This window comes from Ancylobacter defluvii (assembly GCF_018390605.1).
GTDB lineage: Bacteria > Pseudomonadota > Alphaproteobacteria > Rhizobiales > Xanthobacteraceae > Ancylobacter > Ancylobacter defluvii.
In genome coordinates, this window is the sequence record NZ_JAHBGD010000019.1 from 135,031 (window position 1) to 250,373 (window position 115,343).

The window sequence follows — 115,343 nt, forward strand, 5'->3', positions numbered from 1 at the left end:
CGTGCGCGCAGGGAGCCGGCGGAGCGAGCGTAGGACAAGGAAGCGCAGCCCGTGCAGAATCTCCGCGTGGCCGTCGATGTGGGCGGCACCTTCACCGACATCTGCATCATGGACGAGGCCAGCGGCCTCATCCGGATCGAGAAGACCTCCTCCACCCGCGATCCCATCGACGGGATCCTCAGCGGCGTCGAGAAAGCCGGCATCGACCTCTCGAAGGTGGCGCTGTTCTCCCACGGCACCACGGTGGCGACCAATGCGCTGATCACCCGCCGGCTGCCGCGCACCGCGGTGGTATCGACCAAGGGCTTCCGCGACGTCATCGAGATCCGCCGCGCCAACAAGGAGGACCTGTGGGACGTCTACAAGGACGTGGTGCCGCCCTATGTGCCGCGCCGCGACCGGCTCACCGTGCCCGAGCGCATCGATTCCGCCGGGCACATCGTCGAGGCGCTCGATGAGGACGCCGCCCGCGAGGTCGCCCGCATCCTCAAGAAGCGCGGCGTCGCCGCCATCGCCGTCTGCTTCATGAACGCCTATCTCAACGGCGCCAATGAGCGGCGCATGCGCGAGATCCTCAAGGAGGCGATGCCGGACATCCCGGTGTCGATCTCCTCGCAGGTGCTGCCGGAGATCTTCGAGCACGAGCGCTTCTCCACCACCGTCGCCAACGCCGTGGTGAGCCCGGTGGTGGTCGACTACACCACGCGGCTCGGCGACCGGCTCGCCGAGGGCGGCTACACCCGCGACCTGCTGCTCTTGCACACCGGCGGCGGGGTGATGACCCCGGCCAGCGTCAAGGATTTCGCCGCCCGCCTCGCCGGCTCCGGCATTGCGGCGGGCGCCATCGCCAGCCGCACCATCGCCGGGCTGTGCGGCTTCCCCAATTCGATCGGCCTCGACATGGGCGGCACCTCCACCGACGTGTCGCTGGCCTATGAGGGCCAGTCGCGCGTTACCAAGGACTGGTACATCGAGTTCGGCTACCCGATCCGCTTCGCCTCCATCGAGGTGCTGACCATCGGCGCCGGCGGCGGCTCGCTCGCCTGGACCGATCCGGCCGGCGGCCTGCGCAACGGCCCGCAATCGGCTGGCGCCTTTCCCGGCCCGGCCTGCTACGGCAACGGCAATACCCAGCCCACCAACACCGACGCCAACGTCACCCTCGGCCGGCTCGGCACCTCGCTCGCCGGCGGCAAGGTGATGCTCGACCCCGCCCTCGCCCGCAACGCGGTGGAGGAAGGCGTGGCCCAGCCGTTCGGCCTCGGCCTGCACGAGGCCGCCGACGCCATCGTCAAGGTCGCCAATGCCAACATGTCGGACGCGGTGCGGCTGATCTCGATCTCGCGCGGCTATGATCCGCGCGACTTCGCCCTCGTCGCCTTTGGCGGCGCCGGGGCGCTACACGGGGTGGACGTCGCCCGCGAGCTGGCGATTCCCGTGGTGATCGTGCCGCCCAATCCCGGCGTCACCTCGGCGCTGGGCTGCCTGCTGGTCGACATGCAGCACGACTTCTCGCAGAGCTGCATGGTCGGCGCCGACGTGGCCGATCCGGCCGAGATCGAGGCGCTGTTCGCCGAACTGGAAAAGGAAGCTCTGGCGCGGCTCACCCATGAGGGCGTCGCCGAGGCCGACATCCTGCTCCAGCGCTCCATCGACATGATGTATCGCGGCCAGTGGCGCTCGCTGGCGGTCAATGCGCCGCGTCCGCTCGGCAAGATCGCCGATCTGGTGGAGAGCTTCCACAGCGAGCACAAGCGCGAATACAATTTCCGCCGCGACGACGCGCCGGTGAGCTTCTTCCGCCTGAACCTCAAGGCGATCGGCGTGGTGCCCAAGGCCGAGTTCGCCGTGCACGCGCCGACCGGCGTCATCCCGGAGCCGGCCTCGCATCGCCGGGTGTGGTTCGACGGCGAGGGGCTCGATACCCCGGTCTACGCCCGCGACACCCTGCCCTGCGGCTTCGCCTTCGAGGGCCCGGCCATCGTCGAGCAGCTGGATTCCACCACCGTCGTACCGCCCGGCGCCCGCGCCGAGGTCGACAAGTTCCTCAACATCGTCATCCGCGTGAAGGGCTGAGACCGATGGCCGAGCTCGACCCCGTGACCTTCGAGGTCCTCAAGAACTCCTTCATCACCAGCGTCGACCAGATGGGCGAGCAGATCCTGCGGACCTGCTACTCCTTCGTGATCTACAATCATGACTTCTCCAGCGCGCTGCACGACGCCAATGGCGAATGCGCCGCCCAGGGCAATGCCGATATCGCCGTGCATGTCGGCACGCTGCACTTCACCTGCAAGGAAGTGATGCGCCACTTCGAGGGCGACATGCATGAGGGCGACGTCTACGCCATCAACGACCCCTATGCCGGCGGCACGCATTTCTCCGATGTGCGGCTGATCCGGCCGGTATTCGCCGACGGCAAGATCATCGCCTTCGCCCAGTCCAACGGTCACTGGTCGGATGTCGGCGGCTCGGTGCCCGGCTCCTTCGACGTCTCGGCCAAGGAAATGTTCAAGGAAGGCCTGCGCATCACCCCGGTGCGGTTGTTCGACAAGGGCCGGTTCTGCAAGGACGTCGCCCACCTCATCGCCTCCAACACCCGCGATCCGGCCTCGATCATCGGCGACATCCAGGCGCAGGCGCAGGCGACAGCGGTGTGCGAGCGCGAGATGCACCGTCTCGTCGGCAAATATGGCCGCGAGACGGTGGAGACCGGCCTTTCCGCCGTGCAGGACTATGTCGAGCGCTCGGCGCGCCAGCGCATCGCCGCGCTGCCGGACGGCGAATGGGAGACGGTGGACTTCATCGACCGCGACCCGGCCGGCGGCGAGGGCATGATCCCGATCCGCATCAAGCTCACCATCAAGGGCGACAAGGCGATCTATGATTTCACCGGCTCGCATCCGGTGATCGGCTCGATCTACAATTCCGCCTTCGGCACCACCTTCTCGGCGGTGGCGGCGGGGATGAAGACCTTCTTCCCCGACCTGCCGCTGAATTCCGGCTTCTACCGCTGCTTCGAGATCATCGTTCCCGAGGGCTCGATCGTCGATGCCCAATGGCCGATCGCCGTCACCGGCTTCCTGATGCCGTTCGAGAAGATCATGAACGCCATCTACGAGATGTGGTCGAAGCTGATGCCGGAGCGGGCGCTCGCCTGCGCCTTCAATCTCGAATACCTGCTCACCGGCGGCCGCGACGCCCGCACCCCGGACAAGCCGATCTTCATGTTCTACGACTGGCTGCCCGGCGGCTGGGGCGGGCGCAACGGCAAGGACGGCGCCAACGTCACCACCGCCTGCTTCGGCACCGGCATGATGGCGCAGCCGGTCGAGGGCCAGGAGCGCGCCAACCCGATCCTCACCACCGAATGCGAGATCCTGCGCGATAGCCCCGGCCCCGGCAAATGGCGCGGCGGCGCCGGGGTGGTGAAGACCTCGGTGATGCTGCAAGCCGAGAAGACCGTCATCTCCTACATCTGCGACCGCGAGCGTGCGGTGGTGTGGGGCATAGAGGGCGGCCTGCCCTCCATGCCGCACGGCCTCACCCTCAAGCGCGCCGGCGCCGACGAGGAGGAACGGCTCGGCTCGATCTTCTCCGACGTGCCCATAGGCGAAGGCGACGTGTTCTCCCGCCCCACCGCCGGCGGCGGCGGCTTCGGCGACCCGCTGGAGCGCGACCCCGCCCGGGTGCTGGAGGATGTGAAGGACGACTATGTCTCGGTCGAACGCGCCGCCAAGGATTACGGCGTCGTCGTCGAGACCATCGATGCCGAGCTCTGCGACTATGTGGTCGATGCCCCCGCCACGGCGGCCCTGCGCCAGGCCATCCGCGCCCGCCGCGTCACGGAGGCCCGCCTCGATCCGGCACTGGTCGCCGCGCGCTACCAGGCCGGCGAGATCGATGCCTTCGACGCCATCCGCCAGCATGCGGTGATCCTCGACTGGGGCACCGGCGAATTGCTGCCGGAATCCACCCGCCAGTTCCGCGAGGTGTTCGAGCGGCGCTCGGTCGCCAACTGGGCCGGCTGAGCCCCCGCCCCGCCGCCTCGCGCGGCGGCCGACTTCTTCGCCGCCTCCGCGGCGCTACGCAGTGCGTTCGGAAGAGGAGGCGGGCCGGCGCCCGTCCCCTCCCGCCAAAACCAACCAGAGGAAGAAAGCCATGTCGACATCCGCGCGCCCGGCCCGCAGCCGTGCCGTCTCCCGCATCAGGCACCGCGCCCTTGCCGGCGCCGCCCTCATCGGCTTCGCCGCCGCCTCGCTCTCCCCCGCGGCGGCGGAGACGAAGTGGTTCCCGATGAAGATCTACGACAGCTCCTCGGGCACGCCGACGCCGGCGGAATACACCCCGCTCGCCAAGGCCGAGAAGCCCTACAACATCTGCGTGCTGTTCCCGCACATGAAGGACAGCTTCTGGGTCGCCGTCGCCTATGGCATCGCCACCCAGGCCGCGACCTCCAACGTCAACATGAATCTCTACGAGGCCGGCGGCTACGAGAACTTGCCCAAGCAGCTCTCGCAGTTCGACGACTGCATGGCGGCCAAGGCCGATGCCATCATCGTCGGCGCCATCTCCGGCGCCGGCCTGATGAAGAAGTTCGAGGAGGCCAAGGCCAAGGGCATCCCGGTGGTCGGCGTCACCAATCCGCTGCCGCCCAACGCGCTGCCGGCCGCCAACTATGTCGACTTCGTCGCCATGGGCGAGGTGACCGGCGAGGGCCTGCTGGCGCAGTCGAAGCCGGATGAGGAGCTCAACATCGTCACCTTCCCCGGCCCGGCGGGCTCGGGCTGGGCGGAATCCTTCAACGAGGGCTTCAAGAAGGCGGTGGCCAAGAACCCCAAGGCCAAGATCCTCGGCGAGAAGTTCGGCGATTCCGGCGTCGCGGTGCAGCTGCAGCTGATCCAGGACGCGTTGCAGGCCTATCCGTCGATGAACGTGATCTGGGGCAGCGCGCCCACCGCCGAGGCCGCCATCGGCGCCGTCGCCGAGGCCGGCCGCACCGACATCAAGGTGATCTCCTCCTATGAGAACCAGGCGATGCTCGACGCGCTGAACCGCGGCGACATCCTCGCCTTCGCCACCCAGTACCCGGTCGGCGAGGGCGCCATCGCCATCGACCAGGCGATCCGGCTGATCGAGAAGAAACCGGTGACCGCGCTGGTGCAGCCGGTGGCGGCGGTGATCGACAAGACCACGGTGCCGAAGCTGCAGATGGACCTCGTGCTCGCCCCGGCGAGCTGGAGCCCGGTCTACTCCGTCAAGGCGAAGTAGGACCCCCACGGGCGACAGCGCCGCGTCGAGGCTCCGTGCGTGCCCCCGCGCACGGAGCCTCGCGTGGCCCGGGAACGGCATTGGCTCCGCGATGCGGGTGAGGGCTCGCGCTCCTCTTACTCTCCCTCTCCCCGCCCGAACTCGGCTATTGCCGAGTTCGGTTCCGGCAAGGACGAAGCCGGAAACATCCGGCTTCGGCGGAGAGGTGGCCCGCGCAACGGGTCGGTGAGGGGAGACGACACTGGGAAGCCAGGAAGGCCCCTCTCCCCACCCCTCTCCCCGACGGGGGGAGGGAGAAGATGCCGCGCAGAGGGCAAGGCCATGCTCGGCACGGCCCGGCACGCCGGACGATGGAAGTGGCATGCCCCCTGCTACGGAGCAGGCCGAAGGAGAACGGATGAACACCAGCGCAGAGATCCAGCAGGCAGCGCCCGGCGCCGCGCCGCTGCTGGAGCTGAAGGGCATATCGAAACGCTTCACCGGCGTGCGCGCCCTCGATCACGTCGATCTCGACGTCCGGGCGGGCGAGCTGCATGTGCTGTTCGGCGAGAACGGCGCCGGCAAGTCGACGCTGATCAACGTCATCTCCGGCACCTTCCCGCCGGACGAGGGCAGCTTCCGCTTCGATGGCGAGGAGATCCGCCACCTCTCGCCGCAGCGGGCGCGCGCCATCGGCATCAGCCCGGTGTTCCAGGAATTCTCGCTGGTGCCGAGCCTGACGGTGGAGGAGAACCTGTTCCTCGGCCGTGAAATCTCCGCCGGCGGCGTGCTGCGCGCCGGGGCGATGCGCAAAAAGGCCCGCGCACTCATCGACGAGCTTGGCTTCGACCTTGATCCGGGCCGGCGCGTCGACGACCTCTCGCGCGCCCACCAGCAGATGGCGGAGATCGCCAAGGCTCTGCTCGGCAAGGTGCGCCTGCTCATCCTCGACGAGCCGACCGCCTCGCTCACCGAGCGCGAGACCGGCCGGCTGTTCGAATTGATCGCCAAGCTGAAGGCGCAGGGCGTCGGCCTCATCTATGTCTCGCACCGCATGCGCGAGATCCGCGCGCTGGCCGACCGGGTGACGGTGCTGCGCGACGGCCGCCATATCCGCACCCTCGACGCCGCCCGCGTCACCGATGGCGAGCTGGTCGAGCTGATGACCGGAAGGCGCATCGACGTGCTGTTCCCCGCCATCCCGCACGCCCCCGCCGAGGTGGCGGTCGATGTCGAAGGCCTCACCCTTGCCGATGGCTCGGTGAAGGACGTGAATTTCCACGCCCGCGCCGGCGAGATCACCGGCATTGCCGGTCTGGTCGGCTGCGGCAAGTCGGAGCTGGTGCGGGCGATCTACGGGCTGGAGCCGGTCGTCGCCGGCACGGTGCGCATAAACGGCACGCCCTATGACGCGCCGGCCCCGCGCGCCAGCCTCAAGCGCGGCGTCGCCTATTTCCCCGCCAACCGCGTGGCGGAGGGGCTCGCTTTGTCGCGTCCCATCCGCGAGAATGCCTCGATGACGGCGCTGGACCTGCCCGCCGTCGCCCGCTTCGGCCTGTTGCGGCAGGGCAGCGAGCGCAGCCTGGTCGGCGCGGCGATGGAGCGGCTGAAGCTGCGCCCGCCCAATATCGAGCGGCCGGCCGGCGCGCTCTCCGGCGGCAACCGCCAGAAGGTGATGCTCGGCCGGGCGCTGACCCGCGACCTGTCGGTCTTCCTGTTCGACGAACCGAGCGTCGGCATCGATGTCGGCGCCAAGCTCGAGGTCTATGAATTCATGAAGCAGTTGGTGGAGGCGGGGGCGGCGGTGATCGTGGTGTCCTCGGAACTGCCGGAGGTGCTGGCGCTCTCCAACCGCCTCTATGTCATGCATCACGGCCGCATCGCCGCCGAGCTGGCCGGGCCGGAAAAGACCGAGCAGAACGTGCTGGCCTCCTTCTTCAAGGAACATCTGGCGACGGAGGCGGCATGAACGCGCACGCTTCCTCCACCAATGCCGCCTCTCTCGCCGCCCGCCCCGGCATCACCGCCTCCGGCCGCAGCCTTCTCGGCCGCATCGGCTTCCTGCCGGCGCTGCTGATCCTGGTGGTGGTCGGCATGTCGGCGGTCGATCCGCAATTCTACGGGCCGATCAATATCCTCAACATCCTGCGCAACGCCTCCTTCCTCACCATCGTCGCCTGCGGGCAGGCCCTGGTGATCATCGCCGGCGGCTTCGACCTGTCGGTCGGCGCGGTGGTAGCGCTGGCCAGCGTGGTGACGGCCAAGACCATGGGCATGCTCGCCGCCGCCTTCCCCGGCAATGACGCCCTCGTCATTGCCGGCGGTGTCGCCGCCGGGCTCGGCAGCGGCGCGGCGGTGGGGCTGGTCAACGGGCTGTGCGTCGCCCGGCTGAAGGTCTCCGGCTTCGTCGTCACCCTCGGCACCATGTCGGCGACCGCCGGGGTGGCGCTGATGATCACCTCCGGCATCCCGGTCTACGGCATGCCGCAGAGCTTCGTGCGCGAATTCGGCCGGGCCCAGTTCTTCGGCCTGCCCACCGCGATCTATGTGGCGCTCATCGTGCTGCTGGTGATGGTGTTCGTGCAGCGGCGCACCTTGTTCGGCCGCTATGTCTACGCCATCGGCGGCAATGCCGATGCCGCCATCGTCTCCGGCGTCGGCATCCGCCGGCATCTGGTCGGCACCTATGTGCTGTCCGGCGTGCTCGCCGCGCTCGCCGGCATCCTGCTTACCGCCCAGGTCGGCTCCGGCCAGGCCAGTTTCGGTGGCGATCGCATGATGCTGCAATCCATCGCCGCCGCCGTCATCGGCGGGGTCAGCCTGCGCGGCGGCGTCGGGCGGGTGGAGATCGTCGCGGTCAGCGCGCTGTTCCTCACCATTCTCGGCAACGCCCTCAACCTGCTCCACATCGATTCGCGTCTGCAGCCGGTGTTCCTTGGCGTCATCATGGTGGCGGCGGTGGCGCTGGACGAACTCGGCCGGCGGAGGAAAGCCCGTGTCTGACGTCTCCCCCTCTCTGCCCTCGCCCGCCGATCGCCGCTCCGCCCTGTCGGCCCTGCTGTGGCAGGCGGCGCTGCCCATCGCCCTCATCATGTTGCTGCTCGGCTTCGCGGCGGTGGATTCCGCCGTGCTCACGCCGGGCAACCTGGTCAACATCGCCCAGCAGGCGAGCTATCTCGCCTTGTTCGCCATGGCGCAGACGGTGGTGATCCTCACCCGCGGCTTCGACCTCGCCTTGGGGCCGACGGTGTCGATGGTCAGCGTCGGCGCGGCGCTGGCCATGGCGGCCGGGGTCGCCGGCGGGCAGGAGCCCGGCACCGTTCTGCTGATGGGGCTGGCGGCCGGCTTCGCCCTCGGCGCCGCCTGCGGCGTGTTCAATGGCGTCGTCGTCGCCTATCTCGGGGTCAGCCCCTTCGTGGCGACGCTGGGCAGCTACAACATCGCCATCGGCGTCGCCACCACCATCTCCGCCGGCCGGCCGGTGCAGGGGGTGCCGGACCTGTTCTCGCAGTTGCTCTATGGCGGCAGCCTGTTCGGCGTGCCGGCGGCGATCGTCATCGCGGTGCTGGTCGGCATCGGGCTGCATCTGCTGCTCACCCGCACCGTCTATGGCCGTTCGCTCTACGTCATCGGCACCAATCCCCGCGCCGCCGCGGTAGCGGGACTGCCGGTGAAGCGGCTGCTGGTCGCCACCTATATGCTGTGCTCCAGCCTCGCCGCGCTCGGGGCGCTGATGATGACGGCGCGCACTGGCTCCGGCGAGCCCAATCTCGGCGGCTCGCTGTCGCTGCAGGCCATCGCCGCGGCGGTGGTCGGCGGGACCAGCCTCGCCGGCGGGCGCGGCGGGGTCGGCACCGCGGTGGTCGGCGCGCTGTTCGTCACCATCCTGTCGAACGGCATGAACCTCGCCCGCATTGACGGCTATGTGCAGATGGTGGTGCTCGGCGCCATCGTCATCGCCGGCGTCGTGCTCGACCGGCTGCGGCTGGAGCGGCGCTGATGCGGGATATCGGCCGCATCGGACGGATCGTTCCCACCATACACCTCACCGTACTGACCGGACACGCCCGGCGACGACCCTGGGAGGTACCTCGATGACGCCATCGCCGCACCCCTCGCTCTATGTCGCCCCCTCCCTCGATACCGCTCTCGACGCCCTCGCCGAGCGCGGTGCCGAGGGGGCGCCCTTCGCCGGCGGCACCTGGATCATGCGGGCGCCGATCCGCCACGAACGCCTGCGGCCCGCTTATGTCGGGCTCGGGCGCATCCCGGAACTGACCCGGATCGAGGTCGGGGACAGCCATGTCTCCATCGGCGCCGGCGTCACCCATGCCCGCCTCGCCGAGGCCCTCGCCGACGCGCCGGACCTGCAGGTGCTCGCCGAGGCGGCCGGCCGCTCCGCCAATCCCGCCGTGCGCCGCGCCGCCACCCTCGGCGGCAATCTGTGCACCTCGGGCTTCGCCGCGGCCGACCTTGTCCCGGCGCTGCTCTGCCTCGACGCCGAGGTCGAGATCCGCTCGCGCGAGGGGACGGAGCGCCTGGCGCTGAAAGAATTTCTATCGATCCGCCAATCGCTTCACCCAAGCCTTCTATTGACGCGCATCCTCGTCCCGCGCTCGCCCGCCCGCAGCGCCCATGCCCGGCTCCCACTGCGCAAGGCGGGCGATTACCCGACCGCCATCGTCAGCCTGGCGGTGACATCCGACGACGACGGACGGGTCGCGCAGGCCCGCATCGCCGTCGGCTCGGTGGAGGCGGTGGCGCGTCGCTGGACCCGCCTCGAGGCGGCGCTCGCCGGCGCACCGCTCGACGCCGGGACCGCGCATCGCCTCGCCACCGAGCTTGCCGGCGAGTTCACCGGCCGCGACGGGGTGGAGGCACCGGGCTGGTACCGGGTCTCTGTGCTGCCGGCGCTGGTCCGCCGCGCCGTCGCCGCGCTTCACTGATCCGGACAGGAGATCCCCATGCCGATCGACATGACGGTCAACGGCGAATCCAGGCGCTCCATCGCCGACCCGATGACGCCGCTGGTCGACGTGCTGCGCGAGGAGTTTCACCTCACCGGCGCCAAGCCAGTATGCCGTGAGGGTTTTTGCGGCGCCTGCACCGTGCAGCTGGACGGTGAGCCGGTGGTTTCCTGCCTCACCCCAGCGGGACTGGCAGCGGGATGCGAGATCCGCACCATTGAGGGGTTGTCGGCCGGCGGGCGGCTCAATCCGGTTCAGGCGAAGCTCGCGGAGCATGATGCCGTGCAGTGCGGCATGTGCTTTCCCGGCATGGTGGTCACCTTGACGCATTTCCTCGCCCACACGCCGCGCCCGAGCCGTGACGAGGTACGCGCCGCCCTCACCGGCAATGCCTGCCGCTGCACCGGCTATGAACGCATCGTCGCCGCCGCGCTCGACGCCGCCGGCGCATGAAGGAGGCCGCGATGACCGTCGATGCCGTCATGGAATTCCGCCGCCGCGACGCCGGCGACAAGCTCACCGGCCGCACGCGCTACACCATCGACCGCGCCCATGCCGGCATGCTGCATGCCGCTGTGCTGCGTGCGCAGGTGCCGTCGGGACGCATCGTGCGCCTCGACGTGACGAAAGCCGCCGCCCTTCCCGGCGTGCGTGCCGTGGCGACGGCCACCGATGCTCCCGGACGCGTCGGCATCGGCATCGCCGATCATTCGCTCTTCGCCGAGGACGTGGTGCGCTACATCGGCGAACCGCTCGCCGCCATTGCCGCCGACACGCTCGAACAGGCGACGGCGGCGCTCGAGGCGATCGAGGTCGAGATCGCGCCGCTGCCGGCCGCTTTCACCATGGAGGAGGCGCTGGCGCCCGACGCTCCGCTGCTGCACGCGGAATGGCAAGATTACGAGGTCTTGCTTGAGGGCGGTGCACGCGCCGGCAACGTCGCCTGGGAGGCGACGGTGGTCCGGGGCGATGTCGATGCCGCCTTCGCCCGGCCGGATGTCACCGTGGTCGAGAGCTCGTTCCGTGTCGGGCGGCAGAACCACATGGCGTTCGAGCCGCGGGCTGCGGTAGCGAACTACGACGAAGGTCGCTTCCATATCGAAACCTCGACCCAGGTGCCCTGGACAGTGCGCAATGCCACGGCACGCTTTCTCGGCATTCCTGCCTCGCAGGTGCGGGTGACGGTGCCTCCCGTCGGCGGCGCCTTCGGGCTCAAATTCGACATCGCCATCGAGCCCTTCGCCGCACTGCTGGCGAAGATGAGCGGGCGGTCGGTGCGGCTGGTCAATTCCCGCGAGGAGGAGATGCTCACCTGCCTGTTCCGCGAGAATGCCGAGATCCGCATCCGCTCGGCGGTGACGCCGGCGGGCGAGATCGCCGGGCGCGAGGCGGTGGTACTGATGGATTGCGGTGCCTATGGCGGCGAGCAGATCTTCCTCACCACCATGACGGCCCACACGCTTGGCGGCAATTACAAGCTCGGCGCGACCCGCCTCGCTTCCCGTGCCATCTACACCAACACCGCTCCGAACGGTGCCTTCCGTGCCTGCAACGGCGTCTACAATACCTTCGCGCTGGAACGGCACACCGACGAGATCGCCGCCGCCATCGGCATGGACCCACTGGAGTTCCGCCGGCGCAACGTGCTCGGAGACGGCGATTACGGTGCGACCGGCCAGGTGTTCGACGGCGACGTCCTGCGCCCGATGCTGGATCGCATGGAAGCGCTCCGCGCCGCCGCACCCTCGCGCGATCCGCAGGACGGACGCCTTTACGGGCGCGCGACGACGGTCGGCACCTGGTTCGTCTTCGTCGGCCCCTCGGCGGCGACAGTGAACATGAATGCCGACGGCAGCGCCACGCTGGTCACTTCGGGCGTGGAGATCGGCTCCGGCTCGATGATGCAGAGCCTGCCGCAGATCGTCGCCGCGACGCTCGGCATCCGGCCGGAGGATGTGATCGTGCGCCAGGCCGATACCGACGCGGCCGGTTACGATGTCGGCGTCGGCGGTGGCCGGCAGACCGTCTCGCTCGGCGCCGCCAGCCTCCAGGCGGCGCAGGAGGTGCGCGGCAAGCTGCTGGCGGCCGCCGCACAGATGCTCGACGCCGCCCCCGACGATCTCGTCATGCAGGGTGGGCGGATCGAGATTGCCGGCCCCAACGGAGCCGGTTTCACCATCGCCGAGGTGGCCGCGCGCGCGCAGGCGCTGACCGGCCCGGTCGCTGGCACCGGTGCCTTTACCCGCAAGGGCGTGCCGGCCATGCCCGGCTGCACCGCCGGGCATTTCATCGATGCCATCGACATTCCGATCTTCGCCGTCCACGACTGCGAGGTCGCCGTCGACCCCGACACCGGCCATGTCGAGGTGCTGAGCTATCGCGTGGTCCAGGATGTGGGGCGGGCGCTGAACCGAAGCGCCATCGGCGGCCAGATCCAGGGCGGCGTGGTGCAGGGGCTCGGCTATGCGCTGCACGAGGAAGTATCGATCGACGCGCAGGGCCGGATTTGCCAGAGCGGTTTCGAGACCTATCGCGTGCCGCTCGCCTCGGACGTCGTCCCGGTCGAGGTCGAGCTGTTCGAAGGCGCCCCGTCACTCGGGCCGCTCGGCACCAAGGGAGCCGGTGAGGTCCCCATTCTCAATGTAGGGGCGAGCGTCGCCTGCGCCGTGGCGAATGCGACCGGCGCCCGCGTTCAGGAGCTGCCGCTGACCCCGCCGCGCGTGCTCGCCATGCTGCTGGGCCGACAGCGTGAGCTCGCCTTTCCTCATATTAGGCCGGCATGGGACGACAATCTGGTGCGCCCGCACGGCGCGGAAGCGAACTGAACCCAACCCCTCCGCGTCCCTCACGGCCGCCGGCCCGCCGATCGTCGATGCCAGATCGTTGACAACGTTAAGAAAGCTTGCGGAACCGAAGCATGGGTTGATAGGCTCCGGCCGTCCCCGGAGGCCGTGCACCGTCGGCCTGCCTCCTTCATGCTCCTGGAGATCGCTCCCCGTGGCTGCCAACCGCGGGGCGGCGCTTTTCTGCAAGGTCATCCATGATTGAAGTCCTGCTGCTGCTGATCGGTGCCCGGGTCATTCGTACCAAATGGTGGATCATCGGCCTTATCGGACTGGCATGGCTGACGATGGGCGGCCTCATCCTCATCAACGCGCTCAGCGACGATAAGCGCATTCCGCCGGTCTGGTTCACCGTGCCGCTGCTGCTCGATGCCGGCGCCTCGCTGATCGCCGGCTTTACCGGCACCGGCACCCGACGCGCCCTGCGCTTCAGCAAGGCCGGCATCCTGGTCGCCATCTCCCTGCTCATCATTCTCCGCCCCTGGGGAAGCGACATGCTGGTCGGCTTCCTCGTCGGCACTTTCCTGGTCGCCGATGCGAGCTTCCGGGCGGCGAGCGCCTGGGTGGTACGGTTCCCGCGCTGGCGGGGCTCGCTCGTCGCCGCCGGCATCGAGTTCTTGCTGGGTCTCTGGTCTTTCCTTCCCTGGCCGACGGGCTGGCAGGGCGAGGTGGGCGAGGATGTCGGCACGCTGATGATCGTCACGGCCTACGGCCTGCTCGTCACGGCGCGACGACTCCGCCGGTTGCCGGAAAACATGCCGATCGCCCGTATCCTCAGCGACGGCTGGCCGCGCGGCGGCACCGCGGCTCGCGCTCCGGGACAACTGCCTGGCGATCCTGCCTATGGCACCGTCACCGTGCATGTCTGGACGCCGACCGGCAATCTTGTCGGGCTTGGCCATGGCATCGCCCGCTATGTGGCGGCGCTGGACGAGCATGGCGTCGTCTCCACCGGCCACGCGGCGCTGGAGGCAGGACCGGACATCTATATCAGCCATTATCCGGCGGTAGAGATCGACCGCGACGGCTCGCAGTTTACCCGCATCCTGCGCGCCACCCGGGAAAACGACGTGCCCGGCAAGTTCCAGCCCAGCTATACTTATGAAAGCGCCGAATGGTGTCCTTCGAGCTGGCGGGTCGAACTCGCCGGCCTCGACGTCGAGGCGCTGCGTGCCTTTTGGGCGAATTATCGCCAGGAAACCACTTACAACCTGACCAACCGCAACTGCTCCAGTTCGGTGGCCAAGGCGCTCGACGCCGCCGTCGAAGGCCTTTTCGCCGAAGAGGTGCGCTCGCCCTGGTTCCTCACGCGGCTTTTGATGCTACCGGAGTTCTGGGCGGCCGGCGTTATCAGGCGCCGTGCCGAGCTGATGGCCTGGACGCCGGGCCTGGTGCTGGATTATGCGCGAGCCTTGTCTGCCATCATCGAGCTGCCGGAGCGCATGGGTCGGGGAATTCGGCGCGCCGAGGCTCAGCAAGCTGCTTAGGGGACCCGGACCATCGCCGCACGCGGCCACGGTTCGGAGGGGGAGATTTTCGACATGCAGCCGGACGCCGGAAGCACCATCCTGGCACGTATCGCCATCATCGCCACGGCAACGATTTTCGGACTCACCTACAGCCTGAGCGCTGCGCTGATCGCGCTCGATCTCGCCGAAAGAGGCCTAAGCGAAACACTCATCGGCGCCAATGCCGCCATGCATGCGATCGGCGTGCTGATCATGGCCTTTCTACTGCCGCGCCTGACGGCATTTTTCGGCCTGCGGCGCTCGGTCATCGGCTCGCTGCTGCTGGCCGCACTGCTGCTATGCCTGTTCCCCGCCATGCCGTTGGTCTGGCTGTGGTTCCCGCTGCGCATCCTGCTCGGCGCCGCCTCCGAGGTGCTGTTCGTGCTGTCGGAGACGTGGCTGAACGCTCTGAGTTCGGAATCCTCGCGCGCCCGCACCATGGGGGCCTATACCGCAGCCATGTCGGTCGGCTTCGCCCTCGGCCCGCTGATCCTGTCCATTGCCGGCTCCGAGGGCTTCCTGCCCTATGGAATCGGTGCCGGCCTCGCTGCTTGCGCGGCGGCGTTCGTGATATCGCCGGCCATTGCGGCTCCCGTGATCGAGCAGCCGCATCACAGCAATCCATTCCGCTACATCCGCCTCGCGCCGGTCGCCATGGCGGCCACGGCGCTGAACGCGGCGGTCGAGACCGCCGGGCTCACCTTCCTGACGCTCTATGCGATGTCGGTCGGCTGGCAGGAGGCGCAGGCGACGCAGCTCATGACCTGCATGATGTTCGGCGCCATCGTGCTGCAGCTGCCGATCGGCTGGCTGGGCGACAAGATGGACCGCCAGTCGCTCATCATCGGCCTCGCCGTGCTCTCCGCCATCGGTGCGGCGGCATGGCCGTGGGCGCTCGAGGCCCAATGGGCGATCTATCCGCTGCTGTTCGTCTGGGGCGGCCTGTTCGTCGGCATCTACACCATGATGCTGACCATCGTCGGCAGCCGCTTCTCCGGCAGCGACATTGTCGGCATCTATGCCGGTATGGGACTGTTCTGGGGCGTCGGCGCCCTGATCGGGCCGACCATGGCCGGCGTCGCCATGCAGGCGACGACGCATGGATTGGTGGCCTTCGTGGCGCTGGCCTGCGCCCTGTTCGCCGTCGCCGCGCTGATGTTCCGCTCGCCGCCGGAAGCGACAACGCTGCGCACCGAGCCGTGAAGTTTCGCCATCCCATGACGAAACGCCGGGTACTGGAGTTCGATCGTGAATTTGAGTGATCTGTTCGAGAGCTGCGACGCCGTCGCGCTGGCCGATCTGGTACGCCGGCGGGAGATAACCCCCACCGAACTTCTCGACGAGGCGCTGCGACGGGTCGGAGCACTCAACCCGCGGCTCAACGCCGTCGTGATGCAGCGGGAAGATGTCGCACGCCGCCTCATCGCCGAGGGGCTGCCCGACGGTCCGCTCAAGGGCGTGCCCTTCCTGCTGAAGGACCTCGGCGCCGAGGCGATCGACTTTCCGTCCAACAACGGCTCGCGGCTGTTCGCCAACACGCATTACGGCCAGGATTCGGCGATCTATGCCCGGCTGAAGATGGCCGGCCTCGTCACCTTCGGCCGGACCACCTCGCCGGAGGGCGGCGTCGGCCCGACCACCGAGGCCGCGGTCTATGGCGGGCCGACCCGCAACCCGTGGAACCCAGAACACACGCCCGGCGGCTCCTCCGGCGGGGCGGCGGCGGCGGTGGCCTCCGGCATGGTGCCGGTGGCGCACGGCTCGGACGGCGGCGGTTCGGTGCGCATCCCGGCCTCAAGCTGCGGCCTATTCGGCTTCAAGGCCACTCGCGCCCGCCTGCCCGACGGCCCCTATGTCGGCGAGGGCTGGGCCGGCATGGCGATCGACGGCTTCCTGACCCGCTCGGTGCGCGACACCGCCGTGCTGCTCGACGCCACCCACGGCTCTGATCTCGGCGCGCCCTATGCGGCGCCACCGCTGGAGGCCTCGTTCGGCGCCGCGCTCGGCCGGCAGGACAAGCCGCTGCGCATCGCCTTCATCCCGACCAACCTCACCGGCGAGGCGATCCATCCCGAATGCCGTGCCGCGGTCGAGAAGGCGGCGCGGCTGCTGGAAGATCTCGGCCACCAGGTTGAGGAAGCTCGCCTCGATGCCGACACCTCCGGCATGATGGTCGCCTGGACCAAGGTGATCGCCTGCGGCACGGCACTGTCGGTCGAGAGCGCGGTGCGCCGGCGCGGCCGCCCGCTCGCCGAGGACGAGATCGAGAACGTCGCCCGCACCGCGATCGCCTATGCCCGCACGGTGAGCGGCGCCGACTATCTCGAGGCCGTCAACAAGGTGCACGCCTATGGCCGCGAGCTGGCCCGCTTCTTCCAGCGCTACGACCTGCTGCTGACAGCGACGCTGGCCGAGCCGCCGGCAAGGCTTGGTCGCTTCAACCATCTCGGCAAGGATTATGTCGATTACCGGATGGCTCCGGGGATGGTGTTCGCCTATTCGCCCTTCACCGCCGCCTTCAACGCCTCCGGCCAGCCGGCCGCCTCGCTGCCGCTGCATTGGACCGAGGACGGGCTGCCGGTCGGCGTCCATCTCGCCGCCGGCTTCGGGCGCGACGAATTGCTGCTCGGTGTCTGCGCCCGCATCGAGGATGCGGCGCCGTGGTTCCAGCGCCGCCCGCCGATCAGCTACGCCGCGCTGCGCTCATAGGTAATCTGGCCGCCACAGAGGGTGGCGGCCACCTTCATCGCGTCGATCTCGTCGGGCGCGGTCGTCTCGATGTCGCCGTCGAGTATGACCACATCCGCCACCGCACCCGGCCGGAGCACGCCCTTGTTCGCTTCGGCAAATTCGGTGAAGGCGCCGTCGCGGGTAAAGCCGGCAATCGAGTCGACGAGGCTCTGGCGCTCGTCCGGCGCGCCCTCGAATACCGGGCCGCGTGTCACCGCCGTGCGGATGCCCAGCAACGGATCGAGCGGCGCCACCGGCCAGTCGCTGGCGAAGACCAAGCGGGCGCCGGTATCACGGATAGTCTGCCAGGGATAGGCCAGCATCATCCGTTCGCGGCCGATCATGGAGAGGATCGGCTCCGGCGGATAATACCCCCCCGGCGCGTGGGTCGGCTGCATCGAGGCGATGACACCGAGCTCGGCGAAACGGCCAAGGTCGCGCGGCGCCAGCAACTCGATATGCTCGATGCGATGGCGGCTGTCGCGAGCGCCATTGGCGCGCCGCGCCGCCTCATAGCCGTTGAGAGTGCGGTTGACGGCCAGATCGCCAATGGCATGGACGGTGATCTGGAAGCCCAGGCGGTCGATCTCGGTGCAGATGGCGTCGAATTCGCCTTGCTCGAAATAGGAGGCGCCGCGCACGCCCGGCGAGCCGATATAGTCCTCGAACATATGAGCGGTGGTGGATTCCACCACGCCATCCATGAAGATCTTCACGAAATCGGCCTTCAGCCGGTCGGAGTGCCAGCGCGACCGCATCTCCACCGCCTTTTCAAGCTCGGAGAGCGCCATCCCCGGCGTGAAGCGGAACGGCACCCGCCCGCGCACGATCAATTCGCCCGCCGCCTCGATCTCTCCCAGCAGTTCCAGCTGGTAGAAATTGCCGTCCATGTTGTGGAAGCTGGTGATGCCGAGCGAGGCGCAATAAGCGAGTCCTTGCTTGATGATTTCCTTGTCGACAGCGCGGTCGGCGGCGGTCGGCGGCGTCTTCGGCTCGTGACCGGCAAGGCCGAGCATTTCGCGCCCGCCGGTCGGCGTCAGCGCCGAGATCGGCGCCATGGCCTCGAACTCCCGCAACTCGCCGGTGGCAAGCCCGTCGGTACCCATGACGATCTCGTTGCCGGGCGGCAAATCCCTGCCGTGGAGAATGCCGGCAGCCTCGAGCGCCTTGGTGTTCGCCCACATGGTGTGATGGTCGCTGGCGAACAAAGCGAGCGGCCGGTCCGGCAACACTCGGTCGAGCAATTGCCGCGTGATCGGCTGGTCGTCGCCGAACATGAAATAGGCCGCCTGCTCGGCAATCAGCACCTTGGACGCATCGGACCGGGCCCGTTCGCGAATCGCCGCCGCAATCTGCTCGAAGCCGGTGAAGCCGGCGAGCGACAGGCTGGCGAGTTGGGCTCCGCCGGTGAAGAGATGGATATGACTGTCGATGAAACCGGGCAGCACGCTGGCGCCGCCGGCGTCGATCCGTCGGGTCGTCGGGCCGGCCATCTCCGCCACTTCGGCACGGGAGCCGACGGCGAGAATGCTGCCGCCCCTCAGGGCGATCGCCTCGGCGGAAGGCCGTGCAGGGTCCATGGTGAGGATGCGGGCGTTCTCGATGATGACGTCGGCGCTCGGCAAGGGCTGCTCCTCAAATCGGCTGGCCAAAAATTTGATCACATTCTTAGCCGGCCTGCTTGCCCGCCGCCAAGCCGTCCCATAGGCTGGTTTCAACAACAACGGACTCGGGGATTATCCGGGGCCTCCAGAGAACGGCAATAACCAACGGGTGAATGATGCCGGAGCCTGCCACGGCACAGGACAAGCGCGTCGCAATAGAAGCCAAGAGTATCGTCAAGCAATTTGGGGAAGGGCCCAGCGCGCTACGCGCGCTCGACAATGTGTCGCTCGCCATACGCGAGAACGAGTTTTTCACCCTGCTCGGTCCCTCCGGCTGCGGCAAGACCACTCTTCTCCGGCTGATCGCCGGCTTCGAATATCCCTCCGAAGGCGCCATCCTGCTCGATGGCCAGGACATTGCTGGCCTGCCTCCCTTCAAGCGGCCGATCAATACCGTCTTCCAGAGCTACGCCCTGTTCCCTCACCTCACCGTGTGGGAGAACGTGGCCTTCGGCCTGCAGATGCGCGGCCGGCCGAAGGGCGAGATCGCGGCCCGCGTGGCCGAGATGCTTAAGCTCGTACACATGGAAGAACTCGCCCGGCGACGCACCGACCAGATCTCCGGCGGCCAGGCCCAGCGTGTCGCGCTTGCCCGGGCGCTGGCACCGGCGCCCAAGGTCCTGCTGCTGGACGAACCGCTCTCGGCGCTCGACTACAAGCTGCGCAAGGAGATGCAGATCGAGCTGAAGCGCCTGCAGCATGAGACCGGCATCACCTTCGTCTTCGTCACCCACGACCAGGAGGAAGCGCTCACCATGTCCGACCGCATCGCGGTCATGTCGAAGGGCAAGGTGCGGCAGATCGGCTCGCCCTGGGACATCTACGACAAGCCGGCCGAACGCTTCGTCGCCGACTTCATCGGCGAAACCAACTTCCTCACCGCCGCCGTCACCGGCATCTCCAACGGTGTCGCCAACGTGCGGCTCAAGTCGGGTACCGACATCCTTGCCACCGTCGCCGAAGGCTTCCAGCCAAAGGGCGAAGCGACCATCGTGGTGCGGCCGGAGCATGCGCGGGCCGTGCCGCAGGGCGGCCAGCTCGCCGGCACGGTGGAGAACATCGTCTATTTCGGCACCGACACCCACATCCATGTGCGCCTCGGCGAAGACGATCTGTTTACCGTGCGACAGCAGAACAGCCGCGCTCAGTCCTGCGGCTTTGCGATCGGCGACCGGGTGGGCATCGAGATCGCGGCGGATGCCGCGCAAGTGCTGCGGGATTGACGATGGCAACCGCGGCAGAGATCGCCAAGCGCGCCGAGCATGAAAGCATCCGCCGCCGCTGGCTGTTGTCGGCGCCGGCGCTCGTCATCGTCTTCATCGCCGCCATCGGACCGCTCTTCGTCATGCTCGCCTATTCCTTCATGGCGAAGGGCGACTATGGCGACGTGAAGTTCGGCCAATATTCGCTCGACGGCTGGTTCTCCGTGCTGTTCCAGCGCGACATGTTCGACGACACCATCACCCTGGCCGACGCGCACCTGTCGATCCTGTGGCGCTCGGTGAAGCTGTCGATCATCACCACGCTGGCAACCTTGGCGCTCGGCTTCCCGACCGCCTATTTCATCGCCACGCGGCCGCGCAGTTCCCGGGAAATCTGGGTGTTCCTCATCACCATCCCGTTCTGGACCAACCTGCTCATCCGCACCTTCGCCATGCAGCAGGTGATCCGTAACGAGGGCATCCTCAACACCGTGCTGCGGGCGCTCGGCATCATCGATCAGCCGCTGCAGATCATGTACACCGACTGGGCGATCCTGTTCGGCATGGTCTATGTCTATCTGCCGCTGATGGTGCTGCCGCTCTATGCCAGCATGGAAAAGCTCGATTTCCGGCTGATCGAGGCCGGCTACGACCTCTACGCCAGCCGCTGGGCGGTGCTGCGGCGTATCATCATTCCGCTGGTCAAGCCCGGCATCGTCGCCGGCTCGATCCTGGTCTTCGTGCCCTCGCTCGGTGCCTATGTGATTCCGCGCGTCCTGGGCGGCGGCAAGAACCTGATGCTCGGCAACCTCATCGAGCTGCAGTTCGGCGCCGGCCGCAACTGGCCGCTCGGCGCCGCCATCTCCATCACCCTGATGGTGCTGGTGATGGTCGCCATGCTTTTCTATGTGCGCAACGCGTCGCGCTCGGGGGCGGGACATGGCTGAAATCCGCGTAAACAAACCCCGCTTCGACATTCGCGCCCTGCCCGGCTTTGCCTTCCTCGCGCTGTTCACCTTCGCACTGCTGTATCTGCCGATCATCACGCTGGTGGCCTACGCCTTCAACGGCTCGGAGTCGCTGACCGCCTGGGGCGGCCTCTCCTTGCGCTGGTTCGCCGACGCCGCCGCCAATACGGCGGTGCAGGATGCCGCCTGGCGCTCGCTCGTCATTGCGCTGAGCGCCGCCATCTTTGCCACGACCGCCGCGACCATGGCGGCGATCGCCACCACGCGCACCGCCGCCTATCGCGGGCTCGGGGTCAAATATGCCTTCATCAACCTGCCGTTGATGGTGCCGGAGATAGTCACGGCGGTCGCGCTCCTCATCGTGTTCGCACGCGTCAAGGTATGGACCGGCTATTCCGGGCTCGGCTATCTGATCCTCGCCCATACCGCTTTCTGCATCCCCTTCGCCTACCTGCCGATTCGCGCACGGCTCGAAGGCATGGACAGCGCGCTCGAACGCGCCGCCGCCGATCTCTACGCGACGCCATGGAACGTGTTCCGCCGGGTGACGCTGCCGCTGCTGCGCCCGGGCATGATCGCCGGCTTCATGCTGGCCTTCGTCATCTCGCTCGACGACGTGGTCATCAGCGAGTTCGTGAAGTCCGGCGGGCAGGACACGCTGCCGACCTACATGCTCGGCCAGCTCCGCCGCACGGTGACTCCCGAGGTCAACGCCATCGCCACCGCCTTCCTCGCCTTGTCGGTGCTGCTGGTGACAGTCTTCTTCTTCATTAACCGCAAGAAGACCTGACGAAACCAGGTCTAACGACAACCTGACGGAGACGGGAACCATGAACTGGAAGATGACGGCCGCAGGCGCGATGCTCGCGATCCTCGGCTTTGCCGGCAGTGCCGCGGCCGAAGGCGCGCTCAACATCTACAATTGGGGCGATTACACCAGCCCCGAGATGATCAAGAAGTTCGAAGACAAGTACAAAGTCAAAGTCACCGTCACCGACTACGATTCCAACGACACCGCGCTCGCCAAGGTGCGCGCCGGCGGCCACGGCTTCGACATCGTCGTGCCCTCGGCCAATTACGTGCCGATTTGGGTCAAGGAAGGCCTGCTGCTCGAGGCGCGGCCGGACCAGATGTCGAACTTCAAGAATGTCGACGAGCGCTGGGTGAACGTGCCGTGGGATCCGGGCCGGCACTACACCACGCCCTGGCAGTGGGGCCTGACCGGCGTCGGCGTCAACAAGAAGGTCTATGGCGGCGACATCAACACCGCCAAGGTCATCCTTGACCCGCCGCCAGAACTGGCGGGCAAGATCAACGTCGCCCCTGAGATGAACGACGTCTTGTTTCTCACCATCAAATATCTCGGCGGAAACTGGTGCACCGCCGACAAGGAATTGTTGAAGAAGGTGCGCGACACCCTTGTCGCGGCCAAGTCTAAATGGCTGGCGATGGACTATTCCGTCACCGAGAAGCTGCCATCTGGCGACTATGCCGGCGTCTATTACTGGAACGGCGCGGTGATGCGCGCGCGGATGAAGAATCCCGACATCGCCTTCGGCTATCCGAAGGAGGGCTTTCCCTTCTTCATGGACAGCGTGGCGATCCTCAAGGACGCCAAGAATGTCGAGAACGCCAAGCTGTTCATGAACTTCATCATGGAGCCGGAAAACGCGGCACTGATCTCGTCCTTTGCCAAATATGCCAATGGAATCAAGGGCTCGGCCGAGTTCATGCCCGCCGAGATGAAGAGCGCGCCCGAACTGGTGGTGCCGGCTGAGTTCGAGAAGGCCGGTGAGTTCCTCACCGCCTGCCCGCCGGAAGTCAGCGAGCTTTATACCCGCATCTGGACCGACGTGAACAAGTGACCTGACGCGAGAGGCCGGGCAATGCCCGGCCTCTCTTCCACAGGTGATCCGCGCCCCGCCTATTCCTTGCCGCCCGCCTCCGCATAAGCCTTGCGCAGCGTGTCGAGCTCGGGGCAGCCAGTGCGGCAAAAGATTCTGAGGGTGACGAGGTTCTCCCGCGCCTTGTCGAGCCTGCCGATGGCAAGAAACAATTCCCCTTGATATTCAATGGCCTGACGGTGGGTCGGGTCGAAATACAGCGCCTCGCGGTACCAGCGGTCCGCCTCGTCGTAGCGCTTGAGGTTGCGCAGGCTGTAGCCGAGCAGGTTGAACACATCGGCATGGCGCACCCGGGTCGCGAGATCGCCCAATTCGGACGCCGCCTTCTCATAGTCCCCCGAATAGATCAGTGCGCGGATGGGCGCGAGGTCCGGGAGGGCGTCGGAAGGCGGGGTATCGACAGCCCCCGCCGCGCTGGCCGCCCCCACCACCAGCGCCAGCACCGCACCTCGGACGAGCCTGCGCCAGCCTCGGCCGCCAGTAGGGTGAGGTGTACGATGAGACCGAAACCGGACTAGCGCTGTCCGATCAGGCCGAAACGCCCATGGCATGGCCGACCCGCTCATGCCGCCGCCACGTGCACGGCGTAGTCGCCCATCTCGCGCAGGATATCCCGCTTGATCGCCGCGAAGGCGGCGCTGCCGCGGTCGCGTTGATGCGGCAGGTCGACGGTGATCTCCCTGACGATGCGGCCGGGATTGGCGGTCATCACCAGCACCCGGTCGCTGAGATAGATCGCCTCGTCGACGTCGTGGGTCACCAGGATCATGGTGGTCTTCTCGATCCGCCAGATGCTGAGCAGTTCCTCCTGCAGCCGCAGCCGCGTCAGCGCGTCCAGCGCCCCGAGCGGCTCGTCGAGCAGCAGGATCTCCGGCCGGCCGACCAGGCCGCGGGCGATGGCGGCGCGCTGCGCCATGCCGCCGGAGAGCTGGTAGGGATAGACCTTCTCGAAGCCGCGCAGCCCCACCAGCGCGATGTGCTCGGCGATGGTGCGCTTCTTCTCCTCGCCGCTCAGGCCGGCATTCTCCAGACTGAGGCCGATATTCTGCTCCAGCGTCAGCCAGGGAAGCAGGCGGTGGTCCTGAAAGACGATGCCGCGATCGAGGCTGGTTCCCCGGATCGGTTCTCCATGCAGGCGGATGGTGCCGGAATAGTCGTCGTCGAGCCCGACCACCAGCCGCAGGATGGTCGACTTGCCGCAGCCGCTCGGCCCGACGATGGACACGAACTCGCCGTCGGCGACATCGATGTTGATGTGGTCGAGGATCTTCAGCGGACGGCCGTCGACGTCGTAATGCTTCTCGACGTCGTGGATTTCGAGATTGCCGCGTGCGGTCATGAGGGAAGAGACTCCAGCGCTTCGTCGAGATAGGAGGCGTCGGCCCAGTCGCGGCTGTCGAAATCGCGGCTGATGTAGCCGTGCTCGACCAGGAAGCGCTTCTGCAGGTCGATGCCGGCGAGCTTGCGCGGCGTCAGCGCCGGCAGGAAATCGGTGCCGGCGATGGCGGCGGCGGTGTCGGCAACGCTCGGGTGATAGGTGACGCGGTGAAGGATCGCCGCGCCGGCCTCGCGATTGCCGTCGAGCCAGCGCGCCGCCCGCACCGTGGCGCGCAGGAAGGCGACGACGATGTCGCGGTTCGCCCTGGCGAAGTCGGTGTTCACGGTCAGCGCATAGGGGCTGTTGGAAACCTGCAGCGCCCAGTCGGGATGGCGGGAGAAATCCTCCACCTGCTTGAACCCGCCGGTCCGTTCCAGCCCCAGCGCGCGGCCGTGGCTGGCGAAGATGGCATCGATCTCGCCGGCTTCCAGCGCCCGCGCCTCGGGCGTGAAGACGAGATCGCCGCGCCGCTTCGCCCATAATTCGGACGGACGCGATGCCTCGCCGAAGCCGCGGTCGTCATTGGCGATATCGACGATCTCCACATCGGCGCGGGACAGGCCGGCGAGCGCCAGCGCTTTCAGGATGCCCTGCTCGGAGGTCGCCCGCCACCAGTCGATCCTGGCGGGATTGGCGCTCCGCGACAGCCCGAAGCGCCGGCCCTTCAGCGCCGCAACGCTGCGGGCGGCATCGTCGGCCCGCACCACGATGGTGCCGCCGTGCTGCGTTTCGGTGAGGCCGATCAGCGTGGTATCGACATTGTCGGCCTTGGCCCAGATCGAGGGGATGTTGCCGCCGTCGCGGAACAGATGCGCGAAGCGGTGGCTGAAATGCGGGAGGTAGCCCTGCTCCACCGGGAGCGAGCGCAGATAGGACAGCGACGCGCCGATCTTGCGCAGCTCTTCCTCGATCCAGCCGAACTCCTGCGCCACATTGGACGCCACGAAAGTCGGGCAGATGGTGTACCAGGCTTCGCGGGCGCCGACCTTGACGGGGGCGGGCGCGGAAGCCGAAGGGCGTTCGAGAATATCGATCATGATCTCCGTCCCCCGCATCAGCCGCGCCGCAGCGACGTGAGGGCTTCTTCCAGATAGGAAGAATCCGCCCATTCGTTCACGTCGACATCATTGGCGATGTAGCCATGCGCACGCAGGAAATCGGTCTCGATGCGCAGCCCGGCAAGGTTCTGCTTCGACAGGTTCGGCACCAGATCGAAGTCGCGCAACGCGCGGGCGATGGCGTCGCGGTCGGCATAGATGGTGGTGCGGTAGAAGATGTCCGCCGCCGCCTCCGGATGGGCGTTGATCCAGCGGCCGGCACGGATGGCGGCGCGCAGCCAGGCCACCACGATGTCGCGATTGGCCTCGGCGAACTCGCGGCTCACCGTGAGGGTGCGCGGGGCATTGGCGATGCGCAGCGTCCAGTCCGGGTAGCGATCAAGATCCTCGATCACCCGGAAGCGGCCGGTCTGGGTGAGGCGGATGTCGACGCCGATGGAGTAATCGTAGATGGCGTCGATGGTGCCGGCGTCCAGCGCCCTCGCCTCCAGCATCAGCTCGTCCTGCCTGGTGGCGCGGCGCTGCGCCCAGATGCCGGCCGGGGTATCGGCGAGGCTTTCGGTGTGAGCGTCGGCGTCCTCGATATCGACGATCTCCACATCCTTGGCGGAGAGTCCGTGCAGGGCCAATGCGGCGAGGATGCCGTGCTCGCCGGTGGCGCGGCGATGGTCGATCTTCTCGTTGCGCTGGCTCTTATAGAGGCCGAAGCGGCGACCCTTGAGATCGGCGACGCGGTGGATGTCGGAATCGGTACGCACCAGCACCTTGCCGGCCGGTTGCGCCTGGGTGAGGCCGAGCAGCACGGTGGGGCGCAGATCGGCCTTCGACCAGATCGCCGGGCTGTTGCCGCCATCGCGCAGCAGCCGGTCGGAATCGTGGCTGTAATGCGCCGGCCAGGCGACGTCGGAGAGCGCCGAGCGCAGATAGGTCGGCTTCGCCCCGACGCGGGCCAGCTCATCATGGATCCAGCCGAGTTCCAGCGCCACGTTGGACGCCACCAGAACCGGGCAGATGGTGTAGATCAGCTCGCGCAGCAGCGGTTGCGCATGGGCTGCGATGGAACGGTCGACGGCGATGGTCATGGCGGGGATCCTTTGCCGGATGTTGGGGGACTCCCTCTCCGCGACGGGGAGAGGGCTGGGGTGAGGGGTCTTCGACGCTTCCCGAGCGCGTCTCCCCTCACCGACCCGCTGCGCGGGGCACCTCTCCCCAATGGGGAGAGGGAAAGACAGCAGGTGCTGCTCGGCTCCTCAGCCCTCGAAGCCCTGCTTCCAGCGCAGCACGAAGCGTTGCAGCAGCAGCATCAGCCGATCGATGGCGAAGCCGACGACGCCGATGATGACCATGCAGACGATCAGCTGGTCGGTCATCAAGAGGTTCTGGGCGCGGAAGATCAGGTAGCCGAGGCCCTCCTGCCCGCTCAGGCCTTCGGCGGTGACCACCAGCGCCCAGGCGACGCCGGCGGCGTAGCGCAGGCTGACCATGATGCTGGGCACCGCGCTCGGGATCACCACGCGGCGGATCAGTTGCGAGCGGGTGAGGGTGAGCACCTTGGCGAGCTCGATATGGCTCTTCTCGACATTGCGGATGCCCTGCAGCGTGTTGAGGAACACCGGGAAGAACACCGACTTGCCGATGACGAGGATCTGCGCCGGGGCGCCGAGGCCGAGCCACAGCACGATGAGCGGCAGCCAGGCGACGCCGGGAATGTGGCGGATGCTGTCGAAGGTGGGACCGAAGAAGCGCTCGACGTTCGACGACAGCCCCGCCGCCACGCCGAGTACCACCGCGGCGATGGAGCCGTAGACGAAGGCCTGGCTGACGATGTTGATCGAGCGCAGGAAGTCCTGATGCAGCGACTGGCGCGTCACCATGGCGACGAAGGCTTCCACCGTCGCCAGCGGCGAGGGCAGGAACACCGCCGGCACCCAGGCGAGCCAGGAGGCCAGCGACCAGGCGATCAGAAGCCCTATCGGCAGGATGATGCCGATAAAGCGGCGGCCGGCGGGACGGCGCGCCGCGCGGGCCGAAGACGGGGTCTGCGCACCCGTATAGGGGCGGACGCCGAAAGTGGAGGTGGTTGCGTCGGTCATGATGATGCCGGCTCGCCTTTGGCGGCCGCCACGCCGCGGACGGTGGAACCGCCCCGGCGTGGCGTGGTCCGCTCCGCGTCAGTAGATGGAATATTCGCCGCCCTTGAAGAACTTGCCGTCGACGAAGGTGGCGATGTCCTGCTGGCTCAGCTTGCGGTCGGTGAAGACGTCGTCGCCATGGGCGATGTACCAGTCCTGGAACTCGCTGATGGCGTGGCGGACATTGTCGGCCGAGGTGTCGCCGGCGATGAACTCGTAGCCCGACGGGTCGACGATCTGGAACTTGGCGATGTTGACCGGCACGCGGGTGCCCTTGGAGATGATCGCCGCCGCCTCGTCGACATTGTCCTGGATCCACGCCGTGGCGCGGCGATAGGAGATCAGGAAGGCCTTCACCGCCTCGGGATACTGCTCGGCGAAATCGCGCATGGCGAAGAACGAGACGCGGCCGGCGCCATTCTCATAGACGCCCTTCTCCACCGTGCGGCCGACGATCTTCACCTTGCCGGAGAGATAGAGCGCGGCGCCGGAATTGTTGCCGATATGGGTGGCGAGCCCGTCCACGGCGCCGGAGAGCAACGCCGCATTGCGGGCGCCGTTGTTCTCCACCCCCTCATAGCGGATCTTGCCGGCCTTCAGGCGGGTGTCGAGCGGCAGGCCGGCAGCCTCGAAGGATTCGAACACCGAGGTGTAGGAGCAGCCGATGCGGTTGGAGCCGTAGACCTTGCCCTCCATGTCGGCGATGGAGTTGATCTCGTTATTGTCGGCGCGGGCGAGCAGCGGCGTGCGGTACTTGTTCGACGCTTCCGACACCCAGACCACCACGGCATCGAGGCCGTTGGCCCGGTGCGCGGTAGCGGGATAGAGCATGCGCTGGGCGATGGCGATGGAACCGCGGTTGAGGCCGGCGGATTCGGCGCCCGACAGCTCGGCGGCGCCGGAGGCGATGAGATTGACCTCCTTGACGCCGATCTTGTCGAATTCCTCCTTGAAGATGCCCTTCTCCTGCGCCACCACCGACCAGGGATTGAGCTGGAGGTTGACGAAGGTCAGCGGCTCGGCGGCGCTCGCCAGCGGCGCGGAGACCGCGAGCGCGGCGGCGACCAGCGCCGCCTTGCCGAGGCAGGCCCCGAGGAATTTGCCGCGCAAGATTCTGGATGAGACCCTGGGCGAAATCTTGCTCGAAACCTTGCTCGAAACCTTGCCGAAGCCGCGCCCAGCGGCCGAACCCAACCTTTTTTCCACGTCCGTCTCCGTATTTAAACGTCGCCTGAAAGATGATCACGTGACGTTAAGCAGAACGGTCAGAAACGGAAACAGATCTTCATCCAATGAATCCGTCAGATGGAGAAATTTATACTCAATAAATGGCCCAGTAAGGATTCAGCATCCGATCGCATGCCGTAGAGTTGCGGCATCGACGGGGGGTCAGAACGGCAGGACGGTTCGCGACGAAAGCACCTCCATCGAGAAGCGCGACGTGACGTTCTTGGGCGAGGCGCCCTCGATCAGGCGATTGTAGAAATCGTCATAGGCCTGCATGTCGGGCACGACGACGCGCAGCAGGTAATCGATGTCGCCGGCCATGCGGTAGGAATCCATCACCTCCGGCATCGATTGCACGAGGCGGCGGAAATTGGCCGCCCATTCGCGGGTGTGGTTGATCGCCTCCACCGCCACGAAGGCGGTGAGGCCGAGCCCGACCTTGCGCGAATCCACCAGCGCCACCCGGCCCTTGATGATGCCTTCCGCCTCCATCTTGCGGATGCGGTTCCAGCACGGCGTCTGCGACAGGTTCACCAGCCGAGCGATCTCGGCAATGGGCTTCGAGGCGTCGGCCTGCAGGATGCGCAGGATATTGTGGTCGATCTTGTCCATTCCCCTCCTTCCCGCCGCCCCCGGCGGGGCGGCTTGTCGTCACTTGAACGGGAAACCCAGCGCCTCGAGCTGGCGGCGCAGCACGTGCCGCCCCTTCAGCGAGGCGACGGCGTGCAGCCTCTGCAGCGCCAGCCGCGTCCAGGGCGTGGCGTCGAGCCCCTGCTCGGCGCGGAACGCCAAAGCGTGCCGGTCGGCGCGGGCCAGCGCCTCATCCTCGCCGACGGTCGAATAGACGTCGCGGTGCAGGATGCCCGGCTGCGGAATGCGCGGCTTGACGTCGGTCGCCACCGCCGGGTCCGGCCGGCCAATGGCGAGACCGACCACGGCATAGGCGCGCGGCGGCAGCTTGAGCACATGCGCCACCGCGGCGGCATCGTTGCGCAGCGCGCCGATATAGACCGCGCCGAGCCCGAGCGACTGGGCCGCCACCAGCGTATTCTGCGCCGCGAAGGCGGCATCGAGCGAGGCGATGAGGAAGCTCTCGGTATAGTCGAGCCCGTCGCTGGTGAGGCCCTCGCGCTCGGCGAGGCGCTGCACGCGGGAGAGATCGGCGACGAAGACGAAGAACAGCCCGGCGGTCTCGATATGCTTCTGGTTGCCGGCGATGGCGGCAAGCTGCGCCCGCAGCGCCGGGTCCTCGACGGAGACGATGCTCAGGGCCTGCACATTGGAGGAGCTCGGCGCCGACTGCGCCGCCGCCACCAGCACCTCCCGCGTGCCCTCGGCGAGCGGCTCGGGCGAGAAGGCGCGCACCGAACGGTGGTTCAGCAGCACGGAAAGCGTCTCGCTCCAGGGCAGCCCGGCAGCGGCGGCCGGCTCGCGATAGCGCTTCTGCAGCGCCTCGGGCGCCACGGCCTCGGCGTCACGGAAATGCTCGGCAGGAGTGATCTCGTTCATGGTCTTGTCTCCGAATGGGATTTTCAGGCCACCTGCCGGGCCGCCGCCTCGGCCCGGTGGGCGAGGAGGACGGCCAGCCGGGTGGCCTGGTCGATCTGCTCCTTGAGCGAGCTTGCCTCGAACAGCTCGCCGCGCAAGGGATGGCCGACCGCGAACAGCGTGTCGGAGATGCGTCCCTCGCTGTCGACGAGCGCCAGCGTCGCCGGATCCGCCCGCACGCCGACGCCCACGGGGTGCGGCACGGCATGGCCCCGGCGCAACAAGTTGCGCACCAGCGGGTCGTCGATGCGGGTCCAGTCGAACTCGAAGCCGAGGCTGCTCACCACCCGATCGGCGTCGAGGTGAAGCGGCGCGCCGCCGCCCTTGGGACGCAGGACGGCGCGCAGACCGGCGCGCAGACCGGCGTCGCCCGGCTCGATCCCGGTGACGGTGCCGGCCAGATGGCGCAGCCGGCCCTCGGCCTGCGCCCGGGCGAAGAACGCGTAGGAGGACGGCGCGCCCCGGTGCATGGCGAGGTTCCAATAGGGCAGCAGGCGGCGAGCCAGCCGGGTCCGCTCGCGATTGGCGAGCCCGGCCCAGATCGCCGCCGCATGCTGGCGGAACAGCGGCGGCAGGCTCTGCCAGTCGCCCCCGCCGCCGCCACGGCCCGGCGCTCGCACCGGATCCAGCGCAGCACCGAGCGCGCATCGCGCGGCAGCTCGCCCGCCTGCGGCGTGCCGGGCCATGGCGCGACCTCGCGGCGCGGCGCCACCAGCAGCCCCCGGCGGGAGACCACGGTGTAGCGGCCGCGAAAGCCGCGCTTCTCCAGGCTCACCACCGCATCCAGCATCGACAGGCCGGAGCCGAGCAGCAGGACATCGGCGGCGGCCTCGACACCCGCGAAGGCATCGGCGGCGAAGATGTCGCTGACATAGGCCGGATGGCCGAGAAGCCCGACGGCGAGCGCTGGCTCGCGGCGGTGCAGCCCGGTGGCCAGCACCACCCGCCCGGCGGCAAGCGCGGCGCCGGAGGCCAGCGTGAGCGTGTGGCCGTCGACATCGACCACCCGGTCGCGGCGATGGGTGAAGCGTACCCGTCCGCCCGCCCTCCTCACCGCTTCCGCCAGTTCGCGTTCGAGATAGGCGCCGTAAAGCGCACGCGGCGGCGATGCCTGGGCGATGTCGCCAGCCGGCGGCGCCCAGCGCCCGGCTTCGGCCTCGGCGCTCAGCCAGTCGAGGAAATGCCGTTCCGGCTGGTTCTCGTGCAGGGCGAAGCCGCCGGCAAGGCCGTTGACGACGTGATCGGGCTCGCTCGTGGCATAGGCGATGCCGCGGCCGAGCCGAGCCGCCGGCTCGACCACCGTCAGGTCGAGCCGGCCGGTGCTGGAGGCGATGAGGCGCAGCGCGGTCACCGCGCCGGCGAAGCCGCCGCCGACGATGGCGATGCTGTGGGGATCCGGGAGCGTCATAGCGGCCGTTCAGGCGCTGGCGCGCAGATGATCGCCGGCGAAGCGGCTGTCGGGACGCGGCAGGCCGTAATGGTCGCGCAGGGTGCGGCCGCGATATTCGGTGCGGAACAGACTGCGCCGGCGCAGCAGCGGCACCACTTCGTCGGCGAACGCGTCGAACCCGCCGGTCAGCCAGGGCGGCATGATGTTGAAGCCGTCCGCCGCGCCGTTCTCGAACCATTGCTGGATCTCATCGGCGATGCGCTCCGGCGTGCCGGCGAGAACGAAGTGGCCGCGCCCTCCGGCGAGGCGGTTGATCAGCTGGCGGATGGTCGGGTTCTCGCGGTCGAGAATGCCGACGATGAGCTGGAAGCGGCTCGCCGCGCCGATGGTGCCGTCGATATCGAGCAGATGGCGCGGGAACGGGCCGTCGAGATCGTAGCCCGACAGGTCGATGCCGGTCATGCGCAGCAGCTGGTGCAGCGAATATTCCGGCTGGATCAGCTCGTTGAACTCGTCCTCCAGCGCCTTCGCCTCCGCCTCGGTCGAGCCGATGAAGGGGCTGAGGCCGGGCAGCACCTTGATGTGCTCGGGACGGCGGCCGAGCGCGCTCGCGCGCGCCTTGATGTCGGCATAGAAGGCCTGCGCGCTGCCGAGCGTCTGGTGCGCGGTGAAGATCGCCTCGGCATAGTGGGCGGCGAAGGAGCGGCCATCCTCGGAAGAGCCGGCCTGGACATAGACCGGGCGTCCCTGCGGCGTGCGCGGCGCGTTGAGCGCGCCCTTCACCCGGAAATGCTTGCCGACATGCTCGATGGGGTGGATGCGGGCGGTGTCGGCGAACAGTCCGCTCGCCTGGTCGGCGACCACGGCCTCGTCCTCCCAGCTGTCCCACAGCTTGGTGACCACCTCGACGAATTCCCGGCTCCGCTCATAGCGCTCGGCATGCACCGGATGCTCTGCGAGGCCGAAATTCTGCGAAGCGGCGGCCTGCGAGGTGGTGACGATGTTCCAGCCGGCGCGGCCGCCGCTCAGATGATCCAGCGAGGCGAACAGCCGGGCGAGGTTGTAGGGCTCGTTATAGGTGGTGGAGGCGGTGGCGATCAGCCCGATATGGCTGGTCACCGCGCCGATGGCGGCCAGCCAGGTGATGGGCTCGACCCGGTAGCGGGCGGCGTAGCGGATATTGTCGGCGAGCACCGGGCCATCGGCGAAGAACAGCGAATCGATGGTGGCGGCCTCGGCGCGTTTGGCGAGGTCCTGGTAATAGGCGATGTCGTTGAGCCGGCTGATGTCCGTGCCCTTGTAGCGCCAGGCGGCCTCGTGATGGCCGCCGGGATAGACGAAGAAGTTAAGCGACAATTGGCGGCGCTGGCTCATGGCACTTCACCCTGTGAGACGATTGGCGGCCCCCGAGGGCGCGTGTCGACATAGCTCGCCATCGGGCGCCGCCATTGTCAATATATTCTATCAATTTTATCTACTATAGCGCACGCAAAAAGGCGACGAGGGCGGCGCGCTCGGTCGCGTCGAGGTCGCGCGGGCGCAGCAGCGTGTCGCGACGGGCCGCCTCGGCGTGGAGCGGATGTCGGGCTTCCGCCTCGTTGCGCACCCAGACTTCGCCGCCGCCACGGGCATAGAGGTTCACCACGCCTTCGAGGCTGGGGAACAGGCCGTTATGCATATAGGGCGCGGTGCGGCCGACATGGCGCAGGCTGGGGGTGCGGAAGCGGCCGGCATCCTGCACCTCGCCGGTGAGGCGGAAGCGGCCGAGATCCTCGCGCGGCTCACCGAAGGCCGACAGGCCGAGATTATGCGCGCCGCCATCGGCGAGCGTGGGGCCGGAATGGCAATTGGCGCAGCCGGCCTTGGTGCGGAACAGATGCAGGCCGCGGATCTCCTCGTCGCCGAGGCTGCCATAGTCACCGCCGAGGAAAGCCTCGAAGCGGGTCGGCGCGTCGAGGCCGCCGAGATAGGCGGCGAGCGCGGCGCCGAGACGGCCGGCGTCGATCGCGCCCTCGCCAAAGGTGGCGGCGACGAGCGGGCGATACTCCGCCAGCCCGGCCACCCGGACCGCGACGACGGCGGCATCGGCATTGGCCATCTCGTCGCGCTGCGTCAGCGGGCGCAGCGACTGGGCGGCGAGCGAGCGCTCCATCCCCTCCCAGCCGAAGCCCGCATAGCGGGCGACGCCGAGCAGCGAGGGGGCATCGCGCGGAGGGGCGGCGGTGGCCGCCGGCCACAACGGGCGCGGATCGGCGAAGCTATGGGAGGGATCGTGGCAGCTCGCGCAGCTCATCGCCCCGGAGGCGGAGAGCCGCGGATCGCCGAACAGCGTCGCGCCGAGCCGGGCGAGCGCCGGATCTGGCGGCGGCAGCGGCGCCGGCACGCCGAAGGCGACGAAATTGGCGCCCGGCTCCAGCTCGGGGGCCGGCCATTGCGCCGGCGGGCGGGCATAGAGCGCACGCAGCGACGCGGCTTCAGGAACATCCGCGCTGCGGCTGCCTGCCATGGCGGCGCCGGCGAGCCCGAGCAGCAGCGCGGCCGCCCGTGCCCGGCAGAGCCGCCTCACGAGGTGCCGAGCAACCGCCGCAGCCGCGCCAGCTGCGCCTCGTGCGGGGCGCGATAGTCGATGGCGTCGGCGATCCGGCCCTGGGCATCGACCAGGAACAGCACGGCGGTGTGCTCCATGGTGTAGCCGCCATCCGGCTGCGGCACCCGGCGATAGGTCGCCTTGAAGGATGCGGCCGCCGCCGTCGTCTCCGCCTCGCTACCATGGAGGCCGGTGATGCGTGGATCGAAGGCGCCGAGATAGGCGGCAAGCTGCTCCGGATTATCGCGCGCCGGATCGACGGTGACGAACAGCACCCTCAGCCGATCCGCCTCCGGCCCAAGCTCAGCCAGCACCTGCGACAGCTCGTAGAGCGCGGTCGGGCAAACCTCCGGGCAGGAGGTGAAGCCGAAGAACAGCACATAGGGCCGGCCGCGCAGCGCGCTCTCGTCGAGACGCTTGCCGTCATGAGTGGTCAAGGTGAAGCGCGAGGGCGCCTCTTGCGCCTCGCCGGGAGAGGCGAGCGCCAGGAACAGGGCAAGGAGCGGGAGCAGCGCCTTGATCAGTGACAGTCCGGCGCGTCCTGCTCCAGATAGACCTCCAGCGCGACATTCGTCGCCCATTCGCCGGTCTTCCGATCCCAGAAGCGGGAATCGGCGAGCGCGGCCAGCGTCGAGCGCAGCGCCTCGGCCGGCGGCGCCTGGCTGCCCGGCCGGGTGCCGTCGGCCGGCAGCGCCACGACCAGCGGTGTAGAATCGCGCGCTGGCAGGGTGGCAGAAAATTTCTTCCATTCGGCTTCTCCAAACAGACGACGCAGCACCACCTCGTCATGGATGGCGGCGTCGCATTCGCCGGTGCGCACCTGCATCAAGGCGAGCGCCGGCACCGGCTGGACAACTTCCTGCCCGCCGACGGCGCGCACCAGGCGGCGGGCGCGATCATTGGAGGCGACCACGCACACCTTGCGGCCGGCGAGCCCCTCCCAGGAACGGATATCGGTATCGGTGCGCATCGCCACCGACAGGCCGGACTGGTAGCCGCTGGGCAGCAGCTCGACGCCCGAGGGAAGCGCCCCGTCCTGCGGCGCCACGGCGAGGTCGATGCGGCCGGCGGCGAGCGCTTCCGCCGCCTGGTCGCCAATGTCGACCAGCTCGACCTTGCGGCCGAGGCGGCGGCCGATCTCGGCGGCGAGTTCCAGATCGAAGCCGTCCTGCGTGTAGAGCCGCGCCGCCGGCACGTCGGCCTTGGGCGGCACATGGGCGACGCCGATCCGCAGCGGCGCCGGCGCTGCCGACCCGGCCACCGCACTCGCCGCCAGCAGCATGAGCGCCGCAGCCCAACCCGCCAGGCGCTGGTGCTGCAGACATTTTCCGACCGTCGCCTTCACCCGCTCCTCCGCTGCGTTGGTGTCGCCACCAGCCTGCCCCGGCGCCGGGAGAAAAATCGTCTCTCTCCCCGCGCCCATTCGGCGGGCTGATCCAAATCCGGACGCAAGGACCGAAAACGCCTCCGCTTTTCCGCTCCTAGGCTGATCGTTGCCTTCCTCGCCCTGCGCGAGGGAGGCGAACGCCACCTCGATCAGCCCGGAGACCGCCATGACCGTCCATGCCACCACCGCCGCCTTCGCCGCTGCGGGCGATGCCCCCGTGTCCGCGATTTCCGCCGAGGAGCTGCGCGCTGCGGTGCTCGGCCCGGAGGAAGTCGCGGTGGTCGACGTGCGCGAAGGCGGGCGCTTCGAGGCCGGGCACGTCTCGGTGGCGGTGCCGCTGCCGCTGAGCGAGATCGAGCTGAAGGTGGAAGCGCTGCTGCCGCGCCGGTCGATCCGGCTGGTCGTCACCGATGACGATGGCGGCGAGATCGGCGAGCGCGCCGCCCGCCGGCTGGCGCAGATCGGCTATTCCAATGTCCGACTGCTGGCAGGCGGGCTCGCGGGCTGGCAGGCCGCCGGATTCGAGCTGATCACCGGGCAATATTCGCTCAGCAAGGCGCTCGGCGAGTTCGTCGAGCGGCGCTACCACACGCCGCGGATTTCCGCGACCGAGCTGCGGCAGCGGATCGAGGATGGCGGGGTGGTGGTGCTGGACACGCGGCCGATCGAGGAATTTCACCACATCAGCATTCCCGGCGGCGTGGCGGCTCCCGGCGTCGAACTGCTCTACCGCATCTTCGACGCCGTTCCATCTCCCGATACCCCGGTGGTGATCAATTGCGCCGGCCGCACGCGCGCCATCATCGGCGCGCAGGCGCTGCTGAATGCCGGCTTCCCCAACCCGGTGGTCTCGCTGGAGAACGGCACCGCCGCCTGGCTCCTCGCCGGGCTGGAGCCGGCAAAGGGCGCCGACACCCGGCTGCCGCCGCCCAGCCCCGAGGGGCTCGAACGGGCGAAGCAGGCCGCCGCACGGGTAGCGGAGCGCTTCGGCGTGCGGCGCATCGATGCCGACGAACTGGCGGCGCTGCGTGCCGAGGCCGGCAGCCATACGCTGCATCTGTTCGACATCCGCACGCCGGAAGAATACGCCGCCGGCCATCTGCCCGGCGCGACCTCCGCCCCCGGCGGGCAGCTGGTGCAGACCACCGACAGCTTCGTCGGCACCCGCGATGGCCGGATCGTGCTCGTCGACGACGCCGACGGGGTGCGGGCGACGCTGACCGCCTCCTGGCTGATCCAGCTCGGCTTCGAGCACGTCTTCGTCCATGCCGCGCCGGCCGCAGCGCTGACGGAAGCCGGCGTTGCGGCGCCCCGCATCGCCGGCGGCGAGCCGGTGGTCGCCGGGGTGTCGCCGCAGCAGGCCGACGCGCTGATCCAGGACGGCGCGGTGGTGCTCGATGTCGAGCCGGCCCCACCCTATTTCCGTCCCCGCCGCTATGTGCCGGGCTCCTTCATCGCCCGCCGCTCGACGCTGGCCAGCGGCGTCGCCCAGGTACCCGGCACCGGAGCGATCATCCTGACCTCGGCCGACGGGCGGCTCGCCGCTCTGGCCGCCTCGGAGCTGGAGAAGCGGACGGCGCGCCGCGTGGTGGCGCTCGACGGCGGCACCGATGCCTGGGTCGCCGCCGGCCTGCGGCACCGGACCGGCCTCGACCAGCCGGCGCTGCTGGCGGAGGAGGCGCTGGCGCCGGCGCCGACGCTGGAGGAACGGCGGGTGTCGCTCGACGCCTATGTGCGCTGGGGCGACGTCATCACCGATCAGCTGCAACGCGACGGACTGGTGCGCTTCCGCGCCTTCGGCTGAATCCTGCCGCCGGGCGGCGATTCCGCAAACTCTCCCGGAACACCGGCGCGATCCTCACGTTGAGGATCGCGAGGACCGTGCAGGAGAGCCGCCTATGGCGCCCCGGGCTGTGTGGAAGGGCTATCTGCGGATCGGCGAGCTCAGCTTTCCGGTCGCGCTCTACACGGCGGTGTCGACCGCCGAGCGGGTGAGCTTCCACGGCTTCAACCGCAAGACCGGCAACCGCCTGCGCCGTATCTTCGTCGATCGCGACACCGGCAAGGAGGTCGCGCGCGACGACCAGGTGAAGGGCTACGAGGTCGAGCCCGACAGCTATGTGGTGTTCGAGCCGGAGGAGATCGCCGCCACGGTGCCCGAGGGCGACAAGGCGCTGGCGGTGAACGCCTTCATTGCCTGCGCCGAGATCGACGACCTCTATTCCGACCGTCCCTATTATCTCGCCCCTGCCGGCCCGGAGGCGGCGGAGGGCTATGGCCTGCTGCGCGAGACGCTGAAGCGCCGCAACGTCGCGGCGCTGGCCGGCGCGGTGCTGTTCCGGCGGGTCCGCACCGTGCTGGTCCGCGCCCATGAGGACGGGTTGACCGCGACGCTGCTGAATTTCGACTATGAGGTGCGCGCCGCCGCCGAGGCCTTCGCCGACATCGCGCCGGTCCGCATCGACAAGGAGATGCTCGACCTCGCCCGGCACATCATCGCCACCAAGCAGGGACGCTTCGACCCCGCCGGCTTCGACGACCGCTACGAGGCGGCGGTGGTGGAGCTGGTGCAGGCCAAGGCGGCCGGGCGCACGGTGAAGCCGCCCAAGGCGAGGAAGCCGGAGAAGGTGGTGAGCCTGATGGAGGCGTTGCGCCGCAGCGCCGGCATGGAGGCGGCCTCCGAGGCGGCCTCCGAACCCGCGGCCAAACCGGGCAAGCGCGCCGCGCCGCGCGCGCCCGCCGCCCGCGCCAAGGCGAGCGGCGGCCCACCGCGCAGGAAAGCGAGCTAGGCGCGCCATGGCCCTCGACACCTATCGCCGCAAGCGCAATTTCGACGCCACCCCCGAGCCGCGCGGGCGCGCCGCGCGCCGCACCGGCCACAGCTACCTCATCCAGAAGCACGCCGCCCGCCGGCTGCATTACGACCTCCGACTCGAACTCGACGGCGTGCTGAAGAGCTGGGCGGTGACGCGCGGACCGAGCCTCGTGCCCGGCGACAAACGCCTCGCGGTGGAGGTGGAGGACCACCCGCTCGACTATGGCAGCTTCGAGGGCACCATTCCTAAGGGCGAATATGGCGGCGGCACCGTGCTGTTGTGGGACACCGGCACATGGGAGCCGGTCGGCGACCCGCATAAGGGGCTGAAGAAGGGCCACCTCGAATTCAGCATCGACGGCGAGAAGCTGCACGGGCACTGGCACCTGGTGCGCATGCCGCGCAAAACCGGCGAGAGCCGGGACAACTGGCTGCTGATCAAGGGCGAGGACGAAGCCGCCCGCGATGCCGGAGCGCCGGACATTCTCGAGGAACGCCCGGAATCGGTGAAGACCGGCCGCGACCTCGACGCCATCGCCGGGGAGATGCCGGGCTGGTCGTCCAGGACGGGGCGGCTGAAGCCCGATCCGCCGGCCGCGCCCGCCCAGCCGGCGCCGAAGGACGGGGCCAAGACGGCGGGAAATGCGGCGGTGGGTAAGACGGCAACGAGCCGGACGGGGCGGAAAAGCGCCGCCGCTGTACCGTTGCCCGACTTCGTGGCGCCGGCGCTGGCGACGCTGGTGGCCAAGGCGCCGGGCGGCGCGGGCTGGGTGCACGAGATCAAGTTCGACGGCTACCGGCTCGAGGCGCGGATCGACCACGGCGAGGTCCGGCTGCTGACCCGCAGCGGGCTCGACTGGACCGGGCGCTTCGGGCCGGAGCTGGTGACCGCTCTGGCGCGATTGCCGGCGGAGACGGCGCTGATCGACGGCGAGGTGGTGGTGGAGACCGGATCGGGCGCCTCCAGCTTTTCGGCGCTGCAGCAGGACCTCTCGGAGGGGCGCAGCGACCGGATGCGCTTCTACGCGTTCGACCTCCTGCATCTCGACGGGCGCGACCTCACCGCCGAGACGCTGATCGTGCGCAAGGTGGCGTTGCAGGAACTGCTCGCCAAGGCCGGCGACGACGGATCCCTGCCGCTGCGCTTCAACGAGCATTTCGAGGAAGACGGCGCCACCATGCTGCGCCATGCCTGCCGGCTGAGCCTCGAAGGACTGGTCTCCAAGCGCCGCGACGGCCGCTACCGTTCCGGCCGCTCCAAGGACTGGCTGAAATCGAAATGCGCCGAGCGGCAGGAATTCGTCATCGGCGGCTATGTGCGGTCCTCCGTCTCCGCCCATGCCATCGGCTCGCTGGTGCTCGGCGTGTTCGAGGATGGCCGGCTGCGCCATGTCGGGCGGGTCGGCACCGGCTATTCCGCCCGCATGGCCGAGGAACTGTTCCGCCTCCTGCAGCCGCTGATCCGCGACGACAGCGCCTTCGCCGAGCGGCTGTCGGCCCAGGAAAAGCGGGGCGTGGTGTTCGTCGAGCCGTCGCTGGTGGCGGAGGTGGAGTTCCGCGGCTGGACCGGCGAGCAGCATCTGCGCCATGCTTCCTATCGCGGGCTGCGCGACGACAAGCCGGCCGCCGAGGTGGTGCGGGAACAGGCCGGCACGGGAAGCGAGCCGATGGGAGGCAAGCCAATGGCCGACAGGCCGATGCCGGCGTCCACGGTGACGCTCACCCACCCCGACCGGCTGTACTGGCCGGAAGACGGCGTCACCAAACAGGGGCTGGCGGATTACTACGCGCAGATCTGGCGCTTCATCGCCCCCTTCGTGGTGGCGCGGCCGCTGGCGCTGCTGCGCTGCCCGGACGGCATCACGGAGGCCTGCTTCTTCCAGAAGCACGCCTGGCGCGGCATCAACAAGGCGATCCGCCAGGTACCCGACCCCAAGGACAAGGGCGGCGAGCCCCTGCTCAGCATCCGCGACCTCGACGGACTGATCGCGCTGGTGCAGGCCGGCACGCTGGAGATCCACCCCTGGGGGGCGCCGCTCGGCGGGCTGGAGAAGCCGGACATGCTGATCTTCGACCTCGATCCCGGCGACGGGGTGGGGTGGGCGCAGATGGTTGCCGCCGCGCGGGCGGTGCGCGACAGGCTGGAAGCCGACGGGCTGACGGCGCTGGTGAAGACTTCCGGCGGCAAGGGGCTGCATGTGGTGACGCCGCTGGCGCCCAAGGCAGGCTGGCCGGCGGCCAAGGCCTATGCCAAGACGCTCGCCGATGCGATGGCGGCGGAACAGCCGGAGGACTTCGTTTCGGTGGCGACCAAGGCCAAACGCAACGGGCGGATCTTCATCGACTATCTGCGCAATGCGCGCGGGGCCACCGCCGTCGCGCCCTACTCCTCCCGCGCCCGGCCGGGGGCGGCGGTCTCGATGCCGGTCGCCTGGGAGGAGCTCGACCGGCTCGCCGGCGCCGCGCAGTTCACCATCGCGAACGGCCCGGCGCGGCTTGCCGAGCGCTCCGCCGATCCGTGGGAGGATTTTCGCGTCGCGGCCGTGCCGTTGCCGGCAAGCAAGCGGAAGCCCTGACACCGTCCGACGACGACCGACGGGCTAGCTGCGCCGCGTCGCCTTTTCGGCGGCGAGGCTGCGCTTCAGCGCCTCGGTGATGCTGACGACATTGCCTCCACTCGCCTCCGGCGCCGGTTCGGAAGCCTTCTTCGCCGCCGCCGGACGCTTGCGCTTGCGGGCATTGATCAGCTTGCGCAGATTTTCCTGCACCGGGTCGCGCAGCATCGCGGGGTCCCATGCGCGCGTGCGGGCCGCCACCAGTTCGCCGATCAGCTTCAGCGCCGCGGCGTCCGGCTTGCCGGAGGGGGCCGCACCGAAATAGTCGGCGGCCGGGCGCACCTCGTCGCCATAATGCAGCGTCCACAGCACGATGCCGCGCTCGCGCGGCTCCAGCAGCACTGCCCGCTCCCGGCGATACAGCACCAGCCGGGCGATGCCGTTCATCTTCGACGCCGCCATCGCCTCGCGGATCACCGAGAAGGCCTCGGCGCCGACCTTGTCGGCCGGGGTGAGGAAATGCGGCTTGTCGTACCAGATCGAGGCGACCGATTCCGCCGGCACGAACATGTCGATGTCGATGGTGCGGGTGCTCTCCAGCGCCACCGCGTCGAGCTCGTCCTCCTCCATCAGCACGGTGCGGCCGGGCTCGAGCTCGTAGCCCTTCACCTCGTCCTCCTCGCGCACCGCCCGCCCGGTCTCGGCATCGACGGCCCGCGCCTCGACGCGATTGCCGGTGGCGCGGTTGAGGGTGTGGAAGCGGATCTTCTCGCCCTCGCTCGTCGCCGGCGCCATGGTGACGGCGCAGGTAACCAGCGACAGCTTGAGATAACCTTTCCAGAAATTTTGCCGAGCCATCGCGGCCTGCCTCAATTGATCCAGGCGACGACGAGGCCGCCGAGCACGATAATCGCGGCCAGCCAGAGGAGCACGCGGACGACCAGCGGCAGCGGCGTGTCGGCGCCGCGAGGAGCGTAGTGAACGCTCGGGGGCGCGGGAGTGAGGTCCAGCTTATAGCCCGCCGCCTCGTCGGCACCGGGCGGCACGGCAGGGCGCTTAGGTGACGGCACGCTGCTGCCGCCGCGACCGCGCTGGATATCCTCCCGCGGGCGGTCGGCATGGAAAAGCGAGATGTTCGACAGGGGATTCGTCATGGGATCGGCCTCCTTCGATCCATACCGGTTAACGGCCCGGCGCGGATCGCGTTCCATGGCGCCGACGACCGGAGCGGGCGATGCCCGCCACTCTGGAAGACGCCTGCCACTCTGGAACATGGGCGTTACCGCCGTCTTCCGGAACCGCCGCTTTTGCGAGCGCGCACGGCACGCTTGCAGCCCGGGCCCGGCATCGCCCCGCATGCGGACCGACGGAAAGCGCCGGTGCCTCCGGTAACATGAATGCGAGGTCATGATCTGGATACGCATTCATGAGTGGCAGATATAGGTCCATGCCATCTGGACCGACTAATGACCCAGCGGCACTTCCTCTATGATCCCGGTCAACGGATCAGGATCAGGACGGAATACCGCTCATGCATACCGAAAATTTGACGATCGATCGGATCGAACTCAGCCCGCCGCGTCCTGTAAAGGCGCGCGCCGCCACGGTGGATCTCGGCGCGCGCTTCGTGGCCTGCCTGGCGATAGGGCTGCTGCTCTCCGGCGTCGCCTCGATCTCGCAGGCGATCTGCTCCTACAACCAGATGGTCGTCTCGGCGGCGGCCGCCACGGAGGCGTCGCCTGCTACGCCGATGGTGATGGCGGCCGGCCCGGCACATCCGGCCCTTCAAGTGTCGGGCGACCTGTCCGAACCGCCCTGCGACGATGCCGCCCGCATCGCGCCGGCACGGATCGCCTCGCTCTGACCCTCGGCTCCCGCCGGGCTTTCCGCCGAGCGGATGCCTGATCCACGGCGGGATAGCGGGAGGCGGCTAGAGCCGCGCCAGCGTCATGCCGAGCTTGCCGTCGGCATATTTCTCCAGCGCGGCGATGGCGCCGTCATTGGCGCCGCCGTCGTTGAAATCGCGGAACAGCGAGGCGCCCTCATTGGTGTCCGGCAGGCTCGCCAGCCGGTAGTCGGGATGCACCACATAGACCGGCACGCCATTGACCGCGCTGTGCCACTTGAACCAGAGATCGTCCGCCGTCGGGGCGGCCTTCATCGCGGTGATCATGTCGAGCACCGCGGGATGGAAGAAGGACGGGTGATAGAGCACGCCGTCCTTGCCGGTCGGCAGCAGGAACACGCTCGGATTGTCGGTGATGGTCTGGCTGGTCCAGTAGCGATAGGGCAGGAAGCCGCCATCGCCCTTCACCATGCGGTGGCCGCGAAACGCCACGATGCAGCGGTGCCGGCGATAATAGTGCACCAGCGTCGACAGCCAGTGCGCCGGATAGATGGTGTCGTCGTCGGCGGTGGCGATCAGCGCTTCCTGCGCCAGCGGATCGGCGAGGATGGGCAGCAGCTTGCGGTACGGCCCGGAATTGGGCACCCGAAACCATCTCAGCCGCCCGTCCGCCGCCAGCTCGCGGCAGGCCGGCGGGATGTCCTCGATGCCCTCGTCCAAGAGATAGGGATCGCGCGAGGTGAAGACGCGGATCTCGAAATCCGGGTAATCCTGCTGGAGCAGGCTCGCCAGCGTCAGATGCAGCTTGTCCTGGCGGGCCCGGATCGAGGTGAGCCCAATGATGACCTTTTCCATGTTCTCACTCCGAGCCGAGGCATGCTGAACGGGAAGGCGAAGCCGAGCGCCGCCGTTCACGACAGCAGGTTTTCCGCCCGCAGCGGCCAGGGAATCGGCACGCCGTCCGGCGTCGGGTCGACGCGGCGGCCGGCGAGAACCGGCACCCGGACGCGCCGCGCGAAGGCATCGCGGAACAAAGCGAGATAGCCCGGCAATGTGCGGTGGACCGCGTTGGACAGGCTGGCGGGCGTGGCGAAGCAGAAGGTGAGCGGGCACTCGACATGCGCATGCGCATGCGCGCCATAGGCCGCCTCCAGGCGTTCACGGAACTCGACGTCGCCGCGCGAGCGCACCGGGGCGAAGCCGCCGATCACCCCGAACACCTCGCGGCGGAACATCGAGGTCATGGTGCCGTCGCCGAGCAGCTCGAGCGTGTGCTCGAACTGCAGGCGGGCCAGCCGGTCGATGCGCAGATGCGCGGTGGTGCACAGTTTGAGGATCGGCGAGCGCGCCAGCGTGCCGACCTGCACCTCCAGCCGCTGCGGATGCGCGTAGTCGTCGCCGTCGTGAATGGCGACGAAATCGCCGCTGGCGATCTCAAGCGCCCGGTTGCGGGCGACATAGGGGCCGGAATTGCGCGGCAGCCGCAGGAACACGATGCGCGGATCGCGGGTCGCCAGTTCCTCGATCGCCGCCGCCGGCACCTGATCGCTGGCGTCGTCGACGAGGATGATCTCGATGTTCCGGTAGGTCTGGCGCGTCAGCGAATCGAGGGCGGGGGCGAGCAGCGCCAGATCGGGATTGTAGACGCTGACGATGACGCTGATCCGGCCGTGATCGCTGGTCGCCGCCGGCGGCAGCGGCCGGGCGGAAAAGCCCTCGAACAGTTCGCCGATGGTCTCGCCGGCGAAGGGCAGCGGCGCCACGCCGTAGTCCAGCCCCCAGCGCGCCAGGGCCCGCTCCAGCGGCTTCATGTTGCGATGATAGCTGGCGGCGACGATGCCGTTGGCGTCGTTAGTCGATTCCAGGCTTTCAATGCCGGCGCCGTCGAAATGGCGGATGGCGACCCGGTCGTCGAGCAGCACGGCAAGCGCCAGCATCTGCTCCGCCGGCGCGCCGCTCGGGTAGCGCACCGCCCCGGCGGCGATGCCCAGCCGGGTGATCTCATAGGTGTAGGTGCGCAGCTGCGCCAGCAGCTGGCCGGTATCGCGGCGCTCGGCGAAATGCAGGTTGAGCAGCCGGGTGAAGCGCGCCGCGTCGCCGGCGAGCAGCGCCGCGATCAGCCGATCCGGCAGCGGCGCCGTGAAGCGCACCGCCGCGTCCTCCTCGTCGCGATGCGCCAGCACCGGCTGATCGGCATCGGCGCTCGCCAGCGCCGCGCCGATGATCGCCCCGACCTCGGCATCGCCGAGGAGGTCCCGATGGGTCGAACGCTCGATCATGCCGACCAGCAGCGCCATGGTGCGTGCCGAGGCATAGCGCCCGCAGGCGGCAACCAGCCGGGCCACCGACCGATCGTGCGGTTGCAGCAGGATCTCCGCGGCGCTCGCCATCAGCACCGCCGTAAGATCGGCCGGCGGCAACGCCATCGCCGCCGCCTCGAACAGCGGCAGCACCAGATCCGGCGAGCGCGCCGCCAGCGTCGCGACATGCAGCCCGAGCGCCCGGCCGGCGACCTCCTGCAAGCCAACCACCTTGCAGCAATCGAGCAGGCCGAGGATCGCCTCGTCGTCGAGGCAGAGCAGTTCCGCCGGCCGGGCGAGGCCGTCGCGCAGGTAATTTTCTACCGCCGCCACATGGCCGCGACGGGCGCAGCCCTGCAAGCGGGCGAACATATCGGCCGTCTGCGCGATGCCCGTGCCCGCTTCGGGACCAAGCCCGAGCGCGTTGATGAGGGCGACGTCGGCCGCAGGACCGGGCGGCTGGAACATGCCGACGGATTCGGCCGCCCCGGCCCAGTTCTCCAGCACATGGGCGGCAAAGCCCATTTCCCGCGCGGTCACCGACTGCGCGAAGTGCCGTAATAGCGGCTTGGCGGCGGCGTCATTGACCAGCGCCAGCGCCGGATCGCCCTCGCCGACCAGATGGAAGGGATGCGTGGTGGCCATCACGATGCCGGCCGCGTCGTCCGCGGCGAAGCGCTGCGCCGTCTCGATCAGGTCCGACAGCCGGTAGCAGCCGCGCGCGCGCAGCCCGAGGAAGCCGCTCAGCACCGCCGAATTGGCGGAGAGCGTGAACTCCCCGAGGGCGGGATTGTAGCGCAGCGCGCTGGTCACCACCGAGCGCTCGCCGGCCATGAGGAACTCGCGCCGGCAGCGCCGGACATAATCGGCCGGGTAGTCGAAGGCGCGCGTCATGAAGATGACCGGCGTCGCGGCCGGCAGGCCGGCGTCGAGCAGTTCGGCCCAGGCGGCACTGTCCGGCGCGGCGATGACCCGGGCACCGGGCGGCAGCGCCAGCTCGGCATCCGGGCCGAGGTCGTGGATGACGACGCAGCTCGGATCGGCATAGGCCGTCGCCACCGTGGTCTCGGTGCCGATGAGGAACTCCGGCCCGCTCCAGGACGCCGCCAGCGCCGGGACCGCGTCCACCAACGCCTCGGCAGCGGCAGCCGCGTCGGCGCAGATCCGCACCGCCCCGTCGGGCTCGCGCGGCAGGTTGCCCGTCGACACCACGTCCGCCGTTTCGCCGGAAAACCGCATGACGGCGCCGATGCCCGGCCCCCTGGCGGCGAGCAGGCGCGGCCAATAGCCGAGCGCCGGCACCGGCAGGTGGCGCGGCTCGCGCAGCACCACGAAGCAGCGGCACCCCTTCGCCGACTGCGCGATGAAACCGGCGAGCGCGGCGGAATCCTGCGCCGGCGCCTCGGCGGCCGGGATTACCCGGCAGCCGAGCCCGGCCAGGGCGACGAGATGCGCACGCTCGTCCGCATCGACATCGCCGCGCGGCACCACGATGGCGATGTCGCCATAGGCCGGACCGCCTTCATCGCCGGGCGGGAGCTGTTCCAGCGTCATCCACAGCGCCACGGCGTCGAAGGCCGAGGCCGCCGCGACCGGCTTCGCCGGCACGGAAGCGGCCAGCAGCGGAGCATAGGCGGCCGGCAGGTCGCCGCGGCCGGCGAGATCGGTCTCGTCGGCCTTCGTCTCGACCGCCCGCAGCCGCCAGGCATCCAGCAGCGCGACGACGAAGGAACGCGAGGCGCCCTCGCTCCACTCGGCGAGGAAGGCCTCATAGTCGTACCAGCGGGTGCGCAGCACGAAATCCAGCGCCAGGAAGCGGTGCAGGGCGGCGCGGCCGCCGCCGCGGGCGATCGAGCGGGCGACGAGATAGGCTTCGGTGACGCGACCGGCGACGACGAGGCTGTCGATCTCGCTGACGCGGCCGACGGTGACTCGGATGCTGGCGAGGTCCACCACCTGCGGCCGATCGGGCACCAGCGCGCCGCCGCCGACCACCCGCGCCTCCACCAGCGCTAGCGAGGCCTTGCGCAGGTTGAGGCTCGACAGATCGAAGCGGAAGCCGACCGGCAGCTCGAACTTGAACTGCGCCTCGCGCGGCTGCACCGGCTGGCTGGCAAAGCCGCGCAGCACCGGCGAGCCGTCGATCAGCAGCTCGATCTCCAGAGGATCGGCGGGATTGGCGAGGTCCACCGCCCAGCCCTCGACGATGGCCGGCGGCGTGAACCGCCAGACGCCGGCGAAGTCCGGACGGGCGGTATCGCCTTCCGCCGCCGCGCCGCCGCGAGCGAGATCGCTCAGGCGCTGGCGCACGCGCGGGCTGAGCAGCGGCAGCGCATCGGCCGGCACCCGGCCGGGCGAACCCTGCGCCGGGGACGCCGTCTCGGCGACGCCGGGGGCGCCGGCGAGCGGCACCGCATGCGCGCCGATGCGCAGATGGGTCAGCCGGGAGAGCGCCTTGGCGGCATCGAGCTTGCCGAGGCGGGCGCGAGCGGTGAAGGGGCTGTCGTCGACCGTGAGCTCAAGGCTGTGACGCGGCGTCTGGTCCTCGAGCAGTTCCACCTTCACCCGCGGCGGGATCGGCGCGCCCGATGTCAGCACCAGCACGGTGTCGCCATTGGCGCCCGGCTCGAGGCGTGCGACGAGGCTGTCGCGGACCGGATGCCGGCCATCGAGCGCCAGCGTCAGCCCGCGCACCAGATTGGCGATCTCGATCCGCGACGTCAGCCAGGAATCGGCGGTCGCGGTGGACGGCAGGCTGAACTCGAACCGCCCGCGCGGCTCGCCGCCGGGACGGGTGGCGACGGCCTGCACCTCCGCGCCGTCGATGACCAGGCTGAGTTCCACCGGCAGGTCGGGTGCCGAAGTCTCCACCGCCCAGCCGGAGAGCTTGCCCTCGGCCGCCGGCCGCACCTCGCCCAGCAGGCTCGGCGCATCGACCTTGGCGAGCTTGAGTTTTTTGCTGCCGAGCGCCACCCGCTCGCCTGCCAGCACATAGACGGCAAACCGGTGCTCGGCATCGTCGAAGATGCCGGCCGGCAGCGCATTGAAGCGGAAGCCGACATTGCGCCGCGCATCGAGCTGCACCGGCTGGTCGGCCTCCTGCCGGTCGACCAGTATGCCGTCGATCTCCAGCTCGACGACCAACGGGCGCCCCATATCCGTCACCCAGCCGACGACGCCGGAGGCGCCGAACTCGGCGACCTCGCCATAGCAGGGCCGGCCCTTGACCATGAAGCGGGCCTTGTCGGTGCGCAGCCAGCCATCATGGATGAGGCGGCCCGACTTGCTCTCCTTGAGCGTCAGACGATGGGTCTCGCCGTCCCAGAATTCGAGCGGCAGGCCGGTGTGGAAGCCCACGCGCAGCGCGGTGCCGACCTGGCCTTCCACATCCTTGCGCACGACGTCGCAGGCGACGTCCTTTGCCGGTTTATGGTCGACGAACATCTGCAGGATCAGCGACTGGGCGAGATCCTCGGAATCATAGGCCCAGCCGGTGACGCGCTCGGCGGTGAAGGTGGTGATTCGCGCCCGCAGGCGCCCGTCGCGCTCGCCGACATTCAGGGCGAACTGGCCGCGCGGCACGATGGAGCCGTCAATGGCGGCCGCCACCTCGACATCGTGCTGTCCGGGAGGAATGGACGGCGGCGGAACGAAGACGAAGCCGTGATTGCCGTGACCGCCGAAACCCTTGGCAAGATCGGGACGGTGGACGTTGGCGGGAATTTCGAATTCATAGCCAGCGATCGAAATACGAACGATCAGCGTTGTTTCCGGTGAATCAGTATCGAGCAGCCAGCCCCAGATTTCACCTGTGGGCCGGACGCCGTTGACATCACCCTTAATCAGCATGAACAACTCCTCACAAGCCGCTGCCAGCTATAGCAACAGCCGGCGGCAGAACCAAGCAGCCGGAGCGCTTGTCCCCGCGGAGGCAGGATCGTCGGTTTCCAGCCCACCGTTCGCGGGCCTCGGCACCCCCGGCCCCGAGCCCCACAGGGTCGCCCCAAGCCGGGCCCGGCTTGCAGGATGCCTCGCCGGTCTCTAAACATCGGCGTCATCCCACAGCTGGCCCTTGGTGATTTGCGAACGTCCTTTTCCGTTCCCGCTCCGTCGCGTTCCGGCAAGGCGAGCGAGGGAATTCCGACCCGCCGACCCCATTGACCGCGACGTGAGCTTTCCCCGTTTCTGGTGCGTGCCATGAGAACAATTCTGCACGTGGGAACCCACAAGACCGGGACCACCTCCATCCAGCAGTTCGGCAACCGCAGGGCGCAGCAATTGCGCGAGGTCGGGCTGTGGTACCCCGGCTATGACCTGATCGGCCTGAAGCGGCACCCCGCCCATCACGATTTTTCCCATGCGGTGGCCGGCACGCTGTCGACCCTCAGCTTCGAACAGGCCAACGACTTCATCGCTGCCATCGCGCAGGGCGCCGGCGACGCCAGCCACGTCCTGCTCAGCGCCGAGCCGATCTATCGCCACCTCATTCCCACCAAGACCAAGAACAGCGCGGAATACTGGGCCGCCCGCGACGCCTATATCGCCCGGCTCGCGGAAGTGACCGCGCCGTTGCAGCCGGAGATCCTGATCGTGCTGCGGCGGCAGGACGATTTTTCCCGCTCGCTGTATCAGGAGAACGTCAAGGCCCGGCACATGAAGCAGGACTTCCGTAGCTTCCTGAAGACCCGGCTGCCCAATTTCCAGTATCTCGAACAGATCAATCTGTTCAAAAAGTACTTTAAAATTGTCGATATTGCTATTTTCGAGGATCTGGCCGAAAATGGGGAATTGATACGCGATTTCTTCCGCCACATTGGTATCGAAATAGGCAAGATTGACAAGATAGCGGAATTCAACGAAAGCCTCCCTATTGAGCTTGTGGAATTCAAGAGGCAGCTCAACATGACCGGGCTGTCGAAGCAGCAATTGGCTTCGATTTCACGTGTCCTGTTGGATGTTGGGCAAAATACCGACGAGTTTCTGCGGCGCTCGGATCTGGACTGGATTCCCGCCTCGGAGATGACGGCGTTCATGGATCGTTTTGCGGAGGCGAATGCGCAGATTTTTGCCATGATGAAGAACCCACCCAAGCGCGATACGCTCTTCCCTCCCGGGCGCCCGCGTTCGGAGGTTTTCGGGGAACTCTCCATGGAGCGCTTCAAGGCTATCAATGCGCTGGTATTGCAGCGGGTACTGGCGGGGAGCGCGGTTTAGACCTCCCGGTATTTGAGCACTAAAGATTGAGCCGAAGATATTTGCGGGCTCGCGAGGGACGAACACAGGCTGGACGGACGGCACGGATCTTGATTGTCGACCCGGCAGACAGACCCGGCGGTTCGGGCCGCGGGAGACTGGTGCGCCGCCGTCGATGTAATATGTTCTCAACGGGGCGTGGGTATGCGGTTTGAAATTGCAGGGGCGAGCTGCTTGGTGGCGGGGAGGGAGTCGGAAACGTTCTGCCGCAGCGAAGCGTCCGTTGTTCGGTACTAGAGAGTGAGCGGCTGGATGGCTCGTGGCGTCAATCGATCTCGGCCCGAAGTGGCAGTCCTCGGATATGCCTGCAGGCTTCCGGGCGCGCAGTCGCCGGAAGAGTTCTGGAATGTCCTGGTCAAGGGCGAGTGCACCGTTTCCGACAAGCCGGTCGGACGCTGGGATGTCGATCGCTTCCTGCATCCCGGCCCCGCTCCAGGCTATAGCTATACTTTCGCCGGCGGCTATCTCGACGACCCCCTCGGCTTCGACGCCGGCGTGTTCGGCGTCTCCCCGCGTGAGGCGGCGCAGATCGACCCGCAGCAGCGCCTGCTGCTCGAAGTGGTGTGGGAAGCGCTGGAGAGCGCCGGCATGGTGCCCTCCCGCCTGAGCGGCAAGGGCATCGGCGTCTATGTCGGCGCCTCCAATGTCGACTACCAGACGCATACCTCCGTCGACCTCGCGGCGATCCAGAGCCATTTCATCGCCGGCAACTCGCTGTCGATCATCGCCAACCGGGTTTCCTACGCCTTCGACTGGTCCGGCCCGAGCATGACCATCGACGCGGCATGCGCCTCGTCCTTTGTGGCGCTGCATCAGGCACTCCGGGCGCTGCGCGACGACGAGATCGACCTCGCCGTGGTGGCGGGCGCCAACCTGCTGCTCTCGCCGGCGCCGTTCATCGGCTTTTCCGCCGCGCGCATGCTCTCGCCGACCGGCCGCTGCCGGCCGTTTTCCGCCCAGGGCGACGGCTATGTCCGCTCCGAGGGCTTCGCCGCCATCGTGCTGCGCCGCCTCACCGATGCGCGGGCCAATGGCGAGGCGGTGCGCTCGGTCATCGTCGCCTCGGGCATCAACTCCGACGGCCGCACCGTCGGCATCTCGCTGCCGTCGGCGGCCGGCCAGCGCCAGCTGCTCGATTCGGTCTATGACACGCTCGACCATTCCGTCGACCGCCTCGCCTTCGTCGAGGCGCACGGGACCGGTACCCCGGTGGGCGACCCCATCGAGGCCGGCGCGATCGGCGCCAGCATCGCCAAGAAGCGCTCGGCGCCGCTGCCGATCGGCTCGGCGAAATCGAATTTCGGCCATCTCGAGCCCGTCTCCGGCCTTGTCGGCCTGCTGAAGGCGTCGATGGCGCTGCAGCACCGCTGGCTGCCCAAGACGGTGTTCCTCGACGAGCTCAATCCCAATATCGACTTCGCCGCGCTCAACCTGGCGCCGACCAGCGAGCCGCTGGCGCTCGCGCCCGGCGACGAGCCGCTGCTGGCCGGCGTGTGCAATTTCGGCTTCGGCGGCACCAATGCCCATATCGTGCTGCGCGGGCCCACCCTCGACGAAGCGGCGGGCGCCACCCCGGCCAAGGCGACCGGGACCGGAGTGCCGGCCGCGACGGCGACACAGCTGCTGATGATCTCGGCGCAGAGCCCCGACGCCCTGTCCGCCTTGGCGCTGCGCTATGCCGATGCCGTGGAGCGCGAGGCGACGCCGCTGCCGCTTCTGGCCAATGCGGCGGCGCATCGCCGCGAAGCCATGGAGCACCGGCTGGCGATACCGCTCGGCGCCACCGCCGACGTGGCGCGCGCCCTGCGGGAAGCCGGCGACGGCACGGCCCCCTCGCTCGGTGCCAAAGGCAGCGTGGTGAAGAGCAGCGCGGTGAAGGGCAGCGATCTGCGCGCCGATGGCAAGATCGCTTTCGTCTTCTCCGGCAATGGCTGCCAATGGGCCGGCATGGGCCGCCGCGCCTATGCGCTGAATCCCGCCTTCCGCGCGCAGATCGACCGCATCGACGCTCTCTTCGCGCCGCTCGCCGGCTGGTCGATCGCCGCGCGGCTCGACGACGCCGATCTCGCGGCGAGGCTGAAGGAAACCTCGACGGCGCAGCCGCTGCTGTTCGCCATCCAATCGGCGATGGTGACGGCGCTGGGCGCGACCGGCGTCGCCCCGCACATGGTGCTCGGCCACAGCGTCGGCGAAGTGGCGGCCGCCTGGGCCGCCGGTGCGCTCGGCCTCGAGGAGGCGGTGCGGCTGATCCATCTGCGCAGCCTGCACCAGGAGCGCATCAAGGGACAGGGCCGCATGGCGGTCGCGGCGACCGGCGCCGCCGAGGTGCAGGCTTTCCTCGACCGTCACGGGCTGGATCGGGTCGCCATCGCGGCGGTGAACGGGCCGGCCTCGGTGACGCTCAGCGGCCCGGCCGAGGACATCAAGACGGCGCAGCAGCGGATGCGGCAGGAACGCATCCCTGTCATCCTGATGGATCTCGACTACCCGTTCCATTCGGCGCTGCTCGATCCGCTCGAAGCCGAGATGATCGAAGATCTCGGCGAGCTGCACGCGCGCACCGGCGACCTGCCGTTCCTCTCGACCGTCACGGGCGACGTGATGGACGGCACCGCCTGCGATGCCGCCTATTGGTGGCGCAACATCCGCCAGCCGGTGCTGTTCTCCGCCGCGGTGGAGCGGGCCGCCGAGCTCGGCGCCTCGATCTTCCTCGAAGTCTCGCCGCGCCCGATCCTCACCGGCGCCATCTCCGAGACGCTGAAGGCGCTGGACAGGCCGGGCGAGGCGATCGCCGGCCTCACCGACGACGACGGCAGGAACTGGGGCGATGCCGACCCGATCTGGGAGATCACCGCGCGGCTGGTCACCCGCGGGGCGGATGTCGACCAGACGGCGATCTTCGGCACGGAGGCCGCCAATACCGTCGACCTGCCGCTCTATCCCTGGCAGCGCTCGCGCCACGCTTTGCCGCAGACCTCCGAGCGGCTGAAGTTCTTCGGCGCCAACTTCACCCTCGGCCAGCGCCGGCATCCGCTGATCGGCTCGCGGGTGACCGAAGGCGCCAATGAGTGGCGCCAGGCGCTCGACATCAAGATGCTGCCCTATCTCGCCGACCATGTGGTCGACGGCACGCCGCTGATGGCCGCGGCCTGCTATCTGGAGATGATCCTCGCCGTCGGCCGCGACATCCATGGCGCGGTGCCGCTGGCGGTGCGCGACCTCGACATCGAACGGCCGATGAGCCTGCCGCCCGAGGGAATGCGCGAAATCTCGATGCGCTACACGCCGGAGAACGGCGTTGTGGAGATCTGGAGCCGCCGGCGCCTCAGCTCCGACGACTGGGTGCGCCACGCGCATGGCCAGGTGCTGGCCTTCACCGGTACGCCGGGACTGCCGCCGGAAGGCCCCGGCCCCGACCGCCGCCCGGTCTCCGGTCCGCTCGAGGTCTACAGCGCCACCCGCGCCGCGCGGCTGGACTACGGCCCGAGCTTCCAGCGCGTCATCCGCCTCGACCGCGATGCCGATGCCCAGATCGTCGAGATGAACGCGGCGGAAACGCCGCTCGGCGCCTTCGCGGCCGAGCACGTGCTCGACCCGACCGGTTTCGACGCCAGCCTGCACGGGCTGCTGCTGTCCCGCGCGGCCACCGCCGAGGGCGAGGTGCGCTGCGACCTGCCGGTGCGGCTGCGCTCCGTCACGGTGCTGAAGCCGCACAGCCCGATCCGCAAGGCGATCGTGCGGCGCACCGTGGAGACCAGCACATCCACCACCGTCGACATCGCGCTTTACGCACCGGACGGTGAGATCGTCGCGCTGCTGGAAGGCGTGTATCTGCGCGCCGTGGTGCTGTCGCGCCGCAGCGCCGACCAGCGCGTGCTGCGGCTCGACGAGGTGATGAGCCTGGCCCATGCCGCGCCGCCGGTGCTCGACCTCGCCCATGCCGCACCCGTCCTCGACGCCGCGGCGTCGGAGGCGGCAGCGCCGGATGCCTGGCTGCTGCTGCAGGCGTTCACCCTGTCGCTGGCGCGGCGCTGGCTGGAACGCGAAGGCACCGCACCGCACGGGGTGGCGGAGCTGACCGCCTCGCCGGTCGCCCAGCGCGTCGCCGCGCTGGTGGAGCAGTTCGAGGCCCGCGACGGCCGGCTCGAGCTGCCGGAGCCGGAAGTCATCCTCGCCGCCATGGTCGAGGGCATGCCCGCCGCCCAGGCCGAGATCATCCTCGCCTCGCACGCGCTGGCGCATCTCGACACCGCCTGCCGCACCGGCGAGGCCGCCGCGCTCACCACCTCGCAAAAGGAGCAGGTGAAAGCCGAGCTCGCCATCTTCACCGCCGGTCGCGAGCGGCTCGCCGCGACGCTGGCCGCCGCGGTGAAAGCCAGCGCGCCGGCGCCGCTGCCGGTGCTGTGGGCGCAGCCCTGGGATCTCGGCCTCTGGCGCATGCTGGTTCCCTATCTGCGCGACGACGCCATCCTGCTGTCGCTGGCGACCGACAAGCGCGAGGCCTTCGATGCCTTCCTCGCCCATCACGGCCGCGGCCTGACGCTCGGCCATGTCGATCTGACGGAGCCGCCGGCCGGTGCCGGCCGCTTCGACCTGCTGATCGGCGGCGACGCCGGCGCGACCCGCGCGGCGGCCCGGCGGGTGAAGCCCGGTGGGCTGGTGGCGCAGCTGGCGCCGAAGCCGGATCCGGTGGCGGAGCTGCTGCTGTCGCTCGCCGGCCTGTCGGACGAAATCGGGGCAGGTGAACGCAATGCCGGCGAACGCAATGCCGGCGAACGCGGCGCGCCGTTCCATATCGGGCTGCTGCGCGACCAGTTCCGCTTCGAGGATGCGCTGCCGGAATGGAGCGACAGCTTCACCCGCCTCGCGGTCGGCCGCATCGCGCCCAAGGAGACGGAGCCGGTCGCCCCGGTGTCGATCATCGTTCATGGCGCCGCCGGCGCGGCGGCGCAGGCGATCCTCCACGAACTGGCCGATCTTGCCGAGGTAAGCGTGGCCGGTGACCGGCTCGACGACGCCGACATCGAGAACGCCACCGATCTCCTGCACTTCATCGACACCAACCTTGGCGCCGCCCAGGCGAGCGAGACGCTGAAGCAGCGGCTGCTCGGCCTGGTGGCCAGCCTCGGCGCGGTGGCGACCAGGACGGAGCGTCTGCGCTACTGGCTGGCGCTGGCGGTCACCGCCGGCGATGGCACGCACCCCGCCGGCGAGCCGCTGGCGACGGCGCATGCGCTGCGGGCTTTCGCCCGCGTCGCCCGCAACGAATTCCCGATGATCGACATCCGCGTCGTCGAGTTCGATGCGCAGGTGGCGCCGGCGACGGTGGCGCTCGATCTGGCCGCCACGCTGCTGCAGAATTCGCCGGAAACCGAACTGCGCATCGCCGGCACCGGTGTCTTCGTGCCGCGGGCCCGGCGCGGCGCCCGCCAGCGCATCCAGCCGGTGTCGGACACCGCGCGGGCGGTGCTGCGGCCGAAGAACGCGCTGTCGACGCAGGACATCGCCTGGAGCATCGAGCCGCGGCCGGCCCCGGCCGGCGACGCCGTCGAGATCGAGGTCGCCTATACCGGCCTCAATTTCCGCGACGTGATGGTGGCCTTCGGCATCCTCGACGAGGACCTGCTCTCGGGCGGGCTGACGCGCGCGGCCTTCGGCTTCGAATGCTCGGGCACGGTGACGCGCATCGGCCCGGACTGCCGCGCCTTTGCGCCCGGCGACCGGGTAATGGCCTTCACCTCGGGCGCCTTCGCCTCGCATGTCGTCGCCGCGCCGGCGCATGTGCAGAAGGTGCCGGACGGCCTGTCGCTGGAGGAGGCCGCCACCATCCCGGTCGCCTTCGCCACCGCCTGGTATGCGCTGGAGGAGGCCGGACGGCTCCGGGCCGGCGACCGCGTGCTGATCCACGGCGCCGTCGGCGCGGTCGGCATGGCGGCGATCCAGATCGCCCGCCGGCGCGGCGCCACCGTCTACGCCACCGCCGGCACCCCGGCGCGCCGGGCGCTCGCCTGCGCGCTCGGAGCCGAGCAGGCCTTCGATTCCCGCTCGCTCGACTTCGTCGACGCGCTGCTCCAGATCGGCGGCGTCGACGTGGTGCTGAATTCGCTGTCGGGCGAGGCGATGCGCGAGGGCGTACGGGTGCTGCGCCCGTTCGGCCGCTTCCTCGAACTCGGCAAGCGCGACTACCTCAACAACACCACGCTGCAGCTGCGGCCGTTCGTGCACAATCTGAGCTATTTCGGCATCGATCTCGACGAGTTGCTGAAGCACGACACCGCCAGCGTCGGCCGCATCATGGGCGCGCTCGGCGAGCATCTGGCCGACGGCTCGCTGCGGCCGCTGCCCTATCGGCGGTTCCGCGCCGACGATGTGGCGGATGCGCTGCACCTGATGCGCAGCGCCGAGCATCTCGGCAAGCTGATCGTACGGCCGGCGCGCATGGGGGCGGTGGATCCCGGCGTGTTCCGCGCCGCGCCCGACGGCGTGCATCTGGTGGTCGGCGGCACGGCGGGCTTCGGCCTCGCCACCGCCTTCTGGCTCGCCGATCGCGGCGCGACGCAGGTCGCGGTCGCCTCGCGGCGCGGGGTCATCGATCCGGCCTTCGCCGACAGGGTCGCCAGCTATGCGGCGCGCGGTGTGACCTTCACGCCGTTCCCGCTCGATGTGACCGATGCTTCGGCGGTGACGGCGCTGGTCGGCGAACTCAAGGCGCGCTTCGGCACGCTCAACGGGGTGATCCACACCGCCCTCGTGCTCGAGGACGGCATGCTGTCGAGCCTCACCCCGGCCAGCCTCGACACCGTGCTGAAGCCCAAGGTCGACGGCGTGCTGGCGCTGGACCGCGCGACGCGCGGCGCGCCGCTGGATTATTTCGTCGTCTATTCCTCGGCGACGACGCTGATCGGCAGCCCCGGCCAGGGTGCCTATGTCGCCGCCAATGCCTTCCTCGAAGGCGTGGCGCGCCGGCGCCGGCAGGAAGGCCTGCCGGCCATCGCCATCGGCTGGGGCGCGATCTCCGACACCGGCGTGATCGCCCGCGACGCCGAACTGGCCGAGCGGCTGCGGCGCACCACCGGCGTCAACGGCATCACCTCGGCCGACGGCCTCGCCCAGCTCGGCCGGCTGCTCGCCGACCAGGACAAGCTCGGCGCGGTGCATTTCTTCGCCGATATCGGCCATTCGATGGTGGCGGAAAAGCTCGCCATCCTCACCTCGCCGACCTTTGCCGGCCTGCTGGGCGGGGAGAGCCGCGACTTCGAGGAGGGTGAGACCGACTTCGCCAGCCGGCTCGCCGGCAAGTCGGAGGCGGAGGCCAAGCAGATCCTCGGCGAGGCCATCGGCCGGGAAATCGCCAAGATATTGCGGCTGGCGCCGGAGGCGGTCGACGCCAAGCGTCCCTTGGGCGAGATGGGCATGGATTCGCTGATGGCGCTGGAGCTGCGGCTGGCGCTGGAGCAGAGCTGCGGCATCGAGATGCCGATCATCTCGATCAGCGACCGGACGGTCGAGGACATCGTCGCGCAGGCGCTGCCGCTGCTCCAGGGCGACGGACGGGACGCGGCCGAGACCCCTTCGGAGGCCGATGCCATCGCGGCCGCCAAGCTGGAATCCTTCAGCCTGGCGCCGAGCGAGACCGAGAGCACCGCGGCGGCCATCGCCCAGCTCGACTATAGCGGAGAACGTCTGACATGACGGGGCGGGACACGCCGGACCGGCTGTCGCAGGGACAGGTCGGTGCCCTCATCGCGCAGATGCGCTCGGTCAAGGCGGCGGACGCGCCCGGTGCCCAGCCCCAGCTGCCCAAGGCCAAGGGCTTCACCCAGCTCGCCGCCTATCAGGCCATGGCGCAGCAGAAGGCGGTAAGCGCGACGCTGGGACTGACGAGCCCCTATTACCGCCAGCACGAGACCAAGGCCGGCCGTTTCACCCAGCTCGACGGTCGCAAGGTCCTCAACTTCACCTCCTACGACTATATCGGCCTGAACGGCCATCCGGAGATCTCCCGCGCCGCCGTGGAGGCCATCGAGAGCTTCGGCACCTCGGTGTCGGGTAGCCGCATCACCTCCGGCGAGCGGCCGGTGCATGCGGCACTGGAGCGCTCCCTCGCCGCGCTCTACGAGGCCGAGGATGCGGTGGTGTTCGTGAGCGGGCATGCCACGGCGGTGTCGGCCATCGCCGCGCTGCTGGGGCCGAACGACCTGCTGCTGCACGACGCCTGGATCCACAATTGCATCGTGGTGGGGGGACGGCTGTCGGGCGCGGCGCGGCGCAGCTTCGCCCATAACGACCTCAATGAGCTCGAAGCCATGCTCGCCGCCGAGCGCGGGCGCTTCGACAATGTGATGATCGTCACCGAGGGCCTGTTCTCCATGGACGGCGACGGCCCCGATCTGGCGGCGCTGGTCGCGCTCAAGGAGCGCTACGGCTGCTGGCTGATGGTGGACGACGCGCACGGCCTCGGCGTGCTCGGCGCCACCGGGCGCGGCATCGCCGAGCATTGCGGCGTAGACCCCAAGCACATCGACATCTGGATGGGCACGCTGTCGAAATCGCTGGCGAGCTGCGGCGGCTATGTCGCCGGCTCCGGGCCGCTGGTCGACCTGCTGAAATTCGGCGCGCCGGGGCTGGTCTACAGCGTCGGCATGCCGGCGGCCACCGCCGCCGCCGCCAATGCCGCCCTGGCGGTGATGCTGCGCGAGCCGGAAAGGCTGAGCCGGCTCAAGGATAACGGCCATGCCATGATCGCCCGCCTCGCCGCGCACGGCCTCGACCATGGGCTGGCCTGGGGCTACGGCATCGTGCCGGTGATCATCGGCGACGCGCTGCAGACCATCCTGCTGGCGGAGCGCCTGCTGGAGCGCGGCGTCTACGCCTTCCCGGTGCTGCCGCCCGGCGTGCCGAACCACTCGGCCCGGCTGCGCTTCTTCGTCTCCAGCGAGCACACCGCCGAGGACATCGAATACGCCGTCACCACGCTGGTGGAAGAAAAGCGTGCGCTTGCCGAAGCCGGCCTGTCGATTGCAAATCTTTCGCAATTGCTGGCCCAGCGAAACGGTGCGACGCGCACGCGCTAGGAATGTCCCGCATGTCCGGTCCGGTGAGGACGCTCCTCTTCCTGCAGGGGCCACCGTCGCATTTCTGGCGTGAACTGGCGGCCTCGTTCGAGGCCGCCGGCCATCGCGTCATCAAGGTCAATTTCTCGACCGCCGAGCGGCTGTATTGGGGGCGGCGCAACGCCCTCTCCTATCGCGGCCGTCTGGAGGACTGGGGCGACTGGCTCGCCGAACGGATCCGCCGCGAGGGCGTGACCGACGTGGTGTATTACGGCGACCAGCAGCCTTATCACCGCATCGCGGCGCATGTCGCTTCGGGGCTCGGCGCCACGCCCTACGTCATCGAGTTCGGCTATCTGCGGCCGGCCTGGATCACGCTGGAGCGCGGCGGCATGGGCGGCTGGTCGCATTTTCCCAACGACCCGGCCAGCATCCGCGCCATCGCCGCGCAGGTGGACAACGTGCCGGAAGAACGCGTCTTCCCCTATTCCTTCGCGCAGGAAGCCTTCAACGAGGTCTTCTATCACCTCGTGAATTACTTCTATTTCTACTTTTTCCCGCGCTATCGGGCCGACCGTTTCTACAATCCGGTGCTGGAATATGCGAGCGCGCCGCTGCGCTGGTTCCGGCAATGGCGGCGCAGCCGGAAATATAGCGCCGCGCTGGCCGCCTCGATGGCCAAACCCTTCGTGCTGATTCCGCTGCAGCTGCAGAACGACTACCAGATCCGCTACAACTCGCCCTATTCCGACCAGCGGCAGATGCTGCGGGAGGTGTTCGCCTCGTTTGCCCGGCATGCGCCGCCCGACCTCGGCATCGTGGTGAAGCAGCATCCGCTGGATGTCGGCCTCATCGACTGGTGCCCCGAAGTGATGAAGCTGGCGCGCGAGGCCGGCATCGCCGACCGGGTGACGGCGATCGACGGCGGCGTGCTGTCGGAGATGCTGGAGCGCGCCGAATCGGTCGTCGTGATCAATTCGACGGTGGGGCTGCATGCGCTGCGCATCGGCCGCCCGACCAAGGTGATGGGCGTGGCGCTCTACGACATCGAGGGACTGACCTCGGACGCGCCGCTCGACCGGTTCTGGAGCGATCCCGGCCGGGTGGACATGGAACTGCTCGACGCCCTGGTGCGCGGCCTCGCCGGCACCATCCAGCTGCCCGGCTCGTTCTACAATCCGGAAGGCAGCGCCCATGCCCGTGCAATCATCGTCGAGCGGATATTGACGGGAACCGTCAATGGCGCGGGCGCCTTCGTCGATCCGCCGCCGCGCCTCGTCGCCACGCATGCCGCCAATGCGCACCGCCGCGAGCGGCTCAGGCAGCACGAACTGAAGCGCGGCCGGATCAAAAGCGGCCGGCTCGGCGACAAACGGATCGCGGCAGGCGCTACATCATCATCTGACGATAGCGCTCGATCGCCTCGTTGAGGTCATCGAAGATCAGCAGCTTGCCGTTCGCCAGGATCATCCCTGTGTCGCAGTATTCCTTGATGGTCGACACCGAGTGCGACACCATGATCAAGCCCGAACGCGCCCGACGCTCGGCAAACGCGGCCGCGCAACGCTGCTGGAAGCGGGCGTCGCCGACGGCGGTGGTCTCATCCACCAGATAGACGTCGAACTCGACCGCCATGGAGACGGCGAAGGCCAGCCGCGAGCTCATGCCTGACGAATAGGTGCCCACCGGCGCATCGATATCCGGCCCGAGCTCGGCGAAATCATAGACGAAATCGAGGGTCTGCTTGATGTTCGCGCCATAGACCCGCGCCAGGAAGATCGCGTTCTCCCGGCCGGTCATCTTCGGATGGAAGCTGCCGGAGAAGCCGAGCGGCCAGGAAATCCGGGTGTTGCGCCAGATGCGGCCCTTATTGGGCTCCTCCGCACCGGCAACCAGGCGCAGAAAGGTCGACTTGCCGGCGCCGTTCTGGCCAAGCAGGCCATAACTGCGGCTTGGATTGAAGGCGACGGACACATCGTCCAGCACCATCTTCTTGCGGAAATTGACCATGTAGTATTTGGTCACGTGATCAACAATGACCATGGTTATCCATCCTCATTTGCTGCCACTCAATTGTTGCCTGAAGCGGATGAGGGCCGTGCCGCCGCCCCACAGGCAGATCAGCGCCAGAATGCCGAGCAGGATGTTGCGCGTGCGCTTCGGCCCCGAAGGCTCATCCGCCAGGCTCGGCTGGACAAAGGTATTCAGATAGAGTTGTTGACGCTCGCTATTGATGCGCGCGCGCTCGAAATTGGACGCGGCTAGCGTGTACATGCGTTCCGCCAGCGTCCGGTTGAGCTCGATCTCCTCGAAGCGGGTGATGACGCTGGAGATGGTGTTCTTCCCCTGTCCGGCCGGCGAGGTGAGCTGCCGCTCCAGAATGTCGATCTGCTCCTGGGTCGCCTCTTCGCGCCATTTCAGCAGCTGAAGCTGCGGCGCATTGGCGTTCAACGTGCGGGAGCCGGTCGAGATTTCCTGGCGAAGCTTAAGCTGCTCGGCCTTGAGGGTGGCGATCAGCCCCTGGATGCCCTCGGCGGCGGTCGTGGGGTCCAGCATGCCGACATCGTTGCGCCAGTCCTTCAGCGCCGAGCGCGCCTCGCGCAGCCGCTCCTCCGCCCGCGCGACCTCGTGCTCGCTCGCAGAGATCAGATCGCGCCGGGCGCGTTCGCCCAGCTGGTTGACCAGCTGCTCGCTGAGATCGACCACCGCACGGGTGATGGTGACCGCGTCCTCCGGCGAGAACGCGTTGACCCGCACGGTGATGATGCCCGACGGCATCTCGACCGACGTCGTCACCTGGCGGCGCCAATAGCTTACCGTCTCCTCGATCGGCGCCCCGACCTGGAGCCGGCTGAACCAGTCCACATCCGATTTGTTGAACAGCGTGGAGAGCTGGATCTTCTGCTCGAGCGCTTCGACGATGGCCCGGCTCTTCAGATATTCGACGACGATGGTCGAATCCTGGAACTGGGTGACGGAAGGCAGGCCGGTGAGCGCCGTCACCGTATCGAGGGAGGTGGTATCGCCCGCCCGCACGGCGAAACGTGCCTCCGAGTAGTACTGGCTCGAGGCGATGAAGAGATAATAGATGGTCAGCAGAATGGACGGCGCGACGACGCAGAGCAGAAAACTCGTGCGCGTCACAATCTGCAGCGGCGCCGCGAGCCAGGGCATGCGACGCACGAACAGCGCCGCCTTGCGCTGCCCGGCCGCCATGTTGCGCACGCGGGACTGACGGGCAGCCCGCCGCAGATCGTCCGACAACCTAGAGCTGAAAGCCAGGAGTTCGTTACGACGAGTCGTGTCAGTCATGGGATGCGAGGCTGACTCGACACTCATGTGAATTCAGGGCTTTCTGCCAGAGGGGGGTAAAAAGTGACCCACATAGATCTAAACAATATTGTCGAATACATCATAATATGTGACTAGCCGATGTGCCATTTACGAAAGGCGCGGCGGCGGAAGAACAGCTACCGATGCACTTTACTCCAAATTGGGCGCCAGATAAAAGCTGAACGCAAGGGCCCGTCGTCAAGGTGGGTCCCGCCGTTGATCGACAGGAGCATGGCGAGCAGGTGGGGAGCGGGTTCCGTATGCTGTCTGGCCAATCCGCCGCTAAGGGGCCGCCCGTTGGTCAGGGCATAAAATCCCAACTCGCCATCGGCAATCTCGAGGCGTTCTCCGCCTTCGGGGTCGGCGGCTGGGTGATCGCCAAAAATCCGTCGATGGGCCCGCTGTCGGTGCATGTCGTCACCCCCCGGAGCTTCGACATCGGCACGCCGACGCTGCCGCGCCCCGATGTGGTGATGGGTGGCTATGATACGCTGCATTGCGGCTTCAACTTCCCGCTGACGAACTGGCTCGGTCTCGGCATTCAGCCGGACGATACTGACGAAACCGTGACGCTGCTGGTGATGCAGGGCGGCACGCCCTGCTACCGGGCCAACTTCAAGATGGCGCCTGCCAGCTTGCTGGTGCCGCAGTTCCGCTTCAACGTGGAAACCTTCGCCAGGACCCATATCTCCGGATGGATCGCCTCCTCGGATCCCAGCCCGCTGGCGGCGGTGCTGGTCAACGAACACGGCGAGGAGCACCGCTTCGTCCCGGCGATGGAGCGGGCCGATCTCGATGCCGGCGCGCGCGCCTTCTGGGAAGCGCTGCCGCTGCGCTTCCTGCTGCGCCAGAGCCGGCTGCAACTGTTCGCCGAGCAGAGGGGACGGCGCGTCCTCATCACCGAACTGCGCCCGCCAAACGTCGTGACCTTTCTCGAGGAGCTGGACGCCGAGCTATTGCGCGTCGGGCCCCGCCCCGACTTCCTCAGGGGCTGGGCGGTCAATCTGCTGAACCCGGCGCGCCGGCCGAAAGTGGTGCTGAGCTCGGGCACGGCCGAGATCTGGTCCGCCCATGCGACGCTGTACCGCCGCGACCTCATGGCCCAGACCGGCATGGACGGCTTCTGCGCCTTCTCCGCGCCGCTCGGCATGATCCCCGCCGAGGCGCCCTGGAAGCTTTCCGTCCGGGATGCGGACGAGGTCCACATGCTCGCCAGCTCCGAGGAGGCCTGATGTCCGCTTCGATCGCGATCGCCACCGCGGACTTCGCCGGGCCGGTCCGCAATGGCGGGGTCGGCACGGCGCTGCGCGGCCTGGCCGAAACCCTGGTCGATGCCGGCCACAAGGTGACGGTGATCTACGCCAACCCGAATTACGAGGTCGGCGACGGCGCCATGTGGCGTGAAGCGCTCGGGCGCGAGGGCATCGGGTTCCAGGAGCTGGACTCCTCGGTGCTGGAGAACGTCGCCGTGCCGGCCATGGCCGGGGGCGGCTCGGACCCGCTGCGTTCCTATGCGGTGTACCGCCATCTCCGCGAGACGCATTACGACATCGTCCATGTCGCCGACTATCTGGGGATCGGCTACTACCCGGCGCTGGCCAAGCGTGCCGGCCTCATCGATTGCGGGCCGATCGTGGCGCAGTTACACGGCCCGACCGCCTGGTCGATGCGCTGGAGCAACGCCCCGGTGATCAGCCCCAATGTGCTGTTCCGCGAGGCGATGGAGCGCGGCTCGGTGCAGCATGCCGACGCCATTCTCTCGCCCAGCGACTACATGCTCTCCTTCCTGCGCGAGGACGGCTGGGCGATGCCGCCGACCGTGCGGGTGATCCAGAACGTGCTGCCCAAGGCGCACAGCCAGGCCGGCCACAATGCGCGCGCCGCGCAGGCTCCCGGCGCCCCCGGCGCGGTGCCGACCCTCGCCTTCTTCGGGCGCCTCGAGCACCGCAAGGGCCTCAACCTGTTCATTGATGCGCTGCAGATGCTGCAGCAGCGGGCGAGCCGCCCGTTCAAGGTGCTGCTGCTCGGCAAGATCAACGACCCGGCCTATTCGGCGGATATGTTCGGGCTGCGCATGTCGCGGCTCGACATCGAATGGGAGCTGCTGGACAATCTCAACGCCAACGAGGCGCTGGACCTGCTGCAATCCACCGGCGCGCTCGCCGTCATGCCCTCGCTCAGCGACAACATTCCCTGCACCATCCAGGAATGCCTGGCGCGCGGCATCCCCTTCCTGTCGACGCAGGTGGGCGGCGGCGCCGAGCTGGTCGATCCGCAGGATCGCGCCAACTGCTTCGTGCCGCCGACCGCCTGGGACGTCGGCGCGGCGCTCATCCGCTTCGTCGAGGCCGGCGGCGCGGTGCAGCGTGGACACATCCCCGCCGCCGAGGCGGCGCGCCAGCATGCCGACTTCACCCGCGAACTGCTGGAACAGGATGCGGACCGGCGCCGGACCGCGGTGGCAGCCGCGCCGGTCGCATCGGACATCTCGGTGTGCATCACCCATCGCGACAATCCCGCCGGCCTCGCCCGCGCCATTGACGGCTTTGCCCGCCAGACGCTGAAGCCGCTGGAAGTGGTGGTGGGCGACGATCACTCGGCGACGCCGGAGGCGCAGGCTTTCCTCGCCGCCTTGCCCGAGCGTCGCGACCTGCCCTTCCCGGTACGGGTGGTGCGCTCGGACGGCGCCCGCTTCCCGGCGGCGGCACGCAACGCCGCGGCGCGGGCGGCGCACGGCAAGTGGGTCAAGTTCCACGACGACGACAACGTCTCCAAGCCGCAGGAGCTGGAGGTGTTCTCCCGCGCCCTGACGGCGGGGGATTTCGACCTCGTCACCTGTGCGCTCGACTTCGTGGCCAGCGACGCCGACATGGCGGAGGAGCGCTCCTACCGGCGCTTCCTGTTCCTCGGCGAGGGCGGCGCCGCCTGCTTCATCTTCAACGTGATCGGCGACACCAACTTCATCGCCGACCGCGAGAAGTTCCTGGCCGCCGGCGGCTTCGTCGAGGACGGCTTCCTCTACCATGCGGAAGACTGGCGGGCGCTGGTGCAGGCCAAGCTGCACGGCCTGCGCATCGGCACGGTGCCGGAGGCGCTGGTCTGGTACAAGGCGGAGCCGTGGCGCAACCAGACCAACTGGCGCAAGGGCGACCTGTGGGGTGCCCGCACCCGCATCAGCGAGCTGGTGCGCCAGCATCACGGCAACGAGGTCGCCTCGCTGCTGCGCCTCACCCAGGGGCTGCTGTTCACCCCGACCGCGCGGCAGGCGCCGGCACCGGCAGAGACGCCGGCCGGAGTTCCAGCCCAGGCTCCGGCAACCTCGCCGATCCGGGGATAGGCGCGGCGACGATCAGTCGTCGGGTCGGTGCGATCCGATCGCCCGGATCAACTGTTGCTGCCGCGCCCGCAGCAGCGGCGCGATCAGACTGTGGAAAAGGTTGACGAAGGCGGTCGGCAGGCCCGGCGCCACGGCGAAGCGGCCAGCGAGCGCGCCGGCGATGATCTTGCGGGCCACCGCATCCGCCTCCCACTCCCCGCTTTCGCCAGCGAGGCGCCGCGCGACCTCCGGCTTGGTCCGCCGCTCGGCCTCGAGCTGTGGTGTGCGGGTATCCGGCGGATAGGCCACCGTCACGCCGATGCCGAGCGGCGCCAGCTCCACGCGCAGCACCTCGGCGAGGCCCCGCACCGCGAATTTCGACGGCGCATAGGCCGAATAGCCGTAAATGCCGAACAGGCCGGCGCCGGAGGAGACGAACACCAGCCGGCCCTCGCCGGCCGCGGCCATATGGCGCGCCGCGGCATGGGAGAGATACAGCGAACCGAGATAATTGGTGGCGAGTTGCGCCTCATGGGCGGCGAGCGGCTGGTCGAGAAACAGGCCGGGCTCGGCGATGCCGGCGCTGTTGATCAGCCAGGCCGGCGGGCCATGGCGCCCCACCAGCGTGTCCACCGCCTCGGCGCAGGCGCCGGCGTCGCGCACGTCGAGCGGCTGACAAACCACCTGCGCCGCGGGATGGCCGCGCCGGATCGCCGCCGCCGCCTCGGCGAGCCTCGCCGCGTCACGCGCGAGCAGCGCGACGCGACATCCCCTCGCCGCCAATTGCACGGCGCAGGCAAGGCCGATGCCGCTCGATCCGCCGGACACGATGGCAAGAGGATTGGCAATGGCATTGGCCAGGGTGTCGGCACCGCCATCGGCACGGGCTTTGCGAGAACCAGTTGCGCGTGCGGATTTGGCAGGTTCGCGGCCCGGCTGCATTCTCGGCCCTGCTGGAGCGGACATGCAGGCTGGATTACACCATCGCTGCGGTGCGAAGGAAGAGCTTTCCGATCGGGTGACGCTGCTGCTAAACACGCGGAGGGCGGAGTGCGTGATGGCCGAGAGGCGTGGAGTATGGTCGAAGCAGAAGGGTCGCCGCGCCGGCGCGTGCTGGTGCTGGTGCGCGGGCCCAATCCCAGCTGCGACTATTATCTCCTGCCCCGGCTGGCGCGGATGGATGTGAGCGTCGAGATGATCGACACCCGCTCCTGCCGTCCCGACGCGCTCGCTCTCGACGGCGCTCTGGTGATCATCTGCCGCTATCTTCCCTGGCGCTGGCTGCGGGCGCTGCAGGCCGCCCGCCTGGGCGGCATCGCCGCCTTCGTCGATGACGACTATGCGGCGATGCTCCGCGACGGCAGGCTGCCGCTCGGCTATCGGGCGCTTGTCGCGTTGCAGGGATTGCTGCCGCTGCGCCTGTTGAAGTCCGGCACCTTCCGGCTCTGGGTTTCCACCCCCACACTCGCCCGCCGGCTGGCGTCCTGGCAGCCGACGGTGATCGAGCCGACGCCGGGGGCGGACGACCTCGCCGCCCCTCTGCCGCCGCCTTCCGACCTGTTGCGCTACCACGCCCAGCTCAGCCATCTGGACGACCACCCGCTCGCCGCGGAGATCGTCCGGCGCGTGCTGGCGAAGCGGCCGCAGACGCGGGTCGAGGTCATCGGCCCGCCCGCCGCCAAGGCGCTCTGGCGCTTCTCGGACCGGGCGCAATTCCTGGGCGAAATGGACTGGCCGGCCTATCGGGCCCACACCACCGGCGCCGGCGGCATCCTGATCGCGCCGCTGCGCGACACCGCCGTCAACCGCTCGCGGGCGCCGACCAAGGCCATCGATGCCGCCCGGCTCGGCGCCGCCGGGCTTTTCGGCGCCGGCCCCGCCTCGGCGGCGCTGGCAGGCACCGTACCGCTGCTTGCCGACGATCCCGCGACCTGGGAGGCGGCGCTGCTGGCTCTGCTCGACGATCCCGCCGCATGTGCCGCCAACGCCGCCGCCCTGCGCGCCACCGTCGCCGATTGGGGCCGGCGCGCCGCGCCGCTGGCGCTGTAAGGGGCCGCGGCATGTTGGAAAACGCCCCGGGCCTCTCCATTGCGCTGATCGTGCATGCCTTTATGCCCGACCAGAATTACGGCACCGAGATCTACACGCTCGAGCTCAGCCGGGCGCTGAAGCAGCTCGGCCATCGCCCCACCGTCATCGCCGCCCGCCGTCATGGCCCGGCGGAAATCCAGCGCGAGGAATGGGACGGCGTTCCGGTCATCCGCGTGCCCGCGCTCAAGACCGACACCCGCGCGACATTCGACGATCCCTCGCGGGTGTCGGTCTATCGACAGCTGTTCGAGGAGCTGCAGCCGGACGTCGTCCATGTCTGCCACTTCCTCTACCACACCACTGCGGTGCACACCGCGGCGCAGCAACTCGACATACCGCTCGTCGCCACCTTCACCGACTTCCACGGCTTCTGCCATACCGGGCTGCTCAGCACGCCCTCAGGCGCGCCCTGCGCCGGTCCTTCATATCTGCGCTTCGGCTGCCTCGCCTGCGGCGTGCACGAGAAGCAGCGCACCGCGCCCGCCGGCAGCTGGTGGAAGCTGCTCGGCCGGTGGCCGATGCCGCAGCTGGCGGCGCTGTCCGCCTTGATCTACCGCCCCGTGCTGCCGCGCGGCCTGCGCGAGGAAATCGACGCGGTACGGACCCGCCCGGACATATTGAAGCAGGCGCTGAACAGCTACCGTGCCGCCATCGTGCCGACGACCTTCACCACCGAGCGCTATCGCGACAATGGCATCACGGTGCCGATGACGGTGTCGCGCTTCGGCGTCGACATCGACCGCACGCCGAAGCCGCCGCCGCCGCCGGGCCCGCTCCGCATCGGCTATATCGGCCAGATCGCGCCGCATAAGGGGCTGCACGTACTGATCGAGGCGGTGCGCGGGCTGACGCCGGCCGCCGGGCAGCCGGCGCCGGAGGTCGATGTCTGGGGATCGCTCGACCAGCACCCCGCCTATGGCGGCAAGATCGCGGCGATGGCGGCCGGCATGCAGGTGCGGTTTGCCGGCTCGTTCGAGCCCGCCGACATGGCTGGCATCATGGCCGGCATCGACGTGCTGGTGATCCCGTCGATCTGGCACGAGAACAGCCCGCTGACGCTGCTGCAGGCGCTGGCGACCCACACGCCGGTGATCGTCTCCGACGTGCCCGGCATGCGCGACTTCGTCGAGCCGGGCGCCAACGGCGCCACCTTCCCGGCGGGAGACGCCGATGCGCTCAGAGAGCAGTTGCGCCCCTTCATCAAGGACCCGACGCTGGCGCCCCGCCTCAGTCGCCGCATCGACTATGCCCGCACCTCGCTGGACATGGCCCGCGACGTGCTCGCGATCTATCGATCCTGCGGTATCTCCGCAGCCCGGATGATGGTATCATAGGATAGGTAATGCGGCTGTTGCGCATCTGACACAGATAACTTTTCAATAACCAAATTGTGTGCGCGTCGAGGTCTTCGCCTCGCCTCGGCTCCGCTGAGGGGCTATAACCCCCGCCGAATGTAAGGAAGCCAGTATGGTTGTCTGGAAGAAATTCCCACGCGTAGGCGTCATTTCTACGCTTCTCTCGGCGATCATTCTGACCGGCTGCAGCATGATTCCAAGTGCCGGCCCCAATCGCCAGCAGATCAGCGACGCGGCAAAGTCGCAGGATCCCGAGACTGCCGACTTCCTGCTGCTCGATGTCAACAACGATGTCTTGCGCGCGCTTTCCCATTATGCGCCCCCCACGCTTGAAGGCAGCTTCGGCAACCGGAAGCGGCCGTCGAAATATGTCATCGGCGTCGGCGACTCGGTCACCGTGACGATATGGGAAGGCGCCGCCGGCGGCCTGTTCTCCCGGCCGGCCAGCGACGTGCTCGGCACCGGCTCCCAATCCGCGGCGATCCCGGAACAGCAGGTCTCCAAGGAAGGCGACATCTCGGTTCCGTTCGCCGGCCGCATCATCGTCGCCGGCAAGACGACCGACCAGGTCGAGCAGGCCATTGTCGAGAAGCTGACCGGCAAGGCGATCGAGCCGCAGGTGCTCGTCGTGGTTTCCAAGAGCGTCAACAATGCCGCCACGGTGATCGGCGAGGTCAACGCCCCCGGACGCGTGCCGCTCTCCCCGCGCGGGGAACGCATTCTCGACGTCATCGCGCTCGCCGGCGGCAACAAGACGCCGGCACACGAGACCTTCGTGGTGCTGGATCGCAACGGCGCCTCAGCCGCGGTGCCGCTGCAGACCGTCATCGGCCGGCGGGGCGAGAACGTCTTCATCCTGCCGGACGACACGATCAGCCTCATTCGCGATCCGCAAACCTTTACCGCCTTCGGGGCGGCGACGCGAAACGCGCAAGTTCCGTTTGACGCTGTCGGCATCAGCCTGGCGGAAGCGCTGGCGAAGGCCGGGGGCCTGATCGACAACCGCGCCGATCCGCAGGGCGTGTATTTGATGCGCTTCGAGACCGAAAAGATAGCGCGCGTGCTCAAGCCGGATTATGCTGGCCCGACATACAACGGCTATGTCCGCGTGATCTACAAGCTCGACATGCGTGAGGCGAACGGCATTCTGCTGGCGAGGGATTTCCTGATACGCAATAAGGACGCAATCTACATTTCCAATGCGCCGATATCGGATTTGAACAAGGTCCTGTCGATTTTCAGCGTCGTGGCTTCACCCGTATCTCAGGCCACCTCGATCGCGAATGGGTTCTGATTGGAGAAGCTGGACGAAGCCCGCGCACGTGAGGAGCGCAAGCGAAAGGCGATGAAGGCCAAGCGCCAGGCGGCGATGGCCAAGTCAGCCACGAAGACGGCTGCGCCCAGCAAACCGGTTTTCGTTGCAGCACCTCCTCTGGCAAGCCCGGAACCTCCGCCGGCACAGGCCCGGCCGGTGGCCAAGACCGGTCAGGGAACAGCGGGCTCGAAAACGTCGGGTTCCAAAGCTCCTGCCGCTAAGGCCCCGGCGGCAAAAGCTCCGGCAGCAAAAGCGCCGGAGCCTAAAGCCCCTCCCGCGGCGAAGGCCCCTTCTCCCGAGACGCAGCTTAAGTCGCGGCAGGAAGCCGAAGCCGAGATTTCCGCCCTGCTGGACGCTCGCGAACAGCGGGCACGGCGAAGGCTCGGCCTCAGCTTCCTTCTCGTCGTCATCGTCCCGACGCTGGTCGCCGCCTTCTACCTGGCGTTCCTGGCGACGCCGCGCTATCTGGCGGAAGCCAAGTTCATCGTTCGCGGAACCTTGGAAATGCTCGGCGGGGAATCGACGCGTTTCTCGCGCGACCTGTCGTCGCTTTCCAGCATCAGCAACAATCAGGAAGGCCACATCCTCGTCGACCATGTGGACAGCCATGCCGCGGTCGAGCGGCTGCTGGAGCGGATGGACCTCTACGCTATGTATCGAATTAGGCGCCAGACGCCGGAATCGGCGCCGGCGCAGGATCCCGCCTTCAATCGGCTGATGGCGGCATGGAGATCGATGGTCCATATCGGGATGGACTCGGTCACCGGCATCCTGACACTCGATGTGCAGGCCTATACCGCCGAGGATGCGATGGCGATCGCCCAAGGCCTGTTGGACGAGTCCTCAAAGCTGGTGAACGAGCTCACCGCACGGGCTCGGCAGGACAGGCTGAAACGCGCCACCGAAGAGGTGGAACTCTCCCGCGCCGAGCTTGACGGCCTGCTGAAGCAGTTCGAGGCTTTCCGCAACCAGCAGGGCACGGTCGACGCCAATTACTCCGCGCTCGCGCTGGAAGGGCTCGCCGGCTTGTTGCGCGATCAGCGCAGCAAGCTCAATGCCGAGCTGACGACCGCCCGCGCCTCCATGGGCGATGATGCGTCGCCGACGCGGACCCTGAAGACCCGGCTCGAATCCCTGGATGGCGAAATCGCCAATCTCGAAGCGCAGATCGATGGAACCACCCGTCGTTCCAGCCTCGAGCGCGCGGCCGTGCCGCAATCCCTGGCGACGCAGGAAAAGCTGGAAACCAAGCGCAACCTCGTCATTGCCCGCGTCTCGCGTGCGGAAGGCGCGCAATCCACCGCGCTCTCCGACACCTTGCGCCAGCATGCCTTCCTGATGATCTTCGAGCCGCCATTCCTGCCGCATGTGGCGACATTTCCGCGGGTTCGCCTCGATACGCTCATCACCTTCCTGGTGATGTTCGGCTTCTGGTGCATCGGCGCCACCTTCACCAGGAATCTGCACGTCCATAGCTGACGCGCCACGCCAACTTCGCGCGGGAGGGGCGCACGCTCACCCGGGCGCCCCCTCCGCGCCGGCCGCCCCCATGACGGTGGATCCACCGCCGAGGGACAAAGCCCCACCTGCCGGTGCATGGGCGTGAGTGTGCAGGCCTGTTCACGGATCGTGAGGCGGCCCAGTGGCGAGCCGCGCGACAAAAGCGGCCACTCCCCCTCCTCAATCCTCGATGGGATCGATCAGCGGAAAATCCGCGCCGGCGGGAAGCCCGGCATGTCGAGAGCCGGAACGAGCCCTTCATAGAGCTCGGCATAGTGCTCCACCATCTGCTCGACACCGAACATCGCGCTGCGCGTACGGTTGCGCTCGCCGAGCGCGACCCGGCGTTCGGCGTCGTCCAGCAACGCCACCGCCTTCGCCACCGTGTCGGCCGGATCGCGCCCGAGCGTCTCGGTGCCGTCGAGTATCTCCGACAGCGCGCCGATATCATTGCCGCATACCGCGAGCCCCATATTCATCGCGAAGGGCACGACCTGGCCGAAGCTCTCGCGCACCACCGGGGCGATGAAGGTGCCGGCGCGGCCGTAAAGTTCCGGCAAGGCCGCGAAGGGCACGCTGCCGGTGAACTCGAAATTCGCACGCACCCCGCTCTCGATGGTGCGCTGGACGAAAAGATCGAGCAAGGGTCCGTCGCCGACAACGAGAAAGCGCGTCGCCGGCCGTTGCCGGGCGATCTCGATCAGCACCTCGATGGAAGCGTCATCCAGCTTGTCGCGTTCGAGGCGGTACACCATGATCACGGTGTCCGCGGCATCCGCGTCCGAGGCACGGGCGATAGCGCCGGACTGGAACACCGCCCGGTCGATGCCGGGATGGATCACATGCGCAAGCGCCGGATCGAGATCGGCGGCGAAATGGGTGCGTACATAGTCCGACACGAAGACATAGGCGTTCACCGCCGGGTCCCGCAGCGGCGGAACCGGCGTGTTGACGTTCTCCACCGTCGGCAGATTCCGTCCGCTCAAGGCCGAGAAGGCCTCCGCATACCACGGCTCGTCGGAGCCGCCCCAGTAATGCACATGGACGAGTTCCGGCGCGAAGGCGTCCAGCACATGGGCGAAGGCCGGCGCCCGGCTGCCGAGCGGCACCAGATGGGTGATCGCTCCGACCGGCGCCCCGCCGGCAGGGAGTTTCGCCGTCAGGATCTGCATCTCGTTCTCGAGGCCGAGATACTCGATGAGGTCGATCACCAGCTGGGTCGAGCCGCCGATATTGAGGTTCGGAATGACGTGCAGCACCTTGCGGCGACGACCGGCCAGCCGCCGCGATCCGCGATGGACGATGCGGTAGTGCGGAGCCGCCTTGCCGAACAGCAGCTCCCGCAGCGCGCCGGTGAGCCGGCGCAGATAGGTCGGGTAGGAGAATTCCAGCTGCCAGGGCGCCGCCGCTCCCGACCGGCGCGTCCGCCGGCTGAGTTCGCGCGCATGCCGCTCGAGCTCGGAAAGGAAAGCCAGCGCCTCCCCCGGCGAGCGCACCAGCTCGAAGAACCGGTAGAGCAGCAGGCCGGGTCCGGAGGTCGGCGGCCGGGACCAGCCGATCAGACGCTTGTCGCGCACCTGTTCCAGCACGCCGCCAATGACCAGCAGCTGCTCGCGAACCACCTTGATGTCTTCGAGAAGTTCGGCCTGCCGGGCTTCGAGCCGGTCGAGGCGATCATGGATATCTTCCCAGCGGCCGGAGATGTCCTTTTCCTCAGGAGGCTCGGCGCGGATCATTCGCAATTCCATACTCAGTCGCCATCAAGATATAAGTGCAAGATTGCACAAGGATTCCCTCAGAGGAAGACCGGCAGTGGATGCCTGGACATCGGCCGGGCCCCCCGGTGGATGTCGGGCGTGGCGGCGGCGGAGAGCGTAGGCATGGGTGGATGGGGTTATCAGCGACCGCGGATGATCGAGCGCCGCGGCGCCGACTTCTTTGAGCCGGCCCACCCCGAACCACGCACCCGCCGGGCAACCCTCGTCGAGACCGTGCTCGGCGCGCGCCACAGCCTGATCTCCAACTGGATGGAGAAGTCCTACGCCAGCGGCTGCGACAGTTTCCGCATCATGCGCCGGCAGATCGTGATCGCCAATCGCCCCGATGCCATCCGCCAGGTGCTGGTGACCGACAATGCGATCTTCGAGCGCAAGGGCCCGCCGGTGCGCCGGGCGCTGGAAGGCGTCATCGGCAAGGGCCTGTTCATCAGCGACGGTCCGCTCTGGGCGGAGCGGCGGCCGCTGGTCGCCGACGCCGTCCACAAGAACCGCCTTGCCGCCTTCGCCGCCCCGATGGAGAGTGTGACCGCCGAATTCGCCGAGCGCTGGGCCGCGCTGCCCGCCGGTGCGACGCGCGACGCACAGGCGGACATGGCCGCATTGACCGCCGAGATCATCACCCGCGCCGTGTTCGGCGCCCAGCTGCGCGCCGGGGCCGCACGGGCGGTGATCGAGGGCTTCACCCAGTTCCAGGACCGGGTCGATTCGTTCAACATCGGCTATTTCCTCGGCCTCGACGAGGGGTTGCGCGTGCGGCATGGCTGGCGCGTGCGCCGGGCCATCGCCGGCCTGCACCGGACGATCGAGCAGGTGGTGGAGGACCATCTCGCCTCGGATTCCGGCGAGGATTCGCTGCTGTCCCGCCTCGTCAGCCATCGCGACGACGAACACCACCGCAAGCTCGGGGTGCAGGCGCTGCACGACGAGGCCGCCACGCTGTTTCTCGCCGGGCACGAGACCACCGCCACCACCCTCACCTGGGCGTGGTACCTGCTGGCCAACGCCCCCTGGGCGGAGGCGCGGCTGCATGAGGAGATCGACCGCGTCGCCGGAGATCGCCCGATCGGTTTCGCCGACGTGCCGAAACTCAGCTGGTGCCGGGCGGTGATCGACGAGACCATGCGGCTCTATCCGCCGATTCCGATCTATTCCCGCCAGGCGAGCCGAGCGGCGAAGATCGGCGACATCGAGGTCGAGTCGCAGGCCATGGTACTGGTGATCCCCTGGCTGCTGCATCGCGCCCGCGATCTTTGGCAAGAACCGAACCTGTTCCGCCCCGAGCGCTTCCTGGCCAACCGTCCCGCGCCCTTCAGCTACATCCCTTTCTCGGTCGGTCCGCGCGTCTGCGCCGGGGCGAGCTTCGGCATGACCGAGGCCGTGCTGTGCCTCGCCATGCTCGCCCAGCGCTTCGTCGTCCGCCCGACCGGCGCGCCGGTCGTGCCGATCTGCCGGCTGACGCTTCGCCCGGAGGGCGGGCTGCCCGTCACCCTGGAAAGGCGGCACTGACATGTCCGCAAACGACGTCATCCGCGAGGGCTTTCGCGAACGCCTGGAAGACTACTGGCATCTCGGCCTGCACCAGATACTGCGCCGCGCGCCCATCGACGCGGCGTCCGACCTCGGCAGCCTGCTGGTGCGGCGCAACGTCAAGCGCAACCTGCCGCACATCATCACCGGCGCCCGGCACAATCTGCGCCGGCTGAAGCCGGAATGGTCCGATGACGAGGTGGAGGCCGGCGTCCATCGCTTCCTCGACAATGTCGGGCGCGTCTATGCCGAGTTCTCGCTGCTGCACCGCCTGATCGCCGAAGGACGCGTCAGCTTCGACGCCGACAAGTTCCGCACCGGCTGGTCGCCGCCCCGCCCCATGGTGATGGTGATGCTGCACACCGGCAATTGGGAGGTGTTCCCGGCGGCGCTGTCGCATCTCGGCCTGCCGATCAACAGCTTCTACCTGCCGCCGGAACCGGCGGTGCACAACGCGATCGTGCAGAAGGTGCGCGCCGAACTCGGTGTCACCCTGCTGCATCCCGGCCCGCGCGGCGTGCGCGAGGCGCTGCGGCTGCTGAGAAACGCCCGGCCGTTCGCGATCTTCGGCGACGACGCCCGCGGCGGCGAGACCATGGCCCCGCTGTTCGGCCGGCCGCCGCGCGAGGGCGGCAATCTCGGCCTGGTGTCCCGCTTTGCCCGCAGCTGCGACGCCGAGCTGGTGATCTGCCACTGCATCCGTCGCCACAAGAGCCGCTTCGAACTGCATGCCGGCGACATCTTCCGGCTGTCGGACACCGTAGGCGCCAACGGCACCGTGCTCGACGACATCGCCTATCTGAACACCCTGATCGAGCCGATCATCCGCGAACATGCCGACCAGTGGTACTTCCTCGACGATCGCTTCTGAGCGCTGTCGATGCTGCCGGCGCCTGCATGGACGGATTCAATCTTCTTGGATAGCTTGGGCCACAGACCTTGCGTGGCCGATGTCGGCCTCGATCGGTTCGATAACGTAACGTTGTTGCTTTGAAGAGACCAATGTCGAAAACGATCACCGCCCCTTTCGCCAAGGATACCTCGTCCGAGGCGCTCTCCTATTCGCATTTCGACTTCGCCTTCGAGCTCGACGAACGCCGCACCTATCAGGTGACGTCGCAACCGCTCCCCTATGGCTTCCTGTTGTCGCCGAAAGGCCGGGGACTACCGCTGATCGTCATCAGCCCGCACGGCGCCGATCGCGGCAAGGACGGCCAGCGCGGCTTCCTGCGCGCCGACTGGGCCGCCAAGCTGCCCTACAACGTGCTCATCTGGCAGGACCCCACCATGGCGCTGAGCGAGACGGCGCAATCCGGGTTCGGGCTGGGCACGGCCGATCACTGGGTGCTGCCGCACATCGCGCAGGTGGTGAAGAAGCTGCGCGACCAGCTCGGCATCGCCAATGAGAACGTCGTTTTCGTCGGCTATGGCGGCGGCGGCTTCACCTCGCTGGTGCTGGCCTCGTTCCTTCCCGGCTCGAGCTGCCTCCTCAACAATCCCAACACGAACCTGCCGAAAGAGCGGAGCAACGCCCTCGGCAAGCTCCTTGCGCCCGGCTATGCGGGCCTGTCGCAGGCCGAGGCCGCCCAGAAATTTCCCGAGCGCTTCATTGCCAGCGAAGCGCTGAAAAACATGCCGGTCCCGCCGCGCATCTACTGTCTCCAGCATGCGCAGCGCGATGTCCGACACCTCAAGCATTTCCTGTCCTTCTGCCTGGGCCTCAAGGCACGCGGGGCCGATCCGGCGGGAAAGGACGACGAGGATCTGATCGTCGAATATTACTTCGATGGCCTGCCCGGCGAAAAACCGGCAAAAGTCGAAGTCTGGTCGCGGCGCCTCGAATCGATGCTGCGATGGTTCGCGACGCGCGGCATGGCCCGGCCGGCGGTGCAGATCGGCGCTGCAGCCGGAGCCTCCACCGCTTCCCAGGCCGTCGCCGCGGGCGAGCGGATTTCCCCCCGCCAGGCCTGGAGCGATCTTCTCCCCACCGAGATTGCCTATTGGGACGTGGTAATATCCGGCAAGCACCGCAAACCGGAGACGGTGAAGGCATTTCGCGAGCGGGCGGCGGGCAATTACCCGGTGCCCGGCCCGATCGTGAAGCTGCTGCAGCGGCTTGATATCCTGCGGGCGAAGATTCTCGATGTCGGCTCAGGCCCGCACACCACCATCGGACCGGTGCTCTACGGCACCAAGCTCAACATCACCGCCGTGGACCCGCTGGCCGACGCCTATAACGGCCTGCTCGACCAATACGGCATCGAACCGGCGATCCGCACCCTGTCGGGACAGGGCGAGCGGCTGGTCGAGCAGTTCGGCACCGACCGCTTTGACATCGTCCACTCGCGTAATGCCCTCGACCATACACGCGACCCCTGGATCGCCCTGCAGCAAATGATCGATGTCTGCGTGCCGGGAGGCGTGGTCTATGTCGAAGGCTCGATCAATGAGGGGCTGAAGCAGCGCTATGCCGGGCTGCATCAGTGGAACATCATGCCGGCCGACGGCGACCTGATCATCTGGAACGACGAGGGTTCCAACCTCGCCAGCCGGGTCCTCACCGGCATCGCGCAGATAAGGACGAGCGGCAAGGACTCGTGGTTCACCGCCACGCTGCTGAAGAACCTCTGAGGCACTACTCGCTGAGCTTGGTCCGGCAGACATACATCACGATGACGCCGATGGTGACGCAGCTCAGCATGAGGCCGGCAATGTAGTAGCCGTTGTAGAAATCGCTGAGGTAATGCCCGTAATAGGCGGTACGCGTCGCGTCGACGATCTGGGACATCGGCAGGAACCAGATCCAGTAGGCAATGTTTTCAGGCAGCATCGAGGGAATGAAGATCGTGCCGCTGGTGACCCAGAACAGCGGCACCATCAGGCTGCCGACGATCAGAAAGATAAAGAACATGCGCGAGATGATGGCGAAGAAGATCCCCATGCACACGCCCAGCAGATAGGCCTGGAACAACGCGAAGAAGAATAGCGGGGAATCGAAGATGACGACGTCGAAGCCTATGAGCGCGAGGGCCGAGAGCGTGAAAATCGTCACACCCGCCGAGCTGAGAAGTTCGACGATTGAACGCGCGATCAGCACGTCGACCAGCGTCACGCCCGGAAAATCGGTCAGCCGCTTGTTGGTTTGCGGCGCCGTCTTGACCTGACGAAACCCATACAGCCACAAGACGAACGGCAACGCACCGGTGGCGATGAACATCGTGGTGTCGGTGCCGATCGGCGCGGTGCGGCCCAATATGTAATAGATCGTCAGCAGCAGGGCGATATGGGCGAGCGGCTGGAAGAGCGACAGCAGGAAGCCGAAACGGGTACCCGCCACGCGCGTCTGCACGTCGCGCAGATAGATCGCCCGCACCACGCGAAAATGCGCCTGCAGCCTCTGGTTGAAGCGCGGGCCGGTAGCGTCGAGTTCGGCGAGGGCGCGCCTTGTATCGGCGGAAGCCAGCGCCGAACTGGTGGGCATCGGCAGGGATTCGCTTTTCATGACACGGATCGCTCGCGCTTACTGCGCCGCGCGCAACGGCAGCAAACTCTGGAAATAGCCGCACAGGAAATCGATACCGGACCGCAGGTCCACTTCCGGCTTCCAGCCCAGCCCATCGGCGGCCCGGCGAATGTCGAGCTGGGAGGCCGGCACGTCGAAGCGCCTCGCCTCGCGCATGATCACGTTGGGCCGCACCCTCAGATGGCGCTCCAGTTCGTCGATGATGCTGACAAGGGTGGAGCCGACGCCGGAGCCGACATTGATCGGCCCTGCCACATCCCGGCGCGCGCCAGCGGCGATGAGCGCACGAACGACGTCGTCGACCCAGACATAGTCACGCAGGATGGACCCGTCGCCATAGATGGTGATCGGACGTCCCTCGATGGCGGCGTAGGTGAAGGCGGTGACCGCCCCCAGTCCCTTGGCGATGTTCTGGCCGGTGCCATAGGCATTGCTGATCCGGAGACTGACGCTGTTGACCTCATATTGGGCCGCGTAGAACGCCAGATAATTTTCCGCCGCCAGTTTCGACGCGCCATAGGCGCTCACCGGGCTGGTCGGGTGTTCCTCGTCGATAGGCAGGTAGCGCGCCGGTCCATAGACAGCTCCCCCCGACGAGGCAAAGACGAGGCGGATGTCCGGTCGCTTGCGAACCGCTTCCAGCAGCTTGACAAGACCGACGACATTGTTGCGCAAATCAGAAAGAGGGTCGGCGGTGGCGGTTTGTGGTATCGACGACCAGGCGAGGTGGTAGACCGTGTCGACATCCTCAAGAAGCCGGCAAAATACTTTATGGGAAGTCTTGGCGAGATCGACACGATGAATCGGAAAGGGCCCGTCCGTCAGGTTGGAATGCCCACGGAAAATAGTACCCTTCAACGGCACACCCTGCCGCACCAATTCGCGACAGAGTGCCGTCCCCAGAAATCCTCTCGCTCCGATGACCAAAGCCGTCATGTGCCGACTGAGCTGATGTTCAAGATCACAATTTGCCCCGCCCGCATTAAAATGACCTCATCGCCCATTCCGTTGCGGACCCTAAATTCGTACAGAAGAATGTGTGCAGCGCAAGATACATGCAATCCGCCGGCAAGGCGACCCAGGACTGCACGATGAAAATCGTCCTTTTCGTCCATTGCTACTTTCCGGACCATTTCTATGGTACCGAAAGCTATACACGAGTGGTGGCCAGAAACCTCCGAGAACAGGGGCACACCGTAAAGATCGTTACCGCAACATTCGCCGGAGAAACTGCGCAGACTGCCTTCATAGAGGAGTATGAGTGGGAAGGTATCGGGGTTCTCCGCTTCGACCGCAACCTCATTCCTAACCGCGTGGTTCGCGACACCTACTACATGCCGGAATTACGCGCCGTGCTGGAACGCATCCTACGGCGCGAAAAGCCGGATGTCGTTCATATTTGTCACCTGATCAACCATACCACGGCGCTGCTCGAAGTCCTAGACAGCCTCTCGATACCTACCGTCGGCACGTTCACCGATTTTTATGGCATCTGTTTCAACAACAAGCTGCAGGCCCACGACGAATCCCTCTGCCTCGGCCCCGACAAGCACAGGACCAACTGCCTGAACTGCTTCCTTAAGGAAGTCGCCGGCCAGGCCCCTTCAGGCTTCACCAAATATGCCGGCCATCCGGCGCTGCGCCCGCTCTCGTCGCGTGTCGCCCGCTTTGCCACGCCCGCCCTCAAGGCGGCCTGGCGCGAGGACATCGAGGCGATCGTCGAGCGTCCCGGCGTGCTCGCCGATGCCTATGGCACCTTCGACGCCGCCGTCGCCCCGACCCAGTTCCTGCATGACGCTTATCGACGCAACGGCTTTGACGGGCGCCTGGACATCAGCCGCTTCGGCATCGACATCGACCGGGCGCCGAAGCCGGAGCGGCAGGACGGCAAGCTGCATTTCGGCTTCATCGGGCAGCTGGCGCGGCACAAGGGCGTGCACCTGCTTGTCGAAGCCCTCGACGCCATCGCTCACGACAATGCCCGGCTGAGCATATGGGGCAACGAGCAGACCGACCCGGCCTATTCGCGGGAGCTGCGCCGCCGCGCCGCCTGGCTGCCGGTGCAGTTCCGCGGCACGTTCCCGGTCGAGGACATGGCCCGCCACCTGGCCGAGATCGACGTGCTGGTGATCCCCTCGCTCTGGTATGAGAACAGCCCGCTGATCCTGCTCCAGGCGTTGGCGACGCATACCCCCGTCATCATCGCCGACGTCGCCGGCATGACCGAATTCGTGCCGCCCTTCGAGTTTGGCGTATATTTTGCTCGCGGAAGCGCGAAATCCCTTGCCGACGCAATGGAGCATTTTGCGAAGGACTCGGCCTTGGCACGTGTCATGAGCCAGCGGATCGGCTACGAGAGGACCACGCGCCACATGGTCGATGACCTGCTGCGCATCTATGAGGAAGTCGCATGAAGGGTTTCAGCTTTCAGGGATTGAAAGCTGCGGTTCGGGCTCAGACACTCGGCCCGCTGCCGGCAGCGGACGATTCTCTGGCGCCCCTCGCATCCACCTCGGGGATCAACGGCGAGCTGGAGCAATGGCTGCAGGCGAATCTCGCCGCCAAGACGGCGGCCAATCGCGGTCTGGTCGCGCCGTTTCCGCCCACCGAGCTGATGCACAATACCAGCGGCCTGAAGAGCAGGGACGACTTCGCCCGTCACGGCATCGATCTCATCCGGGCGCTGGCACGCGTCAGCCCGCGCCCGCCGGCCCAGTTCGGCGACGTGCTGGATTTCGGGGTCGGCGTCGGGCGCCTAGCGCGGCTGTTCCACGGCTACCGCAATCGTTATGTCGGGGTCGACATCGACGGCCGGCACATCAACTGGATAAAATCCAGCCTCAACCATGTCGAGGCTCATCACACCCGGCCGGCGGAGCCGCTTCCGCTCGCCGGCCAAAGCTTTGACACAGTCATCAGCATTTCTGTGTTCAGCCATCTCTGCGAGGCCGACCAGTTGCTCCACCTTGCCGACCTGTCGCGGCTGGTCCGGCCCGGCGGTTATCTGTTTCTTTCCGTGCATGGTCAGCGGGCGTTGTCACGCGCTTTGACCGAGGCGAAGATCGCCGAGATGCTCAGCATTCCGACATGGGACATTGAACGTGCCCGGCGCGTCTTCGAATACGGCTCTGGCTACAGTTTCGTGGTTCAGGCGGGCCACTTGACGACCGACGAGCACCCATATGGGATCACCTTCATCTCCGAGCGATATATCCGCAGCGTCTGGAGCCGCTGGTTCGAGGTCGTTAAAGTGGCATCGGGTGCAATTCACGATTTTCAGGATATTGTCGTGCTGAAGGCCGGCCATGACGCAAGCCGTTAACGTGAAAAAGGGCCAGTTCGCTCCGGTCCCGGTACCCAAGGGACCGAAGGCTGACGCGTTGGCCCCGCCGAGTCTCCAGGCCCGGCTTCGTGACTTCCTGCTGACGAACCGGCTGCCGGCGGCATCGATCATCTCGGCGATCATCGTGTCGATCTGCTACGCCATCTACATATTCGGCATCTCCTCCAATCTTTACACCTCGGAGACGCGCTTCGCGATCCGGCAGGTGCAGAACAACATGTCCTCGGACCTGCTGACCGATGCCATCAGCAGCACCCCGGAACGCGCCGAGATCAAGGCGACGCAGCAGGCCGCCGCTCTGGCCAAGGGCGGCGCGGGCGGCGATGCCGATTTCGAGCAGAACCCGTTCGTCATCGCCAATTTCCTGATGAGCCGCGCGTTCGTGCGGGAAATCTGGCAACAGGGCTGGCTGCAATCGCGCTTCGCGAACCATTCCGTGGACTTCCTGTCCCGCCTGTCCCCGAACGCCACCTTGGAGGAGGCGTGGCGGTTCTGGATGCGCCACGTGATGGCGGCGGTCGATCGAAGCTCCAACACCATCGTGCTGCAGGTCTGGGCGTTCACCCCCGAGGATGCCCAGGCGACCGTGGAGATGCTGATAAAGCGCGCTGAATCGATCATGAACGACATCGAGACGCGCGGGCGCCAGGACGCCCTCGACCGCGCCCGTGTCGAACTTCAGCGCGCGAGCGAGGAATATGACCGAAAGCTGAATCAGATCAGCGACATGCGCCAGCTGCTCGCCACCGTCGACCCCAAGCAGGCCGCGAAGACGGCGCAAAGTTCGTTTTTCCGCTTCGAAGCCCAGCGCATCCTGATGGAGCGCGAGCTTCAGGTTCTTCAGACGGCCGAGAACGCCAATTCGCCGTCGGCCAACACCCTGCGCCAGCGCTCGAAGTCGATGCTTGCCGAGGTGGACCAATTGCATGGCCGCATCACCGGCTCCGAGGCGGATATGCGTGCCGCCGTGAACGCGCTCGCCTCCTATGAAGAGCTCGACATCAATCGTCGCTTTGCCCTCATGCGGGTGCAGATCGCCTCGCTGGCGGTGGAAAATGCCGAGATGCTGCTGCGCGAGCATTCCTATTTCATCTACACCTTCATCGCGCCGTCGCTGCCGACACAGGCTCTTCAGGCATGGCGGGTCCAGCAATGGCTGCTCGTCACTTTTATCGCTTTCGTCAGCGCGCTGGCGGTGATCACGTTCGGCACATTGAGCCGCGACAGTCGTTATTGAACGTTTTGAAGAGCTCTTACCGGGAACGGACAGCATGCTGTTCAGCATCGATGAAGACACCGGCACACGGATCGTGGGCTGGATCATGCCGGACAATCCGTCGCATACGCCCTGCGTTTCGGTGTTCGAAGGCAGCGAGAAGCTGGCCGAGGTCCAGGCGCGCATCGTCCGGCCGCTGCTGCGCGAACAGGGGCTGCACGACACCGGGCTGTGCGGCTTCGTCGTCGATGAGGCGGCCGTCTCCGGGCTGGCGCGACGCCACCAGATCGATGTGTTCGACGTGCATACCCAGACGCTCGTCTATCGGCGGCGCTACGGCACGCCGACGATCCAGCGCAAGCTGTTCCGGCTGGAAACCCAGATCCTGCCGAACGTGCGGGTCAACCGCCTGTTCGATTCCCTGTTCCAGATGAGCTACCCGCGCATCGAGTCGCTGCCGCCCGATACGACCCGAAGCATCATCGACATCAATTTCAGCAATTCCATCTACCTGTCCGGCCGGGTCTACCTCGCCGAGTATGAAGTGTTCCTGCAAAAGAACGGCTTCGATTCCTGCACCTATGTCAGGGATCCGATGGAGGAGCTGGCGGAGCAGTTGCTGACGCTGGAATGGATCTCCCGCAACAGCGACGACACTGTGAAGCAGCTCGGCAATATCGGCCTGATGAGCCTGGTGGATGCGGTGAAAGGCAAGGAGCTCAAGGATGCCGACGATTTCGGCGCCTGGCTGCTGCACCTGCCGGCGGAAGATCGGCAGTTGCTGTCCAATCCGCTGACCCGCCTCCTCACCTGCCGCAGCGCCGATGAGCCGCTTTCCGTCATCGCCGTGCCGAGCGCGCTCGACGCGCTCTCCGGCATGAAGGCGGTGCAGCTCCGGTCGAACCTGGAGCATTTCCTGCAACTGGTCGGCGCCCAGCTCGAGCATGACCTCGGCACCTGGGAACTCCCCGCTCCCTCGCCGGGCGTCACCAAGCTGGCCGACGGCCTGCGCGACAAGGAAATGGCGCGCGAACTGCTGACGGCGGACCTCGAGCTGTTCCGCGAGGTTTCCGTCGCCGTCGACCGCACCACCCAAGCAATGCGCGACCGCGATTCGCAGATCGAGCCGCCGCCGGCCCAGGCCGCCATCGCCCAGGGCTAGGACGCCCGGCTCAGCGCTCCGCCTTCGCCTGCGCCTCCTCCGGGGCGACCGCAAGCATCGCCTCGCCGCCGAGCCGGCTGTTGCCGATCAGCCGGGCGATGGCGGTGATGTCTTCCTGCCCGCCCAGCCGGTCGCGGGCGGCGGACCAGAAGGCGAGCAGCGCCTCGAGCGTCGGCGTCTGCGCCTCGGCGCGCCGGGCGAGATCGGCGGCGATGGAAATGTCCTTGCAGAACAGCTCCAGCGTCTGGCCGAAATCATAGGTGCCGGTCAGCACGTGGTTGGGCAGCTTCACCTCGGTAGCGTGGCTCTTGCCGGAGCCGGCGCTCCACACTTTCAGCATCACCTCCGGATCGAGGCCCAGCCGCTCGCCGACGATCAGTGCCTCGGTCGCGCTCCACAGCGTCGCCGCCGACAGATAATTGTTGAGCGCCTTGATCACATGGCCGGAGCCGACCGGGCCGACATGGATAACCTCACTGCACATCCGATCGAACAGCGGACGCACTCGGGCAAAGGCATCGGGCGCGCCACCGACCATGGCGGTCAGCGTGCCGGCGCGGGCCCCCGCCATGCCGCCGCTCACCGGCGCATCGAGCACCGCCGTCCCCCGCCCTCCCAGGTTGGCAGCCAAGGCGAGGGTGCTGGCCGGTGCCGCCGTCGACATGTCGACCACGACCTCCCGCGGCAGCCGCGTGCAAGCCCCGCCCTCGCCCAACAGCGCGGCACGGACGTGCCGGTCGGTCGGCAGCATGGTGATGACGATCGACCCCGGCAGCCCGGCCGCCTGCGCCGCGACCGGCAGGCCGCGCTCGCGGAAAGGTGCCAGAGCCTCCTCCGAGAGGTCGGCAACGGCGAGCGGCACCCCGCTATCGGCAAGGCGTGCCGCCATGAGGCCGCCCATCCGTCCGGCGCCGATGAAGAGCACACTGTCCATGGTCACGATGACCTCCTCGGTCCGCTCATGTTCGAAGCCTTTTCACCGCAGGGAGGCACCGCCCGGCCCTTTCGGAGAGTTGGTGCGGCTCAATGGGCGCGTGCCGCCAGCGCGATCGCCATGGTGGCAACGGCATTCCTCGCTTCGGTCTCATCCGAAAGACCGGCGACGCGACGCGAGAACGCGCGCAGCAGCGTCACCGATTCGGGGTCCAATGCGGCGATGGTGCGGGCAAACTCAACCGCGCGCTGCAGCGCCGTGCCGTGCGGCACCACCTCGGTGATGATGCCGATCTCCTTCGCCTCGGCGGCGCCGAAGTGGCGGCTGGTCAGCGCCAGTTCGAACGCCTTCTTGAACGGGACGAACTTGGCGAAATAGGACAGCACGATCAGCGGCGGCAGCTTGTGCGACATTTCCGGCAGCGCGAATACCGCGTCCTCGGCGGCAATGGTAATGTCGCACTGGGTAGAGAAGCCGCAGCCGAAGCCAAGCGCCTTGCCTTCCACCGCCGCCACGAACGGCACCGGCGAATGGCGCAGCCGGTCGTTCACCTCAAGGATCAGGCTGAGGTCGTCGCGCACCCCGGCGGCAGAGGTCAGCCCCTTCGCCCCGACCCGGCCGGCGCAGAAATGCTCGCCCTCACCGGACAGCACCACGGCGCGAAGGCCGGGCATCGCCAGCACCTCGTCGAGCGTCGTCGCGAATTCGGCGATCTGGGCCGATGAGAGGTGGTTGCCGTCGGCGCTGCGGGTGAACGCCACCGCATAGATCCCGTCGCCATGGGTTTCGATCTTCATGTCACTCTCCTTGGACCTGCATGCCCCTCGCTCCCATCGGTGCATCGCCGGGAGGAATGCTGCGTTTGACTTTTATTGTACGACAATAATACGTTATGATGTGAAGGGCACGATCGCGGCGTGCCGGGCATGACGAGGAGGATGAGCCATGGCGTTTATCGACCTGAACGGGGAACGTCTCGGCTATGACCGCGCCGGAACCGGCGAGAAGCTGCTGCTCATCCATAGCCTCGGCACCGCCGCCTGGCTGTGGCGCGCGCAGACCCGCCGCTGGTCGGCGCATTTCGACGTCATCGCCGTAGATGTGCGCGGCCACGGGCGTTCCAGCCGCAACGGCGGCTTCACGGTCCGCAACGTCGCCGCGGATCTTGCCGCGCTGCTCGACGCCTTTGGCGGCGAGCCGGCCCGTGTGGTGGCGATCTCCATGGGCGGCCCGATCGCCGCGCATCTGGTCGATATCGCCCCTCGGCTGGTGTCCCGCCTCGTCATAGCCGGCAGCTTCGCCACCCAGGGCGAAGCCGGCGCGACCCGCGCGGCGGCCATCGAGAAGACCATCCGCGAGGGATCGATGGAGGCCTATGCCCGCTTCTATGCCAGCGACACGCTGGCAGAGGACGGCGACCCCGCCCATGTCGACGAACTCGTCGACAGCATTGCCGGCATGTCCGCCGACGCCTATGTCGAGGCGGCGCGCTCGGTGTTCACCGCCGATGTGGTCGAGCTCTACAAGGCGGTGAAGGTGCCGACCCGCGTGGTGGTCGGCTCGCGCGACAACCGCACGCCGCCCAAGCTGTCGCAGGAAATTGCCGCGCTCGTCCCCGGCGCCGATTATGTGGAGATCGAGGGCGCCCGCCACCTCTCCAATCTCGACCGGCCGGACGGCTTTCATGCCGCCGTCGACCCGTTCCTGCTGGCCCGCTGACCGGGCCCGCCGCGAATGAGCCTCCCTCCGACGGGCACTCCGCTTGGCATCGGCCCGATCGGCCAGGAAAGTGCGCCGCTGCGCCGCAAGCTGGTGGCGACGCTGCGCCGGCTGATCGAGACCGGCCGGCTCCCCGCCGGCCAGCGGCTGATCGAGAAGGACCTCTGTTCCGAGCTTGCCGTCAGTCGCACGGTTCTGCGCGAGGCGCTGCGCGAGCTGGAGGTTGACGGATTGCTCGTCGCCGGCGCGCGCGGCCTGTCGGTCGCGGTGCTCAGCCGCACGGAAGCGGAGAACATCTATGCCGTGCGCGCCTCCCTCGAAGCGCTGGTCGCCCGCCAGTTCTGCGCACGCGCCGATGCCGCCGCCGTAGCGGCGCTGGATGCGACACTCGATGCGCTTCACCGCGCCTATGAGGCCGACGCGCTCGGCACCATGCTGGACGCCAAGCTCGATTTCTACCGCACACTCTGCGCCGGCGCCGCCAACCCAGTAGCGCGCGACCTCCTCGACCGGTTGAACGCCCGGATCAGCCTGCTGCGCGCCCGGTCGCTGGCGGACCCCGCCCGCAAGCACGCCTCGCTCGCCGAGATCGAGGCCCTCGTGGATGCGCTGCGCCGAGGTGACGGTGTCGGCGCTGCCGCGCTGGCCGAACGGCATGTCGCCGAGGCGGCACGCGCCGCCCTCACCATCCCGCCTTCTGACCCGCTCAACGCCCCGGAGACGCATCAATGACCGACGACCTTTTCGAAAAGGGACTTCAGATCCGCCGCGCCGTGGTGGGCGCCGCCTATGTCGACAAGTCGCTCGCCGAGGCCGACGATTTCACCCGGCCGCTGCAGGAGCTGGTGACCAAATATTGCTGGGGCGAGGTGTGGGGCCGCGAGGGCCTCGCCCGCCGCGACCGTTCGCTGCTCAATCTCGGCATGATCGCAGCGCTGAACCGTCCCCACGAACTCAAGCTCCATGTGCGCGGCGCCCTCAATAACGGGCTGACCCGCGACGAAATCCGGGAGGTGTTCCTCCAGGTGGCGATCTATTGCGGCGTGCCGGCCTCGCTCGACAGCTTCCGCGTCGCCCGCGAGGTGTTCGCCGAGGAAGACGCCAAGGCGGCGGCAAAGACCTGAGCGGCCGCGATCCGGCGGCGGGGCATCCGCCGCCGGAAACCGCTCAGTTCTGGTCTTCCGGGATCACCTTGCCGTCGAGGGTCATCGGCTCGCCGTCGAGCGAGAGCGAATGGCCGCGCAGCGGGATGTCCATGTGGCAGGGCGTGTCGCGGGTGCCGCCTGCCTCGGTGTTCGGGCCGCTCGACCAAAGGAAATTGCCGTAGAACGAGCGCGCGTCCATGGAGAGCCCGGCCTCGCGGTCATAGAGGCCGAGCGTCGTCCAATGGGCCTTTTTGTGCAGCCCCCAGCCGACATGCGCCATCGCATAGGCGTCGGGGTCGTTGAAGCTGTCCATGTAGCTGCGCAGGTATTCCGCCTCGAAGCCGCCCTCGATCTTGCGGATCCAGCCGCCCTCGATGGAAATGTGGATCGGCTCGCGGGCATAGCGCTTGAACGGCAGCAGTATGTCGCCGGTGTCGATGACGATCACCCCCTCGCAGGAGCCCTCGTCCGGCCAGGTGGCGACGAAGCAGCTCGGCCAGTGATCCCAGCCGCCCGGCTTGTCGACGAAGCCCTGCTGCTTCAGCACCGGATATTGCCCGATGGCGCAGCGGAAATCGGTGCCGGCCTTCGAGGTGACGGTGAGCGTCTTGGCCTTCGCCAGCCGGTTGGCGGCATTGGTCGCCCGGCGCGCATCGTCCAGCGTCGGCTTCATCCGCAGCATCACCTCCGGCGGCTCGCAGGCCAGCAGCATGCGGGCGCCGGTCTTCAGGATCTCCTCCTGCTCGGGCGAGAACAGCAGCATCATGGTGTCGATGACGAGGTCCGAATGCTTCATCGCCTCCAGAGCCGGGCGATTGCCCTTCAGCGCCGTGTGGCCGACATAGCCCGACTTGTCGCGCGACAGCGCCACATCGCCATTGAGTGGCGGCAGCTGGAGGATCGTCAGCACGCCGCCGAGCTGGCCGACCGCGGTGCGAGCGGTGGAGACGAGCTGCGGATTGCTGTCGTCGCTGACGAGCAGCGACACCTGCTCGCCGGGCGTGAGCTTGGAAAGCGTCAGCACGTCCTTCCAGGCTTCGATAAGCGCCAGGTCACTGATTGCCATGATTGCCTTCCCTTGTCGGGGATCCTGCAGAGTTTCGATGTCAGCACCGGCTCAGGCCAGCGAGCGATAGCCACGGTCGAAATGGATCAGCGGCGGCGCTGCCGGGCCGAGCCGCACCGCCCGCACGGTTCCGAAGAAAACCGTGTAGGCGTCGACGCTTTCGGCGAGCGTGCAGTCGATGCTGACCACCGCATCGCGAAGCGCCGGACGGCCCACGGCGTGGTTGAAGGCATCTGTAAGCTCGGGATCGGCAGCATACGACAAGGCCGGTGCCATGGCGCCCTGCCAATGGCCTTGTGCGGCATGGGTGGTCATGACCGCAGCGCCTTCAGCGCGTCCTCGACAAAGGCAGCGGCAGCGAGGGTCCGCGCATCGTCGCCGATGCGGCCGACCACCTGCACGCCGACCGGCAGACCGCCCGGCCCGACACCTGCCGGCACCGACAGCGCCGGGACATGCAGCAATGTCCACACCTTGTTGAACACCGGGTCGCCAGTGGCACCGAGCCCGGCCGGTGCCTCGCCCGGCGCGGCGGGGGTGATCAGCACGTCGCAGCCGTCGAGCAGTTCCTCGACGATGGCATCCCGGTGCTTCAGCACGGCGAGCGCGGCGTCGTATTGGTCGCGCGTCGCCTTCGCCAGCGTCTCGATGAAGCCGAGGGTGATCGGCGAGATGCGCTCGCCCAGCCCCCGGCGCTCATAGGCCAGCGTATGCGGCGTCTCCCAGCCCATCACCGCATCGAACAACGCGAAAAAACCCTCGAAGCTGTCCGGCACCGGCAGTTCGCGTACCGTGCCGCCGGCCGCCTCGATGGCCGTGGCGGTACGGTCCAGCGCGGCGCGGGTCGCCGGCTCGGACGAAGCCCAGCGGGAGGTGCGGAACAGCCCCACCCGGAGCGGACCGTTGATCGTGCCTTCCGCCACCGCCGGCCTTTCCGCTAGCGCCGCGGTGACGAAGGTGGCGTCGCGCACGTCACGGGTTATGACGCCGAGATGGTCGAGGCTGTCGGACAGCGGCTTGATGCCGGCGCGGTTGAGGGTGCCGAAGCTCGGCTTGTAGCCGACCACGCCGCAATAGCTCGCCGGCCGCAGGATCGAGCCGGCGGTCTGGGTGCCGAAGGCGACATGCACCATGCCGGCCGCCACGGCGGCGCAGGAGCCACTGGAGGATCCTCCCGGCGTATGGTCGGGGTTGTGCGGATTGCGGGTCTTGCCCGGGCTCGACATGGCGAACTCGGTCGATACGGTCTTGCCGAGCACCACGCCACCGAGCTGGCGGGTCAGCGCCACGATGGGCGCGTCCCAGGCCGGCTGGTATCCCTCGTAGACCGCCGAGCCGTAGCCGGTCGGCATGTCAGCGGTGTCGATCACGTCCTTGACGCCGAAGGTGACGCCGGCAAGCGGACCCGCCGGGCTGGCGAGCGCCTCGGCCAGCGCGCGGTCGCGGTCGAAATACGCGAAAGCCTGGACCGCCGGCTCGACGGCGGCGATGCGCTCGGCGAAGGCGGCGGCGACCGCTTCCGCCGCAAGGGCATTGCCGGCGACCCGTGCGGCCGTCTCGCGCGCCGACAATTCGGTCAGGGAAGAAGGCATCGTCTCGCTCATCATTGACCTCAGCGGCTGACCACGGACGGACGCCGGCCGAACCACGGCCGCGCCCGCTCCAGCTGACCGGCAAGCCGGAACAGCAATCCGTCCTTGCCGAACCCCGCGCCGAAATGCGCGCCGATCGGCAGGCCTGCGGGAGAACCGCCGCCGGACGACATGCCGAGCGGCACGCTCATGGCCGGGCAGCCGGAAGCGTTGAAGGCGCAGGTGAAGGGCGCATGCGTCCAGAATGCATCGTAGAAAGCGTCGAGGCTCTTGCCCGCCCCGGCGAGCTTGCCGAGCGGCGGCGGCAACTCGGCGGCGGTCGGCGAGAGCAGCACGTCGTAGCTCTGGAAGAAGCGGCCGAGCGAGCGGGCGGTCTGGTGCAGCATGTTCACCGCGCCGAGATAGGCAGCCGCCGGCAGGGTCCGCGCCTCGCGCACCCATTCGGCATTGACGGGCTCGATATGGCCGAGCGGATCGGCGAGGCCGAGCGCCCGGCCGCGCATTTCCACCGCCGGCGTGATGTTGACGCCGACGACGATGCGCCAGGCCGCCTTGAGCGCATGGGCGTCATAGCCCGCTTCGCAGATCTCGACGTGATGGCCGAGTTCCGCGCAGAGACGCGCCGCCTCCTCCGCCACCCGGCGGCATTCAGGATCGACCGGGGTGCCGAGCGGCGAATCCGGCGCGAAGCCGATGCGCAGCGGCGGCGGATCGCGTTCGACCTGCGAGAGATAGCTCTCGGCACCGACCGGCGACAGATAGGGGTCGCCAATATCCGGCCCGCCGCTGGCATCGAGCAGCGTGGCGTTGTCGCGCACGCTCCAGCTGGCGGCATGCGGGGTCGACATGCCGGCGATCGCCTCCACCACCACCGGACCGAGCGGATTGACCATGCGGCTCGGCTTGAAGCCGAACAGGCCGCAATGCGAGGCCGGCACGCGGGTCGAGCCGGCGCCATCGGAGGTGTTCGCCATCGGCACATAGCCGGCGGCGATGGCGGAGGTGGAGCCGCCCGAGGAGCCTCCGGGGCTCAGCTCCGGATTCCACGGGTTGCGCGTGGGACCGAAGGCGTCCGGCTCGGTAGTGAAGCTGAGCGCGAATTCCGGGGTGTTCGTCTTGGCGATGATGACGAGGCCGGCCGCCTTGTAGCGCGCCACCAGCGTCGAATCGCGGTTCGACACCGCGTCCTTGAACAGGTTCGAGCCGGTGGACAGGATCGTCCCCTCCATCTCGAAGCCGGTGTTCTTCAACAGGAACGGCACGCCGGTGAAGGGGCCTTTCGGCAATCCTTCCGCGACCGCCTGCCGCCCGCGCTCCTCGAAGCGATGCACCAGGGCATGCAGTCCCGGCTCATGCGCCGCGATGCGCGAGAGCGCGGCATCGAGCAGTTCGTCCGCCGTCACCTCGCCGGCCCGCACCAATGCCGCAAGCCCGGTCGCGTCATAAGCCTCGTAATCGGCAAAGCCGGCGTGGCACGGCGTATCGGAGGCGGTGGTCATGCCGGCACCTTGTCGATCTGCCGCTGGAAGGCGGCCGGGTCCCAATAGTCGCGGGTGCCGAGGAGAAGGCCGTCGGCGATCTCAAAGACATGCGCGCCCTTGAGCTCGATGGAAAGCCCGCGGGTCGGCCGGCCCTTGATGTCGACGCCAAGCCGGCCGGTCAGCGTGTAGACGACGGCCACAGTCGAGCCGGCGTCGATCCGCTCGCGCACTTGCCAATGCGCTTCAGGGATGAAGCCGAAGAAGCGGTCGAGGCCCAGCTTCAGCGCCTCGCGTCCCTCGCGGCGGGATCGATTATGCGCTTCCTCATGCCAGCCATCCTCGGCGTAGAGCGCCGCGGCGGCCCCTGCGTCATGGCGATTATACGCGGCATAGAAAGCCTCGACCGGATCGGCCGGACTGCGGAGCGAAGGGTCGGCTGGGTGCTGGGCCATACCGGGCCTCCGGTCATACGTCACACGCGGAAGAAGTGCCGGACCGCCCCGGCGGGCGGTCCAGAAGGCCGTTCACAAAGGCTCAGGGCATGCCGGCGAGGGTCTTCACCTGCTCGATGAAGCGCTCGCGCTTTACTTCATTGTAGAGACGCTCGCGCAGGCGCGGTGCCGGGCTGGCATTGACGTTCTCGAACAAGGCGACCCGGCCCGCGAGGGAGGACGACGTCATGTCCCAGATGAAGTTCATCAGCAGTTCCTTCACCTCGGCGCTGACGCCCTTGCCCGGTAGCAGATCGTGCAGGTGATGGCCGATCTCCGGATTGTCGAAGGCGGCCTTGCCGAAGCGCATGACGAGACCCTGGCCGCACAGCTCCTGAAGAATGTGGATGATGCGCGGATAGTGCTCGATGGAATAGAGACGACCGGCGGTCAGCATGCCGGCATCCGGCGCCATCACGTCGCCCTCGGTGGGCTTGGCCATCGCCTCGGCGGCGGTGACGAAGGCGCGCAGCGTCTGGGCGTACTGGATGATCTCGCCCAGCATGCCCTGCACGGCCGGGATGTTGGAGGTGCCGAGCACGTCCAGCACCAGTTGCCCGGCGCCGACGAACAGCTCCGCCTTCACCGCGAGCCGGGTCAGCACGTGCCAGTGGGCGAATACGCAGACCGGTCCATAATAGGACATCGCGGTCGGGTCGCCGAGATTGAAGATGCGGTCGGTCGGCACGAAAACATTGTCGAAGATGATCAGCTGGTCGGCTTCCTCGCCGAGGCGGGCCACCGGGTGGTCGAAGGGATCGGCGCCGGGATGCGACACCATCTCACGCGAGATCAGCTTGATGCCTTCGGCATTGATCGGCACCGAGGCCCAGATGCAGGCTTCCGCCGGGGTCTCGCGGATGCCGCCCAGATTGGTGAAGAAGATCTCGTTGGCCTGCGCCGAGATCGAGCCCACCGTCTTGGCGCCGGAGACGCGGATGCCACCCTTCTCGACGCTCTTCACCTTGAGCAGCGAGGCTTCCGCGCCCTTCGGCGACGAGCGGTCGTTCTGCGGGCCGGTGAGGCTCTCCGAGGCGGTGAGGTTGTTGTCGCGACCATAGGCGACATAGGCCTCGATGTTCTCGGCGAAATCGGGCGAACACCCCTCGATCAGCGACTTCTTGGCCTTGAAGGTCGGCAGATAGGCGAGCAGGCCGACGGCGATGGCCGGGGCAAGATCCGGCGGGCGGCCGAAGGTGCCGGCGGTCTTCAGGCTGGTGTACTCGATCATCTTGCGACGATCGGCGAGATCTTCCTTGGTGCGCGGCACCTGCCAGGAGCGGCTGGCCACCGTGCCGCTCTCGTCGACATAGGTGGTGGCCTCAGCGAATTCCGGCTTGAACTGGTCGTCGAACATCGAGGCGATGAGATCGACACCAGCCGACAGCGCCGGGTCGTCGAACACCTTGGCAATGCGCTTGCCGCCGACCCACAGCGCGCGGCCGTCGTCGAGCGAGGCCTTGAACTCCTCACCGGTCTTGAGCTTGTGGCCCGCCGGAAGCTCTCCCTGGAGTGCCTGCTTCGCCGTCTGCGCGTTCATCGTCCGCTCTCCTCTGAAGAACCCGCTTCCCGGACGCATTCTTCAGCATCCTGGCCGCGCCTATTGGCGAGGCGGCATGCCACGGACAAACCGCTTGCATGGGCTCCACTGCCGGGCTCGGGCTGACCTGATCCAACCATTGAATGACAGAAATGGTCAAGCCCCTTCGAAGCAGCACTTCACTGCATAAAATTTGATCATTTATATCAAGTATGAAACAATATTACACATTACGAGCATGCAAACGATGAAAATTGTGAATTTCCATCCTTGGGCAATGCCAATATTCTGCCTAGAAAATAATCGCCATAAAACAATCCACCCATTTCAACCAATTCAAGCCGACCATATCCGGCACCGATTCGCTTGACCAAAATCCTTGGTTCTGGCTTTTTGGTTGAGTTGAATGGACATTTCGGCGCGGCGCGCCATCGCGGGAGAAGTCGGCATGCCGAGCCCCGGACCAGGAGCACAACCCGACCGGTCAGTCGCTCCCGCGCCGACGGCAGTCCAGCGGCTGGGCCACCCCTGTCGACAGGCAGATGAGGTCAAGGGCCGGCTCGGCGGATCCGGCGCGACGGACGAGGCCGATCTCGCTGCGTGTCGAGACGTCGGCCCCGGCATAGCCGCACCACAGGCGCTGGACCGGCATGCGCTCCTGCTTGTCGTTGAGCAGGAACACCTCGCCGGTCGCGGATTTCGACCACAGCCCAGCCTCGACCCGGCCGCCCGGCTCCGCCACGCCGATTTCGGCCGAATACCAATGCGCGATGGCGGCGGAGCAGGAAATGGAACGGTCAGTACGGTTCGCGACCTGAAACGGCACCGCAACCAACCCCTCCACGCCCCGCTCGACGACCATCGCCTCCTCCGCGAACACCGGCACCGCGGAGAAAGCAACTAAAAACCAATAAGAAATAAAATTCTTACCCATTTCTACAAAACCTCGACCTTCAGCTTTGTTCTGATAGTATAAATTGTCCGATCATGGAACATAAATTTCCATACGGACTACAAAGAGGACCTTCCATGAGAAAAAATATTCTCCAGAGCATGGCCCTTGCCCTGCTTCTTGGCACGACTTCCATGGCGCAGGCGGCGGAGATCAAGTCGATCGCCATCCTGACCCCGGAACCCGGCACCGATTATGGCTGGAACCAGCAGGGCATCGACGCCGCCAAGGCGGCCGGCAAGGCGGCCGGCGTCGAGGTGCTGGTCGCCGACAATCTCGGCTATGGCGACGTGCGCCCGACGCTGCGCGAGATGGCGCAGGACGGCGCCGGCCTGATCATCGCCCATGCCAGCGGCTACAACACCGCCGCGCCCGAGATCGGCGCCGAGATGAAGGTGCCGGTCGCCATCGTCGACCTGCCGGACGCCAAGAAGGCCGGCGCGGTGGCCGATTACACCGCGAGCGGCCATGAGGGCGCCTATCTCGCCGGCCGCCTCGCCGCCAAGATGAGCAAGACCGGCACGCTCGGCATCGTGGTCTCGGGCGAGCCGCCGTCGTGGAATTCGCAGTCCGCCGCGTTCGCGGAAGGCGCGAAAGCCGAGAAGCCCGGGATCAATGTGCGCTATGCGGTGATCGGCCCGGCGGCCTATTCCGACGCCGCCGGCGGCAAGCGCGTCACCGAGGCGCTGATCGCCGCCGGTGCCGACATCATCTTCGGCCAGGGCAACGGCTCCAGCTTCGGCATGCTGCAGGCGGTGGAAACCAACAAGGCCACCAATGGCGGCAAGGTCTATTTCATCGACGTGATCGGCGACAAGACCGCCATCGACAAGGGCAACCTGCTCTCCTCGGTGGTGTGGAACCTGGAGCCGGTCTATGCCGCGATGATCGCCGACATCAAGGCCGACAAATACGGCACCCGCAACTACGACATCAACCTCAAGGACGGCTCGGTGGAGCTGCTCAAGAGCAAGCATGTCCCCGACGATGTCTGGGCGCAGATCGAGGCGCTGAAGAAGGATATCATCGCCGGCAAGATCAAGGTGACGGCGAAGTACGACGCCGACAGCGTGCACAAGCTGGTCACCCAGCTGCCGCAGTGACGCGGAACCGCCGCGAGAGTGCCGGCCTGATCGGGTCGGCACTCTCCGGTGGAACGTCCTCTCGCGCACCCCTCCTTTCGGGAGACGGGTCTTGATGCCGCCCCTCTCTCGCCGGCGAATCCGGCCGTCGCCGCATTCGCCCGTCGGCACGGCCGGGATCGGATGACGCCGATTTTGGTGGGAGAGGTCGGGATGAGGGGAAACCGGAACGGACCATGACCCAGATTCACACATCGTCCCCGCCGCAGGCCGAGCCACGGCCGATCGTCTCGCTCGATCACGTCACCAAGCGCTTTCCCGGCGTGGTGGCGAACGAACGCGTGTCCTTCGACCTCTGGCCCGGCGAAGTGCATGTGCTGCTCGGCGAGAACGGCGCCGGCAAGTCGACGCTGGTCGGCATGCTCTCCGGCCTGCAACTGCCCGATGAAGGCGGCGTGCTGATCGACGGGCGGGAAGTGCGCATCGCCTCGCCGGCGCGCGCGCTGGAGCTCGGCATCGGCACGGTGTTCCAGCATTCGATGCTGGTTCCCTCGCTCAGCGTCGTCGACAACATGGCGCTCGGCGGCAAGTGGTGGTCGCGGCCGGACCGCGACGGTGTCGCCCGCAGGATGGCGGCGGTCTGCGCCGATATCGGCGTCACCATCGATCCGCATGCCAAGGTCGGCTCGCTCTCGCTTGGCGAACAGCAGCAGGTGGAGATCGTGCGGGCACTGATGCGCGGCAGCCGGGTACTGATCCTCGACGAGGCCACCGCCATGCTGACGCCCAAGGGGGCAGAAGACCTCGGCGCGCTGATGGGCCGGCTGACCAAGCTCGGCATCGCCGTGGTTTTCATCACACACAAGCTCAACGAGGCGCTCGCCTTCGGCCACCGCATCACGGTGCTGCGCCTCGGCCGCAAGGTCGGCGAGATCGCGCCGGAGCGGCTCGCCGCGCTCGGCCCCGCCGCTGCGACCGCCGAAATCGTGCGCCTGATGTTCGGCGCCGGCGTCGCCACGGACGAGACGGCGCCTGCCCCGCGGCGCGGGCGGCGCGCGGGCGCTCCCTTGCTGGAGATCGAGGCGCTGGCCGTCGACGATCCGTCGGTGCCGGTCGCCGGCATCAACCTCTCGGTCTCCCCGGGCGAGATCGTCGGCCTCGCCGGCATCGACGGCAACGGCCAGAAGCAGTTCGCCGAAGCGCTGGCCGGCCAGAGGCGCCTCGCCGCCGGCCACATCCGCCTCGGCGGCGAGGCGATCGAACGCCTCGATGTCGGCGGGCGCCGGCAGCGCGGCCTGCGCTATGTCACCGACGACCGGCTCGGCGAGGGCACGGTCGGCAGCTTTCCCATCTCGCTCAACCTATTGCTCAAGCAGGTCGGCGAGGCACCGTTCTGGCGCCACGGCCTCGAGCAATCCGACGCCATCGCCACGCATGCAAGGCGGCTGGTCAGTGAATTCGACGTGCGCACGCCCGGCATCGAGACCGCCATCGGCAAGCTCTCCGGCGGCAACATCCAGAAGGCACTGCTGGCGCGCGAACTCTCCGGCGCGGCACGGGCGGTGATCTTCGCCAAACCGACCTATGGCCTCGACGTGCAGAACATCCGCGCCACCCGCCAGCGCATCCGCGAGGCCGCCGAGCAGGGCCTGGCGGTGATCCTGATCTCCACCGATCTCGAAGAGGTGCTCGAGCTGTCCGACCGCGTCGCGGTCATGTCGCGCGGGCACATCGTCGGCGTGGTCGACAACGATGCCGATGCCCGCAGCCGGGTCGGCGAACTGATGAGCGGCGTGACGGCATGAGCGAAACCACCCAGATCGGCAGCGATGCCCTCCTCGCCCGGCGCAGCGGCGCCCGGCGCGAGCGCGTCCGCCTCGTCGCCATGGCGCTCGGCCCGGTGTTCGGCGCCATCGTGATGTCCGGCCTCGTGCTGCTCGCGCTCGGCGTCGATCCCATCGCCTATTACGGTTACGTGGTCGATCGCGGGCTGATCAATCCCTATGGCCTGCAGGCGACGCTCACCCGCATGGGGCCGCTGCTGCTGATCGCCGCCGGGCTGATCGTCGCCTTCCGGGCCGGCATCTGGAATCTCGGCGGCGACGGCCAGTTCCTGCTCAGCGCGGTGGTCGTCGCTGCGCTCGGCCCGCTGATGGTGCCGTATTTCCCCGTCTGGATGGTGCTGCTCATCGGGCTTCTGGTCGGGGCGATGGTCGGGGCGGTGTGGTCGCTGCTGCCGGCGCTGCTGAAGGCCTATCAGGGCGTCAACGAGATCATCACCACGCTGATGATGACCTTTCTCGGCGTGTCCTTCGCCAATGTGCTGGTGAAGCTGTTCTTCCGCGATCCGGCAACCACCGTGCCGCAGACGCGCACCCTCGTCGTCGCCGACCGGCTGCCCCGCCTGTTCGACACCACGGTATCGAGCGGATTGCTCATCGGCCTCGTCGCCATCATGGCGGTGCATCTGCTGATGACCCGCACCGCCTTCGGACTGAAGCTGCGCATCGTCGGCGCCAATCCGCGCGCGGCCATCCATGCCGGCCTCAACGTGCCGCTGCTCACCATGGCGACCTTCGCCATCTCGGCGGCGCTGGCCGGGCTGGCGGGAGCGGTCGAGATCATGGGCGTGCAGGGCAATGTGCGCGCCGACTGGAACCCCGCCTACAGCCTCACCGTGGTGCCGCTGGTGTTCCTGGCCCGGTTCAACGGCTTCGCCTCCATCGCCTTCGTGTTCCTGTTCTCGGTGCTCTCCATCGGCGGCGAGAGCGCGGCCCGGCGCACCGGCGTGCCGAATTTCTTCACGCTGGTGGTGGTGGCGATCCTGCTGATCATGCTGGGCATCACCGAATATCTCGACCAGCGCCGCCGCGCGGCCGGCAAGTAAGGAGGCCACCATGTCCGCTCTGTTCACGCAAGCCTTCCTCACCTCGCTGGTGCTCGGTGCGCTGACCGCCGGCATCCCGCTGATGCTCGCCGGCCTCGGCGAGCAGATCTCGGAGAAGGCCGGCGTGCTCAATATCGGCATCGAAGGCATGATGCTGTTCGGCGCCTATCTCGGCTTCCTCGTCGCCTACCACACCGGGTCGGTGTGGCTCGGCTTCCTCGGCGGCGGGGTGGGCGGCTTGATGGTGGCGGCGCCGATGGCGCTGTTCTGCATCCGCATGGGCCTGAGCCAGATCGTCATCGGCATCGCCCTGACGCTGGGCGCGGAAGGGCTCACCGCTCTGCTGCACCATTTCCAGTTCGCCCAGAGCTATCCACGCCTGCCGGCGGTGGAGACGCTCGCCATCCCCGGCCTGTCCTCGATCCCGGTGATCGGGCCGGCGCTGTTCGACCGACCGCCCATCGTCTATCTCGCGGTGCTGGCGGTGGCGGTGACGGCCTATGTGTTCCGCCGCACCCAGTTCGGCCTCGCCTTGCAGGCGGCCGGCGACAAGCCGGCGGCTTTGGATGCGGCTGGCGTCGACGTGGTGCGGGTGCGGACCGTGGCGGTCCTCACCACCGGCTTCCTCGCCGGAATCGGCGGCGCGTTCATCTCGCAGATCGGCGCCGGCATCTTCGTGCCGTTCATGACCAACGGCGCCGGCTTCATCGGCATCGTGCTCGCCATGCAGGCGCGCGGGCGACCATTCTGGGTGCTGTGCGGCGCGCTGCTGTTCGGCGCCTGCCTGTCCGCCACCACCGCGCTGCAGGTTGCCGGGGTGAGCATCCCGACCGACATCATCCAGATGCTTCCCTTCGCGGCGGTGCTTACGGTGCTGGTGCTGTTCGGCCGCCGCGCCAGCCTGCCGCCGGCGCTCGGTACCCATTACGTGCGGGGCGCACGATGACGGCGCCCCGCCCCCTTGCCTCAGCCTGCTTCGATGACGGCCAGCGCCGCGGCGACACCGGCGCCGATATCGACGCGATGGCCGAGAGCGGACAGCCCGCCGCCGAGCGCGGACAGCGCCACGATCGCGTGGAGCGGCTGGGCGGTCGGTCCCATATGGCCGATGCGGGTGAGCTTGCCGAGCGTCTCGCCGCGGCCGGAGGACAGCACCACGCCATAGCGCGCGCGGATCTCCGCCCGGAGTTGTGCCTCGTCGATCCCCTGCGGGGTGCGCACGGCGGTGCAGGTGGGCGAGGCGAATGCCTCCTCCGCCGGCCAGATGGCCAGCCCCATCGCCTTGAGCCCGGCGCGGCAGGCCGCAGCGGTGAGCGCGTGGCGCGCCCAGACCTTCGACGGCCCCTCAGCGAGATAAAGGTCGATGGCGGCCTCCAGGCCGTTGATCTCCGAAATCGAGGGCGTGAAGGGGAACGGCCGGTCGGCGCGCCAGGCTTCCTGCCAGTCGAGGATCGACAGGATCGAGGCGCGCGGCGCGGCCGGGTTGGCCTTCATCTTCGCCCAGGCGCGATTCGACACCCCGAGGATGGACAGGCCGGGCGGGCAGCCGAGGCACTTATTGGGGCCGGTGACGAGCAGATCGATGGCGGCCGATTCGGCATCGACCGGCATGCCGCCGAAGGACGACACCGCATCGACCAGGAACAGCGCCCCGTGCCGTTTCACCACCGCGCCGATCTCGGCGACCGGATTGACGGTGCCGGACGGCGTGTCGTGATGACAGGCCGCGACGACGGTGATGTCCGGCCGTTCGGCCAGCACGCGGGCGACCTCGGCGGGATCGATCACCTGGTCATACGGCACCGCCAGCTCGACGATCTCGGCGCCCGAGCGTGCCGCCCAGCCCTCGAAGCCCTTGGAATAGACGCCGGAAACGAGATTGAGCATCACGTCCCCAGGCCCCAGCAGCGAGGCGGCCGCCGCCTCCAGACCGAGCACCGGCTCGCCATGCAGGATGACCGGCATGGTCTCGGCCTTCACCACGGTCGCGAGTTTCTCGGCGACCCGCTGATAGGTCGCCTGGAAGACGGGATCGTAATCATAGAGCACCGTCGCGGCGAGGCTGCGCAGCACGGCGGGATAGGCGTCGACGGGACCGGTGGTCAGAGTGAAGACCGGCAGATCGGACGGGGCGTAACGCATGATTTCGCTCTGGATCGTTGGCGGAACCGCAGGAGATCCGGCCGAACGGCAGATGCGAGATCCAACCAAAAATCGACCGAATTTGCCTTAATGGTTCAACATTGGCACCATGCGGTGTCCGGAGCAACCATGTTCGCAGGTGCACGAGCACCATGCGGCATCGGCCATTTCTCCAAGGTTTATCGGTACTCCGAAGGGTATCGGGACATCCTCCATGGGTGTTCACCACGAGGGAAAGATACCGAAAGAGTTCCATTTGGCCTCGACCAGATGGCAACCAATATTGTAACTGGGCGACCCCGCTCCTACAATTGGCGGCGGAAGCTGCAACCGCCGCGCGATAAAAGGACCACTGCGTGGCCGGCGTCCCAAACGCGAGAACGGATGTAACCTCGATGGACGCGATAGCGGACAAGACCGGGCGCAAGGTGCGCAGGACATCATCCGAGACCGAGAACCGTTCCGACGCTGACGGGCGCGAGCCAGGCGGAATCGGCGAGCTGGTGGAAGCGATTCGCGGCATCGTCGCCCGCACCGGCAGCATGCCGCCGGAACGGGCCGTCGCCGAGGAGCTGAATGTCAAGCGCCATACGCTGCGGCGGGCGCTCGGGGTGCTGCGCGCCCGCGGCGAGTTGGAACCCGCCCGCGCCGGCCGGCGCGCCTCCACGTCCTCCGGCCTCGACAGCAGCCGCAGCCTGATCAACTCCACCAATCCGCTGGAGGTGATGGAACTGCGCCTGATGCTGGAGCCAGCGCTGGCACGGCTCGCGGCGCTGCGGGCCAGCCCGGTGGAAATCGATCGCATCCTGCGCGCGGCGACGACGGATCCCGACGCCGATCCGATCGCCGCCGACATGGTGTTCCACAAGGCCATTGCGGCGGGGGCGCGCAATGCGCTCGCCTCCGAGCTCTATGTGCTGCTGCACCGGGTCGCCAGCGACGGGCGGCTGCGCTTCACCGACAGCGACGCCACCTTGCTGCCCGAGCGCGTGAAGCTGCGCGATGCCGAGCATCGGCAGATCGCCGAAGCGATCGCCGCCCGCGATCCGGAAGCCGCCGAGCGCAACATGTGGCAACACCTCGCCACCCTGCAGCAGAAGATCACCGTCCGGCTCGCCCCCGGCGGGTCGCCCTAGGCGCCGCTTTCCGATCCCTGCCGACCCAACACCGGCCGACATCCGCGGGCGCATCGCCCGCGGTGCCGCTCTTCCTTTGCCCGATGCCTCGCGGAGACGCCTGCGATGAAATCCTTCGATGTACTGATCATCGGCGCCGGCTCGGCCGGCTGCGTTCTAGCCGCCCGCCTGTCGGAGGATCCCGACCTCAAGGTGGGACTGGTAGAGGCCGGCGATCACCCGCGCGATCCCGACATCGCCATTCCGCAGAAGTGGCCGAGCCTGCAGGATCGCCCTTATGACTGGGCCTATCGCACAGTGCCGCAGCCGGGAACGGCGGGTCGCGTGCATCCCTGGCCGCGCGGGCGAATCGTCGGCGGATCCAGCTGCCTGCACGCCATGGCGCATGTGCGCGGCCACGCTGCCGATTTCGCGACCTGGGCCGAGGCAACCGGAGATACACGCTGGTCCTATGAGGGATTACTGCCAGGCTTCCGCCGCAGCGAGAGCTTCTCGAAAGGGGCCAGCGCCCTGCATGGCGACGACGGACCGCTGCCCGTCTATCTGCCGGACCAAGAGCTGAGCCCGGTGGTGTGCGCCTATATGGCGGCAGGCGTCGAACGCGGCGTGCCCGCCATCGGCGACCACAATTCCGGCCCGCTCAACGGCGTGGCGCCGAACTCGCTCACCATCCGCGACGGCAGACGGGTCAGCGCCGCCGACGCCTATCTGGTGCCGGCCCTCGCCCGTCCCAATCTGGACCTGCTCACCGGGGTGCGGGTGCACCGGCTGATCATCGTCGGCGACCGGGTGACCGGCGTGCTGGCGGAGATCGACGGGCAGCCGCAGACTCTCGCCGCCGAACGCATCTGCCTCTGTGCCGGCGCGGTGGCCTCGCCGCTGCTGCTGATGCGCTCGGGCATCGGACCGGCAGAGCAGCTCAAGGCTGCCGGCATCTCCTGCCTTGCCGACCGGGCCGAGGTCGGCGGCAATCTGCACGATCACCTGCTTACCGCCGGCAATGTCTATCGCGCCCGCCGCGAGGTGCCGCCGTCGCGGCTGCAACATTCCGAATCACTGATGTATCTCGATGTCGAGGATCCTACGCGGCCGGACGGCCCGCCGGACGTGGTGCTGGGCTGCGTGGCGGCACCTACTGTCTCGGAGTGCTTCGCACCGCCGCCTTATGGCTCGGCCTACACCATCCTGTCCGGCGTCACCCGCCCGACCAGCCGCGGCCGCCTCACCGTCACCGGGCCGGACCTCGATGCGCCGCCGCGCATCGACCCGGCCTATCTCTCGACCGAGCACGATCGCCGCCTCGCCCGGCGGGCGCTGGAACTCGCGCGCGAGATCGGCCACGGCGCCGCGCTCGATGAGTGGCGGGCGGAGGAAATTCTTCCCGGCATCGATGTTCGCGGCAACGCGGCAATCGACGACTTCCTCGCCCGCGCGGTCATCACCCACCACCATCCGGTCGGCACCTGCCGCATGGGGGCGGACGAGGACAGCGTACTCGATGCCGACCTGAAGCTGCGGGGTTTCGAGGGACTGCATGTCGTCGACGCCTCGGTGATCCCCACCATCACCTCTGGCCCGGTGCATGCGGCAATCCTCGCTATCGCCGAGACCTTTGCCGTCGGCTTCGCGGAAACAAGCCGAAAGACAACATAGAAACATACAATATTGACATTGTAGGCATACAGTCCTATCTGATGGCCATCGTCGGAGGGAGAGCGTCATGTCCAACGAACAGTGGCCGCCTTTGTCGCCGTTCAGGACCGGGGTGCACGGGCTCTGTCCGCGTTGCGGGCAAGGCCACCTGTTCGAGGGCTTCCTGACGCTGAAGCCGCGCTGCGAGGTCTGCGGCCTCGATTATTCCTATGCCGATCCCGCGGATGGGCCGGCCTTCTTCGTGATGATGTTCCTCTGCGTGCCGGCGGTGATCTTCGGCTTGTGGCTCGAGATCGCCTATGCGCCGGCCTGGTGGATACATCTCGCCACCAGCCTGCCGCTGATATTGCTCACCTGCATCCCGCCATTGCGCCCGCTCAAGGGCTGGCTGGTCGCCGCGCAGTATTTCTACAAGGCGGAAGAAGGTCGTCTCGTCCCGCCGCAGGAAACCAAGCCGGCCGCCTGATCCGCCGCACGCTACACCACCGCGGCATCGCTAACGTGCCGGTCGGCAAGGATGTCGGCGAGCTTGCGCAGCGCGGCCACCAGCCGGGCACGATCGGGAATGCCGCCGAGCGACAGGCGCACCGCGTCCGGCGCCCTCCCTTCGATGCAGAAGGCGTCCGACGGCGTAACGCCCAGTCCCTCCTGCCGCGCCGCCTCGATGAGGCGGTGGCGGTCCCAGTGGGGCGGCAGCGGCAGCCAGACATGCAGTCCATGAGGATGGGCGTGCCCCGTGGCCGGCAGGATCTCCGCCGCCGCACGCTGGCGGTCGGTCGCCTCGCGGCGGACGCCGTCGAGCAGTTCTTCCGCGACGCCGAGGCGGATCCAGTGCACGGCCAAGGCCGTCATCAGCGGCGACGGCATCAGGATCAGCCCGCGCAGCGCCGCCACCAGCGCCTCGCTTTGCGGCATAGACGGCGCAACCACAAAGGCCGTGCGCAGGCCGGGCGTCAACGTCTTCGACAACGTCGCGATGTAGAAGGTCCGTTCCGGCGCCAGAGCGGCGACCGGCGCCGGTGCATCCCCCGCAAGACGCGCATAGGGATCGTCCTCGATGATCTGGATGTCCCGCTGCCGCGCGATCCGCACGATGGCCTCTCGCCGGGCGGCGGAGAGAGTGACCGCGGTCGGGTTGTGGATGGTCGGCGTGAGATAGAGCAGCCGGGCGCCGCTGGCGGCGAGCGCCACCTCCAGCGCCTCCGGCAGCATGCCTTCCGCGTCGCCCTCCACCGCTTGCAGCCGCAGCCCTTGCTGCCGGGCGGCGGCACGCAGACCGGGATAGGTGAGCCTGTCCGCCGCCACCGCCTCGCCGGGCCCAGCGAGCAGGCCGAGCAGCGCGGCAAGCGCCGGTTGCGCGCCCAGCGTCACGATCAGGCGCTGCGGATCGACGGCACCGAGCAGCGGCTCCAGCCACAGGCAGCCGGCCGAACGGTCGGCGAGTGAACCGGCACCGATGTGATAGCTCATCAGCAGATCGACATCGGAGCGCCGCAGCACCTCGGCGAGCCCCTCCTGCAGCTTGTCGGCAAGCCGCACTCCCTTGGGCGGCGGCGGAATGTTCATCGACAGATCGAGCAGGAAGGCGGAGGTCTCCGGCCGCGCGGCGATGAAGGAGCCGCGCCCGGTCATCGCGTCGATAAGGCCGCGGTGGCGCGCCTCGGTATAGGCGCGCGTCACCGTGGTAAGGTCGACGCCCAGCCGCCCGGCCAGATCGCGCTGGGGCGGCAGCCGTGCCCCGGGCCGCAGCCCGCCGGCGCGCACCGCCTCCTCGATCATCGCGACGATCTGAAGGTAGCGCGGCCCGGCGCCCTCCAGGAACCCTCGCAGCCATGGCAGGCTCGGCTGGCTCTTCGCCATGTCTCGCTCCGAAGACCCATGCATTTTTAAAAATGTCTGCGCGACATTACCGCCGAACCGGAGGCGGCGCCAGCCGGCCCCCCGGCGGTGGCCTCGTTCCTCGCGAAGCGGCCAACGACAAAAGGGGGAAGTGGCTTTACGGGCTAACGGTGCATCACCGCCCACAGCACGTCGAACAGCCGGTCGTCCAGCGATTGTGCGGCGTTGAAGCGCATGAAGCCGCGCGCCGACTGCGACAGGCTGAACACATTGCCGGGCGCGAGTACGATGTTCTGGCCCAACGCCTCGCGCGCAATGTCGGCGGCATCGAGATCGTCGGGCAGGCGACACCATAGGAACATGCCGGCCTGCGGCTCTACCCAAGGGACGATGCCAAGCTGCTTCAGCCGCGCGCCGACTTCCGTCCTGGCGCGCGCCAACCGCTGGCGCAGGCCATCCATGTGCTTTCGATAGCCGCCGTCGCGCAACACGCCGTAGACGAGTTCAGCCCCCAGCCGACCACCGCCGAAGCTGGTGGCGATCTTCAGATCGACCAGCGCCTCGATCCATTCCCCCCGCGCGGCGATGAAGCCGCAGCGCGCCGAGGCCGACAGGGTCTTGGAGAAGCTGCCAATGTGCACGACCCGCTCCAGCCCGTCGAAAGCGGCAAGCCGTGGTGCCGGCGTGTGCTCGAAATCGGCAAAGATGTCGTCCTCGATGATGGTGAGCGCCGCCTGGTCCGCGAGTTTGAGGATGCGATGGGCCACCACCGGCGACAGCACCGCGCCGGTAGGATTCTGCAATGCGGAATTGGTGATGTAGAGGCGCGGCCGGTGCTCGGCCAATGCGGCACCGAAGCGCTCGACATCCGGTCCGTGCGGCGTATAGGGCACCCCGACGATCCGCGCCCGGTGCGCCCGCAGCAGGGCGTGAAAATTGAAATAGCAGGGGTCGTCGACCAGTACGGTGTCGCCCGGCTCGATCAGCAACCGGCACAGCAGATCGATCGCCTGGGTACCGGATTCGGTGAGCAATATGCGCTCCGGCGCGGCATCGATGCCGCGCTCGGCCATGCGACGGGCGAGCAACTGGCGCAGCGGCGGCAGGCCAAGCGGCGTGCCGTAATCGGCAAGATCGGCATCGTCGGCCCGCGCGAGATGGCGGAGCGCCCGCCGCAGTCCAGACTGCGGCATCCAGTCCGCCGGCAGCCAGCCGCAACCCGGCTTGAGAACCGCCCCCTCCGCTGCCAGCGACTGGCGCGAGACCCAGAACGGATCGACGGCACGGTCGAGTCGCGGCCCGATCTCGGCCATGGACAGCGGTGCCAGCGGGCCGGCGACATAAAAGCCGGACCCGGGGCGCGAGACGATCACCCCCTCCGCCACCAGCCGCTCATAAGCTTCGACGATGGTGGAGGCCGACAATTGCAGGCTTCCCGCCAGCGATCTGATGGAGGGCAGCCGATCGCCCGAAGTCAGGCTCCGGCCGGCGATCCGGCCGCGGATCAGCTCCATCACCTGGCCAAGACGTGTGCCTGATGGTTCGGCGGCGTGTTTCATGACCCATCCGTATGGCAATTACATCCATAACAGTTTGACTAAGCTGTATGGCACCGTGTCTGGCGACACCAGCGACGCCACGCCATAAGGCTACCCATTGCGGAGGAGCGGAAGATGGGCCGGACGACGACGGGGTGGATCAACGGACTGGTCGGCGTGCTGATCTTCAGCGGCTCGCTGCCGGCGACGCGCGTGGCGGTGGCCGATTTCGATCCGGTATTCCTGACCGTCGCCCGCGCCGCCATTGCCGGCGTGCTCGGGCTGGCCATGCTGATGGCTTTCCGGCAGGCGTGGCCGCGACGGGGCGACCTCGTGTCGCTCGCCATCGTCTCGCTGGGCGTCGTCATCGGCTTCCCGCTGCTCACCGCGCTGGCGCTGCGCCACGTCACCTCGGCGCATTCGATGGTGTTCATCGGCCTGCTGCCGATGGCGACGGCACTGTTCGGCGTGCTCAGGGGCGGTGAACGGCCGCGGCCAGCCTTCTGGCTGTTTTCCGGGCTCGGCAGCGTGCTGGTGGTGGGCTTCGCGCTCAGCCAGGGCCTTGCCGCGGCGCCGATCGGCGATGCGCTGATGCTCGCCGCCATCGTCGCCTGCGGTCTGGGCTATGCGGAGGGCGCACGGCTCTCGCGTCGCCTCGGCGGCTGGCAAGTCATCTCATGGGCGCTGGTATTGTCGCTACCGGCGACGGCGGTGGCGGCACTCCTGCTTATGCCGTCATCCTTTGCCGCAGTGGAGGCCCCGGCCTGGGCCGGCCTCGCTTATGTCTCGCTGTTCAGCATGCTGATCGGTTTCGTCTTCTGGTATCGCGGGCTCGCCCAGGGCGGCATTGCCGCCGTCGGCCAATTGCAGCTGCTGCAACCGTTTTTCGGCCTCGCTCTCGCCGCCACCCTGCTCGGCGAAGCGGTAACCCCGCAGATGCTCGCCTCGACCCTCGCGGTGATCCTGTGCGTCGTCGGCGCCCGCCGATTCGCCGCGCCTCCGCCGCTCACGCAAGTAGAGAATGCACGATGAGGTCCGCGACATGGGTGCGGCGCTCGTCGAGCTCGGCCTTGCTCTGGAGATTGCGGTCGAGAATCACCGACAGGGTGAACTGGTTGGAGAAGTAGAAATAGGACAGGCCGGCGATGGAGATCCACAGCTGAGCCGGATCGACGCCGGTGCGGAACACGCCGGCGGCGATGCCGCGATTGAGAATGTCCTGCAACAGGCCAATCAGCGGCGAGTGCAGCCCCTTCACCCGCGCGGATTCCTTCAGGTGCCGCGCCTGGTGCAGGTTCTCGCTGTTCAGGAGGTTGATGAAGGTGCGGTCGCCGATGAAGGAATCGAAGGTGAACGTCACCAGCGCCCGCATCGCCTCTACTGGCGCCAGTTCGTCGAGATGCAGCGCCACCTCGGACATGCGGGCGCGCTCATAAGCGGCTTCCAGCACCGCCAGCCACAGGCCGCGCTTGGAGCCGAAATAATGATAGATCATCCGCCGGTTGGCGCCGGAGCGCGAGGCAATGGCATCGATGCCGGCGCCGGCAAAGCCGCGGGCGGAGAATTCCACGGTGGCGGCGGCGAGAATGCTGGCGCGGGTGCGCTCGGGATCGCGCGCGCGCACCTCGCGCGGTGGCGTTTCCGCCATCCCGTCGCCGACGGGACGAAGCTTGCTTCCGGCCATTTCGTTCACGTCCTTGCCCTCCCATTCCCACACGGCAAGGTCCCTCGGCCTTCCTATACGACGGCGCGGTGACGGGCGATACAGGTGGAGAGCACCTCCTCCATCGGCAGGCTCCACCAGCGCTCGGAGAAGATCTCCACCTCGCTGAAGCCGCGATAGCCGACCGCCTCCACCTGGGCACGGATGCCCTTCAGGTCGATGACGCCGTCGCCCATCATGCCGCGGTCGTTCAGCATGTCGGCCATCGGCACCAGCCAGTCGCAGACGTGATAGGCGAGCAGCCGGTCCGGCCCACAGCGCGCGATCTGCGCGTAAAGCTCGGGGTCCCACCAGACATGGAACAGGTCGAGCGCGACGCCGAGCCGGCCGGTGCGGCCGGGATCGAGCCGGTCGCAAATATCGAGCGCCTGGCCGGTAGTGTTCACGCAGGCACGGTCGGCGGCGTACATCGGGTGCAGCGGCTCGATGGCGAGCGGCATGCCAGCCTTCGCCGCATGGTCGAGCAGCGCGCCGATGCCATCCTCCACCATGGCGCGGGCGCCGCCGATATCCTTGGATGGCGCCGAGCCGGGGCGGGAGAACTGCGGCAGGCCGCCCACCACCAGCACCAGGCAGGGCGCGCCGAGCGCGGCGGCCTCGTCGACCGCGCGGCGGTTGTCGTCCTGCACCTCGACAAGGCGGGCGGGATCGGCGGGGAACATACCGCCCCGGCAATAGCCGGAAAGCTTCAGCCCGGTCTCGCGCACCGCCTTCACCGCGCGGTCAAGACCCACCGTCGCCACCTGGTCGCGCCAGGGCGAGATGGCCGGGATTTCGGCGCGGGCGCAGGCCTCGATGATGGCGAGAAGGTCGCCCTGCCGCCGCACCGTCGCGGTGTTGATCGAGAGCTGGCGGTGATCGGCGGAGAAGTCGCGCAGAACGGCGCCGGCAGCCGCGGGACAAGCGTGGTGGCCCATGTGGGGCTCCTTTAGAATTGGAGGGCTATGAAGCCCCTCACGGACGACGATGGCTGGGAGACACCCTCTTTTTTGTCCTCTCCCCGCGGGGAGAGGTGGCCCGCGAAGCGGGTCGGTGAGGGGGGACGACATCGGGAAGCGTCGAGCCCCCTCACCCCACCCCTCTCCCCCACGGGGAGAGGGAGCATCCGAACTTGGCCATGTCGGATGCTGAATTCGGCAACAGCCGAACGCATCAGCCCTGAGAAAGAGCCGATGCCTCCGCCCTCACGCCTCCACGCCGCGCACCGCCAGCACGGCGCGCATCCGTGCCGCGGCAAAGTCCGGATCGGCAAGCAGGCCGGCGCGGTCGGCGAGGCGGAACAGCTCGGCGAGGTGCAGCGTCGAGCGGGTGCTCTCCTGCCCGCCGACCATCACGAAATGATCCTGATGGCCGTTGAGATAGGCCATGAACACCACCCCGGTCTTGTAGAAGCGGGTCGGCGCCCGGAAGATGTGCCGCGAGAGCGGCACGGTGGGCTCCAATATGTCATCGAACGTCGCCCGGTCGCCGGCCGCCAGCGCCACCAATGCCGCCGAAGCCGCCGGGGCGATGGCGTCGAAAATGCCGAGCAGCGCGTCGGAATGGCCGTGATCGTCGCCGGCGATCAGCTCGGCATAGTTGAAGTCGTCGCCGGTATACATGCGCACGCCGGGCGCGAGGCGCCGGCGCATGGCGATCTCCTTGTCCTTGTCGAGCAGCGAGATCTTCACGCCGTCGACCTTGGCGGCATGGGCATTGATCACGGCGACCGCCGTGTCCATGGCGCGGTCCGGGTCGGCGTCGCCCCAGTAGCCGGCCAGCGCCGGGTCGAACATGTCGCCCAGCCAGTGGATGATCACTGGCTCGGACACCTGCGACAGGATGCGGTCATAGACGCGGACATAGTCCTCCGGCGAGGTCGCCACCTTGGCCAATGCACGCGAGGCCATGAGGATGATGCGCCCGCCGACGCCCTCGACGGCGGCGACCTGCTCCTCATAGGCGCGGATCACGTCGTCGAGGCTTTTGGCGTCCTGCGGCGCCAGATGGTCGGTGCCGGCGCCGGAGGAGACGAGGCCGGGCTCCGAGCGGGCCTTCGAGGCCTCGACCGAGCGGCGGATCAGCTCCAGCGAGGTCGGCCAGTCCAGTCCCATGCCGCGCTGGGCGGTGTCCATCGCCTCGGCCACGCCGAGGCCGAGGTCCCACAAATGCTCTCGAAAGGCGATGGTGCGGTCCCAGTCCACCGCCGCGGTCAACCACGGGTCGACGTCGGCGAGCGCATCGGCCACCACATGGCCGGCCGAGAAGGCGATGCGGTTCATCGGGCCGGCCGGGCGATCCGGGAAATCGCGCGGCGCCGAGAGGCGGAACGTCTCCAACCCGCCGCCCGCCAAGGGCAGGCGGAGCGAAAGCGCGGTGAGCGTCTTGTCGATGGAGTTCATGAGACTGCCCCGCTCACTCGGCGGCCCGGAGCACGGCGTGCTCGGACTCTTCCAGGCTTGGCACGTCGATCCAGCGGCGCTCGCGCCAGCTTTGCAACGCACATTCGACCAGTTGCACGCCCTTGGCGCCCTCGCGCAGCGTGTACTTGTAAGGCGCGTCCTCCACGACGTGGCGGACGAACATCTCCCACTGCACCTTGAAGCCATTGTCGTAGACGAGGTTGTCCGGCACCTTCTGCCAGTCGGAATAGAAGTCCATGGTCTGCTTCTGGTCCGGGTTCCACACCGGGCGCGGGGTGGCGGTGCGCGGCTGCATCACGCAGTCCGAGAGGCCGGCCACCGCCGAGCCATGGGTGCCGTCGACCTGGAAGGTGACGAGGTCGTCGCGGTAGACGCGGGTGGCCCAGGACATGTTGATGTGGGCGATGGCGCCGCCTTCCAGCTCGAAGGTGGCATAGGCGGCGTCGTCGGCGGTGGCCTCGTAGGCCTTGCCCGTCTCGTCGACGCGGCTCGGGATGTGGGTGGTGCCAAGGCAGGACACCGCCTTCACCTCGCCGAAGCAATTGTCCAGCACGTAGCGCCAGTGGCAGACCATGTCGAGGATCATGCCGCCGCCGTCCTGCGTGCGGTAGTTCCACGAGGGGCGCTGCGCCGGCTGGCCCCAGTCGCCCTCGAACACCCAGTAGCCGAATTCGCCGCGCACCGAGAGGATGCGGCCGAAGAAGCCCGAGTCGCGCAAGAATTGCAGCTTTTGCAGGCCGGGCAGGAACAGCTTGTCCTGCACCGCGCCGTTCTTCACCCCCGCCTCCTCGGCAAGGCGGCAGATGCGCACCGCCTCGGGCAGGTTAGTGGCGATCGGCTTCTCGCAATAGACGTGCTTGCCGGCACGGATCGCCTTTTCCAAAAGCGCCGGGCGCATCTGGGTGGTGGCGGCGTCGAAAAATATCTCGTTCTGCGGGTCGGCCAGCGCGGCGTCGAGATCGGTGGTCCAGCGCTCGATGCCGTACTGCTTCGCCAGCCCGGCGATCTTCTCTTCGTTGCGGCCGACGAGGATCGGGTCCAACTGCACCTTCGAGCCGTCGGAGAGCGTGACGCCGCCCTGTGCGCGGATCGCCACCACCGAGCGGATGAGGTGCTGGTTCATGCCCATGCGGCCGGTGATGCCGTTCATGACGATGCCCAGCTTTTGGCCGAGTCGTTTGGCGTGCGCGCTCATGCGAAAATCTCCTGTGAGGCGAATGTCGTGGTAAGGGGCGTCAGCGCGGCCCAGTCGGGCGCGGCGCCGCTGGCGAAGCCCGGGCCGGCGAGAAGCCGGGCGGCGGGCAGGGTTGCGGTGCTTGTGTCGAGCCGGACATGGCCGGCCTCGACGCGGTAGAACTCGGGCAAGGCGCGGGCGAAGGCTTGCGCCTCATGGTCCGGCGCCGGGCCGAAGCCGGCGACATAGTGATGGCCGTTGCGCTCGACATGGGTCAGGCCGAGCGCGGCGACCAGCGCGGTGTCCTGCTGCACGCCGAGGCCGGGCTGGCAGGTGAGGTCCTCGCCGGTGAGGAGGTAGCCGCCATTATGGCGGCGGTTGAGCCGCGCAACGCGGGCGGCGTTCAGCACCGCCTTGTAGAGGCCCTTGCAGGACTTCGACGACACGCCGCGATAGCCGAGTGCCACCGCGCGTGGGAAGGCGTCGTAGCTGTCGTCGGCCTCGTCGATGATCACCGGCACGCGCAGCGCCGCCGCGTCGAGCGAGGTCTCGAAGGTGGCACGCCGGTCATAGGGCTGCTCGATATGGATCAGCCGGTTGAAGAACCGTGACAGCGCCGGGTCGTCCTCCAACGTCGCCGCCAGCAAGGCAAGGCGCGGCGGATCATATTGCTCGTTGGCATCGAGGCTCGCCGCATAGCCCGGCACCCGCGCGTCGAACAGCGCGGCGATCGCGCGCAGCCGCTTCAGATCGCCGGCAACGTCGCCGCCGATCTTGATCTTGAAGAAGCCCAGCCGCGCATTGGCGATTTCCTCCGCGAGGCTTCCCGGTCCCTCGATGGCGTCGGCGAGCCCCACCGTGTGGCGCAGCGCCACCTCGTGGGACGGGACGAGTGCGGCGAGAAAGTCCTCGATTTCGGCGAGGCCGAGATCCGGCGTCAGCCGGGCGTCCAGGCCTGGCACATTGGTGCGCAGCGCTTCGGCCAGGCCGATACCGAGCCCCGTGAGCAACGCGTCCAGCACCGCCTTATCGATCAGCGCCACGCCAAAATTGCCGGCCAGCCGGGCGATGCCCTCCCCCTCGGCCCATGCCGTCTGGCGCTCCAGCGCGGCGGCATGGTGGCCGAAGGCAGTATCCGCCTCGCCACGCTCTATGAAGACCCGTGCCGCCGCCGCGAGGCTGGCGCGCAGGTCGTCGATGGTGCGGCCGGGAGACTTCGCCGGGTCCTTGTCGAACCATTTCGGCATCATCATCTCGGCCGAGGCGCCCTCGATCCGCCCGATCCCCGGCAGGTCGATCGCCACCCGGACAAAGGCCTGCGGCGCTGCCTCCACCGCCACCGCGCCGAAGCGGAACGGGTGGGCGAAGGGCATCATCCGCTCATAGGCGTCGATGCGGGCTATGGTGAAGCGCGGGGCCATCGGCTCAGTCCAGATGTCCCTGGGCGTAGAAATGGCTGCGCACCTGCCGGGCCAGCGCGGCGAAGGCCGGCTCGCCCATCATGTCCAGCCGGCGCGGGCGCGGCAGATCGACGTCGTATATGGCGGCGACCGAACCCGGCCGCTCGCTCATCACCACCACCCGGTCGGCGAGGAACACCGCCTCGGGGATGGAGTGGGTGATGAGCAGGATGGTCTTGCCGGTCTCGAAATGGATGCGTTGCAGTTCGAGGTTCATGCGCTCGCGGGTCATGGCGTCGAGCGCGCCGAACGGCTCGTCCATCAGCACGATCTTGGGGTCGTGGACGAGGGCCCGGCAGATCGAGGCACGCTGCTGCATGCCGCCTGAGAGCTGCCAGGGATATTTGTTCTCGAAGCCGGCGA

91 protein-coding genes (1 of these 91 running past the window's edge) are annotated in these 115,343 nt (G+C 67.9%); 48 read left to right on the forward strand and 43 right to left on the reverse strand.

All coding sequences use genetic code 11. The features are described from left to right. Positions 1 to 51: 51 nt before the first annotated feature. The 12 genes from KHC24_RS14785 (at position 52) to KHC24_RS14840 (ending at position 17,277) form a co-directional block, all read left to right on the forward strand. Positions 52 to 2,076, forward strand: a complete 2,025-nt coding sequence (locus tag KHC24_RS14785; protein WP_213364078.1) for a hydantoinase/oxoprolinase family protein — start codon at positions 52 to 54, stop codon at positions 2,074 to 2,076. A 5-nt stretch (positions 2,077 to 2,081) separates the two neighbouring features. Further along, complete coding sequence (locus KHC24_RS14790) at positions 2,082 to 4,031, forward strand: hydantoinase B/oxoprolinase family protein (protein WP_213364079.1); 1,950 nt, start codon at positions 2,082 to 2,084, stop codon at positions 4,029 to 4,031. A 130-nt stretch (positions 4,032 to 4,161) separates the two neighbouring features. Continuing rightward, the gene (gene torT / locus KHC24_RS14795) at positions 4,162 to 5,271 is read left to right on the forward strand and encodes a TMAO reductase system periplasmic protein TorT (RefSeq protein WP_213364080.1); all 1,110 of its coding nucleotides are present in this window, start codon (positions 4,162 to 4,164) and stop codon (positions 5,269 to 5,271) included. Between the two features lie 397 nt (positions 5,272 to 5,668). Continuing rightward, positions 5,669 to 7,219 (forward strand): sugar ABC transporter ATP-binding protein, encoded by a 1,551-nt coding sequence (locus KHC24_RS14800; protein WP_213364081.1) that lies wholly within the window; start codon positions 5,669 to 5,671, stop codon positions 7,217 to 7,219. Then, positions 7,216 to 8,253 (forward strand): ABC transporter permease, encoded by a 1,038-nt coding sequence (locus KHC24_RS14805; RefSeq protein ID WP_213364082.1) that lies wholly within the window; start codon positions 7,216 to 7,218, stop codon positions 8,251 to 8,253. The genes KHC24_RS14800 and KHC24_RS14805 overlap by 4 nt, the downstream gene beginning before the upstream one ends. Beyond that, positions 8,246 to 9,250: an ABC transporter permease gene (locus KHC24_RS14810; RefSeq protein ID WP_213364083.1), complete on the forward strand. Its 1,005-nt coding sequence runs from the start codon at positions 8,246 to 8,248 to the stop codon at positions 9,248 to 9,250. Before KHC24_RS14805 ends, KHC24_RS14810 begins: the two co-directional genes overlap by 8 nt. A 94-nt stretch (positions 9,251 to 9,344) precedes the next feature. After that, positions 9,345 to 10,196, forward strand: a complete 852-nt coding sequence (locus KHC24_RS14815; protein ID WP_213364084.1) for an FAD binding domain-containing protein — start codon at positions 9,345 to 9,347, stop codon at positions 10,194 to 10,196. 18 nt (positions 10,197 to 10,214) lie between these two features. After that, a complete protein-coding gene (locus tag KHC24_RS14820; protein ID WP_213364085.1) occupies positions 10,215 to 10,670 on the forward strand; it encodes a (2Fe-2S)-binding protein in 456 nt (151 codons plus the stop codon). After that, on the forward strand, positions 10,667 to 13,042 hold the full coding sequence (locus KHC24_RS14825; protein ID WP_213364086.1) for a xanthine dehydrogenase family protein molybdopterin-binding subunit: 2,376 nt from the start codon (positions 10,667 to 10,669) through the stop codon (positions 13,040 to 13,042). The genes KHC24_RS14820 and KHC24_RS14825 overlap by 4 nt, the downstream gene beginning before the upstream one ends. A gap of 215 nt (positions 13,043 to 13,257) precedes the next feature. After that, a complete protein-coding gene (locus KHC24_RS14830; protein WP_213364087.1) occupies positions 13,258 to 14,547 on the forward strand; it encodes a protease in 1,290 nt (429 codons plus the stop codon). Between the two features lie 54 nt (positions 14,548 to 14,601). Further along, positions 14,602 to 15,771 carry an MFS transporter gene (locus tag KHC24_RS14835; protein WP_213364088.1) on the forward strand — a complete coding sequence of 390 codons (1,170 nt, stop codon included), beginning with the start codon at positions 14,602 to 14,604 and terminating at the stop codon, positions 15,769 to 15,771. 45 nt (positions 15,772 to 15,816) lie between these two features. Beyond that, complete coding sequence (locus KHC24_RS14840) at positions 15,817 to 17,277, forward strand: amidase (protein WP_213364090.1); 1,461 nt, start codon at positions 15,817 to 15,819, stop codon at positions 17,275 to 17,277. Here the strand turns inward: KHC24_RS14840 and KHC24_RS14845 are convergent. Beyond that, positions 17,256 to 18,923: an amidohydrolase gene (locus KHC24_RS14845; protein WP_309299330.1), complete on the reverse strand. Its 1,668-nt coding sequence runs from the start codon at positions 18,921 to 18,923 to the stop codon at positions 17,256 to 17,258. The genes KHC24_RS14840 and KHC24_RS14845 overlap by 22 nt on opposite strands. A gap of 155 nt (positions 18,924 to 19,078) precedes the next feature. Here KHC24_RS14845 and KHC24_RS14850 point away from each other — a divergent pair, with 155 nt between their 5' ends. Genes KHC24_RS14850 through KHC24_RS14865 form a run of 4 tightly spaced genes read left to right on the forward strand, consistent with a single transcriptional unit; the run spans position 19,079 to position 22,997 of the window. Next, a complete protein-coding gene (locus tag KHC24_RS14850) occupies positions 19,079 to 20,185 on the forward strand; it encodes an ABC transporter ATP-binding protein (RefSeq protein ID WP_213364289.1) in 1,107 nt (368 codons plus the stop codon). Positions 20,186 to 20,187: 2 nt separating this feature from the next. Further along, positions 20,188 to 21,111, forward strand: a complete 924-nt coding sequence (locus KHC24_RS14855) for an ABC transporter permease (protein ID WP_213364091.1) — start codon at positions 20,188 to 20,190, stop codon at positions 21,109 to 21,111. After that, positions 21,104 to 21,922: an ABC transporter permease gene (locus tag KHC24_RS14860; protein ID WP_213364092.1), complete on the forward strand. Its 819-nt coding sequence runs from the start codon at positions 21,104 to 21,106 to the stop codon at positions 21,920 to 21,922. Before KHC24_RS14855 ends, KHC24_RS14860 begins: the two co-directional genes overlap by 8 nt. Positions 21,923 to 21,962: 40 nt before the next feature. Continuing rightward, positions 21,963 to 22,997: an ABC transporter substrate-binding protein gene (locus KHC24_RS14865; RefSeq protein WP_213364093.1), complete on the forward strand. Its 1,035-nt coding sequence runs from the start codon at positions 21,963 to 21,965 to the stop codon at positions 22,995 to 22,997. Positions 22,998 to 23,056: 59 nt separating this feature from the next. Here KHC24_RS14865 and KHC24_RS14870 read toward each other — a convergent pair whose 3' ends face one another. The 14 genes from KHC24_RS14870 to KHC24_RS14935 form a co-directional block, all read right to left on the reverse strand. Continuing rightward, a complete protein-coding gene (locus KHC24_RS14870; protein ID WP_271180564.1) occupies positions 23,057 to 23,479 on the reverse strand; it encodes a tetratricopeptide repeat protein in 423 nt (140 codons plus the stop codon). A 119-nt stretch (positions 23,480 to 23,598) separates the two neighbouring features. Continuing rightward, entirely contained in the window at positions 23,599 to 24,375 is a 777-nt protein-coding gene (locus KHC24_RS14875) for an ABC transporter ATP-binding protein (RefSeq protein ID WP_213364094.1), read from the reverse strand. Next, positions 24,372 to 25,451 carry an ABC transporter substrate-binding protein gene (locus tag KHC24_RS14880; RefSeq protein WP_213364095.1) on the reverse strand — a complete coding sequence of 360 codons (1,080 nt, stop codon included), beginning with the start codon at positions 25,449 to 25,451 and terminating at the stop codon, positions 24,372 to 24,374. Before KHC24_RS14880 ends, KHC24_RS14875 begins: the two co-directional genes overlap by 4 nt. 17 nt (positions 25,452 to 25,468) lie before the next feature. Next, the gene (locus KHC24_RS14885; RefSeq protein ID WP_213364096.1) at positions 25,469 to 26,554 is read right to left on the reverse strand and encodes an ABC transporter substrate-binding protein; all 1,086 of its coding nucleotides are present in this window, start codon (positions 26,552 to 26,554) and stop codon (positions 25,469 to 25,471) included. Positions 26,555 to 26,722: 168 nt separating this feature from the next. After that, positions 26,723 to 27,565, reverse strand: coding sequence for an ABC transporter permease (locus tag KHC24_RS14890; RefSeq protein WP_213364097.1), 843 nt, complete (start codon positions 27,563 to 27,565; stop codon positions 26,723 to 26,725). Positions 27,566 to 27,643: 78 nt separating this feature from the next. Next, positions 27,644 to 28,714: an ABC transporter substrate-binding protein gene (locus KHC24_RS14895; protein ID WP_246546975.1), complete on the reverse strand. Its 1,071-nt coding sequence runs from the start codon at positions 28,712 to 28,714 to the stop codon at positions 27,644 to 27,646. A gap of 279 nt (positions 28,715 to 28,993) precedes the next feature. Next, a complete protein-coding gene (locus tag KHC24_RS14900) occupies positions 28,994 to 29,443 on the reverse strand; it encodes an Lrp/AsnC family transcriptional regulator (RefSeq protein ID WP_213364098.1) in 450 nt (149 codons plus the stop codon). 39 nt (positions 29,444 to 29,482) lie between these two features. After that, complete coding sequence (locus KHC24_RS14905) at positions 29,483 to 30,340, reverse strand: nitroreductase family protein (protein WP_246546977.1); 858 nt, start codon at positions 30,338 to 30,340, stop codon at positions 29,483 to 29,485. Positions 30,341 to 30,363: 23 nt separating this feature from the next. Continuing rightward, positions 30,364 to 30,663 (reverse strand): hypothetical protein, encoded by a 300-nt coding sequence (locus tag KHC24_RS14910; protein ID WP_213364099.1) that lies wholly within the window; start codon positions 30,661 to 30,663, stop codon positions 30,364 to 30,366. Next, positions 30,660 to 31,787, reverse strand: coding sequence for an FAD/NAD(P)-binding protein (locus KHC24_RS14915; protein WP_213364100.1), 1,128 nt, complete (start codon positions 31,785 to 31,787; stop codon positions 30,660 to 30,662). The genes KHC24_RS14910 and KHC24_RS14915 overlap by 4 nt, the downstream gene beginning before the upstream one ends. 9 nt (positions 31,788 to 31,796) lie before the next feature. Further along, positions 31,797 to 33,143, reverse strand: coding sequence for an LLM class flavin-dependent oxidoreductase (locus tag KHC24_RS14920; protein ID WP_213364101.1), 1,347 nt, complete (start codon positions 33,141 to 33,143; stop codon positions 31,797 to 31,799). A gap of 103 nt (positions 33,144 to 33,246) precedes the next feature. Further along, positions 33,247 to 34,335 (reverse strand): cytochrome-c peroxidase, encoded by a 1,089-nt coding sequence (locus KHC24_RS14925; RefSeq protein WP_271180565.1) that lies wholly within the window; start codon positions 34,333 to 34,335, stop codon positions 33,247 to 33,249. Then, positions 34,332 to 34,937, reverse strand: coding sequence for an SCO family protein (locus KHC24_RS14930; protein WP_213364102.1), 606 nt, complete (start codon positions 34,935 to 34,937; stop codon positions 34,332 to 34,334). The genes KHC24_RS14925 and KHC24_RS14930 overlap by 4 nt, the downstream gene beginning before the upstream one ends. Continuing rightward, positions 34,877 to 35,779 (reverse strand): type 2 periplasmic-binding domain-containing protein, encoded by a 903-nt coding sequence (locus KHC24_RS14935; RefSeq protein WP_213364103.1) that lies wholly within the window; start codon positions 35,777 to 35,779, stop codon positions 34,877 to 34,879. The genes KHC24_RS14930 and KHC24_RS14935 overlap by 61 nt, the downstream gene beginning before the upstream one ends. A 130-nt stretch (positions 35,780 to 35,909) precedes the next feature. Between KHC24_RS14935 and KHC24_RS14940 the strand changes: the two genes are divergently transcribed. From KHC24_RS14940 to ligD, 3 genes are all read left to right on the forward strand, one after another. Beyond that, entirely contained in the window at positions 35,910 to 37,547 is a 1,638-nt protein-coding gene (locus KHC24_RS14940) for a rhodanese-like domain-containing protein (protein ID WP_213364104.1), read from the forward strand. Positions 37,548 to 37,641: 94 nt separating this feature from the next. Beyond that, a complete protein-coding gene (gene ku, locus KHC24_RS14945; RefSeq protein WP_213364105.1) occupies positions 37,642 to 38,532 on the forward strand; it encodes a non-homologous end joining protein Ku in 891 nt (296 codons plus the stop codon). A 7-nt stretch (positions 38,533 to 38,539) separates the two neighbouring features. Continuing rightward, positions 38,540 to 41,134 (forward strand): DNA ligase D, encoded by a 2,595-nt coding sequence (ligD, locus tag KHC24_RS14950; protein WP_213364106.1) that lies wholly within the window; start codon positions 38,540 to 38,542, stop codon positions 41,132 to 41,134. Between the two features lie 24 nt (positions 41,135 to 41,158). Here the strand turns inward: ligD and ku (KHC24_RS14955) are convergent, their stop codons facing one another. Beyond that, entirely contained in the window at positions 41,159 to 41,971 is an 813-nt protein-coding gene (ku, locus tag KHC24_RS14955; protein WP_213364107.1) for a non-homologous end joining protein Ku, read from the reverse strand. 11 nt (positions 41,972 to 41,982) lie between these two features. Continuing rightward, positions 41,983 to 42,267, reverse strand: a complete 285-nt coding sequence (locus tag KHC24_RS14960) for a hypothetical protein (RefSeq protein WP_213364108.1) — start codon at positions 42,265 to 42,267, stop codon at positions 41,983 to 41,985. 377 nt (positions 42,268 to 42,644) lie between these two features. On the opposite strand from KHC24_RS14960, the gene KHC24_RS14965 reads away from it, so the two are divergent. Beyond that, positions 42,645 to 42,977 (forward strand): hypothetical protein, encoded by a 333-nt coding sequence (locus KHC24_RS14965; RefSeq protein ID WP_213364109.1) that lies wholly within the window; start codon positions 42,645 to 42,647, stop codon positions 42,975 to 42,977. 66 nt (positions 42,978 to 43,043) lie between these two features. Here the strand turns inward: KHC24_RS14965 and KHC24_RS14970 are convergent, their stop codons facing one another. Both KHC24_RS14970 and KHC24_RS14975 read right to left on the reverse strand, forming a co-directional pair. After that, positions 43,044 to 43,814, reverse strand: coding sequence for a glycosyltransferase family A protein (locus KHC24_RS14970; RefSeq protein WP_213364110.1), 771 nt, complete (start codon positions 43,812 to 43,814; stop codon positions 43,044 to 43,046). Between the two features lie 56 nt (positions 43,815 to 43,870). After that, entirely contained in the window at positions 43,871 to 49,108 is a 5,238-nt protein-coding gene (locus tag KHC24_RS14975; RefSeq protein ID WP_213364111.1) for a glycosyltransferase family 2 protein, read from the reverse strand. Positions 49,109 to 49,456: 348 nt separating this feature from the next. Between KHC24_RS14975 and KHC24_RS14980 the strand changes: the two genes are divergently transcribed. The 4 genes from KHC24_RS14980 (at position 49,457) to KHC24_RS14995 (ending at position 60,995) form a co-directional block, all read left to right on the forward strand. Beyond that, positions 49,457 to 50,473 carry a hypothetical protein gene (locus KHC24_RS14980; protein ID WP_213364112.1) on the forward strand — a complete coding sequence of 339 codons (1,017 nt, stop codon included), beginning with the start codon at positions 49,457 to 49,459 and terminating at the stop codon, positions 50,471 to 50,473. Positions 50,474 to 50,797: 324 nt separating this feature from the next. Further along, positions 50,798 to 58,204 carry a type I polyketide synthase gene (locus tag KHC24_RS14985; protein ID WP_213364113.1) on the forward strand — a complete coding sequence of 2,469 codons (7,407 nt, stop codon included), beginning with the start codon at positions 50,798 to 50,800 and terminating at the stop codon, positions 58,202 to 58,204. Next, positions 58,201 to 59,586 (forward strand): aminotransferase class I/II-fold pyridoxal phosphate-dependent enzyme, encoded by a 1,386-nt coding sequence (locus KHC24_RS14990; protein WP_213364114.1) that lies wholly within the window; start codon positions 58,201 to 58,203, stop codon positions 59,584 to 59,586. Before KHC24_RS14985 ends, KHC24_RS14990 begins: the two co-directional genes overlap by 4 nt. A gap of 11 nt (positions 59,587 to 59,597) precedes the next feature. Continuing rightward, on the forward strand, positions 59,598 to 60,995 hold the full coding sequence (locus KHC24_RS14995; protein ID WP_213364115.1) for a capsule biosynthesis protein: 1,398 nt from the start codon (positions 59,598 to 59,600) through the stop codon (positions 60,993 to 60,995). Here KHC24_RS14995 and KHC24_RS15000 read toward each other — a convergent pair. Beyond that, positions 60,955 to 61,608, reverse strand: coding sequence for an ABC transporter ATP-binding protein (locus KHC24_RS15000; protein ID WP_213364116.1), 654 nt, complete (start codon positions 61,606 to 61,608; stop codon positions 60,955 to 60,957). The genes KHC24_RS14995 and KHC24_RS15000 overlap by 41 nt on opposite strands. A gap of 12 nt (positions 61,609 to 61,620) precedes the next feature. After that, on the reverse strand, positions 61,621 to 62,781 hold the full coding sequence (locus tag KHC24_RS15005; protein WP_213364117.1) for a KpsE/RkpR family capsule polysaccharide export protein: 1,161 nt from the start codon (positions 62,779 to 62,781) through the stop codon (positions 61,621 to 61,623). A gap of 377 nt (positions 62,782 to 63,158) precedes the next feature. On the opposite strand from KHC24_RS15005, the gene KHC24_RS15010 reads away from it, so the two are divergent. Beyond that, positions 63,159 to 64,130 carry a hypothetical protein gene (locus KHC24_RS15010; RefSeq protein ID WP_213364118.1) on the forward strand — a complete coding sequence of 324 codons (972 nt, stop codon included), beginning with the start codon at positions 63,159 to 63,161 and terminating at the stop codon, positions 64,128 to 64,130. Next, on the forward strand, positions 64,130 to 66,235 hold the full coding sequence (locus KHC24_RS15015; protein WP_213364119.1) for a glycosyltransferase: 2,106 nt from the start codon (positions 64,130 to 64,132) through the stop codon (positions 66,233 to 66,235). The genes KHC24_RS15010 and KHC24_RS15015 overlap by 1 nt, the downstream gene beginning before the upstream one ends. Positions 66,236 to 66,247: 12 nt before the next feature. Here KHC24_RS15015 and KHC24_RS15020 read toward each other — a convergent pair whose 3' ends face one another. Further along, positions 66,248 to 67,156 carry an SDR family NAD(P)-dependent oxidoreductase gene (locus tag KHC24_RS15020; RefSeq protein WP_213364120.1) on the reverse strand — a complete coding sequence of 303 codons (909 nt, stop codon included), beginning with the start codon at positions 67,154 to 67,156 and terminating at the stop codon, positions 66,248 to 66,250. Between the two features lie 135 nt (positions 67,157 to 67,291). Here KHC24_RS15020 and KHC24_RS15025 point away from each other — a divergent pair, with 135 nt between their 5' ends. The 4 genes from KHC24_RS15025 to KHC24_RS15040 all read left to right on the forward strand — a co-directional run bounded on the left by KHC24_RS15025 (position 67,292) and on the right by KHC24_RS15040 (position 72,454). Then, complete coding sequence (locus KHC24_RS15025) at positions 67,292 to 68,263, forward strand: hypothetical protein (protein ID WP_213364121.1); 972 nt, start codon at positions 67,292 to 67,294, stop codon at positions 68,261 to 68,263. A gap of 11 nt (positions 68,264 to 68,274) precedes the next feature. Beyond that, entirely contained in the window at positions 68,275 to 69,639 is a 1,365-nt protein-coding gene (locus tag KHC24_RS15030; RefSeq protein WP_213364122.1) for a glycosyltransferase family 4 protein, read from the forward strand. Between the two features lie 133 nt (positions 69,640 to 69,772). Continuing rightward, a complete protein-coding gene (locus tag KHC24_RS15035; protein WP_213364123.1) occupies positions 69,773 to 70,954 on the forward strand; it encodes a polysaccharide biosynthesis/export family protein in 1,182 nt (393 codons plus the stop codon). After that, positions 70,955 to 72,454, forward strand: coding sequence for a KpsE/RkpR family capsule polysaccharide export protein (locus KHC24_RS15040; protein WP_213364124.1), 1,500 nt, complete (start codon positions 70,955 to 70,957; stop codon positions 72,452 to 72,454). 221 nt (positions 72,455 to 72,675) lie between these two features. On the opposite strand, the gene KHC24_RS15045 is transcribed toward KHC24_RS15040, so the two are convergent. Continuing rightward, the gene (locus KHC24_RS15045; protein ID WP_213364125.1) at positions 72,676 to 74,211 is read right to left on the reverse strand and encodes a glycosyltransferase family 4 protein; all 1,536 of its coding nucleotides are present in this window, start codon (positions 74,209 to 74,211) and stop codon (positions 72,676 to 72,678) included. A 144-nt stretch (positions 74,212 to 74,355) separates the two neighbouring features. Here KHC24_RS15045 and KHC24_RS15050 point away from each other — a divergent pair, with 144 nt between their 5' ends. From KHC24_RS15050 to KHC24_RS15060, 3 genes are all read left to right on the forward strand, one after another. After that, the gene (locus tag KHC24_RS15050; protein WP_213364126.1) at positions 74,356 to 75,759 is read left to right on the forward strand and encodes a cytochrome P450; all 1,404 of its coding nucleotides are present in this window, start codon (positions 74,356 to 74,358) and stop codon (positions 75,757 to 75,759) included. A gap of 1 nt (position 75,760) precedes the next feature. Next, a complete protein-coding gene (locus KHC24_RS15055) occupies positions 75,761 to 76,651 on the forward strand; it encodes a lysophospholipid acyltransferase family protein (RefSeq protein ID WP_213364127.1) in 891 nt (296 codons plus the stop codon). A 131-nt stretch (positions 76,652 to 76,782) separates the two neighbouring features. Then, on the forward strand, positions 76,783 to 78,411 hold the full coding sequence (locus KHC24_RS15060; protein ID WP_213364128.1) for a class I SAM-dependent methyltransferase: 1,629 nt from the start codon (positions 76,783 to 76,785) through the stop codon (positions 78,409 to 78,411). Positions 78,412 to 78,415: 4 nt separating this feature from the next. On the opposite strand, the gene KHC24_RS15065 is transcribed toward KHC24_RS15060, so the two are convergent. Further along, positions 78,416 to 79,282, reverse strand: coding sequence for an ABC transporter permease (locus tag KHC24_RS15065; RefSeq protein WP_213364129.1), 867 nt, complete (start codon positions 79,280 to 79,282; stop codon positions 78,416 to 78,418). 18 nt (positions 79,283 to 79,300) lie between these two features. Continuing rightward, positions 79,301 to 80,239 carry an NAD-dependent epimerase/dehydratase family protein gene (locus tag KHC24_RS15070; protein WP_213364130.1) on the reverse strand — a complete coding sequence of 313 codons (939 nt, stop codon included), beginning with the start codon at positions 80,237 to 80,239 and terminating at the stop codon, positions 79,301 to 79,303. Positions 80,240 to 80,394: 155 nt separating this feature from the next. On the opposite strand from KHC24_RS15070, the gene KHC24_RS15075 reads away from it, so the two are divergent. Genes KHC24_RS15075 through KHC24_RS15090 form a run of 4 tightly spaced genes read left to right on the forward strand, consistent with a single transcriptional unit; the run spans position 80,395 to position 85,024 of the window. After that, complete coding sequence (locus KHC24_RS15075) at positions 80,395 to 81,717, forward strand: glycosyltransferase family 4 protein (protein WP_213364131.1); 1,323 nt, start codon at positions 80,395 to 80,397, stop codon at positions 81,715 to 81,717. Then, positions 81,714 to 82,625: a class I SAM-dependent methyltransferase gene (locus KHC24_RS15080; protein WP_213364132.1), complete on the forward strand. Its 912-nt coding sequence runs from the start codon at positions 81,714 to 81,716 to the stop codon at positions 82,623 to 82,625. Before KHC24_RS15075 ends, KHC24_RS15080 begins: the two co-directional genes overlap by 4 nt. After that, positions 82,609 to 83,883, forward strand: coding sequence for a KpsE/RkpR family capsule polysaccharide export protein (locus KHC24_RS15085; protein WP_213364133.1), 1,275 nt, complete (start codon positions 82,609 to 82,611; stop codon positions 83,881 to 83,883). The genes KHC24_RS15080 and KHC24_RS15085 overlap by 17 nt, the downstream gene beginning before the upstream one ends. 34 nt (positions 83,884 to 83,917) lie before the next feature. Next, on the forward strand, positions 83,918 to 85,024 hold the full coding sequence (locus tag KHC24_RS15090; protein ID WP_213364134.1) for a hypothetical protein: 1,107 nt from the start codon (positions 83,918 to 83,920) through the stop codon (positions 85,022 to 85,024). Between the two features lie 10 nt (positions 85,025 to 85,034). Here the strand turns inward: KHC24_RS15090 and KHC24_RS15095 are convergent, their stop codons facing one another. Both KHC24_RS15095 and KHC24_RS15100 read right to left on the reverse strand, forming a co-directional pair. Further along, complete coding sequence (locus tag KHC24_RS15095) at positions 85,035 to 85,958, reverse strand: NAD(P)-dependent oxidoreductase (protein WP_246547017.1); 924 nt, start codon at positions 85,956 to 85,958, stop codon at positions 85,035 to 85,037. A gap of 89 nt (positions 85,959 to 86,047) precedes the next feature. Continuing rightward, positions 86,048 to 86,755 carry an enoyl-CoA hydratase/isomerase family protein gene (locus KHC24_RS15100; RefSeq protein ID WP_213364136.1) on the reverse strand — a complete coding sequence of 236 codons (708 nt, stop codon included), beginning with the start codon at positions 86,753 to 86,755 and terminating at the stop codon, positions 86,048 to 86,050. A gap of 148 nt (positions 86,756 to 86,903) precedes the next feature. Here KHC24_RS15100 and KHC24_RS15105 point away from each other — a divergent pair, with 148 nt between their 5' ends. From KHC24_RS15105 to pcaC, 3 genes are read left to right on the forward strand one after another with little or no spacing between them, the layout of a single operon-like run. Next, positions 86,904 to 87,677: an alpha/beta fold hydrolase gene (locus tag KHC24_RS15105; protein WP_213364137.1), complete on the forward strand. Its 774-nt coding sequence runs from the start codon at positions 86,904 to 86,906 to the stop codon at positions 87,675 to 87,677. A 15-nt stretch (positions 87,678 to 87,692) separates the two neighbouring features. Beyond that, positions 87,693 to 88,409, forward strand: a complete 717-nt coding sequence (locus KHC24_RS15110) for a GntR family transcriptional regulator (protein ID WP_213364138.1) — start codon at positions 87,693 to 87,695, stop codon at positions 88,407 to 88,409. Next, positions 88,406 to 88,801 (forward strand): 4-carboxymuconolactone decarboxylase, encoded by a 396-nt coding sequence (pcaC, locus tag KHC24_RS15115; RefSeq protein ID WP_213364139.1) that lies wholly within the window; start codon positions 88,406 to 88,408, stop codon positions 88,799 to 88,801. Before KHC24_RS15110 ends, pcaC begins: the two co-directional genes overlap by 4 nt. Before the next feature lie 43 nt (positions 88,802 to 88,844). On the opposite strand, the gene KHC24_RS15120 is transcribed toward pcaC, so the two are convergent. From KHC24_RS15120 to KHC24_RS15150, 7 genes are all read right to left on the reverse strand, one after another. Continuing rightward, positions 88,845 to 89,888, reverse strand: coding sequence for a 2,5-dihydroxypyridine 5,6-dioxygenase NicX family protein (locus KHC24_RS15120; RefSeq protein WP_213364140.1), 1,044 nt, complete (start codon positions 89,886 to 89,888; stop codon positions 88,845 to 88,847). Between the two features lie 51 nt (positions 89,889 to 89,939). After that, positions 89,940 to 90,203 (reverse strand): flavin reductase family protein, encoded by a 264-nt coding sequence (locus KHC24_RS15125; RefSeq protein WP_213364141.1) that lies wholly within the window; start codon positions 90,201 to 90,203, stop codon positions 89,940 to 89,942. After that, complete coding sequence (locus KHC24_RS15130; RefSeq protein ID WP_213364142.1) at positions 90,200 to 91,480, reverse strand: amidase; 1,281 nt, start codon at positions 91,478 to 91,480, stop codon at positions 90,200 to 90,202. Before KHC24_RS15130 ends, KHC24_RS15125 begins: the two co-directional genes overlap by 4 nt. Positions 91,481 to 91,500: 20 nt before the next feature. Continuing rightward, positions 91,501 to 92,979, reverse strand: a complete 1,479-nt coding sequence (locus tag KHC24_RS15135) for an amidase (protein WP_213364143.1) — start codon at positions 92,977 to 92,979, stop codon at positions 91,501 to 91,503. Next, positions 92,976 to 93,413 carry a nuclear transport factor 2 family protein gene (locus KHC24_RS15140; RefSeq protein WP_213364144.1) on the reverse strand — a complete coding sequence of 146 codons (438 nt, stop codon included), beginning with the start codon at positions 93,411 to 93,413 and terminating at the stop codon, positions 92,976 to 92,978. Before KHC24_RS15140 ends, KHC24_RS15135 begins: the two co-directional genes overlap by 4 nt. An 82-nt stretch (positions 93,414 to 93,495) precedes the next feature. Then, on the reverse strand, positions 93,496 to 94,992 hold the full coding sequence (locus KHC24_RS15145; protein ID WP_213364145.1) for a 4-hydroxyphenylacetate 3-hydroxylase N-terminal domain-containing protein: 1,497 nt from the start codon (positions 94,990 to 94,992) through the stop codon (positions 93,496 to 93,498). 484 nt (positions 94,993 to 95,476) lie between these two features. After that, positions 95,477 to 95,854, reverse strand: a complete 378-nt coding sequence (locus KHC24_RS15150) for a hypothetical protein (protein ID WP_213364146.1) — start codon at positions 95,852 to 95,854, stop codon at positions 95,477 to 95,479. 167 nt (positions 95,855 to 96,021) lie between these two features. On the opposite strand from KHC24_RS15150, the gene KHC24_RS15155 reads away from it, so the two are divergent. The 4 genes from KHC24_RS15155 (at position 96,022) to KHC24_RS15170 (ending at position 100,859) form a co-directional block, all read left to right on the forward strand. After that, positions 96,022 to 97,047, forward strand: coding sequence for a putative B6 ABC transporter substrate-binding protein (locus tag KHC24_RS15155; protein WP_213364147.1), 1,026 nt, complete (start codon positions 96,022 to 96,024; stop codon positions 97,045 to 97,047). Positions 97,048 to 97,262: 215 nt separating this feature from the next. Next, positions 97,263 to 98,831 carry a putative B6 ABC transporter ATP-binding protein gene (locus KHC24_RS15160; protein WP_213364148.1) on the forward strand — a complete coding sequence of 523 codons (1,569 nt, stop codon included), beginning with the start codon at positions 97,263 to 97,265 and terminating at the stop codon, positions 98,829 to 98,831. Continuing rightward, entirely contained in the window at positions 98,828 to 99,913 is a 1,086-nt protein-coding gene (locus KHC24_RS15165) for a putative B6 ABC transporter permease subunit 2 (RefSeq protein WP_213364149.1), read from the forward strand. The genes KHC24_RS15160 and KHC24_RS15165 overlap by 4 nt, the downstream gene beginning before the upstream one ends. A gap of 10 nt (positions 99,914 to 99,923) precedes the next feature. Beyond that, complete coding sequence (locus KHC24_RS15170) at positions 99,924 to 100,859, forward strand: putative B6 ABC transporter permease subunit 1 (protein WP_213364150.1); 936 nt, start codon at positions 99,924 to 99,926, stop codon at positions 100,857 to 100,859. A gap of 20 nt (positions 100,860 to 100,879) precedes the next feature. Here KHC24_RS15170 and ppaT read toward each other — a convergent pair whose 3' ends face one another. Then, the gene (ppaT, locus tag KHC24_RS15175; protein ID WP_213364151.1) at positions 100,880 to 102,055 is read right to left on the reverse strand and encodes a pyridoxamine--pyruvate transaminase; all 1,176 of its coding nucleotides are present in this window, start codon (positions 102,053 to 102,055) and stop codon (positions 100,880 to 100,882) included. A 395-nt stretch (positions 102,056 to 102,450) separates the two neighbouring features. Here ppaT and KHC24_RS15180 point away from each other — a divergent pair, with 395 nt between their 5' ends. The 3 genes from KHC24_RS15180 to KHC24_RS15190 all read left to right on the forward strand — a co-directional run bounded on the left by KHC24_RS15180 (position 102,451) and on the right by KHC24_RS15190 (position 105,310). Then, positions 102,451 to 103,191, forward strand: coding sequence for a FadR/GntR family transcriptional regulator (locus tag KHC24_RS15180; RefSeq protein WP_213364152.1), 741 nt, complete (start codon positions 102,451 to 102,453; stop codon positions 103,189 to 103,191). A 105-nt stretch (positions 103,192 to 103,296) separates the two neighbouring features. Further along, positions 103,297 to 104,844, forward strand: a complete 1,548-nt coding sequence (locus KHC24_RS15185) for a GMC family oxidoreductase (RefSeq protein WP_213364153.1) — start codon at positions 103,297 to 103,299, stop codon at positions 104,842 to 104,844. A gap of 67 nt (positions 104,845 to 104,911) precedes the next feature. Further along, positions 104,912 to 105,310, forward strand: a complete 399-nt coding sequence (locus KHC24_RS15190) for a DUF983 domain-containing protein (protein ID WP_213364154.1) — start codon at positions 104,912 to 104,914, stop codon at positions 105,308 to 105,310. A gap of 11 nt (positions 105,311 to 105,321) precedes the next feature. On the opposite strand, the gene KHC24_RS15195 is transcribed toward KHC24_RS15190, so the two are convergent. Then, positions 105,322 to 106,704, reverse strand: a complete 1,383-nt coding sequence (locus tag KHC24_RS15195; protein WP_213364155.1) for an aminotransferase-like domain-containing protein — start codon at positions 106,702 to 106,704, stop codon at positions 105,322 to 105,324. Positions 106,705 to 106,847: 143 nt separating this feature from the next. Further along, complete coding sequence (locus KHC24_RS15200) at positions 106,848 to 108,242, reverse strand: aminotransferase-like domain-containing protein (RefSeq protein WP_213364156.1); 1,395 nt, start codon at positions 108,240 to 108,242, stop codon at positions 106,848 to 106,850. A 114-nt stretch (positions 108,243 to 108,356) separates the two neighbouring features. On the opposite strand from KHC24_RS15200, the gene KHC24_RS15205 reads away from it, so the two are divergent. Continuing rightward, complete coding sequence (locus tag KHC24_RS15205; RefSeq protein ID WP_213364157.1) at positions 108,357 to 109,253, forward strand: DMT family transporter; 897 nt, start codon at positions 108,357 to 108,359, stop codon at positions 109,251 to 109,253. Here KHC24_RS15205 and KHC24_RS15210 read toward each other — a convergent pair. The 6 genes from KHC24_RS15210 to KHC24_RS15235 form a co-directional block, all read right to left on the reverse strand. After that, positions 109,228 to 109,905 carry a TetR/AcrR family transcriptional regulator gene (locus KHC24_RS15210; RefSeq protein ID WP_213364158.1) on the reverse strand — a complete coding sequence of 226 codons (678 nt, stop codon included), beginning with the start codon at positions 109,903 to 109,905 and terminating at the stop codon, positions 109,228 to 109,230. The two genes, KHC24_RS15205 and KHC24_RS15210, sit on opposite strands and share 26 nt — an antisense overlap. 53 nt (positions 109,906 to 109,958) lie before the next feature. After that, complete coding sequence (locus KHC24_RS15215; RefSeq protein WP_213364294.1) at positions 109,959 to 110,822, reverse strand: sugar phosphate isomerase/epimerase family protein; 864 nt, start codon at positions 110,820 to 110,822, stop codon at positions 109,959 to 109,961. A gap of 306 nt (positions 110,823 to 111,128) precedes the next feature. Then, the gene (locus KHC24_RS15220; RefSeq protein ID WP_213364159.1) at positions 111,129 to 112,325 is read right to left on the reverse strand and encodes a dihydrodipicolinate synthase family protein; all 1,197 of its coding nucleotides are present in this window, start codon (positions 112,323 to 112,325) and stop codon (positions 111,129 to 111,131) included. A 13-nt stretch (positions 112,326 to 112,338) separates the two neighbouring features. Then, a complete protein-coding gene (locus tag KHC24_RS15225; protein ID WP_213364160.1) occupies positions 112,339 to 113,541 on the reverse strand; it encodes a Gfo/Idh/MocA family protein in 1,203 nt (400 codons plus the stop codon). Further along, a complete protein-coding gene (locus KHC24_RS15230; RefSeq protein WP_213364161.1) occupies positions 113,538 to 114,941 on the reverse strand; it encodes an enolase C-terminal domain-like protein in 1,404 nt (467 codons plus the stop codon). Before KHC24_RS15230 ends, KHC24_RS15225 begins: the two co-directional genes overlap by 4 nt. A 4-nt stretch (positions 114,942 to 114,945) precedes the next feature. Beyond that, on the reverse strand, positions 114,946 to 115,343 hold the 3' portion of the coding sequence (locus KHC24_RS15235) for an ABC transporter ATP-binding protein (protein ID WP_213364162.1). 436 nt of this gene lie beyond the right edge of the window; the window shows 398 of its 834 coding nt (coding positions 437-834); its start codon lies off the right edge, out of view; the stop codon is at positions 114,946 to 114,948.

Excerpts from the sequence above, each read along its gene's own strand:
- KHC24_RS14905 (WP_246546977.1), bottom strand. The coding sequence starts at position 30,340 with ATGAACGAGATCACTCCTGCCGAGCATTTCCGTGACGCCGAGGCCGTG.
- KHC24_RS15035 (WP_213364123.1), top strand. The coding sequence starts at position 69,773 with ATGGTTGTCTGGAAGAAATTCCCACGCGTAGGCGTCATTTCTACGCTT.
- KHC24_RS15205 (WP_213364157.1), top strand. The coding sequence starts at position 108,357 with ATGGGCCGGACGACGACGGGGTGGATCAACGGACTGGTCGGCGTGCTG.
- KHC24_RS15195 (WP_213364155.1), bottom strand. The coding sequence starts at position 106,704 with ATGGCGAAGAGCCAGCCGAGCCTGCCATGGCTGCGAGGGTTCCTGGAG.
- KHC24_RS15110 (WP_213364138.1), top strand. The coding sequence starts at position 87,693 with ATGAGCCTCCCTCCGACGGGCACTCCGCTTGGCATCGGCCCGATCGGC.
- KHC24_RS14935 (WP_213364103.1), bottom strand. The coding sequence starts at position 35,779 with ATGGGCGCGGGGAGAGAGACGATTTTTCTCCCGGCGCCGGGGCAGGCT.
- KHC24_RS15150 (WP_213364146.1), bottom strand. The coding sequence starts at position 95,854 with ATGGTCGTCGAGCGGGGCGTGGAGGGGTTGGTTGCGGTGCCGTTTCAG.
- KHC24_RS14815 (WP_213364084.1), top strand. The coding sequence starts at position 9,345 with ATGACGCCATCGCCGCACCCCTCGCTCTATGTCGCCCCCTCCCTCGAT.
- ku (WP_213364107.1), bottom strand. The coding sequence starts at position 41,971 with ATGGCTCGGCAAAATTTCTGGAAAGGTTATCTCAAGCTGTCGCTGGTT.
- KHC24_RS15060 (WP_213364128.1), top strand. The coding sequence starts at position 76,783 with ATGTCGAAAACGATCACCGCCCCTTTCGCCAAGGATACCTCGTCCGAG.
- KHC24_RS15180 (WP_213364152.1), top strand. The coding sequence starts at position 102,451 with ATGGACGCGATAGCGGACAAGACCGGGCGCAAGGTGCGCAGGACATCA.
- KHC24_RS14805 (WP_213364082.1), top strand. The coding sequence starts at position 7,216 with ATGAACGCGCACGCTTCCTCCACCAATGCCGCCTCTCTCGCCGCCCGC.
- KHC24_RS15105 (WP_213364137.1), top strand. The coding sequence starts at position 86,904 with ATGGCGTTTATCGACCTGAACGGGGAACGTCTCGGCTATGACCGCGCC.
- KHC24_RS15085 (WP_213364133.1), top strand. The coding sequence starts at position 82,609 with ATGACGCAAGCCGTTAACGTGAAAAAGGGCCAGTTCGCTCCGGTCCCG.
- KHC24_RS14940 (WP_213364104.1), top strand. The coding sequence starts at position 35,910 with ATGACCGTCCATGCCACCACCGCCGCCTTCGCCGCTGCGGGCGATGCC.
- KHC24_RS14915 (WP_213364100.1), bottom strand. The coding sequence starts at position 31,787 with ATGACGCTCCCGGATCCCCACAGCATCGCCATCGTCGGCGGCGGCTTC.
- KHC24_RS14885 (WP_213364096.1), bottom strand. The coding sequence starts at position 26,554 with ATGACCATCGCCGTCGACCGTTCCATCGCAGCCCATGCGCAACCGCTG.
- KHC24_RS15070 (WP_213364130.1), bottom strand. The coding sequence starts at position 80,239 with ATGACGGCTTTGGTCATCGGAGCGAGAGGATTTCTGGGGACGGCACTC.
- KHC24_RS14975 (WP_213364111.1), bottom strand. The coding sequence starts at position 49,108 with ATGCTGATTAAGGGTGATGTCAACGGCGTCCGGCCCACAGGTGAAATC.
- KHC24_RS14820 (WP_213364085.1), top strand. The coding sequence starts at position 10,215 with ATGCCGATCGACATGACGGTCAACGGCGAATCCAGGCGCTCCATCGCC.
- ligD (WP_213364106.1), top strand. The coding sequence starts at position 38,540 with ATGGCCCTCGACACCTATCGCCGCAAGCGCAATTTCGACGCCACCCCC.
- KHC24_RS15140 (WP_213364144.1), bottom strand. The coding sequence starts at position 93,413 with ATGGCCCAGCACCCAGCCGACCCTTCGCTCCGCAGTCCGGCCGATCCG.
- KHC24_RS14880 (WP_213364095.1), bottom strand. The coding sequence starts at position 25,451 with ATGATCGATATTCTCGAACGCCCTTCGGCTTCCGCGCCCGCCCCCGTC.
- KHC24_RS15030 (WP_213364122.1), top strand. The coding sequence starts at position 68,275 with ATGTTGGAAAACGCCCCGGGCCTCTCCATTGCGCTGATCGTGCATGCC.
- KHC24_RS14790 (WP_213364079.1), top strand. The coding sequence starts at position 2,082 with ATGGCCGAGCTCGACCCCGTGACCTTCGAGGTCCTCAAGAACTCCTTC.
- KHC24_RS15120 (WP_213364140.1), bottom strand. The coding sequence starts at position 89,888 with ATGGCAATCAGTGACCTGGCGCTTATCGAAGCCTGGAAGGACGTGCTG.
- KHC24_RS14890 (WP_213364097.1), bottom strand. The coding sequence starts at position 27,565 with ATGACCGACGCAACCACCTCCACTTTCGGCGTCCGCCCCTATACGGGT.
- KHC24_RS15210 (WP_213364158.1), bottom strand. The coding sequence starts at position 109,905 with ATGGCCGGAAGCAAGCTTCGTCCCGTCGGCGACGGGATGGCGGAAACG.
- KHC24_RS14860 (WP_213364092.1), top strand. The coding sequence starts at position 21,104 with ATGGCTGAAATCCGCGTAAACAAACCCCGCTTCGACATTCGCGCCCTG.
- KHC24_RS15065 (WP_213364129.1), bottom strand. The coding sequence starts at position 79,282 with ATGAAAAGCGAATCCCTGCCGATGCCCACCAGTTCGGCGCTGGCTTCC.
- KHC24_RS15155 (WP_213364147.1), top strand. The coding sequence starts at position 96,022 with ATGAGAAAAAATATTCTCCAGAGCATGGCCCTTGCCCTGCTTCTTGGC.
- KHC24_RS14965 (WP_213364109.1), top strand. The coding sequence starts at position 42,645 with ATGCATACCGAAAATTTGACGATCGATCGGATCGAACTCAGCCCGCCG.
- KHC24_RS15160 (WP_213364148.1), top strand. The coding sequence starts at position 97,263 with ATGACCCAGATTCACACATCGTCCCCGCCGCAGGCCGAGCCACGGCCG.
- KHC24_RS14800 (WP_213364081.1), top strand. The coding sequence starts at position 5,669 with ATGAACACCAGCGCAGAGATCCAGCAGGCAGCGCCCGGCGCCGCGCCG.
- KHC24_RS15220 (WP_213364159.1), bottom strand. The coding sequence starts at position 112,325 with ATGAACTCCATCGACAAGACGCTCACCGCGCTTTCGCTCCGCCTGCCC.
- KHC24_RS14825 (WP_213364086.1), top strand. The coding sequence starts at position 10,667 with ATGAAGGAGGCCGCGATGACCGTCGATGCCGTCATGGAATTCCGCCGC.
- KHC24_RS15125 (WP_213364141.1), bottom strand. The coding sequence starts at position 90,203 with ATGACCACCCATGCCGCACAAGGCCATTGGCAGGGCGCCATGGCACCG.
- KHC24_RS15000 (WP_213364116.1), bottom strand. The coding sequence starts at position 61,608 with ATGGTCATTGTTGATCACGTGACCAAATACTACATGGTCAATTTCCGC.
- KHC24_RS15145 (WP_213364145.1), bottom strand. The coding sequence starts at position 94,992 with ATGAACGCGCAGACGGCGAAGCAGGCACTCCAGGGAGAGCTTCCGGCG.
- KHC24_RS15100 (WP_213364136.1), bottom strand. The coding sequence starts at position 86,755 with ATGAAGATCGAAACCCATGGCGACGGGATCTATGCGGTGGCGTTCACC.
- KHC24_RS15185 (WP_213364153.1), top strand. The coding sequence starts at position 103,297 with ATGAAATCCTTCGATGTACTGATCATCGGCGCCGGCTCGGCCGGCTGC.
- KHC24_RS15190 (WP_213364154.1), top strand. The coding sequence starts at position 104,912 with ATGTCCAACGAACAGTGGCCGCCTTTGTCGCCGTTCAGGACCGGGGTG.
- KHC24_RS14830 (WP_213364087.1), top strand. The coding sequence starts at position 13,258 with ATGATTGAAGTCCTGCTGCTGCTGATCGGTGCCCGGGTCATTCGTACC.
- KHC24_RS14850 (WP_213364289.1), top strand. The coding sequence starts at position 19,079 with ATGCCGGAGCCTGCCACGGCACAGGACAAGCGCGTCGCAATAGAAGCC.
- KHC24_RS15055 (WP_213364127.1), top strand. The coding sequence starts at position 75,761 with ATGTCCGCAAACGACGTCATCCGCGAGGGCTTTCGCGAACGCCTGGAA.
- KHC24_RS14865 (WP_213364093.1), top strand. The coding sequence starts at position 21,963 with ATGAACTGGAAGATGACGGCCGCAGGCGCGATGCTCGCGATCCTCGGC.
- KHC24_RS15200 (WP_213364156.1), bottom strand. The coding sequence starts at position 108,242 with ATGAAACACGCCGCCGAACCATCAGGCACACGTCTTGGCCAGGTGATG.
- KHC24_RS14995 (WP_213364115.1), top strand. The coding sequence starts at position 59,598 with ATGTCCGGTCCGGTGAGGACGCTCCTCTTCCTGCAGGGGCCACCGTCG.
- KHC24_RS15075 (WP_213364131.1), top strand. The coding sequence starts at position 80,395 with ATGAAAATCGTCCTTTTCGTCCATTGCTACTTTCCGGACCATTTCTAT.
- KHC24_RS15230 (WP_213364161.1), bottom strand. The coding sequence starts at position 114,941 with ATGGCCCCGCGCTTCACCATAGCCCGCATCGACGCCTATGAGCGGATG.
- KHC24_RS15095 (WP_246547017.1), bottom strand. The coding sequence starts at position 85,958 with ATGGACAGTGTGCTCTTCATCGGCGCCGGACGGATGGGCGGCCTCATG.
- KHC24_RS14920 (WP_213364101.1), bottom strand. The coding sequence starts at position 33,143 with ATGAGCCAGCGCCGCCAATTGTCGCTTAACTTCTTCGTCTATCCCGGC.
- KHC24_RS15090 (WP_213364134.1), top strand. The coding sequence starts at position 83,918 with ATGCTGTTCAGCATCGATGAAGACACCGGCACACGGATCGTGGGCTGG.
- pcaC (WP_213364139.1), top strand. The coding sequence starts at position 88,406 with ATGACCGACGACCTTTTCGAAAAGGGACTTCAGATCCGCCGCGCCGTG.
- torT (WP_213364080.1), top strand. The coding sequence starts at position 4,162 with ATGTCGACATCCGCGCGCCCGGCCCGCAGCCGTGCCGTCTCCCGCATC.
- KHC24_RS15130 (WP_213364142.1), bottom strand. The coding sequence starts at position 91,480 with ATGCCTTCTTCCCTGACCGAATTGTCGGCGCGCGAGACGGCCGCACGG.
- KHC24_RS14930 (WP_213364102.1), bottom strand. The coding sequence starts at position 34,937 with ATGGGCGACGAATGTCGCGCTGGAGGTCTATCTGGAGCAGGACGCGCC.
- KHC24_RS15165 (WP_213364149.1), top strand. The coding sequence starts at position 98,828 with ATGAGCGAAACCACCCAGATCGGCAGCGATGCCCTCCTCGCCCGGCGC.
- KHC24_RS14980 (WP_213364112.1), top strand. The coding sequence starts at position 49,457 with ATGAGAACAATTCTGCACGTGGGAACCCACAAGACCGGGACCACCTCC.
- KHC24_RS14835 (WP_213364088.1), top strand. The coding sequence starts at position 14,602 with ATGCAGCCGGACGCCGGAAGCACCATCCTGGCACGTATCGCCATCATC.
- KHC24_RS15170 (WP_213364150.1), top strand. The coding sequence starts at position 99,924 with ATGTCCGCTCTGTTCACGCAAGCCTTCCTCACCTCGCTGGTGCTCGGT.
- KHC24_RS15015 (WP_213364119.1), top strand. The coding sequence starts at position 64,130 with ATGTCCGCTTCGATCGCGATCGCCACCGCGGACTTCGCCGGGCCGGTC.
- KHC24_RS15005 (WP_213364117.1), bottom strand. The coding sequence starts at position 62,781 with ATGGCGGCCGGGCAGCGCAAGGCGGCGCTGTTCGTGCGTCGCATGCCC.
- KHC24_RS14990 (WP_213364114.1), top strand. The coding sequence starts at position 58,201 with ATGACGGGGCGGGACACGCCGGACCGGCTGTCGCAGGGACAGGTCGGT.
- KHC24_RS15025 (WP_213364121.1), top strand. The coding sequence starts at position 67,292 with ATGGTCGAAGCAGAAGGGTCGCCGCGCCGGCGCGTGCTGGTGCTGGTG.
- KHC24_RS15080 (WP_213364132.1), top strand. The coding sequence starts at position 81,714 with ATGAAGGGTTTCAGCTTTCAGGGATTGAAAGCTGCGGTTCGGGCTCAG.
- KHC24_RS14855 (WP_213364091.1), top strand. The coding sequence starts at position 20,188 with ATGGCAACCGCGGCAGAGATCGCCAAGCGCGCCGAGCATGAAAGCATC.
- KHC24_RS15225 (WP_213364160.1), bottom strand. The coding sequence starts at position 113,541 with ATGAGCGCGCACGCCAAACGACTCGGCCAAAAGCTGGGCATCGTCATG.
- KHC24_RS15010 (WP_213364118.1), top strand. The coding sequence starts at position 63,159 with ATGCTGTCTGGCCAATCCGCCGCTAAGGGGCCGCCCGTTGGTCAGGGC.
- KHC24_RS14900 (WP_213364098.1), bottom strand. The coding sequence starts at position 29,443 with ATGGACAAGATCGACCACAATATCCTGCGCATCCTGCAGGCCGACGCC.
- ppaT (WP_213364151.1), bottom strand. The coding sequence starts at position 102,055 with ATGCGTTACGCCCCGTCCGATCTGCCGGTCTTCACTCTGACCACCGGT.
- KHC24_RS14970 (WP_213364110.1), bottom strand. The coding sequence starts at position 43,814 with ATGGAAAAGGTCATCATTGGGCTCACCTCGATCCGGGCCCGCCAGGAC.
- KHC24_RS14875 (WP_213364094.1), bottom strand. The coding sequence starts at position 24,375 with ATGACCGCACGCGGCAATCTCGAAATCCACGACGTCGAGAAGCATTAC.
- KHC24_RS15135 (WP_213364143.1), bottom strand. The coding sequence starts at position 92,979 with ATGACCACCGCCTCCGATACGCCGTGCCACGCCGGCTTTGCCGATTAC.
- ku (WP_213364105.1), top strand. The coding sequence starts at position 37,642 with ATGGCGCCCCGGGCTGTGTGGAAGGGCTATCTGCGGATCGGCGAGCTC.
- KHC24_RS15045 (WP_213364125.1), bottom strand. The coding sequence starts at position 74,211 with ATGATCCGCGCCGAGCCTCCTGAGGAAAAGGACATCTCCGGCCGCTGG.
- KHC24_RS14960 (WP_213364108.1), bottom strand. The coding sequence starts at position 42,267 with ATGACGAATCCCCTGTCGAACATCTCGCTTTTCCATGCCGACCGCCCG.
- KHC24_RS15050 (WP_213364126.1), top strand. The coding sequence starts at position 74,356 with ATGGGTGGATGGGGTTATCAGCGACCGCGGATGATCGAGCGCCGCGGC.
- KHC24_RS15020 (WP_213364120.1), bottom strand. The coding sequence starts at position 67,156 with ATGCAGCCGGGCCGCGAACCTGCCAAATCCGCACGCGCAACTGGTTCT.